Source organism: Pseudoalteromonas luteoviolacea, from assembly GCF_018100925.1.
In the GTDB taxonomy this organism is placed as follows: domain Bacteria; phylum Pseudomonadota; class Gammaproteobacteria; order Enterobacterales; family Alteromonadaceae; genus Pseudoalteromonas; species Pseudoalteromonas obscura.
Genome location: NZ_JAGJEH010000001.1, coordinates 57,672 through 173,014, shown reverse-complemented (window position 1 = coordinate 173,014; position 115,343 = coordinate 57,672). Strand labels below are relative to the sequence as shown.

At 41.5% G+C, this 115,343-nt stretch carries 91 protein-coding genes and 2 pseudogenes (2 of these 93 cut by a window edge); 39 read left to right on the top strand and 54 right to left on the bottom strand.

Annotated elements, in window-relative coordinates:
• Positions 1 to 838, bottom strand: the 5' portion of a protein-coding gene (locus tag J8M00_RS00605) for an efflux RND transporter periplasmic adaptor subunit (RefSeq protein WP_211008442.1). The gene continues 335 nt to the left of window position 1, outside the view; the window shows 838 of its 1,173 coding nt (coding positions 1-838); it begins with the start codon at positions 836 to 838; its stop codon lies off the left edge, out of view.
• 123 nt (positions 839 to 961) lie between these two features.
• Here J8M00_RS00605 and J8M00_RS00600 point away from each other — a divergent pair, with 123 nt between their 5' ends.
• Positions 962 to 1,909 carry a LysR family transcriptional regulator gene (locus J8M00_RS00600; protein ID WP_211008441.1) on the top strand — a complete coding sequence of 316 codons (948 nt, stop codon included), beginning with the start codon at positions 962 to 964 and terminating at the stop codon, positions 1,907 to 1,909.
• 50 nt (positions 1,910 to 1,959) lie between these two features.
• Here the strand turns inward: J8M00_RS00600 and J8M00_RS00595 are convergent, their stop codons facing one another.
• On the bottom strand, positions 1,960 to 2,493 hold the full coding sequence (locus J8M00_RS00595) for a dihydrofolate reductase family protein (protein ID WP_211008440.1): 534 nt from the start codon (positions 2,491 to 2,493) through the stop codon (positions 1,960 to 1,962).
• 79 nt (positions 2,494 to 2,572) lie between these two features.
• Here J8M00_RS00595 and J8M00_RS00590 point away from each other — a divergent pair, with 79 nt between their 5' ends.
• Positions 2,573 to 3,130, top strand: a complete 558-nt coding sequence (locus J8M00_RS00590; protein ID WP_211008439.1) for a TetR/AcrR family transcriptional regulator — start codon at positions 2,573 to 2,575, stop codon at positions 3,128 to 3,130.
• A 46-nt stretch (positions 3,131 to 3,176) separates the two neighbouring features.
• Here J8M00_RS00590 and J8M00_RS00585 read toward each other — a convergent pair whose 3' ends face one another.
• Positions 3,177 to 5,225, bottom strand: coding sequence for a winged helix-turn-helix domain-containing protein (locus J8M00_RS00585; protein ID WP_211008438.1), 2,049 nt, complete (start codon positions 5,223 to 5,225; stop codon positions 3,177 to 3,179).
• A gap of 185 nt (positions 5,226 to 5,410) precedes the next feature.
• Here J8M00_RS00585 and J8M00_RS00580 point away from each other — a divergent pair, with 185 nt between their 5' ends.
• Positions 5,411 to 6,670 (top strand): alpha/beta hydrolase-fold protein, encoded by a 1,260-nt coding sequence (locus tag J8M00_RS00580; RefSeq protein ID WP_211008437.1) that lies wholly within the window; start codon positions 5,411 to 5,413, stop codon positions 6,668 to 6,670.
• A gap of 90 nt (positions 6,671 to 6,760) precedes the next feature.
• Here J8M00_RS00580 and J8M00_RS00575 read toward each other — a convergent pair whose 3' ends face one another.
• Positions 6,761 to 6,934, bottom strand: coding sequence for a hypothetical protein (locus J8M00_RS00575; RefSeq protein ID WP_211008436.1), 174 nt, complete (start codon positions 6,932 to 6,934; stop codon positions 6,761 to 6,763).
• Between the two features lie 287 nt (positions 6,935 to 7,221).
• Between J8M00_RS00575 and J8M00_RS28660 the strand changes: the two genes are divergently transcribed.
• The gene (locus tag J8M00_RS28660) at positions 7,222 to 7,341 is read left to right on the top strand and encodes a DUF418 domain-containing protein (RefSeq protein ID WP_211008864.1); all 120 of its coding nucleotides are present in this window, start codon (positions 7,222 to 7,224) and stop codon (positions 7,339 to 7,341) included.
• Positions 7,342 to 7,374: 33 nt separating this feature from the next.
• Here J8M00_RS28660 and J8M00_RS00565 read toward each other — a convergent pair whose 3' ends face one another.
• Positions 7,375 to 10,404, bottom strand: coding sequence for a leucine-rich repeat domain-containing protein (locus J8M00_RS00565; RefSeq protein WP_211008435.1), 3,030 nt, complete (start codon positions 10,402 to 10,404; stop codon positions 7,375 to 7,377).
• Positions 10,405 to 10,951: 547 nt separating this feature from the next.
• Here J8M00_RS00565 and J8M00_RS00560 point away from each other — a divergent pair.
• Complete coding sequence (locus tag J8M00_RS00560; RefSeq protein WP_211008434.1) at positions 10,952 to 13,072, top strand: leucine-rich repeat domain-containing protein; 2,121 nt, start codon at positions 10,952 to 10,954, stop codon at positions 13,070 to 13,072.
• Between the two features lie 250 nt (positions 13,073 to 13,322).
• Here the strand turns inward: J8M00_RS00560 and J8M00_RS00555 are convergent, their stop codons facing one another.
• From J8M00_RS00555 to J8M00_RS00540, 4 genes are all read right to left on the bottom strand, one after another.
• A complete protein-coding gene (locus tag J8M00_RS00555; protein WP_211008433.1) occupies positions 13,323 to 16,094 on the bottom strand; it encodes an Ig-like domain-containing protein in 2,772 nt (923 codons plus the stop codon).
• A 106-nt stretch (positions 16,095 to 16,200) separates the two neighbouring features.
• Positions 16,201 to 18,843, bottom strand: coding sequence for a glycosyl hydrolase family 18 protein (locus tag J8M00_RS00550; RefSeq protein ID WP_211008432.1), 2,643 nt, complete (start codon positions 18,841 to 18,843; stop codon positions 16,201 to 16,203).
• 23 nt (positions 18,844 to 18,866) lie between these two features.
• Positions 18,867 to 20,477, bottom strand: coding sequence for a lytic polysaccharide monooxygenase (locus J8M00_RS00545; RefSeq protein ID WP_211008431.1), 1,611 nt, complete (start codon positions 20,475 to 20,477; stop codon positions 18,867 to 18,869).
• Positions 20,478 to 20,543: 66 nt separating this feature from the next.
• Positions 20,544 to 23,714: a glycosyl hydrolase family 18 protein gene (locus tag J8M00_RS00540; RefSeq protein ID WP_211008430.1), complete on the bottom strand. Its 3,171-nt coding sequence runs from the start codon at positions 23,712 to 23,714 to the stop codon at positions 20,544 to 20,546.
• A gap of 661 nt (positions 23,715 to 24,375) precedes the next feature.
• On the opposite strand from J8M00_RS00540, the gene J8M00_RS00535 reads away from it, so the two are divergent.
• On the top strand, positions 24,376 to 24,843 hold the full coding sequence (locus tag J8M00_RS00535) for a DM13 domain-containing protein (RefSeq protein ID WP_211008429.1): 468 nt from the start codon (positions 24,376 to 24,378) through the stop codon (positions 24,841 to 24,843).
• Between the two features lie 47 nt (positions 24,844 to 24,890).
• Here the strand turns inward: J8M00_RS00535 and J8M00_RS00530 are convergent, their stop codons facing one another.
• The 5 genes from J8M00_RS00530 to ahpC form a co-directional block, all read right to left on the bottom strand.
• Entirely contained in the window at positions 24,891 to 25,670 is a 780-nt protein-coding gene (locus J8M00_RS00530; RefSeq protein ID WP_211008428.1) for a hypothetical protein, read from the bottom strand.
• Between the two features lie 260 nt (positions 25,671 to 25,930).
• The gene (locus J8M00_RS00525) at positions 25,931 to 26,692 is read right to left on the bottom strand and encodes a hypothetical protein (RefSeq protein ID WP_211008427.1); all 762 of its coding nucleotides are present in this window, start codon (positions 26,690 to 26,692) and stop codon (positions 25,931 to 25,933) included.
• Positions 26,693 to 26,714: 22 nt separating this feature from the next.
• Positions 26,715 to 28,544 carry a motility associated factor glycosyltransferase family protein gene (locus tag J8M00_RS00520; protein WP_211008426.1) on the bottom strand — a complete coding sequence of 610 codons (1,830 nt, stop codon included), beginning with the start codon at positions 28,542 to 28,544 and terminating at the stop codon, positions 26,715 to 26,717.
• 324 nt (positions 28,545 to 28,868) lie between these two features.
• A complete protein-coding gene (ahpF, locus tag J8M00_RS00515; RefSeq protein ID WP_211008425.1) occupies positions 28,869 to 30,437 on the bottom strand; it encodes an alkyl hydroperoxide reductase subunit F in 1,569 nt (522 codons plus the stop codon).
• A gap of 107 nt (positions 30,438 to 30,544) precedes the next feature.
• Positions 30,545 to 31,114, bottom strand: a complete 570-nt coding sequence (gene ahpC, locus J8M00_RS00510; protein WP_211008424.1) for an alkyl hydroperoxide reductase subunit C — start codon at positions 31,112 to 31,114, stop codon at positions 30,545 to 30,547.
• A gap of 238 nt (positions 31,115 to 31,352) precedes the next feature.
• On the opposite strand from ahpC, the gene J8M00_RS00505 reads away from it, so the two are divergent.
• The 5 genes from J8M00_RS00505 (at position 31,353) to J8M00_RS00485 (ending at position 36,162) form a co-directional block, all read left to right on the top strand.
• On the top strand, positions 31,353 to 31,775 hold the full coding sequence (locus tag J8M00_RS00505; RefSeq protein ID WP_211008423.1) for a DUF3429 domain-containing protein: 423 nt from the start codon (positions 31,353 to 31,355) through the stop codon (positions 31,773 to 31,775).
• Between the two features lie 291 nt (positions 31,776 to 32,066).
• Entirely contained in the window at positions 32,067 to 32,909 is an 843-nt protein-coding gene (locus tag J8M00_RS00500) for a GGDEF domain-containing protein (protein WP_211008422.1), read from the top strand.
• Between the two features lie 239 nt (positions 32,910 to 33,148).
• Positions 33,149 to 34,234 (top strand): methyl-accepting chemotaxis protein, encoded by a 1,086-nt coding sequence (locus J8M00_RS00495; RefSeq protein WP_348772536.1) that lies wholly within the window; start codon positions 33,149 to 33,151, stop codon positions 34,232 to 34,234.
• A 103-nt stretch (positions 34,235 to 34,337) separates the two neighbouring features.
• Positions 34,338 to 35,123 carry a class I SAM-dependent methyltransferase gene (locus J8M00_RS00490; RefSeq protein ID WP_211008421.1) on the top strand — a complete coding sequence of 262 codons (786 nt, stop codon included), beginning with the start codon at positions 34,338 to 34,340 and terminating at the stop codon, positions 35,121 to 35,123.
• Positions 35,124 to 35,310: 187 nt separating this feature from the next.
• Complete coding sequence (locus J8M00_RS00485) at positions 35,311 to 36,162, top strand: EamA family transporter (protein WP_211008420.1); 852 nt, start codon at positions 35,311 to 35,313, stop codon at positions 36,160 to 36,162.
• Between the two features lie 37 nt (positions 36,163 to 36,199).
• On the opposite strand, the gene J8M00_RS28570 is transcribed toward J8M00_RS00485, so the two are convergent.
• On the bottom strand, positions 36,200 to 38,686 hold the full coding sequence (locus tag J8M00_RS28570) for a S9 family peptidase (RefSeq protein WP_211008419.1): 2,487 nt from the start codon (positions 38,684 to 38,686) through the stop codon (positions 36,200 to 36,202).
• Between the two features lie 213 nt (positions 38,687 to 38,899).
• Here J8M00_RS28570 and J8M00_RS00475 point away from each other — a divergent pair, with 213 nt between their 5' ends.
• The 5 genes from J8M00_RS00475 (at position 38,900) to J8M00_RS00455 (ending at position 47,575) form a co-directional block, all read left to right on the top strand.
• Positions 38,900 to 39,913: a LacI family DNA-binding transcriptional regulator gene (locus J8M00_RS00475; protein WP_211008418.1), complete on the top strand. Its 1,014-nt coding sequence runs from the start codon at positions 38,900 to 38,902 to the stop codon at positions 39,911 to 39,913.
• A complete protein-coding gene (locus J8M00_RS00470; RefSeq protein ID WP_211008417.1) occupies positions 39,914 to 41,149 on the top strand; it encodes a glycosyltransferase family 4 protein in 1,236 nt (411 codons plus the stop codon).
• A 290-nt stretch (positions 41,150 to 41,439) separates the two neighbouring features.
• The gene (locus tag J8M00_RS00465; RefSeq protein WP_211008862.1) at positions 41,440 to 42,666 is read left to right on the top strand and encodes a threonine/serine ThrE exporter family protein; all 1,227 of its coding nucleotides are present in this window, start codon (positions 41,440 to 41,442) and stop codon (positions 42,664 to 42,666) included.
• Between the two features lie 681 nt (positions 42,667 to 43,347).
• A complete protein-coding gene (locus tag J8M00_RS00460; protein ID WP_211008416.1) occupies positions 43,348 to 45,915 on the top strand; it encodes a TonB-dependent receptor in 2,568 nt (855 codons plus the stop codon).
• 310 nt (positions 45,916 to 46,225) lie between these two features.
• Positions 46,226 to 47,575: a TonB family protein gene (locus J8M00_RS00455; RefSeq protein ID WP_211008415.1), complete on the top strand. Its 1,350-nt coding sequence runs from the start codon at positions 46,226 to 46,228 to the stop codon at positions 47,573 to 47,575.
• A 196-nt stretch (positions 47,576 to 47,771) separates the two neighbouring features.
• Here the strand turns inward: J8M00_RS00455 and J8M00_RS00450 are convergent, their stop codons facing one another.
• Together J8M00_RS00450 and J8M00_RS00445 are read right to left on the bottom strand one after the other, a co-directional pair.
• Positions 47,772 to 48,356, bottom strand: coding sequence for a hypothetical protein (locus J8M00_RS00450; protein WP_211008414.1), 585 nt, complete (start codon positions 48,354 to 48,356; stop codon positions 47,772 to 47,774).
• A gap of 85 nt (positions 48,357 to 48,441) precedes the next feature.
• Entirely contained in the window at positions 48,442 to 50,505 is a 2,064-nt protein-coding gene (locus J8M00_RS00445; protein ID WP_211008413.1) for a winged helix-turn-helix domain-containing protein, read from the bottom strand.
• 204 nt (positions 50,506 to 50,709) lie between these two features.
• On the opposite strand from J8M00_RS00445, the gene J8M00_RS00440 reads away from it, so the two are divergent.
• Positions 50,710 to 53,355 (top strand): TonB-dependent receptor, encoded by a 2,646-nt coding sequence (locus J8M00_RS00440; RefSeq protein WP_247687170.1) that lies wholly within the window; start codon positions 50,710 to 50,712, stop codon positions 53,353 to 53,355.
• A gap of 465 nt (positions 53,356 to 53,820) precedes the next feature.
• Entirely contained in the window at positions 53,821 to 55,884 is a 2,064-nt protein-coding gene (locus J8M00_RS00435; protein WP_211008412.1) for a S9 family peptidase, read from the top strand.
• A gap of 265 nt (positions 55,885 to 56,149) precedes the next feature.
• Here the strand turns inward: J8M00_RS00435 and J8M00_RS00430 are convergent, their stop codons facing one another.
• Entirely contained in the window at positions 56,150 to 57,409 is a 1,260-nt protein-coding gene (locus tag J8M00_RS00430) for an adenylate/guanylate cyclase domain-containing protein (RefSeq protein WP_211008411.1), read from the bottom strand.
• A 196-nt stretch (positions 57,410 to 57,605) separates the two neighbouring features.
• On the opposite strand from J8M00_RS00430, the gene J8M00_RS00425 reads away from it, so the two are divergent.
• Positions 57,606 to 59,474, top strand: a complete 1,869-nt coding sequence (locus J8M00_RS00425) for a winged helix-turn-helix domain-containing protein (RefSeq protein WP_211008410.1) — start codon at positions 57,606 to 57,608, stop codon at positions 59,472 to 59,474.
• 358 nt (positions 59,475 to 59,832) lie between these two features.
• Here J8M00_RS00425 and J8M00_RS00420 read toward each other — a convergent pair whose 3' ends face one another.
• On the bottom strand, positions 59,833 to 60,267 hold the full coding sequence (locus J8M00_RS00420; RefSeq protein WP_211008409.1) for a GFA family protein: 435 nt from the start codon (positions 60,265 to 60,267) through the stop codon (positions 59,833 to 59,835).
• Positions 60,268 to 60,317: 50 nt separating this feature from the next.
• Complete coding sequence (locus tag J8M00_RS00415; RefSeq protein ID WP_211008408.1) at positions 60,318 to 60,806, bottom strand: SRPBCC family protein; 489 nt, start codon at positions 60,804 to 60,806, stop codon at positions 60,318 to 60,320.
• 92 nt (positions 60,807 to 60,898) lie between these two features.
• Here J8M00_RS00415 and J8M00_RS00410 point away from each other — a divergent pair, with 92 nt between their 5' ends.
• Positions 60,899 to 61,810 carry a LysR family transcriptional regulator gene (locus tag J8M00_RS00410; RefSeq protein WP_211008407.1) on the top strand — a complete coding sequence of 304 codons (912 nt, stop codon included), beginning with the start codon at positions 60,899 to 60,901 and terminating at the stop codon, positions 61,808 to 61,810.
• Between the two features lie 274 nt (positions 61,811 to 62,084).
• Here the strand turns inward: J8M00_RS00410 and J8M00_RS00405 are convergent, their stop codons facing one another.
• From J8M00_RS00405 to J8M00_RS00385, 5 genes are all read right to left on the bottom strand, one after another.
• Entirely contained in the window at positions 62,085 to 62,378 is a 294-nt protein-coding gene (locus tag J8M00_RS00405; protein ID WP_211008406.1) for a hypothetical protein, read from the bottom strand.
• A 108-nt stretch (positions 62,379 to 62,486) separates the two neighbouring features.
• Entirely contained in the window at positions 62,487 to 62,882 is a 396-nt protein-coding gene (locus J8M00_RS00400; RefSeq protein WP_211008405.1) for a hypothetical protein, read from the bottom strand.
• Between the two features lie 866 nt (positions 62,883 to 63,748).
• Positions 63,749 to 65,095 carry an amidohydrolase family protein gene (locus J8M00_RS00395; protein WP_211008404.1) on the bottom strand — a complete coding sequence of 449 codons (1,347 nt, stop codon included), beginning with the start codon at positions 65,093 to 65,095 and terminating at the stop codon, positions 63,749 to 63,751.
• 185 nt (positions 65,096 to 65,280) lie between these two features.
• Positions 65,281 to 66,018, bottom strand: coding sequence for a hypothetical protein (locus J8M00_RS00390; RefSeq protein WP_211008403.1), 738 nt, complete (start codon positions 66,016 to 66,018; stop codon positions 65,281 to 65,283).
• A 75-nt stretch (positions 66,019 to 66,093) separates the two neighbouring features.
• A complete protein-coding gene (locus J8M00_RS00385; protein ID WP_211008402.1) occupies positions 66,094 to 66,690 on the bottom strand; it encodes an SMI1/KNR4 family protein in 597 nt (198 codons plus the stop codon).
• Here J8M00_RS00385 and J8M00_RS28135 point away from each other — a divergent pair.
• Together J8M00_RS28135 and J8M00_RS28130 are read left to right on the top strand one after the other, a co-directional pair.
• On the top strand, positions 66,672 to 66,848 hold the full coding sequence (locus J8M00_RS28135; protein ID WP_348772535.1) for a phage integrase N-terminal SAM-like domain-containing protein: 177 nt from the start codon (positions 66,672 to 66,674) through the stop codon (positions 66,846 to 66,848). The two genes, J8M00_RS00385 and J8M00_RS28135, sit on opposite strands and share 19 nt — an antisense overlap.
• Positions 66,849 to 67,226: 378 nt before the next feature.
• Positions 67,227 to 67,466: pseudogene (locus tag J8M00_RS28130) on the top strand (tyrosine-type recombinase/integrase); the annotation flags it as partial.
• A gap of 1,273 nt (positions 67,467 to 68,739) precedes the next feature.
• On the opposite strand, the gene J8M00_RS00375 reads toward J8M00_RS28130, so the two are convergent.
• The 9 genes and pseudogenes from J8M00_RS00375 to J8M00_RS00335 all read right to left on the bottom strand — a co-directional run bounded on the left by J8M00_RS00375 (position 68,740) and on the right by J8M00_RS00335 (position 75,197).
• Positions 68,740 to 68,988, bottom strand: coding sequence for a hypothetical protein (locus J8M00_RS00375; RefSeq protein ID WP_211008401.1), 249 nt, complete (start codon positions 68,986 to 68,988; stop codon positions 68,740 to 68,742).
• Between the two features lie 146 nt (positions 68,989 to 69,134).
• Complete coding sequence (locus tag J8M00_RS00370; RefSeq protein ID WP_211008400.1) at positions 69,135 to 69,620, bottom strand: hypothetical protein; 486 nt, start codon at positions 69,618 to 69,620, stop codon at positions 69,135 to 69,137.
• Between the two features lie 283 nt (positions 69,621 to 69,903).
• A complete protein-coding gene (locus J8M00_RS28125) occupies positions 69,904 to 70,077 on the bottom strand; it encodes an immunity protein Imm33 domain-containing protein (protein ID WP_247687167.1) in 174 nt (57 codons plus the stop codon).
• 112 nt (positions 70,078 to 70,189) lie between these two features.
• A complete protein-coding gene (locus J8M00_RS00360) occupies positions 70,190 to 70,447 on the bottom strand; it encodes an Imm32 family immunity protein (RefSeq protein WP_211008399.1) in 258 nt (85 codons plus the stop codon).
• Between the two features lie 116 nt (positions 70,448 to 70,563).
• On the bottom strand, positions 70,564 to 71,151 hold the full coding sequence (locus J8M00_RS00355) for a hypothetical protein (RefSeq protein ID WP_211008398.1): 588 nt from the start codon (positions 71,149 to 71,151) through the stop codon (positions 70,564 to 70,566).
• A 122-nt stretch (positions 71,152 to 71,273) separates the two neighbouring features.
• Entirely contained in the window at positions 71,274 to 71,534 is a 261-nt protein-coding gene (locus J8M00_RS00350; protein ID WP_211008397.1) for a hypothetical protein, read from the bottom strand.
• A gap of 334 nt (positions 71,535 to 71,868) precedes the next feature.
• A pseudogene (locus J8M00_RS00345) lies at positions 71,869 to 72,465 on the bottom strand (tyrosine-type recombinase/integrase).
• Between the two features lie 207 nt (positions 72,466 to 72,672).
• Entirely contained in the window at positions 72,673 to 73,050 is a 378-nt protein-coding gene (locus tag J8M00_RS00340) for a hypothetical protein (RefSeq protein WP_211008396.1), read from the bottom strand.
• A gap of 482 nt (positions 73,051 to 73,532) precedes the next feature.
• Positions 73,533 to 75,197 (bottom strand): SUMF1/EgtB/PvdO family nonheme iron enzyme, encoded by a 1,665-nt coding sequence (locus J8M00_RS00335; protein ID WP_211008395.1) that lies wholly within the window; start codon positions 75,195 to 75,197, stop codon positions 73,533 to 73,535.
• Between the two features lie 408 nt (positions 75,198 to 75,605).
• Here J8M00_RS00335 and J8M00_RS00330 point away from each other — a divergent pair, with 408 nt between their 5' ends.
• From J8M00_RS00330 to J8M00_RS00315, 4 genes are all read left to right on the top strand, one after another.
• Entirely contained in the window at positions 75,606 to 76,343 is a 738-nt protein-coding gene (locus tag J8M00_RS00330; protein ID WP_211008394.1) for an alpha/beta hydrolase, read from the top strand.
• 63 nt (positions 76,344 to 76,406) lie between these two features.
• On the top strand, positions 76,407 to 76,913 hold the full coding sequence (locus J8M00_RS00325; protein ID WP_211008393.1) for a YdcF family protein: 507 nt from the start codon (positions 76,407 to 76,409) through the stop codon (positions 76,911 to 76,913).
• Positions 76,914 to 77,187: 274 nt separating this feature from the next.
• Positions 77,188 to 78,150: a hypothetical protein gene (locus tag J8M00_RS00320; protein WP_211008392.1), complete on the top strand. Its 963-nt coding sequence runs from the start codon at positions 77,188 to 77,190 to the stop codon at positions 78,148 to 78,150.
• A gap of 204 nt (positions 78,151 to 78,354) precedes the next feature.
• A complete protein-coding gene (locus J8M00_RS00315) occupies positions 78,355 to 78,864 on the top strand; it encodes a hypothetical protein (RefSeq protein WP_211008391.1) in 510 nt (169 codons plus the stop codon).
• 279 nt (positions 78,865 to 79,143) lie between these two features.
• Here J8M00_RS00315 and J8M00_RS00310 read toward each other — a convergent pair whose 3' ends face one another.
• Together J8M00_RS00310 and J8M00_RS00305 are read right to left on the bottom strand one after the other, a co-directional pair.
• Complete coding sequence (locus J8M00_RS00310) at positions 79,144 to 79,662, bottom strand: MerR family transcriptional regulator (RefSeq protein ID WP_211008390.1); 519 nt, start codon at positions 79,660 to 79,662, stop codon at positions 79,144 to 79,146.
• 127 nt (positions 79,663 to 79,789) lie between these two features.
• A complete protein-coding gene (locus tag J8M00_RS00305) occupies positions 79,790 to 80,368 on the bottom strand; it encodes a hypothetical protein (protein ID WP_211008389.1) in 579 nt (192 codons plus the stop codon).
• A 162-nt stretch (positions 80,369 to 80,530) separates the two neighbouring features.
• On the opposite strand from J8M00_RS00305, the gene J8M00_RS00300 reads away from it, so the two are divergent.
• Positions 80,531 to 81,445, top strand: coding sequence for a DMT family transporter (locus J8M00_RS00300; RefSeq protein ID WP_211008388.1), 915 nt, complete (start codon positions 80,531 to 80,533; stop codon positions 81,443 to 81,445).
• Between the two features lie 130 nt (positions 81,446 to 81,575).
• Here the strand turns inward: J8M00_RS00300 and J8M00_RS00295 are convergent, their stop codons facing one another.
• Complete coding sequence (locus J8M00_RS00295; RefSeq protein ID WP_211008387.1) at positions 81,576 to 82,115, bottom strand: helix-turn-helix domain-containing protein; 540 nt, start codon at positions 82,113 to 82,115, stop codon at positions 81,576 to 81,578.
• A gap of 96 nt (positions 82,116 to 82,211) precedes the next feature.
• On the opposite strand from J8M00_RS00295, the gene J8M00_RS00290 reads away from it, so the two are divergent.
• The 4 genes from J8M00_RS00290 to J8M00_RS00275 all read left to right on the top strand — a co-directional run bounded on the left by J8M00_RS00290 (position 82,212) and on the right by J8M00_RS00275 (position 87,506).
• Positions 82,212 to 83,378 carry a benzoate/H(+) symporter BenE family transporter gene (locus J8M00_RS00290; protein WP_211008386.1) on the top strand — a complete coding sequence of 389 codons (1,167 nt, stop codon included), beginning with the start codon at positions 82,212 to 82,214 and terminating at the stop codon, positions 83,376 to 83,378.
• 273 nt (positions 83,379 to 83,651) lie between these two features.
• A complete protein-coding gene (locus J8M00_RS00285) occupies positions 83,652 to 85,760 on the top strand; it encodes a DUF1800 domain-containing protein (RefSeq protein ID WP_247687166.1) in 2,109 nt (702 codons plus the stop codon).
• Positions 85,761 to 85,771: 11 nt separating this feature from the next.
• Positions 85,772 to 87,124, top strand: coding sequence for a DUF1501 domain-containing protein (locus tag J8M00_RS00280; RefSeq protein WP_211008385.1), 1,353 nt, complete (start codon positions 85,772 to 85,774; stop codon positions 87,122 to 87,124).
• Between the two features lie 40 nt (positions 87,125 to 87,164).
• A complete protein-coding gene (locus J8M00_RS00275; protein WP_211008384.1) occupies positions 87,165 to 87,506 on the top strand; it encodes a hypothetical protein in 342 nt (113 codons plus the stop codon).
• On the opposite strand, the gene J8M00_RS00270 is transcribed toward J8M00_RS00275, so the two are convergent.
• The 3 genes from J8M00_RS00270 to J8M00_RS00260 form a co-directional block, all read right to left on the bottom strand.
• On the bottom strand, positions 87,490 to 88,017 hold the full coding sequence (locus tag J8M00_RS00270) for a hypothetical protein (RefSeq protein ID WP_211008383.1): 528 nt from the start codon (positions 88,015 to 88,017) through the stop codon (positions 87,490 to 87,492). The genes J8M00_RS00275 and J8M00_RS00270 overlap by 17 nt on opposite strands.
• Positions 88,018 to 88,372: 355 nt before the next feature.
• On the bottom strand, positions 88,373 to 88,984 hold the full coding sequence (locus J8M00_RS00265) for a hypothetical protein (RefSeq protein WP_211008382.1): 612 nt from the start codon (positions 88,982 to 88,984) through the stop codon (positions 88,373 to 88,375).
• 205 nt (positions 88,985 to 89,189) lie between these two features.
• Entirely contained in the window at positions 89,190 to 90,095 is a 906-nt protein-coding gene (locus tag J8M00_RS00260; protein ID WP_211008381.1) for a histone deacetylase family protein, read from the bottom strand.
• Positions 90,096 to 90,470: 375 nt separating this feature from the next.
• Between J8M00_RS00260 and J8M00_RS00255 the strand changes: the two genes are divergently transcribed.
• A complete protein-coding gene (locus tag J8M00_RS00255; protein WP_211008380.1) occupies positions 90,471 to 93,272 on the top strand; it encodes a sialidase family protein in 2,802 nt (933 codons plus the stop codon).
• Between the two features lie 245 nt (positions 93,273 to 93,517).
• Here J8M00_RS00255 and J8M00_RS00250 read toward each other — a convergent pair whose 3' ends face one another.
• A complete protein-coding gene (locus J8M00_RS00250; RefSeq protein ID WP_211008379.1) occupies positions 93,518 to 94,114 on the bottom strand; it encodes a LysE family translocator in 597 nt (198 codons plus the stop codon).
• Positions 94,115 to 94,213: 99 nt separating this feature from the next.
• On the opposite strand from J8M00_RS00250, the gene J8M00_RS00245 reads away from it, so the two are divergent.
• A complete protein-coding gene (locus tag J8M00_RS00245; protein ID WP_211008378.1) occupies positions 94,214 to 95,095 on the top strand; it encodes a LysR family transcriptional regulator in 882 nt (293 codons plus the stop codon).
• Here J8M00_RS00245 and exaC read toward each other — a convergent pair.
• A complete protein-coding gene (exaC, locus tag J8M00_RS00240; RefSeq protein WP_211008377.1) occupies positions 95,092 to 96,612 on the bottom strand; it encodes an acetaldehyde dehydrogenase ExaC in 1,521 nt (506 codons plus the stop codon). The two genes, J8M00_RS00245 and exaC, sit on opposite strands and share 4 nt — an antisense overlap.
• Before the next feature lie 153 nt (positions 96,613 to 96,765).
• Between exaC and J8M00_RS00235 the strand changes: the two genes are divergently transcribed.
• Complete coding sequence (locus J8M00_RS00235) at positions 96,766 to 97,677, top strand: helix-turn-helix domain-containing protein (protein ID WP_211008376.1); 912 nt, start codon at positions 96,766 to 96,768, stop codon at positions 97,675 to 97,677.
• Here J8M00_RS00235 and J8M00_RS00230 read toward each other — a convergent pair.
• Positions 97,674 to 98,129, bottom strand: coding sequence for a flavodoxin family protein (locus J8M00_RS00230; protein WP_211008375.1), 456 nt, complete (start codon positions 98,127 to 98,129; stop codon positions 97,674 to 97,676). The two genes, J8M00_RS00235 and J8M00_RS00230, sit on opposite strands and share 4 nt — an antisense overlap.
• A gap of 94 nt (positions 98,130 to 98,223) precedes the next feature.
• On the opposite strand from J8M00_RS00230, the gene soxR reads away from it, so the two are divergent.
• Together soxR and J8M00_RS00220 are read left to right on the top strand one after the other, a co-directional pair.
• On the top strand, positions 98,224 to 98,724 hold the full coding sequence (soxR, locus tag J8M00_RS00225; RefSeq protein ID WP_211008374.1) for a redox-sensitive transcriptional activator SoxR: 501 nt from the start codon (positions 98,224 to 98,226) through the stop codon (positions 98,722 to 98,724).
• 16 nt (positions 98,725 to 98,740) lie between these two features.
• A complete protein-coding gene (locus tag J8M00_RS00220; RefSeq protein WP_211008373.1) occupies positions 98,741 to 100,522 on the top strand; it encodes a DUF885 domain-containing protein in 1,782 nt (593 codons plus the stop codon).
• Between the two features lie 69 nt (positions 100,523 to 100,591).
• Here J8M00_RS00220 and J8M00_RS00215 read toward each other — a convergent pair whose 3' ends face one another.
• The gene (locus J8M00_RS00215) at positions 100,592 to 101,029 is read right to left on the bottom strand and encodes a hypothetical protein (RefSeq protein WP_211008372.1); all 438 of its coding nucleotides are present in this window, start codon (positions 101,027 to 101,029) and stop codon (positions 100,592 to 100,594) included.
• A gap of 11 nt (positions 101,030 to 101,040) precedes the next feature.
• Positions 101,041 to 102,849, bottom strand: a complete 1,809-nt coding sequence (locus J8M00_RS00210; protein WP_211008371.1) for a S8 family serine peptidase — start codon at positions 102,847 to 102,849, stop codon at positions 101,041 to 101,043.
• Positions 102,850 to 103,147: 298 nt separating this feature from the next.
• On the opposite strand from J8M00_RS00210, the gene J8M00_RS00205 reads away from it, so the two are divergent.
• Positions 103,148 to 104,617, top strand: a complete 1,470-nt coding sequence (locus J8M00_RS00205; RefSeq protein WP_211008370.1) for an alpha/beta hydrolase — start codon at positions 103,148 to 103,150, stop codon at positions 104,615 to 104,617.
• 110 nt (positions 104,618 to 104,727) lie between these two features.
• Here the strand turns inward: J8M00_RS00205 and J8M00_RS00200 are convergent, their stop codons facing one another.
• Positions 104,728 to 105,141: an MAPEG family protein gene (locus J8M00_RS00200; protein ID WP_211008369.1), complete on the bottom strand. Its 414-nt coding sequence runs from the start codon at positions 105,139 to 105,141 to the stop codon at positions 104,728 to 104,730.
• A gap of 96 nt (positions 105,142 to 105,237) precedes the next feature.
• On the opposite strand from J8M00_RS00200, the gene J8M00_RS00195 reads away from it, so the two are divergent.
• Both J8M00_RS00195 and J8M00_RS00190 read left to right on the top strand, forming a co-directional pair.
• Positions 105,238 to 106,209, top strand: a complete 972-nt coding sequence (locus J8M00_RS00195) for a GlxA family transcriptional regulator (RefSeq protein ID WP_211008368.1) — start codon at positions 105,238 to 105,240, stop codon at positions 106,207 to 106,209.
• A gap of 92 nt (positions 106,210 to 106,301) precedes the next feature.
• A complete protein-coding gene (locus tag J8M00_RS00190) occupies positions 106,302 to 107,471 on the top strand; it encodes a DUF1624 domain-containing protein (RefSeq protein ID WP_211008367.1) in 1,170 nt (389 codons plus the stop codon).
• Here J8M00_RS00190 and J8M00_RS00185 read toward each other — a convergent pair.
• The 8 genes from J8M00_RS00185 to J8M00_RS00150 all read right to left on the bottom strand — a co-directional run.
• Complete coding sequence (locus J8M00_RS00185; protein ID WP_211008366.1) at positions 107,458 to 107,925, bottom strand: hypothetical protein; 468 nt, start codon at positions 107,923 to 107,925, stop codon at positions 107,458 to 107,460. The genes J8M00_RS00190 and J8M00_RS00185 overlap by 14 nt on opposite strands.
• Positions 107,926 to 107,963: 38 nt before the next feature.
• The gene (locus J8M00_RS00180; RefSeq protein ID WP_211008365.1) at positions 107,964 to 108,764 is read right to left on the bottom strand and encodes a PhzF family phenazine biosynthesis protein; all 801 of its coding nucleotides are present in this window, start codon (positions 108,762 to 108,764) and stop codon (positions 107,964 to 107,966) included.
• Between the two features lie 454 nt (positions 108,765 to 109,218).
• Positions 109,219 to 109,428 carry a transcription antiterminator/RNA stability regulator CspE gene (cspE, locus tag J8M00_RS00175; protein WP_023398163.1) on the bottom strand — a complete coding sequence of 70 codons (210 nt, stop codon included), beginning with the start codon at positions 109,426 to 109,428 and terminating at the stop codon, positions 109,219 to 109,221.
• Between the two features lie 640 nt (positions 109,429 to 110,068).
• On the bottom strand, positions 110,069 to 110,518 hold the full coding sequence (locus J8M00_RS00170) for an N-acetyltransferase (RefSeq protein WP_211008364.1): 450 nt from the start codon (positions 110,516 to 110,518) through the stop codon (positions 110,069 to 110,071).
• A 64-nt stretch (positions 110,519 to 110,582) separates the two neighbouring features.
• Entirely contained in the window at positions 110,583 to 111,245 is a 663-nt protein-coding gene (locus J8M00_RS00165) for a C39 family peptidase (RefSeq protein WP_211008363.1), read from the bottom strand.
• 312 nt (positions 111,246 to 111,557) lie between these two features.
• Complete coding sequence (locus J8M00_RS00160; RefSeq protein WP_211008362.1) at positions 111,558 to 113,186, bottom strand: methyl-accepting chemotaxis protein; 1,629 nt, start codon at positions 113,184 to 113,186, stop codon at positions 111,558 to 111,560.
• Between the two features lie 528 nt (positions 113,187 to 113,714).
• Entirely contained in the window at positions 113,715 to 114,062 is a 348-nt protein-coding gene (locus J8M00_RS00155) for a DUF5329 domain-containing protein (protein WP_211008361.1), read from the bottom strand.
• A 185-nt stretch (positions 114,063 to 114,247) separates the two neighbouring features.
• Positions 114,248 to 115,343, bottom strand: partial view of a YncE family protein gene (locus tag J8M00_RS00150; protein WP_211008360.1) — the 3' portion only. Its footprint extends 113 nt past the window's final position; 1,096 of the gene's 1,209 nt are visible here — the last part of the coding sequence; its start codon lies beyond the right edge, outside the window; the stop codon is at positions 114,248 to 114,250.

Sequence of the window (115,343 nt, the reverse complement as noted above, 5' to 3'; positions counted from 1 at the left end):
ATGAACCTGGCTTAAGGTTGTGTTGTTGCGCATCAAATACTGCACGCACGCGCAATGTTCCGGTATTTGGGTTAATTTCGTTGTCGATAAAATCAAGCTTACCTGACACCTGCGTTGCTTGACCTAGGCGCTGCAATTGCACAGAAATTTCATCTTGAACAGACACATCAGCAAATTGGCGGCTCCAAGTACGCTCATCAACATCAAAGTAGGCGTAAATTTCATCATCAGAAACAATGGTTGTCAGCTCTGTCTCACCCGCTTTAACGTAATTACCCTTGGTCGCTATCGCGCGAGAAATAGTGCCACTGATAGGCGCTGAAACTTGACTAAACTCCAAATCTAACTGCGCATTTTGCAGACGTGCCTCGATGGCATTTTTGTTGGCTATTGCGCTACGAAGCGTCGCACTGCGCTGCTCTGCTTCTTCTGTAGAAATGGCATTTTGTGCCACCAAACGATTTGCACGCTCTGCTTCACCGCGAGCTTGTTCTAAACTTGCTTCAGCGCTTACAAGCTGTGCCTGTAAAGTGTCAATTTGTGCTTGGAAAGGTCTCGGGTCAAGACTAAATAATAATTGACCTTTGTTGACACGTTCACCTTCGGTAAATGCCATGCGTTCAATTTGACCGGATACACGTGGTTTAAGCAAAACTCGCTCTGGGGCTTCGAGGCGTGTTGTAAATGTATGCCAAGACTGAACGTGCTCAAGCTGCACGCTTGCAACGTCAATAGTTAGTGGTGTCGGCTGTTGTCCTTGCTGTGCATTAGACTGGCCACAACCACTTAAAACGAGGGCAAGGGCCACTGCACTGAGTGATAAACCTAACTTTTTCATTTGTTGCTCCGCTGGAAATTAATATGTGGACATCGTACGCCTGTTATTAATGACTAAAAATAGTGGTTTTTTAAAAACATTAATGCCAGAATGGCACCAATAGACTTTTTAGTGATGCCAATAATGGATACAACCAGTCGTTTAATCATGCTTTTAGAAGTTGTTGAGCAAGGTTCTTTTTCAAAAGCTGCTGAACTCAGAAACATTGACCGCTCTGTTATATCTAAACAAATCAGTAAATTGGAAGAAGAGCTTGGTGTTCGATTATTAAATCGTACAACCCGTTCGTTTTCCTTAACGGCCGCAGGGGCAGAAATGGTAAAAAAGGCAGCGGAGCTTAGGTTACTGCTGCAAGATACAGTGCAAATGGCTGAAAACTACCACCAAGAAGCCAGAGGGTTATTGCGAATAACTTCATCGAGTTATTTAGGTAAATACTACCTAATGCCCGTCATCAATGACTTTCAAAAGCGTTTTCCGCAAGTCACAATAGAGCTGCGACTAGATGACAGAGTGATTGACATGGTCTCCGAAGGGTTCGATTTGGCTTTTCGTGTTGGTGAACCAAGAGACTCCTCCTTAATTGCCAGAAAAATAGCTCGCAATCGTATGCTCATTCTGGCTACGCCGCAGTTTATCGAAACCTATGGTGAGCCAAAAAAGATGGCAGATTTAGCCGAGCTGCCCGCTGCGGCTTATACGAGTAATCACATTCGTTTTGAGTCGATTAGTTACATTGATGAAAAGGGAAAGCAACAAGAGCAACCCATCAACCCGGTATTCAAATCAAATGATGGTGAGGCGCTGTTAGAAAAAGTGCTATCTCACAATGCCTTTTGTACGGCACCTGCATTTTTCTTTGCCGATCACGTTGACCACGAACAGCTGGTCCCTATGTTAACTGACGTCAATTTGCCTGATTACAGTGCCATGTATGCGGTGTATCCTCACCGAGATCTCCCTGTGAGAACACGCCTATTTTTAGACGCAGCAAGACATTATATTGGTGACCCCATCCCACGCTGGGAGCATAATATCCCTAGAATAAATGAAATATACCAACCCAAGTAAAACCCATAAAGGTTGAGGACATACCACCTCCCCCCTTGCATCAAATCGGCCTAGCGCTTTCGTGCAAAAGCGTTTTGGCAGATGCCATTTTCAAACCGTTCAGAAGATGTGCATGCAAAGTTAAGTGCCTGTGATTGCTCGCCAAACAAGCGTATGCCACTGCCCAATACAATAGGGATTGTGGTGATGATCATTTCATCAATCATATCTGCTTTTAAAAAGTGCTGTATTGTCACGCCACCATCAATATAAAGATTCTCAAACCCCTCATCGTTTAGCTGTTTTACAAGTTGCGACAGCTCCCCATTGACTAACCTTATTTTATCTTCATAGCCATTAGGTATGTCCTGCAACGTATTGCTCAGCACAAATACGGGTTTGGTATACGGCCAGTCACAGTCAAAACTGCAAACGAGTTCAAAGGTGTTTCGTCCCATCACCAACGCATCTATCGAAGCGATATGTTTGTCATATCCCAAATCAAGCCCTTCAGTACCTGGAATTGAATGAAGCCAATCAATTCCATTGTTCTTGTCTGCGATAAAACCGTCCAAGCTCGTTGCGATGAATACGATATTAGCCATGAATTCCTCTTAGTTGATTTAAGTAATAAACTCAGTTATTCTACACCGTAGAATTTAACAGTCAAATACTGAATTAGATATGAGCAATGATGCGAAAAAGCGCGGCCGCCCACAAAAATCACAAAGTGCACTAAGCAAAGCTACTATTGTTAATGCAGCTAAAAATATGATGGCAACAACAGGCAGTATTCCCAGTATCCGTAAGTTATCGGCACAACTTGGGGTCGATGCGATGGCGATTTACCATTACTTTAAAAACAAAGATGCCATGCTAGAGGCCATTACCACCTCACTAATTGAAGATATTTATACACCACAAAACACTGGAGATTGGCAACAGGAACTCAGCGCTCTGTGCAAAAGCTATCTTGCGACGCTAAGTCAATATGACGGACTATTACACACTTTACTGAGCATGAAATCTGACAGTCCAGCAGAAGTCTTTATTGGCCGGTTTGAGCAAATTATCAACGTATTAAAACTAGAACGCAGCCAGTCTGAAGTTTTTTTGCATCTGTTAGTAGACTACCTCCACGGGTTCTCACTCGCTATGAGCTGCGACAAAGGTAACACACTGAAAATTGATGATATTGACAAACCGCTTGGGTTTTTAATAGCAGGTATTAAGCAGGGTTGATCTTTGACAGAGTACCCCACGCTTACATAGCTTGCTGCACTATAAATTATTCAATCATCACTATCTCTTTTTGTTGTGATATTAGCTTTTCAAACAGCAATTGTGAGTCACCAACATCAGCAATAGATAATATATTCGCATCAAGCTTTTTAAGCTGCTGGTAGCGCGCGTGTTCAATATCGTAACGCCAAAGCCAATTAGCGCTTGAAAGTCCATATAAAAAGCCGTCGCGTTCAATAAACTGAGCTTTATGAGCATGTTGGTTTAGTACCGATAAGGCCACTACTTGACCCTGCTCTACACGCCAAAAATGGCCTTTCAGATCCTGATAAATCAACGATTGGGGCTTTAGCAACACAGCATCTCGAACCGCTGTTTTAAGTAAAACCTCGAACTTTCCTTCAAAGGATATTGTAGCGAGATGTGTTTCTCCGTGCTCCTGATACGCAAACAAACTATGAGTGAAGAGTTTAGAACGATACAAACCTTCGATGTTTTTATCAGACACTAAAACCCTGCGCTGGCTACTTAAATCGTACTGATAAAGCGCTTGGTTAGTCGCGATAATTATACCTTTACTGGTTTGTAACCACTGAAGCGCGTGTACCCGCTCAGGACCTTTAAATTGCGTAATGCGTTTTGGTTGTGTACCACCAGATAACCATACTTGATCACTGCCATTGCGCGCTGAAATAAACGCCAAGTATTTTTCATCTGGGCTAAACTGACCGCCATGCTCTCGCCTAGTAGAACGACTTTGAGAGGTAAACACATTTGAGACCTGCTCATGCTCGAAAGATGCAGAGACTAAATCTGAATCGTAGGTACCATAAGTTCCCACGATAGCATTGGTGCGTGGATGGAAGTTAATACTATAAATATCTTGATGCAGGGGTAAGATGATAGGTTTTACACTGCCATCAAAACTCAGTTCAAACAAAGCTTTGCCACTACCATAAAGCAACCTTTGCGAATCAGGGTCAAAATTGGGATAAATGCGAGTACTGCTATCAAATGACGCGGGAAAATCTATGATATTTTGCGCAACGAGCTCACCAGAAGGTTTTAGCAAACTCAATACTTGCCCACCTTCTTTATCAAGCCCTATCACAGCCAACAATTGATGAGTGGCTGAATACCTTAAAACATATAAATGTAAATTTTTATCTTCAAAGAGGGTGTCAACTTGGTGGTCGCTTGTATTATGTATCGCAACACGTAAGAGGTTGTTTTGCATATCAAGTGTGGCAAATGAATCTGAAGTTAACCACTGCGGATGATACATCCTGGTCGACTTACATGCTTTTAGTGCATGTGGCGTTTGTGGTTTTTTCAAGGCTTCAGCAAAGTCGATTGCCACCAAATCCCAGCAGTTTTCGACCGTGTCATCGTATTCAATGGACACCTTCTCACATGCTCGGTTTTGCAAAAAGCCCAGCTTTTTTCCATCTGGTGAAAACGTGAACCCCGAAAATTTAGCGCCGCTAAGTGTGAGCTTAATTGATTGCTCATTTGCAAGATCTTTTGCCCATAGCTCACTCTTGCAACTTTCCAAGTGACGGTAAAATACTAAGTATTTACCATCAGGTGAAAAGAGCCCCGCGCCTTCTTGTACATCGCTGGCAGTCAAAGAAGTAAGCTGGGTAAACTCTGCTGCCTCCTCTTGCTGCTTTGCAAAGTAAAACACGCCTATAAAACTGCTCATGATGCATGCGAACACCAGTAAAAGCCCAGGCTTTGTGGCTTTCTGTGCATGTCTGTGTGCCACATCTGTGGATTGGGTTTGCCTATCGCACCATAAAACTGGCACTTCAAGGCTATACCCTTGCTTAGAGTGCGTTTTGATTATGGACTGAGACTTGCCGTCATCGCCAAGTGCTTTTCTCAGCTCTGCTATAGCACGCTGCAATGAGTTTGGTGATACGACGACATGTTTCCATACTTCATCAACCATTTCATCATGACTCACTACTTGACCTTGCCGTTTAGCCAAACAGGACAAAACAGCGATGACCTTGGGTGGCAAAGTGAGATGATGATCTTGATAGGTGATCTGGTTCCTAGAGGTATCGATTGACCGCTCGTTTATTATCATTATTTGCTGCACGTTTATCGGTCCAATTTATATTTATCTTTTACTCGCTACATCCATAGTAAACCATAAATAAGCAATAACTTCATGAAGATATCAACAAAACTTCAGGTAGATTTCATGTCTTATATACTCGATTTGGCAAACTAGCACACTCTTTTATCACAATAACAATCAAGGAGCGTAACATGCAATTTTTGTGTTACATATTGCTAATTTTAGGGGTAGTTACAGCAAAGGCAACCGAGCAGCCGCTCAGTAAAAAACCGCTCGTTAAAGGTAAAACACTGTCGATTGCATCTCAATATATTGAGCAAACGCCCAGTTTTGACCTGTACTTACCATCGGATTACCATATCACCACGTCGCAGCGCACCTATCCACTGATAGTGACACTCGACGGTTGGTTACTATCCGAGACGACCCATGGCGTGGTAAATCATCTCGGCAATACCGCGTCAATGCCAAAAGCCATTGTCGTGTCTATACACTCTCACGATCGCTTTGCGTGGGGACCTGAGCTCTATATAAGCCAAAGTGGCTGGCAAGGTGACAAAACCGAGCGGATAGCCGGTTTTGCCAAAGGGCATTCGCAAAGTATGATTAACTACCTGCAAAAAGAGCTTTTGCCATTTTTAAAAAGCCAATATCGCGTCAACGACTTCCGTATCTTTGTGGGCGCATCCCCAACTGCGGCATTTGGTTTACATACTTTGGCCGCGGCCCCTGATTTATTTAATGCCCATTTTTTGTTTGCCGCAACCGATGTAATAGGCCAAGGCTATACACCAGATACGTCAATGATTGATGCAATCGTCAAAAGCCTTGCCAAAAACCCGCACCGCAAGGGTTATTTATATGTCGCATCAGCCAAAAGAGAAGCTGAAGAAAACCCAGTTCGCTATACACTCAGTAAAAAACTACAAGAGGCGCTGGCACCCTATTCAAAAACATTTAAAGTAAGGGTCGAGCATATCGATAACTTTGGCCACTACCCAATGATAATACCAGGTTTACTCAGTGCCATTGACCTTGTTTTTCCACGTAAAGATTGGGATATCGGGAAAAAGTTTATTGAGCTTGAGCAACAAGGTGACAACACCTTAAAACGTATTTTGGAGTACTATGAATTGCTTAGTAGACAAGTTGGCTTTACGGTTTACCCTAACTTGAACTTAACCAGTAATGCAGCCTGTATTCGCTCTTCAGCACAAAGGTTACGAGGCCAAGGACGCTACAAAGACGCCGACGAATTATTTAATTACTGGATAGCTCAGTCTCCAAACTCAGCCTCCGCAGTCGCAGGGCTTGGGGTAAGTAAAGCGCGTCAAGAAAATACCGAAGAAGCCGTCTCGTTATATCGCGATGCCCTAAAGATAACAAAACCAGACAACCTAAGGATGAGAACGTGGTTGGAAAGCCAAATTAAAACACTGTCAAAACAATAAATACACTCGTGCGTTTAGCTCTGCACAAAAACGCCTATTAGGACCTGTTAAAACAGGTCCTGTTTTACTATTACACAGCGCTTCAAGTTATTAACACTTATAACCATTAACAGAAACTGGGCACGAGTAGTTTGGATCTGAGATTGGACCGCAGCCCATTGCTGAAATACCACCAGCGATTTGACGAGTTTTGTTCTCGTTCAGTGAGCTTGCACTCGCTGATAAGTTTTTAACGTTCTTTTTATTAAATTGAAGTTTCATCATTATTTCCTTTACTGTGTTGAACCATTATTGGCAACAATCAGTCTGTCTCTATTTTGAGCAAATAGGCACTAGACAAAAGTCTAATAATCATACAATTTAATCTTACTGTCATATTCCTCGTCCCAGCAGTGCCATTACCAGCATTCACAGCGAAAGAAGGTGTAATTTATTCATAGGCCCGAATAGGTATCCCCCAATAGTTTTGATATAACACATCAAAACTAACAAAAAGGACGTTATCTTGGGCTCACTTCAACCAGCAAACCAATCGATACCCCGAGGATGCCATACGCGGATTTGCCCTGTGTGGCATTGCCATTTTAACTGTGCAGGTACTAGTAGGTCAGTGGTGGCTAAATCAATTTCGCCAAGGTCCAGTAGAGATGATATGGAGAAAGGCGCTGTGATAGCAGCGCCTGTTTAGACAATCACATTACAGACTACCAGCGATAACTCGCAATTTCACATTTTTGTCCTACACATTCTGTGCCCCCATCTATACGTAATTGGTCCAGTTGATTGTTATTGCTTACATCTATACTACTTAAGTCGTTATTATAAATATATAGACTTCTCAGGTTAATCAAATTTGAAATATCTATATCTTCTATTTTATTATCATGTAAGGTCAAAGAAAAGAGGCGTTCATTCGCAGACAGGTCAATATTTTTCAATTCAGCATTTATAATATTCAGAAGTTGTAACTCCGGAAACATAGTTAAATCCAAAGACTCGATTTTAAAGTCAGAAAGATAAACATTTTCTAATGCAACATTGTTAGATATATCTAAATCAACCAGCTGAGTGTTAGATATGTACAACATTTCCAAAGCAAGATTATTTGATAGATCTAATTCTTTGATTGAAGAAGCAAGAATTTCTAATTGGGTCAAATTGGACAAATGTGACACATCCAAATTCTCCACCCCCATACCACTTATACTCAAGCTAGCCAGCGAAGTATTATTTGACAGGTCAATTTCAGACAGACCACTCGCAAGAACATTTAGGAAAGTCAACTTCTCATTTTTAGAAATATCTAAAAACTCTAGTTCGCTACTACTTAGATCAAGGCCTCTTAATTCTGAATGCTTTGAAACATCAATTTCCTTTAATTTATTCCAAGATAGATCTATATATTCAACTTTTGAATCTCCACCAAAATTAACAGACAAGTTATTGTTATCACTCAAAAAAGCAAACTTAAGCTCTGACAAAGCAGATAAATCCAAAGTACTTAAATTATTATTGCTAAGATTTACGCTAGTTAGTGCTGTATTCTTAGAAAGATCTATATAAGAGATATCATTATTACTAACACTCACGCTAGTTAAAGCAATATTGCTAGATAAATCAATTGATCTTAAGTTGTTAAAGTCTAACCCTAACTGGCTTAACTTTTCAAAGCCACTTAAATCTATTGTCAACAGCTTCGACCTAGATAAGTATAACTCTTCCAAATTTCTCATAGTACCTAAATCAATATTTGGTAAGTTATTATCACTCAAATTCAAAACTTTTAAACTTTCACCAGTCGGTAAAGTTAACTTTTCCATTCCATTGGAAGCCAAGTTCAGCTCCACTAAGTTAGTATGAGAAGACAAATCCAATTCTGAAATTTTATTATAGCCAACATCAAGTGAAGACAACCTTTCTCCAGCAATTTTCAAATCAGAAATATTATTTAAGTCCAAATTTAAAATACTGATCTTTTTTAACTCAGAGAGGTCTAACCTTTCAATTAAATTTGCCCTAGCATTTAGATCAAAAATCTCTGTGTTATTAGAGAGATCCAACTCCTTTATTTTATTTTGATCAATATAGAGCCTAAATAACTTTTTATTTTCACTAAAATCTAGGGTGGTTATTAAATTTCGTTTTAAATTTAAAGTCTCCAACTCTTTGTTGTTTGAAAAATCAATATTCTCAATGCGGTTTTCGCTAACATCAACCCAAGTTAATTTTTCATTCGCACTAAGGTCTAAGGTAGATAATTCATTATCAGCTAAATTTAATGTCTCTAGTGATGTGTTTTCACTTACATCAAGACTTTTAAGCCGATTCCATGCCAATGATAGATGCATTAGTTTTGTGTTTTCGCCAATCGATATTTTTTCAAGCGAACCGCCTTTAAACACTATCTGACGTAGATTTAAATTATTGGAAACATCGAGCTCTCGAACATCGCTGTAATGTACATATAAAAACTTTAACATGAAAAAGTGCTCAATCCCGAGCATTGAACTCAAATTTTTATCATTGCAAATCAGACTCGTCACTTGGTCACTATACAAACTCTCACCATCTAAAAGACAACTCTTTAAAACTGGGTCTATTTCCAAGCTAGCTATTGCCTGTCCTTTTACAAACTCTACATTTACGCTGCAATTGGACGTCACACTTTCAATATCATAGACACCAGACTCTTCGTTCCAAATACCATTACACCCTTCAATTGATAATACTCTATGACCTTGAGTTGGATGTGCTTCCAAAGTGAAAGGTTGACCATAATTTAATACAAAACCAGTTGGAGAACTTACGCTACCGTCACCTGTAACATTCACAGAAATTTCGTATTCTTTGGAGACAAAATTTGGTTTAACTGTACACGCCTGTATAACGGGAGACAGTGAAAAGACATTTTCGGTTAAATTCCCTTTACATCCTTCAACTGTATCTAATTCGTAGCCTAAAGCAGGAATAATCTCAAAGTCGAAACTCTGCCCATAACTTACGGTAGTAGAGCTAGGAACTACACTCCCACCTTCGCTAGACACCGTATCGACAGTAAATTGTCGCAATTTAAATAAAGCTTTGACAGTACAATCTTTGGACAATGGCCCTGTTTTATACTCATGCCCATTGAATTCACCACCACAACCTTCAACGCTATTGAGCGTATAACCTTCATTTGGGGTAAGCGTAAATACCTGCTGCTCTCCATGTTTAACTACTATATTTGTGGGCGTGATCTTCCCCCCTTCGTTAATTGAGGTACTTAATTTGTACTCCTTTTGAACATAAGATACATTTAGTTGACAAGAGGAGAGCAGCGCTTCTGTTTTATAAGTCATGTCAATTAATTCACCAGGACAACCTGAGACAGAGTCGATTCGATACCCATTAATAGGGTTAATCTCAAAACTCGCAGTACCGCCAGGTTTAATACTCACTTGGGTCGGGTTAATTAAACCAAAATCTGAATCGATAGTTGAAATAAGGAGGTCTTCAAGTGTAGATTGCTCAGGAGTCTCAACTTGATTTGAATCTTTTTCTGGCGCTGGAGCACTTTCAATGACAGGTGTGGAGTCAATGTTTTGCTTAGCTCGATTGCCGGTATCACCTCCCCCACCTCCGCCGCAACCGGAAATAAGCACAGCGGCTAGCAGTGAAAGCCCTTTAGTTTTTATTTGAGAGATTGAATTTGATAGTACAGCTTGACTACCATCCATTTGCCTAAAATACATCTTACTAATCCTTATAGTAACAATAGGTACGAATTTGCAGCAATAATACATTGAAACAAATTAAACTCAACAAATTAACAAGTGGAGATCAAACAACAATCAAAAAACAAGTTAATTAACATAACGTTTAAGGATTACCGCCTTCTTTATATGCATATATTAATAATCATGCTGAATATGTAATCAGTTAATTAATCAATTTTCTTTCTTACTTACTGTTTATCTTAACCCTTGATACTTGCATTAATGGCTATAGCTTCGTTACTACAATTTGTCGCAGTGCAACTTCAAATAGAGGCGCAATATCTGTGATTGTCTGTGTATATCTAGAATATAAAAAGGTGATCATGCAACAGGTGCAATCACCAGCTCATGTAAATAACTTCCCACTGAATCTGCTCAAAGAACCAGCCTTCTGGTTATTTTATGTTTATCAAGACTTTGCTCATACGATCCTGTATAATCCCAAAAATCTGAACAACAATACCGATAACCTTTTGACTTTAAAGGTTTTAGCTACTTCTATATATTTGGAGCTGTAAAGACAATGATGAGTTTTACAAAAGCATATCCACTTGCTGTGTTTATTTCTTTATTTGTGAGTGGCTGCGGAGGAGGCGGTGGTGATACACAATCCAATTCCTCACAAAACAATCAGCAAGTAGTTAAAGTTTCAACTAGTGTGCAAGGAAATGGAGCTATTACGCCAGCGACGATTGAATTACAGCAAGGTGGCTCTGCGCGTTTTAGCATCGCCCCCAGTGAAGGTCATCGAGTTGAATCTATCAATGGGTGTTCAGGGCAACTGGAAGGGACTGAATTTAAGGTGTCGAATTTAAAGGCTGCTTGTCAAATCGACGTTAATTTTGCTGTCAATGAGTATGAGTTGACCTCAATAAGTAATGAGGGCGCCAACGTTATTCCCGCAATGACCTTAACAGAGCATGGTGAGCAGAAAGTTTTTGAGATCACAATAAACCCAAATTATGTATTAAGAGGTGTAGAGGGGTGCCCAGGGAGTTTAGAGGGATTTAAGTTTACGACTGACCCAATTTCATCGGCATGTTCCATCACGCCAATAGTGGAAAAGATACGACACAATATTTCGGTCAATGTAACCGGTGATGGAGAATTGACGCCAGGTGGAGAAATAAAAGCAGCTCAAGGTGAGCCATTCACATTGGAAGTTAAAGCAGCATCGGGTTCTCGACTAAAATATATAGAGGGTTGCTCTGGACATTGGGATCAGGCGAAAAATACATACACAATCTCTCCTGTCACACAAAGTTGTGCGATTGAAGCACAGTTTGTTGTTAGTCATAAAGTCAGTGAGTTACTCATTTCACAAACCTTGAAAAACTGCATACCTGAAAAATATACCTATGCTGATGAAGTAATTGAACTTCAATGTGATCATAAAGAACTAAGTAGTCTTGCTGGTCAAATAGAGCATTTTTATAACCTAGAACATCTTTCAGTGATGGGTAATAACCTAATTGAGCTGGATGTCAGTAAAAATAAAAAGTTAAGCAAGCTATATATAAATAACAACCATATATCATCGCTTCAGTTGAGTAATAATACAGAATTAGTCAATTTGAACATTAGTTACAACCCAATCAGTGAAATTGATTTAAAAGAACTTGTTAATTTAGAGAGTTTTCATGCAATTAGTTGTAATCTAACTTCATTGGATTTTAGTAATAACCCAGAAATGGATTATATACAGGTTGACTCAAACCAAATTTCTTCAATAAACACCTCTAGCCTGAAGAAATTGGAGTCTTTGTCAGTATATGACAATAAAATTGAGAGTATCAGTATTGCAGATAGCACGGCGCTTCATCAATTAGACCTGAGAAAAAATCTTATTTCTACTTTAGACCTTAGTGCTCACAAAGACTTATTTCTTTTATACTTAAGTGACAATTTAATTAGTGAGATAATACTACCAACAGATGCAAAATTAGGCCGTATGCACTTGAGTTCGAATCAGCTAAGTACAATAGATTTATCTCCTGTGAGCTCTGCGCAAGAGGTCATTCTTAATGATAATTCAATTACTCGATTAGTGGTCCCAGAGGGTTTTGGGCTAAATGCGTTATCTGTTGACGCTAACCCAATTAGTGAACTTGTACTGCCTAACCCAATTGAAATATCAACTTTAAGTATTTCTAATACTCACCTTAGCGATTTTGATTTAAGTGAAATGGTTAATTTACAGTATTTGGGAGCTTCGTATTTAGGGCTTACTGAATTTAATGCTACGCATTATAAGGATCTGGTAGGACTAAACTTGCAATACAATGAAATATCCCAGATTGATTTAAGTAACAACCCAAAGCTTGTGAACCTAAATATTTCACAGAACAGACTAGAAAAACTAGATTTAAGTATTCAGGGCTCATTAAATTATCTACAAGTTAATGAGAACAAGTTAGCTGAGATTGACCTTTCAAACAATATCGAGTTAGAAACTTTAAATATCTATAATAACAATTTAAATACGATTGACATTTCAAAGCTATTGAAGATTAATACACTACAAATATTCAATAATGAACTGTCACACATTGATGTAAGTAATAATAACTTACTTGAGACCTTAATTATTGATAGTAACGTGACTTGCACTGGCCAGAAGTGTCAAATTGCAACCTCATTTTGAGCCCTTACAATAGAGATCATAGCGCTGTAATTACAGCGCTTATCCCTCCCCACTTTGACAGTTAACTACTTGAAAGTACTTATCCATCGCGCAAACATAATTAAAAAGTTAAACACCAGATCAACCACTAAATAACCAAGCGATAAACACGTAGACTTAAAGTAAAGAGCAGTCTAATTGGTCAGCCGCCTTTCATTGAATAACAAAAAAGAGCCAGCAAGCTGGCTCTTTGGTTTATTTCAAGAGGAAATTATTTACACTCACCTAAATGTTTCCAAACCGCCCAACGGCTAGAGTATTGCGCTGGGTTTTGATTACGTGTCCACCACTTAGCTTGGTATAACTGCCCATCTAAACTGGCTTGCTTACCAGAGGTATATACGCTGCTTGCCTGCCACGCTGGTACATCACAACTTGGTTTACTGGTATTCACTTTAAAGCGATTGGTTGTTGACTGTGTGCTCAAACCCTGTGCATCTGACGCCACAGCAAATACACTGTAGCCGCCAGCTGACGTTGCTTTAAAGTTTGCACTGTATGGTGCGACACTTGATACCGCCACTTGTTTGCCATTGATAAAATAAGCCACTTGTTTCAAGTCATTATCTCTATCACTTGCTAGCACTGACAGCGCAATTTGCTCACCTACATTGTATGTACTGCCGTTTACCGGGGTGATTAAGCTAACACTCGGCGCCTCTGGTGTTGGCTCTGGCTGTGTTTGTGTCACTGTAACGGTGCGGCTAACCTCACCAGATTGTGCATTATCGTTGTCATATGCAACTGCACTCAGTTTATATACACCTACTTCCAATGGTTGGTAATTAAAGGCATAAGGCGCACGCGTAAGTTCAGTTAACGATTGACCATTAACACGTACTGCAACCTTGGTGATTTCGCCATCTGAATCGTTTGCCGCAAACCGCACCAAAACAGACTCGCCTAACTCAATAGACACATTGCTAGCAGGCGCAGAAATGCCCAAGCTTGGTGCTTTATTTGGCTGCTCGGTCGCTCCACCACACTCTAGCCCTTTTTTCCAAACGCCCCAAGAGCCTGAGTTGCTCGCAGGGCTTTGATCTCGGTTCCACCATTTAGCCTCGTATTCAAAGCCTTCGAAAGCGACTTTATTACCTTGGGTATACACTTTGCCACCTTGCCACGGTGCAGTTTGGCATTGGCTCGGGTCAATCAAGTTAAATGACACCGGCGCGGCATCCGCAGACAAACCTTCGTTGTCCGTTACACGGGCAGTTACCGTATACAGCCCTGTTTTATCACTACTAAAGTCACTCTCATATGGCGCTTCTAGATCAGTATTGTGCAGCGTGCCGTTAACGAAGAACTCTACTTTTTCTACCGCTCCATACTCATCATCAGCATTGGCTTTAAGCATAATGTTGCTGCCGATTTTATATCGGCCATTACTATCTGGGCTGGTGATTGAAATGGTGGGTGCTTTGTTTTCTGTACAAGCGAATACACCAACGGCTTTAAATGCGTCACCAACCGCTTTGGTATCGTATCCCAAGTCCGCAGCAGCACCTGTGACACCGCACGCCAGAGATTCAAAGTTGCCATTGTAAACCCAGAAGTTTTTGTTTGCGTGTAGCATTACTTCATAGGCTTTTTTTACACCCCAACCTTCGCTGTTTGCAAGCAGGTAAAAAGCGCGGTTAAAGACCCCAGAGCTGTGGTGAACACCCATGCCGAGTTCAAATTTGCTGGCATGGCCGATAGACTTGCCATCGCGCTCTGGGTTTTCCATGTATCGTAGCGCCGTTCTATTTTTAAAGATACTGGCGCCGATCAGCCAGTCGACTTCACACGTCCCATCTGGTTTTTGGTTCATAAAACACTCAAGTGCTTCAGAAGTCATATCTGAGAATGATTCATTCACGCCACCAGACATATTGCTATAGACCAGTTTTGAGTTTTGGTGCGTCACACCATGACCGATTTCATGGGCAACCACACCCAAAGACGTAAATGGATATACTCCATAGTTGTCCAAATCGCCATCACCAAACGTGACTTCTTTACCATTCCAAAATGCATTTAAATAGTCTTTCCGATAGTGAATACGCATCACAAGATCGCCTGATAATGCGCGGCTATCAAACCAATCGTTAAACATATCTATAGTTGCTTGACCATAGAAAACCGCGTCATTTAGCGGTGAGTACGCGCCATTTACATGCTTATGGGTGTTCTCATAACAGGGGAATTGATACGTCTCGGTATTGGTCGTACCGTGCTCCATATCGATCACGCGAATATCTGTATCGGACATTTCACACGTGCCATTACCTAAATCTGTGGCGTGAAACTTGGGCATGTCTTCACCGTAGTAATGCTTGCCGATTTTTTCGTTGCCGCCCGGGCCCATGCCTATTTTAGAGTGATTAAGGGTTTCAATTCGTGATAATACTTCACCGGTGTGAGCATCGATTGCAAATTCAGGTCGGCTCGGCGCATGTTCTGTCTCTGCAAACACTGTGACGAGATAAGCGAGTTTTGCTGTCCTTTCATGAGGGTAAATCACCAGCTCTACCTGTTCATCTGACGTCGCAAGTAACTCAGCGATTTGCTCTTTTGCAAACTCAATGGCTTGTTTGTCAGTAATACTCGCTTTGACGGTCGGCAATGACAAATTTGGAACGACTGAGCCGCTGATAGAAGTGATCTCCCCTTCAGGTTGAAACCACACACTTAAGAAGTTTTGTTCATCATGATGAGTGACAATCTCTCCCCCATATACACGCACCCCCTTATAATACTGACTGCGTCGCATATGACGTCCATCTTGCGTTTTATGATGGGTTACAAACTCAAGCTCACTTTGCTGATCTGTAGAGCTTGCTCTGAAGAAGCTTTGATGCTGTGACAACTGAGACTTGATGCTCGCTTTTAATTGTTCATTATTGTGCAGGCTCACTGGCTCACTGGCAAATGCAGCAGCGGTTGAAAATACACCAACACTTGCCGCGACCAGTAGCGCGACTTTTTTAGCTTTAAACATGGATTTATACTCTGTACTTGTTGTTATAGTAAGAAGGTGCATCCATGCACCTGAATGAACTCGGTTAGAATTAACTCGGTTAGAATTAACTCAGTTGATTAACCCGTTACAGCTTGCGCCATACTGAGTTGCTACCTGGAGTTTGGCCACGTGTCCACCAGCGGGCTTGGTAGGTTTCACCATTGTGAACCACTTTGTCTCCTCCGGTGTAAACTAGGTCACTACGCCAGTCGCGCACTTTGCCATCATCAGGAATGATCTCAGCCCATACACCGCCATTACTTGGCACGGCACCGCGGGTCCACCAACGCGCTTTGTACTGAACACCTTTATACCAAACCGTGTTGCCACCGGTGTAAACCTTGTTGGCATCCCACGTTGTTTTGCCGTCGCCCGGCGTTGGCTCAGGATCGGTCTCGACATTTTTAACGGTTACATTGAACTGACGTGTGACACTGTGCTCACCATCAGATACCACGACTGTGCCTGTAATTGTTTCAGTTTTTGATACTTCACCAGCTTTTAAAGTCACTGCATTGCCTGTTCCCACAATAGTGTGGCCCGGTAACTGCCATGCAAAGCTCAATGCTTTTCCTTCCGGATCGGTTGCCGATACGCTTACTGATTTACTGGTATTTTCATCCAATGTAATCGCTGAAATCGTGCCAACGACTGGCGCCTTGTTTTCTACAACGGGTGCTTTGACAATCACTTTAACCGTACGGTTAACAGTGTTTGCACCATCACTTACAGCTAGGTTTACTGTAAATACAGAGTCATTTGTCACGCTAGGTGCTGTGACGATAACGCTGTCATTCTCACTTTGCAGGTTAAGTGCTGCGTCACCTTGCCAAGAAAAAGTAAGTACTTTTCCTTCTGGATCTGTAGCCTGTGCAGTCAATACGTGAATATCACCTGCATTTAACGTAATCTGGCTGGTTAATGACACAACTGGCGCTTTATCAACAGGTGTTGGATTAGTCACCTTGCCAGCAAGCCCTTCGTGCATTGCATTTAAGATGTCGCCATTGTCTGCATCAATTTCCCACGCGAATAGACCTGCTAAGTTATGCTCACGTACATAGCGACCTTTTGCGCGCACAGAGCGAGGGCTGTCATAGGTAACCAAGGTACCCTTTTGGCGATTCCAAACATATGCAGCTTCAGCTTGTTCATCGTACCCTACTTCAAAACCGTTAATACCTTGCTCATCATGACCAATCATGTGCGCTTTGAGTCCCTTGTAATCGATAACGCCTGCTTCCCAAACACCTTGAGACGTTGAACCACGTAATTTACCATTGGCGGGTGCCGTCATTGGGTTATCTGCAATTTGCGCATTTTGCGGGTAAACACCTTCCCAACCTCGGCCATACATAGCTGTACCGACTACCAGTTTTTCACTTGGTACCCCTTGCGCTAAGAGCAGTTTAATGGCGTTATCTAGCGTATACGCTGGGCCCTTTCTCGCTTCACCTTTATCATCAACGCCCGTACCGTTGCACTCATCCGCGGACATGTGTGAACCACAATAAATCGCCGTTTGGTGCCCAGTCACGTTGTTCCAACCACCTGCAAAGTCATAAGTCATGGCAAAAATGTAATCCATGTATTGCGCTGCTTGCTGGTAATCCACGTCTTCAATTTTGTCGTAGCCTGTACCAATCGCAGAAGTCAGTTCAAACTCACGTCCCATCTCAACTTCAAGTTCATCAAGCATCTCTCGAAGCTCTTTCATGAGGATGATATAAACTTCACCATCTTTGTCTGAACCTAAGTCTGGATTCGCACCATCACCGCCAGGGAATTCCCAGTCAATGTCGATACCGTCGTAGAATTTCCATGTTTTGAGGAATTCACGCATCGAATTCACAAAGGTGTCGCGGTTTGCTTTCACATCAAAATCAAAGAATGGATCAGACAATGTCCAACCGCCCACAGAAGGTAAAATTTTCAGATCTGGATTGCGCTGTTTGAGCGCCATTAACTGAGCGTAAGTACCGCGAATTGGGTCCTTTGAGCTGATCCCAGGCAGCGCTTTTTGCACTGCAGCCCACGGATCGTGGATCACCACTTCGTAGTCCTTTGAGCTGCCACATGCCAGCTTTAGCGCTCTCAAACTATTACCATTTTCGATTTCCGCCAGCGAGTCATTTGGACCACATACTGGAATAAATCCATAAAGTAAGTGGGTCAAGTTATCTGCGGGAATTTGCGTGACATCAAACTTACGCCCATAAATACCCCATTCAACAAAATAAGCCCCGACAACCGTGTTTGGATCGGTATCGAACTTTTTATTGTTTGGATTCACATTCAGCTTAAGTGGCTCTAAGTGACCACCGTCTGTATCGGCAATCACAATGGGCTTTGACGCAGACATTGAACAACCAGATGCATCACAAAGCGCGATTCTCAGTTCATGACGTCCCGACTTGTGATAAGGGAAATGGATAGTCCCGCCCGTCGTGCCCTCAGCTAATGTGCCTTCGTTGACAACTTTGTTGTCAAAATACACTTTGTAGCTATTACCACCTTTGCCAGACCACGCGTTCCATTCAATTTGAATATCGACCACATCCTTAGCTTGTATAAGTTGCTTGTATGATCCGCGGCCGTAGATATTTACATCAACAAATGAGTAGTTTTGTGGCTTCCAGTTGATGCTTGGTGTTGAAGGCGCAGCAACAGCTGTAGCACTTGCAAGGGCAGCGCCAACGGCTGCTGCTGTGGTTAAAAATTTAAACATTTCGAATTACCTCTTTGATGTATTTATAGTTTTTTCCAAACAGAATTTTGGTCAGGTTGTTGATTACGCGTCCACCAGCGAGCTTGATAGCGCTCACCATTAAAAGTTACGATTTCGCCACCGCGATAGGCTTTGCTTGACTGCCATGACGTATTACTAGCATCCGAATCATCGCCGCTAGGCACTAATTCCCAAGCATGGCTTGAGGTTGGAAGTTGGCCACGTACCCACCATTTAGCACGATAAGTTTTGCCTTGATAAACCACGGTGTCGCCAGCTGTGTAGATTTTGCTTGGCTGCCAAGTATCGTCTGTCGGTTTGTCTGGCGTCCCCGGATCGGTATCGATGTTTTTAACATTCACAACCAGTGGTACTGTTTTGCTTAAACTGCCGTCTGACACGGTCACTTTGCCGTCAAAACGTGTGTCAGCGTCCACTTGTGGTGCAGTGACCGTGATGGTTGAACCAGAGCCTGTGAAGCTCAATGCACTTGGTAACTGCCAATCAAAGTCGAGTGTTGGCTGCTCGTCATCGAATGCATGGACATGCAAATGCTTGCTCTGCCCCTCATCTATCGTGATTGGCGCAGGTGTATGTACCGTAGGCGCTGTATTTTTCGGCTTGGAGATCACCGATAGGTTGTAGCTATATGATTTATCAGATACAAATACCTGATTACTGGAGACTGCGTTTGGATTAAATACAATGTTACCCGTATTATCTTTCACACCAATGCGAATAATATCGGCAAACTGCGTCGTCAGGTTAGACGCAAACTGTGCTTGCCACTGATTTGCATTGGCCTCTGTGACGTCGAAGCGCTCTTGAATGAGCTCATTTCCATCGCCGTTAAACACTCGAACCCATACTGTATCGCCAGCAGTTGCCTCTTGGCCCTGTTTTACAAAGTACGCTACTGGATACCATGTGTCTGGCGTTGGTGTTGGATCTGTACTGCGTACTATGGTCACGTCACTACAATTGTAAAACCCCTCACCTACTACATCGTCGCGCTGCCAGCGGCTATACAGAATCGCATCGCCTGCAAACTTTTCTGGGATTGCCACTTCCATTTCGTAATAACGCTTACCATCTGGCGCCATAAAAAACGCAATGTTTCCGTGCTCTTGAACTAGCTCTAAGTCACTCCAAGCAAGCGCCTTTTGCTTAAATTCAGTGCCCGGCTTAGTTAAGTAGAACTGCCAAAAGCTGGGGTTATGGGGCGTCGTTGCGCGATAACGGATTTTCACTTTGCCCTGAGCATTTGGCGTGATCTCTGTTGTCTGCCACTCAGTAGATGGAATATTCATTCCCGCTTTTTGGCTATCACCCGCACCACACAAGGTGCCATCAGGAATGTTAGCCTCTACCGCCGTTTGGTTACGAAAGTCTGCTGTATTGGTTGCGAACTCATGCTTTTGAATAAACTGCACATGCTCAGATTTTAAATATGCGGCGCGACATGCGGCATTCGGGATTTTTGAGCCATCTTTTGGCCACCAAAATCCACCTTGCTCCTGACAGATTGCTTGCCTAGCTTTGGGAAAATCCATATAGCCGTGTGCATTCACTTTACCGATAACGCCCACACCTAAGGCTACGCCCAGCGCGCATAAGGTTACTTGTTGTCTCATAGTTTTCTCATTTATTGATTGTAAGAGTGATCCGCAGATCACTCTGATTGGGAATAAAAGTGGTCGTTACAGACCGCACACCTTTTGCCAAGCACCGCCGTTACTTGGTGTACCATTTGTCCACCACTTAGCTTTATAAACAGCGCCGTTGTGGATCATCATGTCACCGCCGACAGCATGGCTCGGATCGCCAGCCCAGTTAGTGCGTGGCCAATTTGGATACGTGTTGATGTTTTCAATTTTCACACCTTCACACTGCTGACCATTTGGCGGGTTTTTGTCGCCATCACCTGGATTTGGTATGTGTTTTTTAGCGACTGGTAATTCAGGGTATTCAGAGGCAAATGCGTACTGTTTGCCGTCTTTTTCGATAGTGAAGTTCACAGGACCTGTGATAGGCATGTAGTACATCACTTGTGCATTGATGGTTTCGCCCGGCGCAAAGGATTCAAGCTGACCGCCCCACTCATTTTTGAAGGTAATTGAAAAACGATGGAATTCATTTTCAAAACCACCAATGTTATTCCCCGCAGAGTTAGAGGCATCATGCTCTACGCGCATGCCAAGCTTTTTACGTGCATTCCAATTTGATTTGAAGATTGCTGAAGTTGACGTTGGAACGTTGAACGTAATCGTTGCGCCAGTTAGATCAATTTCTGAGTTGTTGGTAAAAGCAAATGTTGGACGAATTGGGTAGTTTTGGTCACCCACAGGGAAGTCTTTCGCTTCAAACGCGATATCAACCGCTTCGCTTGGCGTAGTAAATGTGCCATCGCCAACATGATTGTCATAGGCCACACCACTTTGGTTAAAGGTGTTATATGCTAGCGCTGTCATTGTCGAGCCCATGAAGTACTCGCCTTTATCAGCGTGATAATCAAAGTCACCAGCAAGCTCCCAGAACATGACACCGCCCAGACCTTTATCAACAACGTAGTCTAATTTGGTTTTCATTGACTCGGTGTCTTCCATTGAAAGGAATACTTTTTTCTCGGCGTTATACAACCAAGGCGCTACGGCTACGTCATCGTAATGACGCACATAGTCACCGCGCAGTACATCATCGGCATCTGTATCAGGCGTTAAGCCATATACTTCTAGGTAGCTTGGGTTGATACCGTGTTCAAGGTTTTTAGCATGCCAAAGTGGGTTCGATCCTGCGGCAACTTCTTGACCATTTTCAACGTCATGCCATAGGTTGTCGATACCAATTGCGCCGTTACCACACTTGTTCTTTTCGCCAATTCCAGTGCCTTTCGGGCAGTTGCTTTGATTTGGCAGTGGTGCGCGACCCCAAAGGCCATTGTCACCACCACGCACATCTTTGAATCCACGGGTATAGTACGGAATACCAATATTGATGCGGCCAGCAGGCAGCGCACCACGGAAATAGTTCACCGCCCAATCTGTGTTCAAATAACCAATGCCACCGAACTCTTTAGTGCCGTAGACATTCCAAACCTTAAGCTCTGTGTCTTTCCCCGTATCGTAAAGCGGCGCATTGTGACCAACATGATCATTCCACGCACCGTGCAAGTCGTACGACATGATATTTACGAAGTCTAAATACTGTGCTGTTTGAAACGTTTCCATTCCACGTAGTAAGTAACCTGATGACGGAGAAGCAATCGTTAACATATAGTGTTTGTCATCTTGCTCACCCGCTTTATCAAGGGCTTCACGTAGCTCTTTCATCAGTACTTGATAAGACTTGTTTAGCCCCGCACGTCTGGCATTGCTGACCGGGAAATCTTCAGGATGACCTGAGTCTTTCATCGAAGATGGGTATTCATAGTCCACGTCTAAGCCATCAAAGCCATAAGTTCTCAAAAATTCAACTGAGCTTTTCACAAACTGAGCAATACCAGCATGGTTGACACTGCCATCAGCATTTGTGGTCATCGTATAGAAACCACCGTTATTGATGCGCTTGCCCGTTTCGTCAAAATAACCGCCCGTTTCAGCCCATCCACCAACAGAAATCATGGTTTTTACATGTGGGTATTGCTTTTTATATTTATTCAATAAGTTGAAGTGACCTTTGTACGGCAGGCTAGGGTCCATCTCTGCACCTGCAACGCCTGGCCAAGTCATATTGGTTGCTGCGTTACCTTGTGCATTTGGATTGCCTATGCTGATCTCATTTTTGTCATTAACGTGAGCAAACGCATAGTTGATATGAGTGATTTTGTCCCATGGGATGTCTTTAACCAGATAGCTAGGTTGATCATTTTTACCATGACGCCAGCTTGTAAAGTAGCCGATCACTCGTCTTGGATGATCTGCGCCCATTTTTTCTCGGCCTTCACTATCATAGATATCACAGTAAGACGGCGTTATACCGGGAGTTTGGTATAAGCCAGCTGGACGACAGTCGTCATGTGAACTCTGACCATCATCTTTCGCTTTCACCGTAAAGGTTCTGCTTATTTTCTCTGACTCTAAGCCGTGTTCATCTTTGGCGACTAAGACGAATGTCTGCGGACCTTTTGCAGTGGCTGTCCATGTATATTCGAACTCATTTTGCGATGTGCTCACTACTTCGATGCCATTCACCGAGAGTGATTGAGTCAAAGTATCTGACTCTTTATCATTTGCAATCAAAGTAAATACAATCTGACTACCCACTTCTAACTCACTTGGCAACTGCGCTGCTAAACGAGCAATCGGAGCGGTATTTTGATCTTTGGGAGGTAGTGCCTCAACGCTAACTTTTCGACTCACCGATTTTGCGGTTGCGCCATCATCATCCAATGCCACACCGTGAAACTCATGGTTGCCCTGTTTTGCTTGCCACGCAAAACGATATGGCGCTTGGCTTAGTACTTTCACCAACACATCGTTATGATAAATCGCAACATGCTTTACTTCACCATCGCTATCACTGGCTGAAAAATCGATGATCACTTCTTCGTTCTCAACTACTGTAATATCCGCAATTGGTTTAAGTAGCTTGATAGAAGGCGCTAAGTTTACTGGCTCTGAGCCACTGCACTCTCCAAGCTTTGTCCACTCTTGCCACTGACCAGACTTTAATTTTGGTGAAGAACGGTTCCACCAATTGGCACGATATGCAACGTTATCTTGTTGCACCTGATTGCCGCCAACATAAATTTTACCCGCTTCCCAAGTCGCAAGGCTGTCACAGTTCACTTCAGCAAAAGCCGATGCACTGATCAAACCCATTGTAATAGCGCTGAGCTTGAGCACCTGATTCGAGGATTTAGACACGCTCATTTGATTATTCCTAATTTGTATGTTTTTTGTTTATAAAATTACATTCAGTAACATAATTACCTAATGCGATACTGAGCAGCGGCGATTGTACCGATCCAAAACACCATAACAAGGGATTAGCCAAAATTAAAAAACACAAACCAAATAACTAGAAAAAACACTGTTTTTAGTAAAAACGCAGGATACATAACATATTGAAATTGATTAACTTGTTGAGAAAATAACAACAAATATACGCGATAGAAAGTTTACAAAATTTACATTAAATTCGTTTACCTTTATTTACATTACAAAGTGGACAAACCAGAACACAATACCTTTTTCTAAACATAAAAAATAAAAACAGTACTTTTTCATCTTTAATTCACGATAAAAGAGAGATCCAATGCTGGGCGGTGAAGAAATAACTAAAATTACACTTTTGTTAAAACAAAGAATAATTTAGTAATTTCATGAGTTTATTGATAGCTTATGAATAAAGGCAAAAACTTCAATGAATAAATAAAATTGTCAATCAGTCATTTTAACTAGAAAGTAGTTTGATAAGAGAAATAAATGCTCATTAACACAACAGTTAACACAAATAAAACATTTGTAGATTTGACTCTTAGAACCATCACGCTAAGGTTAAATTACTTTTATTTGATAGAGCATTTTTGACATGCGATTTTTGTTTAAAATTTTGTTTACCATGTTGGTTTTTTGTGCGGGCTTTGCACTAGGTGTGTACTCTCTTCCAATTATGATGGCCCCCCCTTCCCCTACACAAACGGCCTTATCCGAAGTTGCTAACCATGCAAAATTCACAGCTGTATTTAGTAAAGACCTAAAGGGCTCTGACTTTTTGCACTTTGGTGAAGGAGATGTCTTTATTGGTGAACATACAATAGGCTTTGAAGGCAGGTTAGCGCCAGGTCCTGACTACCGTCTTTATTTATCGCCAACGTTTGTTGAAAATGAGGCTGAGTTTGAACAGCATAAAAATACAATGCAATTTGTATCTGCTGTCACGTCATTTAATGGCTTTATTGTCGATGTACCGAAGGGTGTAGACGTAAGTAAATTTAAAACGGTTGTTGTATGGTGTGAGACATTCGGGGAATTTATAACCGCAGGAACTTATCAGTAATACACTTTCTAAGTCTAATGAAAAGGGCCTAAGTGGCCCTCACTATTTTAATAGCGCCCTAGGTGATCCTCACATCCTTCTGCGATATAAGCATCCAGTCCCTTATAGTAAGCTCTGATATAATTAGTGTATTCATTACCTCTCTTGGTGTAGCCATAAAACTCATAAGAAGAAGTGTCGATTCTATCTAACAAGATTTTCTCTTTTTTATTCTCATAGTAATGCTGCAGAGTTATACGTAATCGACCAAAGTCATTTTGCCCCAAATAACTCGTTTTATAGGTCCCCTTACCCATAAAGTTAATGTGTTTATACATGCTGTCATATTTAGAGTTAGATACTACAACCAAACGTTTACCAGCCTTAACACAAACTTTGTAGTAATCTTCATAATCACCACCACTGCCAATCTCATTGCCTTCGATATACAGAACACCACGGTGCATTCGATTACCATCCAACGGGTCTCGCTCATTGGTTGGGAAAGGAACGAAGTCATCTGGTCTCGCAGCATTGGTATCGCCAGCATCAAATGAATCGCCTGCACCGAATGAATCACCTGCGCCGAATGAATCGCCTGCACCGAATGAATCGCCTGCACCGAATGAGTCACCTGCGCCGAATGAATCGCCTGCACCGAATGAATCGCCTGCGCCGAATGAGTCACCTGCTGCAAACTGGCTGTTTAACTCAGATCCTTCATAGCCCGAGCTCAGATGAGTTGGTTGCTCCTCAGCGTTAAAGTAATCGATGGTTTGTGAAACGGCCTTACCTGAATGAACGGCCACAAGCACAATAGGTAAAACTGATTTTATGTTAAATTTCATTTAAATCCCTTAATTGTTGTTACGGTTAGATGGTTTATTGGAATACTAAGTCCTTATTGTGTGTCACTGAGTTCCCAAGGGGCTTTAAAATCGATGCAACTCAATCTGGGAGAAACCAGTTGACACCATAATCATGCAACAATTTACTTTGTTATCTAATTAGCAAGAAATAATCAAAACACTCGCTCTAAAGTAAAGAGTAAAAGTACTCCAAAAGTTTAACTTTTGGAGTACTTAATAGCATCTAGATTACATTAAGCTTAAAACCTGGAGCCTGTCGTATATTCACAACCTTCAGCGATATACATGTCTGAGCCTTTATAATAAGCGCGTAATGTGCCAGCATGATTACCATTGATTAAGGTATAGCCATTAAACTCATATTTGCCGCCGCTGTACTTATACAGAACCATGGACTCCTTGACATGGCCAAAATCAAAAGTTAAATCAAGCTCTAAATAACCATAATCAGAGCCGTAAAGACTCATCGGCTGATAGGCCCCTTGGAGGATATAGCGGTTTTGGAGAGCCATTAGATCAAATTGAGAATGTGCACCTGATATAACCCGGTCATTTGATTTAATACACACTTTCATATAGTCGTAATAATTACCATCATTGTTGTTATCAACCTCTAGGTAGAGAACACCATGATGGATATAACCGTGAGTATCAGGGTTTAATTCGCCCGTTGGGAAAGCTTCAAAGTCTACGGGGCGACTACCGAACGAATCGCCCGCACCAAATGAATCACCTGCGCCGAATGAATCACCTGCACCGAATGAATCGCCTGCACCGAATGAATCGCCTGCGCCGAATGAGTCGCCTGCGCCGAATGAATCACCTGCACCGAATGAATCGCCTGCCGAAAATTGACTATCAAATTGATTGCTTTCAAAACCTGCACTCGCCTCAATAGGCTTTTGGTCGGCAGTATAAAAATCAATAGTTTGTGAAACTGCATTACCAGAGTGAACTGCAACAAGTGCAATTGGAAGGACTGTTTTTAAGTCGAATTTCATTTAATTCCCTTAATTTACGTTGCTATTGGAGTGTTAATTCATATATTAATTTGTCTAGCATGGCGCTCAGCTCGATGCGAACTTTAACATCGTAATCAGCCCATACATTCAATGGCAGATGGTTTATGTGGCTTGCGATTGTCGCAACAATGTACTTTATTGAACCGGACAGCAGCAGCTGATACACAAACGACTGGCGTTCTTTACGCAATTCATAGATAAATCGATTCAATTGTCCCTTTACTTCGGTAATTGAATCAGCGCCAACAACCTGCGCTTTTAATGTTTTCAGTTTGTCACACGCATCAATAAAGTACTCGCCAACGTTCAGCTGAGATCCAGAATGAGTACTAGCGTACGCGACAACCGTAGGCATTAATTTATATTTAGATTTTTTATCAAATTTCAAATCTTCAAAGTGTGCGATCTGTGTCCCCTGAATATGCGCACCATCACTCGTATTGGTTACTCTGACAGAGGAATTGTGTCCAAGCAGCCTCTCTTGAGCCGCCCGAGCCTCATTAAAAATCCGTGAAGTAAATACAAATGGCCGAAAATTGCCTTTCACCTTCATTTCATTGTCAAAATTAACGTTAGAAAGCAAATTAGTCGGCTCATAGTAGCTCGACAGCTGACTATGATGTTTTTGGTGATCGACATATCCATAATCACAGCCGAGTAATATAATGTTTTTAAAACCCATTCTAATAAATGACGCAACGGCCATGTTTGTTACCGTTGGGTTACAATGATAAAGCGCTTTGCACCCATCTCCAGAAAGATTGGCAAGCTCAGCTCCGAGATCGTTGCCTTTTGCAAAGACAATTCTATTATCAAATTGAGTGAGCAATTTGGGGTAAACGGTACTAAGTGCAATAAGCACCACATCTTTGTTATTTGGATCTTTCAGTTCAGCCTCTTTGATCTCAAAATTAACTGAAGTTCTCTCCATTTCGATATGAAAATCAGGTTTGATCCCAGCTTTCATTAAAGGTGCTAGTGATGTTCCACAAGAGACAATAAATACATGATCTGACTGTTTTTTTAATTCATCTATACTTTTGTCTAATGACGGCCCATTACCAACAATCACGACTGGAAAACTTTCAAACTCAGAAAAAACATTTTCGTGGCAGGAAACTGTCGAGTTTAAACGATTCTCGCTTGTGTGTTTCAAACCAAGTAACTCGTCTTCCAAGAAGCCCCACATGCTTGCAAAGCTGTTGCGCCACTGCTTAAACTCGCCAAATATTTGGTCCGTCAATGGCGTACTGTAATGGCGATACAGGCTGATATCGGATAGTAAATGAACGCCATTTTGGTCTATTAGGCCTTTCATTTCGCTAAGAAACTGGTCGAAACTCTCTATATTAAAAAAATTGATTGAACCCGATCTACTTTCACACTCTGCATGTAAAGCTGCAAAGTTAATATGTTGACAAGCCATCGCGTAATGCGCGGTATTTGATTCTACTACTATCACATCTGTATATCGTATTTTTGAAAGAAGCTTTGGAATGTGATAACCCGCACCGAGCCCTAAAACAATCAATGTGCCACGCTGCGGTTTTGAGTTACTTTTTCTTCCCAAATCATCCGCAATACTATTTAAATTATTAATACAAAGTTGATGTGTATATTCGTAAGTATTGGTTGAAAAGCTAAGGCTTAAATGGGCTGGGTGACTGAGGAATAACTCAACTTGTTTGTAACATTTACTTTCAGCGTGCTCACCATAAAAGCTACTTTGGAATTCAGATATCTGGGAAGGTTTTTTAGAACATATACGATTATAGAAAGGGTTTGGAAAATACCTTTTAAGGTACTCCAAGTTTTGCTCAAATAGTTCCATATAGTTTATAAATTCCAAATAGTTATAGCCTAATAATTTTTCCACCAATCAGCTTTTTCGTCAATAAAAAATAGAGGAAGGCTATCAAACATACCAGTTAGTAATTTAGAATTAATAACTTAATTTTAATTTTTAAAATTCATTAACTTACACTTAGTGATTAACTACACAAATCGAGGAAATTAAAGACTAAAATTATTAATAAAATAATAATTTTTATTTTGTTAATAAGAAAAAGCCACGCAAGTGCGTGGCTGGAGAAACATTGCATGGGTATATTGCAATGAAAAAAGTCTAGCTGAGCAATCAGCTATAAAGGGAAATCTATGCTGCGGCAGCAGGGTCCAATTCTCGAATTAGATATTCAAACGCGCCTAAACTGGCAGTCGCACCACTTCCCATAGCAATGACTATCTGTTTGAAAGGGGTTGTGGTCACATCACCTGCAGCGAAAACACCTCGCATACTAGTAGACCCCTTATTATCGATTTCTATTTCACCAAACTGATTGATTTCAATATCACTATCTTGCAACCATTCTGAATTTGGCACTAATCCAATTTGCACAAAAACGCCTGCAATAGCGATAGAATGCGCTTCGCCTGAGTCCCGATCTAAGTATTGTAAACCGGTCACTTTATTCGTATCGCCGAGTATTTCCGTCGTTTGCACATGAGTGCGTATCTCAATGTTTGGAATGCTCTTAGCTTTATTGATCAATACCTGATCTGCCTTTAATTCATTGGCAAACTCAAGCACCGTGACATGTTCAACAATATTTGCAAGGTCTATAGCGGCTTCGATACCAGAATTTCCCCCACCAATAACAGCGACGGGTTTACCTTTAAATAACGGTCCATCACAATGAGGACAGTATGCAACACCTCGGCCTTTGTACTCCTGCTCTCCTGGTACATTAACATTGCGCCAACGCGCACCTGTTGATATCACTACAGACTTCGCTTTTAATTTAGCCCCACTCTCAAGCTCAATATCCAAATAATCATTTCTCTTGATGCGCGCTACTTTGTTGCTAGTCATAACATCCACATCGTACTGTTTAACATGTTGCTCTAATTGGGCGACTAATTTGGGGCCCTCTGTTTCTTTAACAGAGATAAAGTTTTCAATGCTCATTGTGTCAGCAACTTGCCCACCAAACCGCTGCGCAACTACGCCTGTATTTAGCCCTTTCCTTGCGGCATATACCGCGGCTGATGCTCCTGCTGGGCCGCCACCAATCACCAAAACATCAAAAGGTGCTTTGCTATTCAGCTTTTCGGCTTCTTTTTGCGCTGAATTTTGATCTAGTTTTTTCAGAATATCTGACAGGCCAATTGCACCTTGGCTAAATAGCTGGCCATTTAGGTAGACGCTCGGAACGGCCATAATATTGCGCTCTTCAACCTCTTGCTGGAATAGCGCACCATCAATCATCGTTGTTGTAATTTTGGGATTGTTCACTGCCAAAGTGTTGAGTGCTTGCACTACTTGTGGGCAAGTCTGGCAGCTCAAAGATATGTACACTTCAAAATTCAGGTTTTTATCAATCGATTTGATCACCTCAACTTCATCACGCTCTAATTTACTTGCATGTCCGCCACTATGTAGTAGTGCAAGGATCAAGCTGGTAAACTCATGACCCATTGGCACACCAGCAAAACTGAGTTGTGTTTTTGATTCAACCGAGCTGACCACCATAGAAGGTCTTCTCGCGTTAATATCATAGTTCTCAACCACTGAGAGGTGTTCACTCAAAGCTGCAAGATCATGTGCGAGTGAGTTCAATTCATTGGACTTATCACTGCTGTCCAGCGCGACTCTCAGCTCCACAGGCGAGTTAATATTCTTAAAGTGCTCTTTTAGTTGGCTTTTAATTTGCGCATCTAACATATTTATAATTCCTCATTGAAACGCTACGCACTTGGTTGCTTGATTTAAGGGATGCAAATTCAAGTGATACCTACCAGCAAGTGCTGGCAGATATGGTGTGAGTCAAATTAGATTTTGCCCACAAGGTCTAAAGAAGGTGCTAGTGTCTCTTCACCTGGCTGCCAAGATGCAGGGCAAACTTCGCCGTCATGTGTTGCGATATATTGAGCAGCTTGAACTTTACGCAATAGCTCTTTTGCGCTGCGGCCTATCCCTAAATCATGTGTTTCAACAACTTTGATTTCACCTTCCGGGTTGATAACAAATGTGCCGCGAAGTGCGAGACCTTCCTCTTCAATCATCACACCAAAATTGCGAGTAATTTTACCTGTCGGGTCGCCAATCATCGGGAAGTCGATTTTTTTGATGGTGTCAGAAGCATCATGCCATGCTTTGTGAGTGAAGTGAGTGTCTGTTGATACAGAGTATACTTCAACGCCCATTTCTTGAAGCTGTGCATAGTGGTCTGCCAAATCGCCCAGCTCTGTCGGGCACACAAAAGTAAAGTCCGCAGGGTAGAAGAAAACAATGCTCCACTTACCAAGTAAATCTTGCTCTGAAACTTCAACAAAATCCCCCTTGTGGTATGCAGTTGCGCTGAAAGGTAAAAGCTTTGTATTAATCAATGAAGTGCTCATGGCTATCCTCTATATTAAGTTTGTATTTTGTCTTCGCGAGTATCCTCGCCTTGCTTGATTACAAAGATATAGACTTAGCACTTTTAAATAAAATTGATTAAAACTATCATTGTTATCGATAAATTTGATTAAATAAACTCAATCCCATTGTAAACCTTCGGTATAATCTACTCGTAACAATAGTGATGGTCTTAACGGATCCACAAATATGACTAAACCAAACTAATTAAGAGTTTTTATGCACCCATACTTTAACCATATTCAATTAGGCTACTTGGGCTTTGTGCCTTTTCTCCTTTGTATTGCAGCAACACTAATGTTGGGAAGCTCGGAAACCTTGGTCGGTGTTTTCAGTTTTTACAGTATGGGCATTCTGGCGTTTATGGCTGGAACATTGTGGCGCGCTGGCGAACAACCAAAGGCCCACGCAATTTTGGCAGTGATTGTCGTCCTCCCATTTCCTTTACTTCATTTGGTTTCTTTGACCGCTCAGCTTAGCTATCTTGCCGCTAGCTATTGGCTGGTACTTTGGTTTGAAAAAAGTATGCCTAAGTGGCAAGAAACACATAAAGACTACAAACAAATGCGCTTTGTTATTACCTCTGTTGTTTTTGTATCGCACCTCTTTATGATTTCACAAGCAATTGAATTGACGCGATAGAATAAACATTTAACCTGACAGGCACGGCGGCACCACAACTATTCCATTAATGCAATGTAAAAAAGCTACACGTTTCGAGTGTAATCAATTAACATTATCGAACAGTGTTCAGGTGCCAGCCTAACAATCCTCTTATGAAATCTGGTATCTGTAGAAATACTGCAAGGTTCTTATTGAGCATTTGACAACTATTTAATTCAAAGATTTGAATCAGTGCGGTAAATTAGTTCGCGACTAAGCAGATAAATATAAAACTGCTATAAGTTAAAGAGTAGCGTTAGGAGTGCATACATGATTCAAAAGCTGCTTTATGGGGTTATAGGGCTATTTGTGCTCTCCTTTTATCTTTGGATGAGAGAGCAACCAGGTGATCTGCTGGACTCACTGGAGGAGTTGTTTTGGTTTACTATCGCCTCAACGATGATCGTTTATTCAGCACCGCATCTAAAAAATAACATCTTGATATGGGCTTGGTCTATATACTGTTTGGGTTTGCTGCTGGATCTGCTCGACGATTTTATCGCTGTGGACATATTTCCAGTCATTGCACTAGACACGTCACTTAAACAGATTGGCTTTTTACTCATATGCTATGCACTGTACACCATGATTGTCAGACAAAGAGACACCATATCTCAGCTCAACAATGAAATTTTGCAAAGACGGCGGCTGGAAGAAAAGCTTAAATTTGATGCAACCCATGATGAACTCACTCAAATAGGAAACCGCCGAGCTTGCTTCACTCAATTCAAGACACTTTGTGAGCAACATACTACATTATTTTATTTTGACTTAGATGATTTTAAGCGTGCCAATGATAATTTTGGACACAGCTGTGGCGATTTAATCTTGAAAAAAGTTGCACACTCTTTGAGCGCGCAGTTTGGTGAAGATCGCTGCTTTAGGATCGGTGGTGATGAGTTTGTCGCATTTGGTAGTTTTGATACTGACAATGATGAACAACTTCGAAAAAAGCTTTTGGAAGAAGTCTTTGAATACGGTGTCGGTATTAGTATTGGTTTCACCGCCACTGACACAGAAATTGCCCCAGATAAACTACTGCACCTTGCCGATGCAGCCATGTATAGTAACAAACGCCTTAAGTCTGTTCGCTCTAAACCTCGGGTCAGTTAATATCTTGCGATGTCATTCAATATTGCACAGAAAGCGGACCCTATGTAAAACCCTTTGATTTATAGTTCAAAAAATAGAGTACTATTAAATTATTTATGGTTAAATGGCATCACTAAGTTGTTAAAACTGACGAATTGCAAAAAATTCATAGCAAACCGTTGGCTGTTGGTGTGTCACATCAAATCACTAAGACACATATTTAATACACTATGCACTCATATTACAAAGGAGATTGACTCGTGCTATCCAACTTATTCTCCAGTTCAGAAATAAAAGCAGAACTTTCGCAATTGAAACGCGAGTTGGCGCAACAAGTACAAGAAAATGAGCGCCTTACAACTGAAAACAACCAACTACAGTCGCAGTTGATAGAAGCACAACAGCAGCTAAATGATAATACCGACAATCAGCTTTTACAGTGCGCTCTATCCGGTATGAGCCAAGTTGAAGGGATCAGAGAGACGGTACTTCACAGCTTTCAAAATATAGAGCAAGACAGTGCAGCCATTGCTGAAGTAAATCAGTCGTTCGAAACCTCAGAAAAGTCCCTTGCAAACATCCTGACGGGCATGAGCCAACTTTCTGAAAATATGTCTAGTATGACAGATAATATTTCGGGCCTATCTCATATGGCAGACAATATTCACACTTTTGTAGCAACGATCTCCAAAATTTCGGATCAAACCAATTTGTTAGCACTTAATGCCGCAATTGAGGCTGCACGAGCGGGTGAAGCTGGCAGAGGCTTCAGTGTTGTAGCAGATGAAGTCAGAGCTTTGGCAAATAACACCAGCGCATCTGCGAACGAAGTGTCTGAGTTAGTAACTAAGATCATTGATACTACCCAGCTAACAGTGAAAGATGTGTCTGTAATCCAAGAATCGAATAAAACTTTATCTCACAGTATTGAGCACTTAAATGATGAATATGGAGACATTGTTAATACTTGCGGCTCAATGAAGCAAACTATCACCAACGCCACCCAGCAGACTTTTATTCAAACAGTGAAACTTGATCACGTCGTTTGGAAAAGTGAAGTCTATGCCGTGATCATGGGAACCAGTAATAAAACAGTCGCCAATTTTGCCGATCATACATCGTGCCGACTTGGTAAATGGTTCTTAGGAGATGGCTCTAAGCAATATTCAGACAACTCTGCTTATAAACGTCTAGAGCACCCGCACAAAGAAGTACATAGATCCGGTGTAGAGGCGATTAAAAAATTCCAAGAAGGTGACAAACAGGGGGCAGTGCAACAGCTCAATAAAATGGAGCAAGCCAGCGTGGATGTTATGCATTTGTTGGATGACCTTAGAAACGCTTGATACAGCTGAATGATATTTCACTGGATATATTTATCCTTCCGGTGACGACTTTTGCAGTTAAATTTTGGTATAATCCGCCACTTTTAATCAGTCAGTGTTTATCATGCAATTAGACCCTAAGTGGCGAATATTAACTGTAGGAGATGGCGATTTAAGCTTCTCCTACTCCATCAAAACATACCTTCAGCCTCAGCAAATTATCGCCAGTATCTACGACAGCGAATCTACTTTGCGAGAAAAGTATACCAGCCATGCTTTAGATAAATTGAAAGCGTCCAATACTCCTGTGCTGACTGAGTTTGATGTCACTGACAAAACATCTTGGTCTCGTTTGAATGGGCAGACATTCGACGCTGTGATTTTTCAGTTCCCTCTTATTCCAGCTTTTGCGTCACACCACGAGTTTAAAGAGAACTCACTGAGCATAAATACGTTAAATAGGCGCCTGTTGAGGTACTTTTTGGTCTATTCACAGTCAATAGCTTTAGATAAACAAGGACCAATGCTTAGTATCATAACTTCAAAAGATGTGAAGCCATATTGCGAATGGAACCTCGAACAGACGTTACATCAATCACTTGATCTAAACTACCTCGGACAAACTGAATTTGATATAACGCGATTTCCCGAGTATAAAATACGTAATGTCGATAGAGACAAACATGTCAAAGACACAAGAGGGATCAGTTACTTCTGGTCACCTAAACATGCCCCCGTACAACCACTCACCAAACCCAGCTATTTATCGGAATCTCACTGTGCCATGTGCCGCGTTGGCCCATTTCTAACAGAACAAGATAAACAAGCGCACCTAAATTCAAAAAAACATAAACAGATGTCTAAACATGAACAGGCTTGGCAATCTTACTTGAACCAAGCGGTCGAATGACCCTCCAAAAATGCAACAATTTGAAAAGTAACACATCCATTTTTATAGGCTCATAGTTACAAATAAAACAATTATGAAACAAGAAAAACTGCAAAACAAACAATAATGGAATAATGTATACAAAATGATTGTGTATCCTTACAGAAAACCTTAGACTTGCGCCCTCTTTGAATTAGCGGGCTTCGTTATGCAAATTCTAGACAGACGATTTTTATACGCAATTGCATGTCTTCTTTTAGCTATGGTGACTATTCAGTCTGGTGCATCAATTGCAAAGCAATTGTTTCCATATGTTGGCCCCGAAGGAACGACAGCCTACCGATTAGGATTTTCAGCCTTGATATTGTGCCTAATTTTTAGACCTTGGAGAAAACTCCCCGCCAACTGGCGACCAGTTATTCTTTACGGTCTCTCGTTAGGGATCATGAATTTGACTTTTTACTATGCCATTGAACGTATTCCACTGGGCATTGGTGTCGCATTGGAGTTTACCGGACCACTGGCAGTTGCATTATTTTCTTCCAAACGCAAGCGTGATTACCTATGGGTGCTGCTCGCCATTGCAGGGATCATAATGCTGCTTCCAAATATGAGTGAAGTGGATGGGTTGGACCCTGTTGGCGTGATACTGGCACTAGTAGCGGGTGCTTTTTGGGCTGGATACATTATATTTGGTAAAAAGACCGGTGGACAAAGCTCAGGGGGAATGGCGGTCACTTTGGGCATGAGTGTCGCAGCTTTGGCGATAGTCCCCTATGGCGTCATTTCACAAGGCAGTGCATTACTTGACTGGTCCCTTATCCCACTGGGTATTGCTATTGGACTCTTATCGAGCGCACTACCATACAGCTTGGAAATGGTAGCGCTGCGTAATATGCCTGCACAGGGGTTCAGTATTATGATGAGTCTAGAGCCTGCAGTTGCAGCACTTGCTGGCTTGCTGATTCTTGGCGAGCTACTTACATTTTCACAGTGGATCGCCATCATTCTAGTGATCACTGCGTCGCTAGGCAGCTCTATAGCCACGAAAGAATCCTAAAAAACCAGCTAAGGGCCAGCTTCATAAGCTGGTCTTTCTAACCCCAAGGTGAAGGTAAATCAGATTCTTCTACCTCTGCTTCCAGCTCAAAGTGTAAATGTTCAGGTGCTGAGCTTGAGGGCTCGATCTCAGGTAGAGTGGCAAAATGAAGTTTCAGCCACTGCTGTTGCTCATATAGCATGTGCAGTAAATCTTTTTCATCCTGATATACATGACCACTACTTGGTAACAACACCAGCTTGGCGGTCTTGCCTAAATCGTTCAGAGCACTAAACATTCTTTCCGATTGGACCGGGTAGCTGCCCGCTTCTCTATCTTGATAGCCATGGATCAACAATACCGAACTACGAATATTTTGCGCGGAGAATAAAGGAGAGTTAGCCAAATACTTGCTCGGTTCAACCCACAAACTTTGCTCACCATCGCCAAAAACAAACGGGGAAAGCGTCAGATTATAAGTACCACTTCGCGCGATCCCGGTGACAAAATAGTCTGTTTGAGTTAACAGTTTAAGTACACTCGTAGCAGCAAAACCATGGCCGCCGATGGCTATTTTTTCTTTGTCCGCAATACCTTGAGAGACCAAAGTATCTACTATTGCTTTTGCACTAGCCCTCAGCTGTTGGTCAAACTGCTCTCCTTGATTTTGAGCACTTAGCATCGGCATATTTTTAATATTAAGTACAGCATACCCCTCATGAACAAATGGCACACCACTGACCGCGTCTAAATGAGGAAATAGGTAAGGCGACGAGATGACTTGCTCGTTATTTTGCTCATTTGTTTCATTAAGCCATACCACAACAGGTACTCGTCCCAAGCTAGGGTCAAAGCTTTTAGGTAAATAAAAGTCGCCTTTAATCACATTACCAGCACCCGCACTGAAACGCATTTCCTCTTTGCGGATCCCTTGCATACTTGGATACGGGTGCGGGTACTTTGTAAGCTGCTCGACAATATCAAATGTCAAATTACGAGAGAAGTAGTTTGTCGGGTTGTCTTTGGACTCTTTACGCGTGACAAATTGCATACCATCATCAGACAGTACAGCCACCACTTGCTCAAAATATGGGGATTTTGACTCCCAAATAGGTGTCATTAGATTGCCTCGAGCATCGAACCGCGCAAGATAAGGTATGTCTGTTTCGCCTTGTTTTTGAGTGCCAGTGATAAATATGTAGCGGCCTCCAGCTACCTTGATAACTGAAGCGCCAATATCATTTTTGGTCATTACCAGTTCACGGCTTTCTCCTTTAGAGAGGCCCTCAAATAGGTTCAACTTAACTTGAGCGCGGTCCGGAGTTAATGGCGAAAATGCATAGTAGTCTTTTTCATTATTTCCGGCATCAATTACCATTAATCCAAGCTGATTGTCACCCCATATAATCTCCGACAACCGGCCCTCAATGTCGGCATAGTGACGAGGATTACGTCTAAACGGCGCTGAAATACTGTACAGACTTTCTCTATCGCTATCTAAATCTGACTGGGCCCATATTAAAGTGGCGCCTTTATCAGCACGCCATTGAAATACTCTTTTTACGGTTGAATCTGTAAAAGGTCGAGCAAGACGCTCCTGTTCAGAAACAGTAATCTGCGGTCGATAAACTTCGTATAACGGTGCACCTCTCATTCCCCAGATTTGCCATACACTATAGTGTTGTTTGTCAAAGTCTTCTTCAGTCATCTGCGACAAGTTTTGTATGTCCATCATAGCAACTAACAAATTGGTCGAGTCTGGTGATGCTTTAAAGCTACTAAAGTAAGCTGGCTGTCCAATTGGAACTTCTCTTCCTTTGAGCGGTACTTTATATAGTTGCCCTAAAGCTAACTGTGTAAATTGAGCTTGTTGCGGCGCGTCAAACGCATCAGTCGGATTTATTTGTGCAGTTGAATCAACAACCAATGGACCATTCTCACTTGATTGCACTGCACTGCGGTTAACTATGTGGCTTCTATGGTTAACTCTAATATTGGCAATGAGGCCCGAACTATCAGCCAACCACTCAAAAGGTTTTGCCGTAGTAAAGCCATTAAGTGGGAAATTTGACAAGCTTTTAACCTGACGTTGTTTAATATCATATACCCATAAGTATCCACCTGCTTGAGTCTCCAAAATAAACGCAAGGTAGCGTCCATTTGCACTCCAAGTAGGCTGAATAATATGGCCTTCGGGAATATTGTTAGCCTTGATTAGGGCACCGGTATCAATATGCTTAAATGAAACACCAGTATAACGCTCGGCTTCTGGTCGCAGGCCGGTTTCTGGATTGATTTGAACACCAAGTATGCTTTGTAAGAGACTCTGCTGGGCGATAGGTTTACTAGTACTGTCGGCGTCTAGAGGCGCCAGTAGTGCCATCCAGTTGCCTTTGGCGTTTACAAGAGCTTTTGGGACACTGTGTTCTTGTATAAGCTCCGCAATTTCTGCCGAAGGCCGTTTATAGCTGGAGGGATTAGCATAAACTCCATTGCTCAACACACATGCACATACAAATAGTATTAAAGCCCTGATAATTATCACTTCTATAGTCCTAGTCTATTAGCCACAACGGGACATGATATCCTTATTTTTCACCAAGTGCAGTAATTTAGAGACATATTGCGTTTAAAAAGCTGTTTTTTAGACTATTGTTTTATACAGAACAGCATCAATTGAATTGTAAGTTGCAGAGTCGAAGTTGATAGGTTTAAACTATGCAACCGTCATCAGCACAGCGTATGCGATCAGGCACTTATGAACAACGACAAAAAACCAGAAAAAATAACAATTTTTGATGTTGCCAAAGAAGCGCAAGTTTCCAAATCTACAGTTTCCCTTGTATTAACTCACTCCGACAAAGTAAGTGACAAAAGTAAAGAAAAAGTTCTCAAAGCCATTGAAAAACTGGGTTATGTCTATAATAGAGATGCAGCTGCACTACGCAGTAAAAAATCCAACCTTGTAGCGGTAGTTATTAATGATTTAACCAACCCTTATTCTGCACAACTAGCTGTGGGCTTGGAAAAGCACATTTACGCGCTAGGTATGGTGCCGATGCTAGTAAATACTGGGGAGGATTTTACCCGTCAACAACAAGTTGTTAATACCCTCAAAGAATACAATGTTTCTGCGTTTGTCATGGTTCCAGCGCCAGGCACAACCAAAGAGTGGGTGAACCAACTGGTCTCATCCGGGTTTCCTGTCATCAACATCATGCGAGAAATCCAATTTGCCGAAGCCCCCTGCATTTTGCCTGACAACCAAAAAGGCACACACTTGGCGACCGAGCATTTGCTGCAAAAAGGGTTGTCATCAATTGCTTTTTTAGGCGGTACTGATGAAATATCTGATTACCATGAACGATTGAGTGGGTTTCGCTCTGCGATATCTGCGCACGTAGATCAAATTCAATCTCATGAAATAATGGCACCAACAAACCGCCAAGGCGGCAGAGATGCATTCCATCAGCTATTCAGTATCGCACCAGATATTCAAGCGATTGTATGTTTCAGTGATGTAATTGCTTACGGCGCTATGGAAGCAATGCGTGAACACAATCTAGTGCCAGGCAAAGATATCAAAGTAATTGGGTTTGATGATCTCGCTGACTCACGCTTAATGCGCCCTGCACTGTCATCGGTTCGTATTGACGCAAACGACATTGGTAAGCGGACTTGTCAGGCGCTTAGTGAAATACTTAACAAATCTCAACCACCAGTGAGAACACTGGTAGATATATCTTTACAAATACGAGAATCATCTTCTTAAATGACCAAAGTTTTAGTTATCGGCTATGTATGGCCAGAGCCTAATTCATCGGCAGCTGGCGTGCACATGCTGTCTTTATTGCAGTTTTTTAAAGCACATGGCTGGCAAGTAGAATTTGCAAGCCCGGCGCAACAAACAGACCATATGGTCGACTTATCAAGTTATGGTATTACAAGCAAACCAATAGCACTCAACTGTAGCTCTTTTGATCACTATATCGAAGCGATGTCGCCTGATATTGTCATGTTTGATCGCTTTATGATGGAAGAACAGTTTGGCTGGCGGGTAGATAAATTTGCTCCCAATGCACTAAAGATTTTAGATACAGAAGACCTACAATGCTTAAGAGGTGCTCGCCACAGCGCAGTCAAAGCTGGCATCGATTTTCATCGCGATCAACTGTTAGATAGCGAACTTGCCAAACGAGAAATAGCGGCAATATTACGATGTGATTTATCTTTGATCATTTCTGATTACGAGCTGGAGTTACTGACAAGTACATTTAATGTCAGTCCTGAGCTGTTATTGCATTTACCTTTTTTAGTTGACTTAACGCAAACTCCGTCACAGCTTCCAAGCTTTCATGAACGAAAGCACTTTATGACCATAGGTAATTTTCGTCACGCGCCAAACTGGGACTCAGTACTTTATTTACAAAAGTTGTGGCCAGCAATCAAAAAGCGACTTCCGGATGCTGAGCTGCACATTTATGGCTCATACCCGCCCAAAAAAGCCACGGCTCTTCACAACCCAAAAACAGGCTTCCTTATAAAAGGCTGGGCTGACGATGCAATTGATGTGATGAAAAATAGTCGTGTTTGTTTATCACCGCTTAGATTCGGAGCGGGCATCAAAGGAAAGTTTTTAGAAGCGATGTTGACCCAGACACCATGTGTGACAACTCCTATAGGGGCTGAAGGTATGCACGGCTCTTTACCGTGGCATGGTGCAATTGCGGAAAATGAAGAAGAGTTTATCGATGAAGCGGTCGCGCTCTATAGCAATGAGTCTTACTTTAAACAGGCACAATTAAACGGCCTGAATATTTTGTCTGCTAGGTATGATAAAAATGCTTTGTGTAGCCGGCTCGAAAACAAAATATCTGCTATTCAGAGTAATTTGAGTCAGCATCGTACGCAAAACTTTTATGGGCAGATGCTTAAACACCATACACTTCGTAGTACCCAATATATGTCCCAATGGATTGAAGAAAAAAATGCAAACAAAATGCGTTGAAAATCCGACAAAACTGGTTAGAATGCGCGGCGTAACTTATTATTAGTTTTGTAGAAATAAACAACGATTCGAAGTCTCTGTTTTTACCCTGAACTAATTACACCGCGAACCATGTTGTAGCATGCTTTTTTGCCTTTTTTCGAACGAATCAGTCAGCCAAAAGCGCTTCAAATTTGCAACATAATTTTGCGATACCATAAGGTACTTTGTTTTTGTTATTTGGGATTTAAGTGGTCGCACTTAAATATCTGGGCTCGCCCTTAACCACGCAACTATTAGGTATTGCACAGTTGAATTCAGCTACGTTTACCCAAAAGCGCAAGTTTATCGTTAAACTTGGCAAAATGCTTCATCAGTATGGAACTCCTGCCTTTCGATTAGAAGCACATTTAATGGAAGTGGCCACACACCTTGGTTTAAAATCATCTTTTGTTATGTCACCGACATCAGTCACTTTTGTTATATGGACCGATGGGCATGAGGAAGAGTACACCCACGTAGCGCGTGTTGAACCCGGCGATCATGATTTGGGGTCTTTGGCCAACACAGATGACGTCGTGAACAAGATGCTTGCTGGTGAGCTAAGTGTAACCCAAGCTGATGAAAGCTTAGATCAAATCCAAAATGCGGAATCCCCCTATTCACGCTGGCAGATGGCTGTGGCCTTTGCGATTTCTGGTGGCGCATTTGCCATGCTTATGGGAACAAGCTGGAGTGATGTCATTTGGTCAGGCATTATTTCAATCTTGGTTTATCTCTTTATTCTTTGGTCTGAACACTCTAAACGCGTTACCCACATGCTAGAACCCATGGTCGCTATCGCGGCAGCTTTTGTGGCTTGTGCGGTTTCAGCTTACTTTGACCCTCAGTTGAACATCCGTTTGGTTGTACTTTCGGCCATCATAGTATTTATTCCAGGTCTGGCACTCGCTCTGGGTTTCGCTGAACTCTCTGCGAGGCATTTAGTTTCGGGCACTGCGCGCGTAATGGATGCCTTTATGCTGTTATTTAAGTTATATTTTGGCGCATTTTTAGGCATTAGCATCGGATTCTATGTCTTTGGTCAAGTCGACTTTGTGCAGCCTGAAGCGTTGCCTAAATGGACTGCATGGCTCGCAGTATTTTTACTTTGTATGAGCTTAGTTGTCATCTTTAAAACTAAGTTAAAACACATTCCTTGGTGTATTACATCCGGCTTTATTGCCTATGCAGTCTCAGTTAGCGCAGCCATTTATTTTGATTATGCGCTTGGAACATTTGCGGGGGCTTTTGCAGTTGGTATTTTCAGTAACATATTCAACCGAGTTGAAAATGCACCAGCATCAATTGTGACGATGAAAGGGCTAATTGTGCTCGTTCCAGGCTCTAAAACATATATTGGGCTTAATTCACTGATTGAAGGACAGAGCTTTGTAATGGCAGATCATATCGGACAACAAACCTTCTTAATATTTATGTCTCTTGTGGCAGGCCTGATATTCGCTAACGTAACCCTTCCGCCTAAAAAGAGCTTGTAAATAATAACGTAATTAATTGAGCCATACGGTTGTATGGCTCTCCTGAATGGCAAACCGCAACCAGCCTAGGTAATCTGAATATTTATGTCTCTCGTTACAACCTGATATTGGCCAACGTTACCCTTCCACCTAAAAAAGCGAGTAAATAACAACATGATTGAGTGAGCCATACGGTTGCATGGCCCCCCTTGAAGGCAAACTATCACCACCAGCTTAGATACTCTACCGGCCTCTGTGGCGCTGACTTCAGGCTATCTCTAAAACGACTTTACACTGGCTCCTCGTTCTACACCAACTTCACATTATGGCGAACCTTGCCCCATTTAAATTATCTATTTCAAAGTTACCAAAACCAAGACGCAGTATCTGGGTATACGCCGTTGGTTTTTTGTACTTTAACCACTGTATTTATCAAATTCTAAATATCATTAGTTATGAATGTAAATATAATTTCATTACCAAATAAATAGGTAAATTTATTTATAAAGCTCAAAATACAACCAGTTACTTTTTATAACAATAAAAATCAATAGTTTAAAGTTTAAAAATTGATAAGAAGAAACATTTCACAACTATTAATTTTCATTCAAGATTTAACAACTGCTCTTGTTGTTAAATCTTAATTGCACAAGATTACATTCGAGTGATTACGTTCAAATTTCATCCAAGGGGATTGGTATCATGTTTAACAATAAGAATAAGTTGTCGCTGGCAATAAGCTCAGCATTGATGGGGTCAACTTTATATATTTCACCGTTTGCATTTGCTGAAAATGACAGCGCTGTTTCAAACCAAAAAGAAGTGGAAGTGATTCAAGTACGTGGCATCCGTGGTAGCGTTGTTAAGTCACTTAATACAAAACGTTATGCAGATGCAATCGTTGACGCTGTTACAGCTGAAGACATAGGTAAATTTCCAGACCAAAATGTTGCCGAGTCATTGCAACGAATCACAGGTGTGTCTTTAACCCGTAACTTCGGTGAGGGTGAACGCGTCAGTATTCGCGGCACCAGCGAAAGCCAAAACCGTACATTGCTCAACGGTCAAGCTGTCGGTTCAGCTGACTGGTGGACAAACTCAGCAGCCAGCCGTGGTTTCAACTATACCATGCTACCTTCCGAAATTGTTGCTGGCCTTGAAGTCTATAAATCACCCGAAGCTGATATAGACGAAGGTTCAATCGGCGGAACCATCGTTGTTAAAACAAGAAAACCACTGGACTTAGACGCGAACAAAGTTGCTGGCTCATTACTCGCACAATATAGTGAAGTATCAGGTGAAACTGATCCTCAAGCATCAATCATGTACAACTTTAAAAATGATGATGAAACTTTTGGCGCACTTGTTTCTGTAATTCGACAAGAAAGAAACCTGCGTCGAGATGGCATTGAGGCATGGAGTTGGGCTGATAGAACCATTACGATGGCAGACGGAACTGTTCACGAAGATGTGTATAGTCCCGGTGGTGGTGGTTCAGCAATGTTTTCGCAAGAGCGAGTCAGAACTGGCGTCACATTGACACTGCAGTATCGTCCAAGCGATGCGACCGATATCTCATTCAACTTGTTAGATTCTACGCTTGATGCCGACAACGAGAACCAAAACTTCCTTTGGTTACCTGAACGTGGCGGCTCTCAGTATACTGATATCACTATAATTGATCATGACAAAGTCGGTAGAATGGTTGTTGGTGGTACTATGGGGCTCTCTCCTGATGGCACCAATATTCTAAATGAAACAAAGGTCAGAAACTCTCAACTAAAAACAAAAGCCTATGACTTAAAAGTCGAGCATGAAGGCGAACTTTGGCACTCTACATACCAGCTTGGTTACACTGAAGGTACAGGTGGTTCGCAGGCGGATCGCTCGGTCGGCTGGGTAGGAAATTATGTGCATTCATATGACACATCACAAGTTGAAGACGTTAAAACATCTTACGGCGCAGATCCAAAAGATGGTTCTAAATGGAACCTTGGCTTTTTGCGATACGACAGTAACGACGCAAAAGACGATGAAAGCTACTTCCAAGCTGACTTTAAACGCCCCATCGATGTTGCCGTTTTCAGCGAAATCAAAATGGGCGTAAAATATCGTGACCACAGTCGCTTTAATACCAAGCACACTACTCAAAACCGCACTGATTTGAATTGGAGTCTAGCAGATTACTCTCTTAGTATGCCGAGTGATTACCTTTCTGGGTTAGGCTCATCAGGTACTTTGCGTGCATACGCTATTACAAACTCGGACAAGGTACGCCAAGATGGTGATGCATTAAACTGGCCGTATGAAGTGTTAAAGGCCAGTACATTCGACATCAAAGAAAAGATTTTGGCAGGTTATGTTAAAACAACGATAGATGCCGATGGTATGCGTGGTAACTTAGGTGTAAGACTTGTACACACCAAACAAGAGTCATCAGCATTTGCAGGTGCATCTGGTGCAGAGCTGTGGACAACCCAAGATAAAGATTATTTTGACGTTTTACCTAGCATCAACTTAGCGATCGATTTAAATGATGACCTATTAATGCGATTCAGCGCGGCAAGAGTGATGTCTCGACCTGACTACGCAAGTATGACCGCTTCAACTTCATACAACGTAGAGACTCAAACGGGTACCGGTGGTAATCCAGATATCGACCCATTCCGTGCAACCCAGTTTGATACAGGTATTGAATGGTATTTCAATGAGGCAGGTATCTTCTCAGCTGTATTCTTTTACAAAGATATTCAATCGTTCCTTGATAGTACGCCCGCTTTTGAGACTCATGAAAACACCTTGATCCGAATTAGTCGTCCGTCAAATGGTCGCGCGGGTCGGATCCAAGGTCTTGAATTCGGTTACCAACAAGAATTACTAGAAGGCTTTGGTGTTTCAGCCAATTACACTTACGTGGACGGTGAAGCGAAAGACAAAGATGGCAATGACGTTACTATCCCTGGTAACTCTGAGCACACCATCAATTTAAGCGCATACTACGAAAACGAAAGCCTAAGCGGTCGAATCTCTTACAATCATCGCTCTGGTTATGACTCTGGTAACGACTGGCCTGGCTATATTGATGCCTATGGACAAGTAGACGCAAATATTACCTACAACATCAATGAAAACCTAGCAGTTGTACTGGAGGCAATAAACCTCACAGATGAGCATACATTTAGCTACCAAGAAGAAGGGGTTGAGCAAGCCCTTACAGGTGTCTACGCCGATGGCAGACGATTCGTTGCTGGTGTTCGCTTTAACTTCTAACCCTTAGAAAAGTCTCCCTGTGAAAAAGCTATTACAGCTTTTAAACACCGGGAGGCTATTTATAAGTTCGCTGCTAACACAGCGGCATTAGGCGATGGAAGGCCACTCCCTGCCCAGGAGATTTTGAGCTGAAGTCTACGCTTGTAGACCTTCAGCTTTTCTTTTTAAACACCTTATACTTTGAGAATATGGTAATTGTTTTTAAAAGCTGTAGAATCGGTCATTTAGGTACATAAATTAGCATAGTGAATAAGTAAAATTACACCTAACGCAAGTTGGGTAGTTAGCAAAGGGTGCCATTTTAGTCAGCATGAACCATTTTAGGCCTATTAAACTCTTGGTATTGATTTTGGTCTTGTTGTCGCCAACAAGCCAAGCTGATTTATATACTGCCACGCAGTATTACCAACAGCAAAAATACGTCAAAGCCTATAACGAGTTTTATCAACTGGCCCAGCTGGGTAATGGCGATGCCATTTATAATTTGGCCGTAATGTCATTACATGGCCAAGGAACTGAAAAAAACCTTTCATCTGCCCATGCGTGGTTTTCACTCGCGGCTGAGTACGGGATCTCTGAATCTCTTAAAACAGCCCAGTTAATTTCTTCTCAATATGCTAATCAACAAGTTTTAGCACAAGTACTAAACGACAAAAAGGAACGCTTTGGCTATCAGTATGTGAGCCAAAATTATTACCCCAATTTAGACCACACGATTGCACCCAATAATGCATTGTCGCGAGTTTATGAAAAGCTCCCTGAATATCCAGAGCAGGCGGCAAGACAAGGCCTTGAAGGTTGGGTTTGGTTAGAGTTCGATATAGATACATCTGGTGTGGTCAAAAACCTCGTTGTAATTGATGACTACCCTAAGAATATCTTTTCTTCGGCCTTAATTAATGCGGTAAGCGTCTGGCGCTATAAGTCCGGTCAGGCAAAAAGAAATCATTCTTTGATCTATCATTTCACCACCTTTAAAGGAAAAGAGTATAAGCGAACACTCGCATTTCAACAGCAAGATTATCAGGTTGAAATAAAGCGTCATATTGATGCAGCTGAACAAGGTAATGCACAAGTTCAATACTATATCGCAAACTGGTTAAGTTCTGACAAATACAATGCAAGTCAGCTACTTAAGTATCATTGGCGAGATGACAGCGCCTATTTGACTATGTTACTTGCTGCGGCCAAAAACGATCTACCGATAGCCCAATACAAGCTTGCAATAGAGTTGTTGACCAGCACGGATAAAAGTCAATTTAGTGTGGCATTAAATTGGCTAAAAAGAAGTGCGAATAAATTCGCTCCTGCACAATACAAACTCGCAACGCTATATAGTGACAAAAACAGCCAAATTTACGCTCCGAGTGAGGCCTCTAAGTGGTTCATCAAATCCGTTGAGGGAGACAAACGCGCCGCTAAAGCCCTTAGCCTGCATTTATTTAATCACGCGATGGGTGATAAAGACATTGTATTTTGGCTGAATAAAGGGCTCGAACTAGATAAAGATGACCCCGAGTTGCTTTTATTAAAAGCCAAACTCACTAAGCCCAAAGACAGAAATGAAGCGCTAAAATTAGCGAAAAACGCCCAGCGACAAGCCCAAAAACGACAATGGAACACCACTTTAATTGAAGAGTTTCTCAACACAGTAAAGTAAATTGAAAATTAGAAAGTCCCCTTCTTTAAAGCTCAGGTCATGACGATTAAGTGATACCCCCAGCAGATATGGCTCACAGCAGTGCTGACGTTATTTGTTATCTAAATTCACCCGTGATTTCGCCAACGCAGATCAACTACTCAACTTTCACTTCAGGGCTCTACAATATGTAAGCCCACTTTTAAAGTATCATTTTTTAGCGAGACTGAGCGGCTGTGACAATGCTCCTTTCTATGCAGCCAGCGCAAATCTCTCCGTATTGCATATGCGCCTTAAACACACGACTCTGTTGATCGAGGTAGTTATATGAATTCGAAAGTAGAGATGCATCAATCGAAAAATGCTCAGCCAATGTTGCGGTGATCACTGGACTCTCGCCCGCTTTTGGAGCTTTTTGCTCAAAGTGAACTCTTCCAATATAGGTGAGCTTTTGGTGTGAACTCACAAAACTTTGATGTGCTTCACCTTTTTTATAAATCGAAAGAAATGGTGAACTCACTTGCCACCCGACGATTCTGTACACTCCCTCAGGGAGGCTTATTGCAAACACACCATCTTCATTGACATTAGAGTTCAAGGAAATAAAGATCGACTCTTCAGTATCCATATTTTGAAAATGAAGTTGATAATCCGCATACACGCCACTGTAGGACATAGTGCCCCATACAACACCATTGCTCGGTTTTACATTTTCTACATAAACATCATCAATATTTTGAGAGGCACAACCACTAATAAAAATGGTCGTCAATATAGTGCAAATGCGCTTCAATCCCTTCATAAACATACCGCCTTTAGTTGAAACCACCACTACACACTGCACTTTTATCTACCTAATTGCAACAAATAAAACATTAAAGCAAACTTTACTCTAAGATAAACTCGTGCAGGACAATATCCATTTCAAGGTTTTCGACACGGTTTAGAATGATCTGCGTACCACTTGCCGTCGTACTTAGGCCTAAGTCAGCATTTACGTCATACAGGTGCAATCCTATATCTGCGATAAACTCATTCTTTTGCAATTGGCTGTTAAAATTGAACAATGACAGCTGGTGACCTTGCCGAATAACATAATAAATTCCATTTTCATGAACTGCGGGGCGATATAGCTGCAACGAATGAGAGAGCTGCTGTAGCGGAATTTCCCCTTCCAACGCTTCAAATAAATACGCCTTAACATCCTCAATATATGATTGAAAGCTAATATTCTTCTTTACAAGCGGTACATACTGCTGAGCATTTTCAGGCAATAGTGCATTGCTGGCGTTGGCGATATCATGACGCCATTGCTGTGGGTGGTTTGATTCTGATGTTTCGAAAAAGAGTGTTTTACTGTCATCTGACCAATAAATATTTTTTAAAGACTGGTTTTCCTTTACTACCGAGTGAGGGGTTTTAGAAAAGGTACTGATTATAAATAGTGTATTGGACTGGCTTAGAACAGCCAAGTACTCGCCATTAGGTGAAAAAACCAGCAATTTCGGTGTATCTTTTATTGGTAACTTAGTCAAAAGGCTGGGACTAGATTTAAAACGGTGCTTTGACCATATTTCTACATTTTCAATATGAGGATCGGCATGTGAGGCCGTTGAAACATAAGCTAATTGCATGCCATCAGCAGAAATACTAGCATGGGTATCTATTCGTGAATTAGAAGAAATCGGCTCAAAGCTATCACCTTGTAAGTTGTATGAGTATAAATTCACTTCCGCAATGCCTTCGGTATGTGCAATAAGCCCCTTACCCCGATCCAGTGATACTTCTGATACCTCGCCAAATGGTCTGTACAATGAAGTAACTTCACTACTCGCGGAATGAAGCTTTAACTCCTTGCCCACACTCAAAATATCACTGTCACTCAGACCAAAATACGGCTTCCCTGGTATGTCTATTTTCACCGTCGTCGTTACCTCACCATCACCATTCAATATACCTTGGTACCATTGTTGCGCTTGCTGATAAATAACCCAATTGCCTCGCATATGATAGTCTTCAGCGCGTGTCACCACTGCTCGCTTAGACAAACTGATCTGCTTATCTTCCGTCTCTTCTATTTGGTATTTGACTAACTCTTTATTCCCCTCATTCATTTCTCTAACAAAAAGCTGCCCAGTGGAGTTCCAAGTCACGTTACCAGGTATTTGTGCACTGTCACAATCCAAGACAAATACATCCTTATTTAAGCGCCAAAGTTCGATTGTATTGTGTACTGAAATAGCTCTAATTTCGCAGCTAAATGGACTGTAACGATAATATATTAGCCAGTTTCCATCCATCGACCAACTTGGTGCTTGTTCGCTATACCCAGAGGATTTGATAGTGTGTGAGGTGTTGGTCTGAAGGTCGTAGACCACTAAATCGTACTGACTTTCTCCTGTTACAATCTGACTATAGGCGAGGAAACGGCCATTAGGTGAAAAGTTCAAATAAACCTCTGCACCGGGAGATGATGTTAAACGCGAAACGTATTTCACCTGCGTAACAGGTTTAAATGCACTGAAATCGAATAAGACTAGAAACGCGCTCATCACCCCAATGAATAGCCCAGCAGTGAGCCAGTTTAAAGGCACATTTTTTTGTGGCGTTTTCGCATGCTGAATTATTGTTGGGGCATTTGCAACATCTGCAATGCACTGATAGCCAACTCTTGGCACAGTTTTAATGAATTTAGGTTCTTTAGACGTATCGTTTAGGGTCTTGCGAATTTGCGCAACGAGCTGGCTGACAGAGTTATCGCTAACAATTAAATTTGGCCAAAGCTGGTTAATAATGTCATCCCTGCTAACGGGGTTCGGAGCTCTCTCAATCAATAACTTTATTAGTGCCAATTGCTTATGCTCTAAGGGCAGCCAATGCCCTTCGACTTTGACACTCATTTTTTGAGTATCAATCAAAACATCATTTAACAAAAAGCGTTCAAACCGCATTTATTGATCCAATCTAAAACAGGCCTTAACCATACAGCTCAACACATCGCGGACTATTCCATTATGATCACACTATGTTATGATGGGGGACAAATTTATTTTACCTAAAAGCAACTTTACAGTACTTTCTGTTGCACTTAAATAGAAATATAAAAGCAAAGTTTCCCGTACGTTAAATAAAAATAGGAGTTGGAAACAATGATTATGAAACGCATTATTTACCTGTTTCACCTCCTAATGCTTTTTATCTGTTCTGTTTGTTTCGGCCAGCAAACACAAAATCATCCAAACAAGCCCAACCAGGACCCAACGAAAAAGTCGAGCACAAATGACGACCTAATACACATTGAAATCAGGGCCTTTCATGACAGCGTTGTCAAGTCTCTCAATGTGAAACGCTTTAGTCAACAAACATCAGACAGTATAAGCACGCAAGAAATCGGCAAATTTCCTGATAAAAATGTTGCAGAGGCGCTTCAACGGATCACTGGAATTTCACTATCGCGCGTTCAAGGCGAAGGCGAACGAGTTGGCGTTAGAGGCACCACACCAGAGCAAAACCGTACCTACCTTAATGGTCAATACTTAGCATCTGCCGATTGGTGGATTTCTTCTTTACCAAGTAGAGGGTTCAACTTTACCTTGCTACCAGCGGACATCGTATCGAGCTTAGAAGTGTATAAAACACCAAAAGCCAACCAAGATGAGGGCTCACTGGGTGGCGCAATTAACATCAAAACACTCGACCCATTTTATTCTGATCCAGGGACACTCTCACTTACCTCTCAGCTACAATACAACGACTTGTCTCAGCAATATGACCCTCAGCTATCAGCGGTTTATAGCTGGATAAATCCATCACAAAATTTCGCGTTGCTGTTTTCTGTTAACCACCAACAACGTAGTTTGCGCAGAGACGGCCTAGAATCCTGGGGCTGGCATGAGCGCGACTATAAAGTCAATGACGAGGGACAGTTAACTCCAACAAAAACGCAAACAGGCGACCTTCAAAAAATATGGTCACCAGGGGGAGGTGGCTCTGCTGTATTTCAGCAAGATAGAGCGCTTACTAGCTTTACCTCCAGCGCAACCTACCATATCGATGAACACTGGACCTTAAGAACCCACCTGCTTCATTCTCAACTCAGTGCTGATAATTCAAACCAGAATTTCCTTTGGCAACCGGGCAAGGCTTTAGATGCCGGTAGCCAGCTTAGTGACTATCAGATAATCGACCAGACTCTCGCCTACGGCAGTTTAACACCAGCCACAGCACAGCCGTTTAATACCAGTATGGAAGCCATTTGGAGAGAGGCACAGATCCAAACACAAAGCATTCACTTTGACCTTTCCTACGTTGGTCCTTGGTGGCATGCACAATACCAAGCCGGGTATACGCATGGTGATGGCGGCACAAGCGAAGACAATACCGCACAGTTTGCAACCAATACCCAATATAGTTTTGACACCAGACAAGTAAAAAATATTAAAACTAGTTACGACACTTCACCACTCAATCCCAACCAATGGTTTATCAGCGAAGCGCGCAATGACAGTCAAGACGGCAATGACGTCGGTTATTTTTTGCAAAAAGATTTCTCTCGCGATCTCTCTTATCAACATCTCCGAACTTTTCGCTTTGGAGGAAAATATAAACGCCATAAACGTGATTTTATCCGCATGCGCTCGCAGCGTGGTGGTTTGGATGGATTGGCTGGACACTTGAATACGACACTTGCAGATTACCCTGCACAATTTGTGAGTGGCTATTTAGATGGCATTGGCGATCAACACACTTTAAAAGAGTATAGCTTTGCCGATATCAAAACATTAGCAGACGACTTTTCAACACTTAGTTTTGTACAATCAGAAGAAAAGACCAGCCGCTTTTCAATTGAGGAAGAAACGCTCGCGGGCTACGCGATGCTTGAACTTGCAGGTGATACCTACCAAGCTAATCTAGGCGTCCGAGTTGTTTCAACTTGGCAAAAATCCAGCGCTTATGAACGCATCGCTACCTTGCCAAGTGATCAAGCCAATTATACTTGGCAGACTAAATCAAAAAATTACACTGATATTTTACCAAGCCTCAATATCCAATTTGATTTGACCGAGCAACTCATTTCTCGATTCGCGGTCGCAAGAGTTATGTCACGTGCTCAGTTCCATCACTTGATGCCTTCAACCAACTACAATGTAACGCAGGCCCAAGGGCAAGGCGGAAATCCAGACCTTGATCCATACAGAGCAACCCAGTTTGATTTTGGATTTGAGTGGTATTTTGCAGATTCGGCACTCGCGTCTATCGCCCTCTTCAGTAAAGATGTTGAATCGTTCATTGAGTTCAATCGCCAACTCGAATCCCATGAAGGCATTTTAATGTCGATAGACAGGCCTATCAATGGTGCGGGTGGCGTGATCCGAGGCCTTGAACTCAGCTATCAACAGGCCATTGCATACGGGTTTGGTATCATTGCCAACTACACCTTTGTTGATGGCGACCGTACATCACAACTGTCAGGTCAATCGGACTGGATCCCGGGTACTTCAAGACACAGTGCAAACTTAACTGCCTATTACGAAAATAGCTTTATCAGTATGAGACTTGCGTATAACTACCGTACCAAGTTCGCAACAGGTATTGGTGAAACGAAGATGGATGACTATGGTCAACTCGATGGTAATGTGACACTGTCAATAAGTGATGATTTAGATCTTATCTTTGAGTTCCTGAATATCAATAATGAGCTTATTTATACTTACGACAGAAATGAATATGCACCAACAGCCATTTATCAAAACGGTCGCCGCTTTTACCTTGGTGCAAGATACCGTTTCAATACTCACTAGTTTTATCAAAAACTAAACAAGATCCCACCGCATATTCCACGCGTCATGCTCTGCACTCGGGGTTAATATTAACCCTAGTGCAAGCGGCTCTTATATCAAAACAGATAAAATGTAGCCTCTTTCTTTGCGGACTAATTCAACCTGATTTTTACGTTACTTACTGCGACTAAAAACCTAAAGCATTGAAAGTAAATGCAACTCTACAAAGTCAGACGCAATAAATAATTCGGGCACTTCAGTGAGATCACTAAGCTGTATTTCAAATAGCAATGTTCTTGCAGCAAAAGTGTTCATTTTTAGTCATTCATCAATTATGCTTATTTATGCAATTAAGCTATTGGTCGCATACCTTGGACGATTAGTCGCAAACAGTGGTTTTCTGTAAGACCGAACGTAAAATGGCGTAAATTTTTTTATAGCTCGACGTTTCACGTCTTTCTCACACTCTTTTTCAAGGCTAGTATAATGAAATTGATAAAATCGACTATTGCTCTTGCTGTTGGCCTCGTCAGCACAAGTACTTTGGCAGTAGCTCAGTCAGATACAATCACCCTAGAAGATATTCCAAAAATTAAAAAAGTCATTAGCTCAGCGGTCAGTCCTGACGGTGAATCAGTAGCATTCACTCGCTCAGTGCCGCGTGAACTATACGTCGACAAAAATGGAAAAAATTATGCTGAGCTTCACCTTGTAGATGACAATGGCGTCGAGCGTCCGTTTATTACTGGCAAAGTGAATATCAGCAGCATCTCATGGTCAGCTGATGGCCAATTTATTTATTTCTTAACTAAGAAGAAAACAGATAAGTTTAAAACTTTGTACCGCATTGCTTTCAATGGCGGTGAAGCACAAAAGGTATTTGCTTTAAAAGACACATCAATCTCAAAGTATCAACTTAGCCCAGATGGGAAACAAGTTGCAGTCCTTGCCATGCCTGCGAAAGATAGCGCTGAAAAAGAGCTGAAAAAACTTGGTTTTATGGCCGAAGTATATGAGCTGGGTTTAAAGAACAAACAGCTTCACATCATTAACTTAGAACCTAGCCAAAAGCCTATCATGCCTGATGTTGTCGCAGTAGAAGGGTATGTGAGCGATGTCAATTGGTCGGATGATGCGAGCAAACTACTTGTGAAAACGCAACCTACAGCGCTTATAGATGACCAATATATGAAGTCTCAGTGGCATGTTATGGATGCTACAACAAGACAAATTACAACATCGTTTAAGACTGAAGGTAAGTTAGGTGAAGCTGAGTTTTCACACGATGGTAAGTATATCGCTATTTTAGGCGCTGAAGACAAACACGATCCTGCAAAAGGCCGCCTATTTTTAGCAAATGCAGAAACAGGCAAAGTTGAAGAGTGGATCCCAAACTTTATGGGTCATATTGGTGACTTTGAGTGGTCTAATCGCAAAAATACACTTAACTTTGTAGGCCATGTAGGCGCAGAGAGCTTTGTTGGCCAAATTAAAGTTGGCACGGCAAAATATAAAAAATTAGTCAAAGAAGGCCGTTTTATCGCTGGTCGTCTGTCTGTTTCTGACTCAGACAAAACAATTGCACTAACAGCCCACACTGCAAAACACCCAAGCGAAGTGTTTATGTTACGCAAGAAACGCCCTACTCGTTTGTCTAATTCAAACACATGGTTAGATAGCAAGCGTTTTGCAAAACAAGAAGCACTGACTTTTAAAGCCCGAGATGGTGTTGAGATTGGCGGTGTCCTTATCTACCCACTAGATTATCAAGAAGGCCAGCGTTACCCTCTTATAATGTCAGTGCACGGCGGCCCAGAATCTCACGATAAAAATGGCTGGTTAACGAGCTATTCAGATCCTGGCCAAATGGGTGCAGCACGTGGCTACGCTGTATTTTATCCAAATTACCGTGGCTCAACAGGCAAAGGTGTTGACTATTCGAAGTTAGGCCAAGGTGACTACGCAGGTAAAGAGTTTGACGACCTAGTAGATATGAAAAAATATCTTGTCGATACTGGCTTAGTTGATACAAAACGCGTAGGCATCACTGGCGGCTCTTATGGTGGTTATGCGTCAGCTTGGGGCGCAACAAAGCTAACAGAACATTTCGCAGCAAGTGTTATGTTTGTCGGTGTGACTAACCAGTTATCGAAATTTGGCACAACTGATATTTCAAACGAAATGTTTTTGGTACACGCGCGTTCTTACCCTTGGCAAAAGTGGCAATGGTATCTTGAGCGAAGCCCTATCTACTGGGCCGGTCAGTCAAAAACACCACTATTAATTATGCACGGTAAAGATGATCCTCGTGTACACCCTGCACAATCAATGGAATTGTACAGATACATGAAAGTACAAGGTAAAGATGTTCGTCTGATTTATTACCCGGGAGAAGGTCACGGCAATCGCAAAGTGGCAGCACAATACGATTACAGTATTCGTCTAATGCGTTGGATGGATAACTATCTTATCCACGGAAACAAAGCCATGCCTGACTATAAGATAGATCATGCAGCTAAGCTTAAAGCGACTAAAGAAGCGAATAAATAAGTAATTCCATGTCAAAAGAGTAAAGCGATGTGAAGTCGCTTTGCTCTTTTCTTTTTGCCACTCAAAAATATGCTTACCAAAAATTCATTACTCCTATGAATTCTCAATGACCCCTTCCATGCGCTTCAAAGCACGAGAAAGTTTAATACCTTCCCTAAAAGAACAATAATTTTGGCAAGCTTATTTTTGAGCTGTTCCCATAATAAATCAAACAAGCTCAAAATAAAACCAAAATATTTTCAATGTATAAACGAAAAATATACATTTAAATTGACGGATCAAAAAATACTTCTATCGGCTCAATACGCCCTTTCAAGGTCACTTCGGCGGCTTTTTGCAAATCATTGTGCTCTGACTGCATAACACTCACTTTACTGATAAGCAAAGGCTTTTCTAAATCTTTGGTTTTACTCTCAATCCTAGCCGCAACATTAACAGTGTCTCCGATGACCGTGTAGTCCATACAACTGACGCTGCCAACATTGCCTGCAATTGCTTCGCCACTGTGTACACCAATGCCAATTTCTAAACTCGGTAACCCCTCATCAATAAACTCTTTATTTAGTGCTTCTAAAGCCTGCAACATCTCCTTTGCCGCATCTATCGCATTTCTGGCACTGTTCCCTTCATCTTGAGGCGTGCCAAAAATGGCCATTATTGCGTCGCCAATAAATTTATCAACCATGCCATCATATTTAAAAACGATAACGCTCATGGCTGAAAAATATCGATTTAACAACCCTGTTATGACTTCGGGTTCATGAGACTCACACAAGCTTGTGAAACGTCTTATATCAGCCATGAGTACAGTGACATTTCGCCGTTCACCACCGGGCTCGATATCCACTTTGCCCGTTTCAACTGCACTGACTAGCTTTTTGGGCAAATACCTAAGTAACCTTTCTCTGTGACGCAGGCGGGTGTAGGTGTTTGTGATGTAACTTGAAATCGACCACGCCAGTAAACCTGAAAATAAAATGATGATCTGTTCGTGCATCTCAATCGCCCGGGCAGTCCCACTGTGTTCTAAAATGACGGTTCCTGTTGCCAAACAACATAACGTTGAATAGTAAATAATGAGCTTCCCCTGTCTAAACGCACTCATCACATTGAACAAAATCAACGCACTAATGAGCATTAATTCAAACTCGGTATTGTGCATATCATGTAAAAAGTGCCCAATCTCAGACAAAAACTCCATTTCCAATGTGATTGCCAAGATAATGAGATAGTCAAATAAGATGGATACATACTTTAACCAAGGCTTATATCCCTCACTTTTGGCAAAGCGTGCCACGCACAAACACCAAATCGCAGTCAACGCCATGGTGCCAACATCTACTATAATAAGCGTCCAGTCTACCCCTCTATTTAACAAGCCTATGAACAGCTCTAACAGGAATAGTGACATCAGTCCCACAAATCGAATTTGGTTGATATGGAATTCCATTTCCATCTCTCTTTGCTGATAACAGTCCGTAAGTAACACATCAAAAGACTCGTCTATATCCTTTAACCATTTCATAAATATCATGCCACCATTTAGTCACTTTTATTTGCCGCTACAAAAACCACACGCAGCTACACCCAACTCCTTTAGTGTAGCTTGGTCGCTTTCAAATACATCAGGTGATAAAAAACAAAGAGGAATCCACAGCATTCACAAATGACAGCCTCTGCGCTACTATTGCAGCCACTACAATGGAGTGATTACCCAAACCATGCTGTATTTTTTAGACTTTAAATTCGATATTCAACAAGGTTTACTCTTTCAAAATCAGAGTAATGTGCCTTTAACCCCAACTCAAAGTAAGCTTTTAGCGCTTTTAATCGAATCAAAAGATAAAGTTCTTAGCAAAGAGGACATACTCGATCACGTTTGGCACGAACGCGTGGTATCTGAACAAGTCGTGTTTCAAAATATCAGCCAGCTACGGGCGATAATTTCAGACGAAGCGATAAAAACTTTTCCCAAACGCGGCTATCAATGGCAGCTTGAACTAAGAACACCATCAGCTAGCAATACTCCATCTGACGAACACCCAATAAAAAATACAGGTAGAGCAAGCCTTCCTTTGATCATTGCGCTAATTTCATTTACAGCCTTCAGTCTATCGGCTTTGTTTTGGTATTGGCCGAGCAGCAGCATTACAGCGAGTCATGATGTCTCTCAAAATGCTCAATCAGTTTTGTTAATGCCTATTTCCCCGCGGTTTGAGGGGCATCTCACCTCTGAAACACAGGCCCTAAATCATACCTTGTCTACCAATTACCTCGCCCCGAGTAATACTAGCTCCGCACAAGCGATATTCAATTCACCCTACATAGAATACAAAAAACTAGTCCCCTCTTCAGATAAGCTAATTGTGAGTGGTTTTGTATATCAACAACGCATTGAAGAAGAACAAGTATTTTTACTGGAATATCGTCTTCAAGGCCACTTAAGGCATTGGCAAGGGTATCTGTACGGTTCCACAGTCAATGACCTTAAAGCACAGTTAAAAAGAAAAATAGATAGCCTTGTTCAGTCAGACTATTTCTATTTGCAAATAGATTCCTTTACAACCTCAGAGCTAGCAATGCTCAATAACCAAGACCCCAATGATTTAGACGTTTTAAAACATTTGATAGAACGTTTGCTATCTGAATATAACCACAATGTGGCCAGTGCTCGAATTGAGCAAATGATAAGCCTGAGTGAGCAACAAAACCATCCGATATATATGGCCTATGCCCAATGGTTAAAAGCGCGTTTATTCATCGCATTAAACCAGTTTCAACTGGCACAACAGCACTTAGAGCAAGCCAACAACTTGATGGACCAAGCCGACTTTAATGCACTCAACAGCGAAATCAGTAAGTCACTTGCAGATGTTGCCGCACACCACAAAGACTTCCCTACAATTCAAAAGCATTTATATAAATCTGCCAGCCAAGCTCGCTTAGCTAACCGACCAGTCCAAGAAATAAGGGCTTATACACTGCTATCGATTAATGCATATAAACTAAAGCGTGATAAAGAGAAGTACGACTATTTGTTTCAAGCCAAAACACTGCTTGCCGATCATCAACTCGACGGCTCTCACTATATGCTTATTTTTTATCATTTTGCGCTGTTTGCACAAACCGTTGAAGAAAAGCAACGCTTCTATTTAAAAGTGCTAGAACAACCAGTTACACCAGAAAACTACTGGGTATTTTTCTCTGTCAGCGAACAGCTCGCTAACTTATATTTAGGTCAAGATCAGTCTGAGCAAGCTTTGGCTTTAGCGAGTAATATTACTGAGCCAGCCAGAAAACACTTTTTACTTGCCAAAATTTATCATCGACTAGCGCAGCCCGAGTTAGCAAAGCAGCACGCACGCATCAGCTTTAATACCGCCCGAATGCAACATATTGACTGGGTAGGACTGGATATGGCGCTAAAACTATTGGAGTTGGGCGCAGAGTTGCAAGACGAAACAGATGCTATGATTTATCGTCACTATATACAAAACACTGCTCGCCCTAGATGGCAGCGCATTAAACGAGAACAGCTTTCGAAATTAGGGGTTATCAACCCCTATGAGCAGAACAAGAAAAAAATCTAACTTGATTAACTAAACTTTAGTAACTCATGTTGGAGTTCTCTGATTAGCAGCACGGATTTGTACTTCATCTGACTTGCGATTATGAGCAAAAAGCGAGCAATAAAATGCTGCTATCGCAGCTGTTAATAAGTTCAAATCAATTGAACTCCCCATATTCAGAAGATGGGAAAATCGCATATTCTGAATATAGGGCAAATTTAGTCATAGAAAAAAGCCGAAAGTAGATAGAGCTCAGAGAGTTAGGTTATAACAATCAAAGAGTTAAAGTGTAAAATTGACGCACAATCTAGGAAGAGCCTTACTTGGCTTGTTTCACTTTTAGACCTATCTTTTTATTAACTTAGCTCAAAGAAGCAAGCTACTGTTGTTTGAGCACGACTTTTTTGTTCGGGTTCTCGGCAAAGACGTTAACACCTTCTGGAAATTGAAACCAAGGTAATGCTTTGCTTCCCCATGCATGTAAAGGGGGCGTGATCCAATTCGGGTCATCAAAGCTACCGCCAGCAACCGCAATGCCGTTAGGCATAGCTTGAGCCGTCCACATTATTGTTGTCCCGCAGTTTGTACAAAAGCGGTGAGTCACACTTCTTTCGCTATCTGCTATTCGCGTATATTCTTTGTATTCACCTTGTATTTTAAGGTTTTCTTTTGGAAAAAAGCAGCCCATCCCAAAGGCAGAACCTGTACGTTTTTTGCAGGCAGTACAGTGGCAAACAGCTAAACCCATTGGGTCACCAGTGACTTCATAGCTAAATTCACCACAAGCGCACGATCCAGTTTTTACAGTAGTCATATATATCTCTTTTTTAGTTATCTACGTTAGATTAATGATGAAGTCATGGCTTATGCAGGTTGCACAACGCCAACCGATTCACAATGGGCTTTAAATGCCTTGTTCAAGTCTTTAAAGCTCTTAGTTAAACCAAGCTTGAGTAACGGATAAAGTAAGTAACCATGTGCTTTAAGTGTTGGCGTTGCTTGGAAAGAAAGTAGCGTGCGATCGGTTGATACAGCGGTTAGGGTAAAGGTTACATCGTTACTGCGTACCGGAAATATTTTAGGCGCGTTTTTCACTTCCACTTTCATTGAGAGCGTGCCGTTGGCGCTGTCATAATTTGTAATTGTTTCCTCTGCTTTTAGGCCATTAGGTTTATCGCTCAATTCACATACTCGACCTGCACAACTGGCACCTTCCAATTGGGTATGTGCTTTCAGTGCGTAAGATTTTTTAACGGCAGGAAACCATAGTTGAATGCTTGTAAAATCCTCTGCAAGTAGCTTCCATACAGAGTCTTTATCTAAGTTAATTTCGATAGCGGTAGCTATATTCATGTTTTAGTCCCAAGTTCAAAGTTTCAATTTATTGACATGAAATGATTTTAAACGGACACTCAGCATTCCGATATAGCAGAAAAGAGACCTTTGTGGTGCATATAAGTTCCATAGACTGGCAGGATGTTCAGTTTTTTGTTCATGTTGCAAGAGCAGGCAGTGCAAGAGCAACGGCTGAGGCACTGGGTGTTAGTCACACCACAGTTAAACGTCGAATTGATAATTTGGAAAAACAGCTAGGTACGCGTTTATTTGAGCGAAAGGTGACAGGCTTTAAGTTGACCAATGAAGGGAAAACAATGATGAGCCATGCTACTCAAGCTGAAGATGCCATTTTAAGTGCTGAGCGCCAGCTACAAGGAAAAGACCACGAATTAAGTGGTGAGATCCACTTAACTTTGCCAGATGTGTTAGCTCATGAGCTGCTTATGCCACATTTGCATCAGTTTACTGAGCAATATCCAGCGATAGATATTGAAGTACTTATTTCCAGCCAAGTACTTAACATCTCTTCGAGAGAATCAGATATTGCGGTGCGGATATTAGGGTTTGGTAAACAACCACCGGAACCTTTAATTGGACGGAAATTAGCGACGATTAGTAGCTGCTTTTATGTCAGTGACAATTACCTTGAAAATAGAGACTTAGAAGCAAAAGACACGGATGCCTGCTTTTTAGGGTGGGGTGAAACTGATACTAACCCAGAATGGATAAAAATGTCACCATATCCCAATATAAAAAGGCGTTATAACTTTAATACCGCGGCGTTACAAGCCCAAGCACTAAAAGCCGGGTTAGGGATCGCTATGTTACCTTGTTTCTTTGCGGATAAGCTTGAGGGAGTGATGCGCTTACCCGATTGTGAACCTATGTTAAATCATGAGGTCTGGTTACTGTCTCACCCTGATCATAGGGATGTCACACGGTTAAGGCGCTTTAGAGAGTTTTTAGTAGATTTATTTGAGAGCAAAAAAGAAGCATTGCTAGGGCAGCAACAAAATTAGACAAGCCAGCAGACCCAATACTTTCATATGTAGTAGCTCATATATGACCTAATAGCATGGTTGAATAGGCTTAGACTTCATCTGACTGGCAGCTAAGAGCGTGAAGCAAACGCCCAGCAAACTCGTTTTTGGACATAAACGCGTTAGAGACGAATGACAGCTGTGTGCCAACAACTATCATTCGTAATGCCCACAACAGCGGACGTGTTTTAAGTTGATGGAGCGAAGCGCAACCAGCTTAAAATCGTTCCGCTGATTGTGTTTGTTAACTGCATTAAGTACCACGAGTAAAGGTTTTACCTGATTCAATACGCTGTTGCACTTCACGCCAGGATTTAATATCAGTTTTCTTAGGTGCTTTAAAATCAACACCCATGAAGTGTGCCAGTGAACCACAATCCGGACACTTGTATTCTCGGGTTCGATTGAATGCCGCTACTTCATTACTTTGAGCCGATTGCTGTGCTCTGGTCATAAACCGGTTGTAAGTAGCCGAAAATTGCTTTCTTTTAAAGCTTTTTCGACATTCAAAACAGGCGTATTGATGAGGTATTCCGATATTCTTCATAGCAGTTACAGCCAGCGCTAACCGGCTATAAAAGCATGGCTAAAATTGTGAGTGCAGCGAACTAAGCCATGCTTTTATAGTCCGCTGTTGAGCGCATTGTTATGTGCATCAATCTCTTTTGTAAACACCTGAACCTAGATCATAATACCCTTGAGGAGCTTCAATAGGCCAATCAAGTATATTTAACACTAGCTTAGCATTTTGGCGCAGAGGTTCCCACTCAGGGTGAAGCATAGATTCCATATTTGTATCGCAAAATGCGTTTTCCGTTAATTCATTCACAGCTAAGAAAAGCGCTTTGATTTCTTTTATTTTATGCTCAGAAAGCTCACGTGAAAACGTAGATATATATACTTCAGACCAATGTAAATAGTCTTCACAGATTTCGACGGGTACGTCGCCCGGTTCAGTACACTTAACTTGTGATGCTGCGTCCACGGCCAGTACTTGCAAAGCTTCTCTAAATTGCTTTTTAATACCATTTCTTTGATTTTCGTCAGACATACTTTAGAGGCACATAACAATTTAATATCGACCCATTGGGTCGTTTCCTTGACTATAGTAGAAACACAAAGCAACTGGACATAACATCAGTGCTTTAAAATAAACTTTCTAATGCCCGCTATTCTTTTGAGGCATTCGACTAAACACATTTTGGGGCAGAAACGAGTTACGCCTCAAGATCCGCTTGTGGCACAAAGCGGCTATTCACTATCAGATTTTATTCAATTCTAAAAATCAAACCTGCAAATAAATATGACATAAATGCAGTGTCCATATATGTCATCGTATAATTAGTTCTGAAACAGCTTGTTAGAAATACTACTCGAAGATTACCACCAATAAAACTAAAACAGAAAAAACACCAATAGAAACAAGCTTTTTAGATCTATAGCGTTTCACTTTTTCTGTTTCAATTGGCTCTAACGGCACGCAGTAAAGAGAGTAAATTGGAAATATTGTGATGAAAGCAAACCAGATAGCAAAATATAAAATAGTCTGAGTAAATAGTGATAACGCACCAAAAACAATGAGACCAAAAGAAACTATTTGCCGATAAGAATCATTTACTCCATTAGCATCAATAGAGTGTTTACCGCAGTTTGAACATGTCGCAGGGCTACCTTCAAAAGATAGAAACTTTGAAAAATGGCTAACGCTTTTATGATTACATTGTGGGCAAATAAAAGTCTTACTCCCCTCTTATGTCTAACGCCTCAATATACGGAAAACTTTTCTGAGCTGGTTTTTCCCCTCGTAGCGGATAAGCAAAAAGCGGCACAGTAAAATTTGTCCGCTATAATTGCTTTGTTCAATGGCACATTTCTATGCACACGAGCATATTAACTTACCAGTGGTTCCTGTAAAAACTACGACTTGTCATCGTTAAAACTATTTTGTACCACGATGTTTCCATTTTTGATCACAAGAGAAATACTCTGTGTATTCATAATATCCTTGCTCGGAGAGGCATTTAAGATAACAAAATTGGCCTTATCGCCTTCATTGAAACCACTTTTAATACCCAGAAAGTTGGCGGAGTAAGTTGTTGCAGAAGCAATCGCTTGGTGAGGCGACATACCCGCATCAACCAGAAGCTTCATCTCCCTATGAACAGAATAACCTTGAATAGTGTTCCAATTTCCTGAGTCAGTGCCTACTAGAACCCGAACACCGGCATTAATCAATGCGTTAACAGAAGAAAAAGTGACAGCATTTCGCTCTCTAAATTTCGCTTGCTTGTCCTTATATTTAGCAATTAGATCAGCGTGGCGATAGGCAGATATTAAAGCATCTGGAACAAGTTCCTTGGTTAAAGGAGCATCCAATACCGTTGGATCAAATAAAAAATTAACGAAATCTGTATGAATGGTTAATGTTGGTATCATCACAATTCCTGCTTTCGCCATAAGGGCTGGTATGTCCTTTGGAATTTCACCTCGTGGTACATGGGTGACAGCTGAAGCACCGACTTCTATCGCATCTCTAATATCTTGCCAGGTTTTAATGTGAACAATAGATTTGATACCAAACTGCTTAGATGTTTTAACTAATTGCGCAAATACTTCTTTTGAAATCGAAGGTTGATCATCAGAAGGTTGATACACAATTTTTATCACATCAGGATCCTGTGCCGCTAACTCGGTCATCTCTCTTACTGCGTCAGCAACAGATGTCACCGTTCTTGTAGCAATACCATATTCGGAACAATGGCCTTTGGGTGCTGTAAAACAAGTCAGGCTAGCATATATATCTGCCCCCAGAAATTCTCCATTTCGTTGCTTAGTTCTAACATCAATAAGACTTTGTTCATCACCGAATAAGTCAACAAAGCCGGTGACTCCAGCTTTCAATACTCTTTCTGAAACAGCCTGTGTGCCCGGTGCATCGTTCTTAGAATAAGGTATAAAGTTTCCAAACGAATGGGTGTGCATGTCAATAAGGCCCGGGATCCCCCATTTTCCCTGCAGATCGATTTTTTCCCCAGGAAAGTCGTCAGGTAAATTCTCTGTTTTGGTGAAAACAGTCCCATCTCTGACAACAATAACCTTGTTTTCAAAACCATTCTTTGGATCAAAAAAGTGTCCATTTACATAAGCGGTATCTTGTACAGAGTAAACATTTTGGTTGGTTTCAATCTGGCCTGATGAGCAGCCAAACCACAATACTGAAAAAACTATAATCGTTAAATACTTTAGGTTAATGGGTAAAAACATGTCTAAAACTCCATGATCATGTAAGCACAATTTTTTTATTTATTTTTGTCTGATACCAAGGCTATAAATTACGCGCCGTGACGTTTAACGCCCAAACAACGGGCTTAAAAAGTTTGGCTAAAACAGCGAGGTTTGAGCGGAGCCAAGCTGTTTAAGTTCTTCGTTTATTTGTTTGTTATACACAATTATGGTGCTTTTGAGACGAACTCTTTAACTTTATTGTTAATGTTGTCCTTGAGTTGTTTCTCGTAGCTAGACAGTTCGGATATAGTTAAATTTTCATAGTCACTTGGTTGCGGTATGACTTTTTGCCCGATCAACCCGAGGTATTGCCAACCAACATAATGAGTCTTTGGTTCGATGCTATACATGTTGATGCCAATGGCTGAATTAAACGTCATTCCTTCGCCTGTTCGACTCTTAAATCCATGATCCCCCTGCTTACCCATTGACTCTCTGATGCTCTCAAAGTTTTGGTTGTAAAAAACTTTTAAAGACCTGACTACAATTATTGCATCCAGATCTTTCACACTTAGACTATTTACAATTGAATTTAATTCAGGGCCGTTTACATCAGTGAAGTCACCTTTTTTAGTAAAAAGATTCTGGTTATGAAAAAACTGTTTTGACGATGGGTCTTGGCTCAAATTAACTAACTCGTAGCTTTTTTGTTTATTAAATTCTTTGGAAAGAGCATCGAAGATATGTTGATTAAGCTCCCATTTAACATCTAAATCTTTTGTGAAGTTATTGAAAACAGTGATACCTATGTGACTATGAGTTGGTTTTTCAGATATTAGTGAAACAAAACCGATTTTTACGTTATCATCATATTTGTAATCTACAGGGAGCACCTTAGCGGGTTTAACCGCACAAGATGAAAGCATAATAGAAAAGATTAGAATGGCTATTGCTCGAATCATTCGCCGAATTTCCTTATTGTTTGTAACGCCCGGCCCTGCCGAGCACAAGGCAACTGAAGTGTTTGAAGTAGGTTGTTATGCCTTGATTCCAAGGGCATCTCTAAGCTTAATGGCATTGGCGCAACTACCACTTACATTCATATTTTCATTATCTATAAATGGCATATGTTGCCAATCTTCGCCGCCTATAAGGCTACTTTCAAAAACGAAATCTTTAAAGTTTTTAGCTAACTCAACTCCACGCCCATCGCCATCATCATGACTTAAATAAACGACAGATTCTGCTTCAGGAGATGATATATCAATTGCTAAATAATCACCGTTTCCTACCTCATGAAACACAAGCTTATTGTGCCAAACGGCATCATATGAGTCTTCTTTGTTTGGAAAACATTCTTCGATCCAGCCATTCTTAGAGTCATTAAACTCATATATCCAATCTAGTGACCAATGCCTGTCGCCCAAGAAAATCTCCGATAGATCACCTTCGATTTCAAAGCTTTCTGGAAAAAACCAGCGATACTCAACTTTTCTTGAAAAGTTAAGTAAGACCTCTTTCAGAGACTTAGGTAGGTGAAAACCTAACTTTTCTTCTAGACCAGAAACCTCTTTTTCAGTTGCAGGCCCCTCTACGATGAAAGCTTGTACATCTGTTGGTACGTCGGTATTCATTACGCACCGTAGATTTGTACCCAAAACAGCTCGCATCTTGTATCCATTTTCATAATAAGCGTCACCCCACACCCACGGGGGACAACAAAGTAGAATACTATCTAGAGCAATTAGCATTAGAACAAAAGTTGCACCACGAACGCAAGCCACGACACTAAATTTATTATTATTTTTATAAATAACATAATGAAAATAATCATCGCTAAAATTAGATTTACCCCGCAGTGAAAAACAAGAAAACTATCTGCAGTTATGACACCAGAAGAAGTTAAGCTGATTTTGACTCATTTAAATAAGCGCTTTCACCTTATTTAAATCCTTATGCACGGAAGTATTCTAAGAGCAATGGTAGTGGTAAAATTAAAAGTTTAAGATATTTAAGTTTATTATAACCGTATTAAATCATGGAGTGCAAAAGGTAATAAATACCGTATTGTAACGCTAACCTTCGAACCAACACCTATGCTAACAAATCAAATTTTGTACGTTGATGAATATCTATAAATTGATTTAAGCAATCAGAAACAGGCTGACATATGGATACCATATACTTTAATAAGTTGCCCTTTAGACTCGAATTTACTTGTGTGGCAGTATTTATTTCCCTCTCATATATTAAGTACAGATATTCAAAGTCTCGAAATAAAGCGGCATCAATTTCATCACTCCTGTATAAGAAAATAAGTAAAAAAGACGTTCAAAAATTGGGGTTAACAAAAGTAATAACACCGCATACCTTGCGTCATTCACTTGCAACACATCTATTGCAAAGTGGCGCCAATATTTCCACCATTCAAGCACAATTGGGTCATTCCGATGTCAAAACCACTCAGGTTTGTACTAAAATCGAGGTAGTTACAGTAGCGCTTATTGCATGTGTAAGAAGGATGATTGTGATCTTAAATTCGATGTTACGAGATGGTGTTATATGGGAAGCGCCAAAAGCTTAAAATTAGTTAGTGACGTCATAGTCTCTTGTTTGCTTGCGACGACATAAGGCATTAAAAGGTAAAAATTTAATTTCAATCGATAACCTCAAGCTTCTGTACATTAAAACCAAATTTGTTGCATATTGAAAGTGTTTCATCTACGTCAGACTTTATGAATACTTTGTTATTTGAATCACAGGAAACGACAAGGTCCCTTTCAAAAATAATACGAGTGGCATAGTTCTAAATTATTCAGTTTAAAATGAGATGTAGGGAAATCATTACTCATACCAAGAAATTGGTAATGAACTTTAGTACTTATTGTATCAATATAAAAATATATACAATCCCCAAAGAGTAATTTTCTAGTTTTAGCTTGGCTAAGTCCTATTCTATAAAATTCGGAAGCTGGTACATAGGCAGTATCCGATGCAATTATTATCAGAACTTGATCCGCAAGTGGTGGTTTAGGCCAAACTACATCGACCTTTGGGTAAGTACCAGCGCAACCAGATAATATTAAAGTGATTAATCAAATTATTGCTTTCATTCTAATTCCAAGCGGAATCATAAGCACAGATTGATACTGATTTTACCCAGCAAGCTAACTCCCAACTAACCGATGAGACTTGCTGGCACGTAATTTTGCGTGTTTCTGCAAAACGCGTGACGGTATACCGAATCTGCGTTTAGTTACTTGTTATAAATCAGTACAACCAGCCTCTTTAAATCTTTTTTCCATCTCTCTTCTATAAGATTTATTAGTAGTCCAACTTTCTATATATTGAAAACCGTCAACTGATTCGGGTGAAACTAAGAATTCAATCTCATTTATTACTAATGTATAAAACAAATATTGATATTGCTCACTACCTTAATTGTAATTAATTGCAAATAGGCCCCAGCATTAATTAATAAATGGAACTATTACTTAAAATATGAACTTCATTGTTTCTAAACTACAGTCAACCCCTTTTGTAGGAGCAAAATACTGTATATTATTTCTTAACGAACCAAAATTTTTAAATACATCAACATTTGAAATCTTTTGTCCAGTAGCAGCCCAGAGTCTTTCTGGAAATTCGTTATATTAACTTGTTTTTTCTTTATCAATTAAGTGTTAAAAATCGAGATATTCATCTTGTATTTGAGTAGATCTTGGAACCTGTTCAAAAATTAACAGTGGGTGCTCTTCTGCAATCTTAGCCTTGATCAAAATCTCTGCTGCATGACTCGCTTGCAAAACAGACAGTTCAGGCCAATATTCATTTTCATATGAGCTATAGTGTGAGTGCCAAATAGCATGTTTCAATGCGCCCAACCCCAAGCCAAACATATAGCCAGAGACATCTTTAAGGTTTGGGTTCATTCAATACTTCCAATGAGCTATAACGCCCAACTAAGGGGCAAATAATTAACTTGGCTAAAATATGGAACGCAGTGACAAAAGCCAAGCTTTATTTGTCCCGCTTTAGTTACTTGTTATATGTTTATTCCACCAACGAAATTTTCGAGTTAATGTTTAATTGTTTCTTCTACGATCCCTGTTTCTGGGTTTATAAAATCAGTTTTTAATAGCTTGTAACCTTTTTCTATACGGATACAACTTACAAAGCTCTTTTGCTTTTTTCGTATATCTGACATATAGCTTGGCTCACTTTCCACATAGGTATTTGCAATATCTTGGATTTCTGAGTTTTCAGGCATTTTTCTGTAATCTTTTATACTTTCTTTCACGTATTTAAACTTATAATCAGATAGAGTCTTATTTAATCTTTTCTGCCCAAAAACAACTTCTCCATCAACCAAAACCCCTGTTTTATATACCTTTTCTCGACAGAACTCTGTATCATCAATCAATCTAGGGTCATCTCCTTTAACAATTCCATATGTTGGATGCTCATAGGTTCTGACTAACTTTTTATCCCAAAAGACATCTACTCCTTCTTCAGTAGATGCACATCCAGCAAGAAAAAGAACAAAAAAACTAAGTGATCTCATTTATATGATATCTCCGATCTTAAAAACAAGTAACGCCTTAATAAACGGCGAAAAATAGCAGGATAAAATTAGTGACGAAGGAGCGCAAGCCCGCTGTTTTGCGTCCCTTGTTTAATTAAATTGTTATATGCCGATTAAAGCCAAGTCTTGCCACACATCCTCGTAACCATCAGCAATTAGAAACCGATGCCCAGGAGGTAATTGCTAAATAAGGCACTATTTAAGGAAGGTATTTATCAATATGGCTGACGTGTAGTGGTTTGAAGAAGTCTGGTTCATCGCTCTATTCTTCACTACACCATATATACCAACCACAAGTTCCGTTTTCTGCAAGGTGCCTTAGGCCATTTATAGGAAGCTTACCGATTGTTTCAATGGCAATTCCCAATTTTTCCGCACTATTACAAGGCGTATATTCTACTTCGAATTTCGCGCAAATATCTACCTGATCACTCATTGACTTCCTAAGGCATATAACGCCGCAAATAAACGGCTAAAAATAGTTGACTATAATTTGTGAGGGACGAACAAAGCCAACTGTTTTTTGTCCAACCTTTTAATTTGTTTTGTTATATGTCAGTTAAATCTATTTTATGGCCGTAAATAACGAGGTGATTAATAATCTCTCGTGACTCGGGGTTACCTATTAACTCATTGGTTAATTCATGACCTCCCCAGTCTTCAGTCATAAGGTGATCATGTGCATTTCCTGACTTTTCGGCTTGCGCTGCAATAGCCTCTAATCGAGATGCTAACCAACGAAGCTTTTCTGGTGAGGCATGGATGAACACCTGCTCGGCTTTTTCATCTTTTTCTAAAGTTAACATCCGAATCCTTTTGGCATATAACGCCGCAATAAGCGGCTAAAAAGGCTTGGCTAAAATTAGTAAGGAACGAACTAAGCCAAGCTTTTTTAGTCCGTACTTGATTGCTTTGTTATACATTAATATACGCAAGCCATACTCTCGCCGTCTTCTTGTTTATGCATTTCCGTTAGTATTAACTCGGGAATCGGATGAGGCCAGCTCTCAGACACTGAAATATTCGCACGTACAGGACAACTACTTGTTTGATGCGGTTGGCCTGAAAAATCGATCATATTTAAATGATACTTGATATGAAAAGGGAAAGGATTTTTTACTGATAGCATCATACCAACACTAGAATCCATTTGAGTAAACGAAAATTTGATAGTTTTTTTGGGATTTACAATTTTAGGTACTTGTTTGAAATTGCCGATGCGCTCTCCATCGAGTATCTCTGCTTCAATGAATAATTCGTCACCAGGGAGAATTGATATTTTATTTCCTTGAGCCGCAGGCCAATAAAGAGGCAATACTTGGTCAACAGCTCCATTATCAGTATTAAATTTCACATGTTTATTTTGACGGCAAGGATTTGTTTTACAGAACTCCTCTAGAGTTATTTCCTGTTGTGAATCTATTGAATTATCTGTAACGGGCTCTTCGGTTGTTGATTTACAACCAACCATGAAAAATGCTGAAGCAAGTAATATTGTTGAGTATTTCACGAAACTTCCTTTAACTTATAACGCCGCCAACAGCGGCGACCAAAACGGAGTGTTGGGCGTCCCAGCCAAGCGTATTTTTGCTTGGCTAATGCTGCCCGGCCTTGTTAGCTTTTGTGGTGAATTTAAGCTCGACTACCAATAACCACCTGAAGCAGGGAGTTGATAGCCTCATCATTAAGCTCACCGCTTCCATCTTCTGTCCAGCCGCCAATACAGGATATTTCGCCAATATTCGCGCTAAAAGCTTGTTTAAAAATTTGAACCAAGCTAAGAGTATCGCTGATACCGTGATCGATAGATAAATGCCTGAGTATTTGTGAAGCCGGACAACCATTTGAAGCCATTACTTTTGCACTAGCAATGGCTTGATCCAAGCGTGCCATAAAAACATTACCCTGAGTCATAGTGAAGTAAAGCTAACAATTTAATATCGACCCTTTGGGTCGTTTTTCTACCGAGCCTGGGTCATCTTTATCATTGTACCAGTTCTATCACAACAACTAACTTGTTGCTAAAGATATATTTTTAATCATTGTTGAAATTATGGAAAGGATAAAAACGACCCAATTGGTCGTTTTCTGACTATAGAAGAAACACAAAACAACTGGGCATAAGATCAGTGCTTTAAAAATAATATTCTAATGGCCGTTATTCTTTGAGGCATTCGACTAAACACGTTTTGGGGCAAAGGCAGCTTAAATTGCCGCCTTTTTTAAATTAACAATCTGTTTCTCTGGATATCTTAATAGCATCTTCAATCTCAATTCCGAGATATCTAATTGTGTTATCGATTTTTGTGTGACCAAGTAGTAACTGAACAGCCCGAATATTTTTGGTTCGTGCGTAAACCAAAGTCGCTTTGGTTCTGCGCATTGAGTGAGTACCATATAGATCAGAATCAAGCCCTAACTGCTCAGCCCAACTCCTGATTATAGACCTGTAATATGAATAGCTTATTGGTTGATGAGTGCGACGTAAACTCCGAAATAAATAATCACCAGGTTGCAATTTAACTTCTTGAACCCAACGGCTAATACTTTGTTGTGTTCAAGAAGTTATCTCAAATTGGACTTCGATACCTGTTTTCTTTTGTGTCCATTGAACCCTCCCGAAAACTTGATCTTGGGTTGCGACATCTCTAACCCTTAAAGACAGTAAATCACATGACCTTAGTTTGCTGTCTATCACCAAGTTAAGTAACGCCAGTTGCATCAAGTTATTTTGAATTTCAATGCGAGTACGTATACGCCAAATCTCTTCAAGTTTGAAAGGACGTTTCACACCATTAGCATTATGGTTTAGTTCTTGTTTCATAGTGACCTCCTAATTAAAAGTCACTATTGATAATAGCTAGATTGCAAATAACTGAGGTTTGGACATAAACGCGTTAGAGACGAATGACAGCTATATGCCAACAACTATCATTCGTAACGCTTGCCTAACCGGCGCGAAATAGCAGGCTAAAATTAGCGACGAAGGAGCGCAAGCCTGCTGTTTTGCGTCCTTTGGTTTAGGCACTTGTTATTTGCCTTTTCCATATTTGGCCCATATTTCTAGTAAATGAGCATCATTTTTATTGCCACCATCTAATATGGCAAAGCTAAGTTCCCCCTTATTTGAGGCATTGAGATAATACTCTTCCGTACCAATGGTGATATAGATTGTACCTTTCCTCATTTTTAGTTGAGCGTTAGCCCAGCTTTCTGGAACATCAATTCTCGATTGCTTCCAGCCGTATTCTCCAGGACTTAGGCTTTGGGTGAGCTCAATCATAAGGCCAATACCTAGAAGTTCGTGAGCTTGCTTTAGTTCGTAAGAAATGGAATTAGGCTTCCACAGCATTTCTGCTTTAGCAGTAAACGTGAAAAGCAAAATTGGTAGTAAAATTAATTTCTTCATAGTGAACAATACTCGACTAGCACATAACACTTTAATATCGACCCATTGGGTCGTTTTTCTACCGAGCCAAGGGGCACTTTTATCATTGTACCAGTTCTATCACAATAACTAACTTGTTGCTAAAGATATATTTTTAATCATTGTAGACATTATGGAAAGGGTAAAAACGACCTAATGGCCGCTATTCTTTGAGGCATTCGACTAAATACGTTTTGGGGCACAAACGAGTTATACCTCAAGGTACGCTTCTAGCACAAAGCGGCTATTCACTGTCAAATTTGATTCAACTCTAAATTTGAACCTGACCGTTTGGGGTGACACTTATACAAACAAAAGAACTGTAAGGCTATGATTTAAATTAGCAAAATGAAGATAACAACAGCGCTAATGATAACAACTAACTTCATTTATCACTAAGGTTGGCCCTTAAATGAGCGACACAAAGTTGTTATGTGTCGCTCATATCGCGTTGTCAATGCCGATTACATTTTTTGAATATCAAACCAGTTAACTGCGAATAAAGGTGCTTCCCCTTGCACTGTTAATGTGTGACGTCCTTTACTCAGGTTTACCTCAACACCTTGTATTGTTTTCCAACCGCGCTCTCCAGACAAAGCAGGGGTTGTAATCACATTGCCATTCACTTTAATCCAATAACGTTGGTCAGCACCTGAGTGGAATAAACGAATATCCATTTTGTATTTTCCAGCTTCTTTTGCAGCAAGGATGTAACTCGCTTTGCTCTTGCCGATAGAGCTAATGATCTTGTCAGACTCAGGTTCAAAACCAGAGTTGATCACATCCACACCGGGCGCAAAGTTAAATGCCTCGCCTTGAATACGTGATGGGATCACATGAGCTGTTTTTGAACCACTGTCAGCACTGGCACTTGGCAAACTTTTAGCATCACCATTGAGTGCAATGACATGGTATCTGGCGTTGTGTTGCAACGGATTTTTATCGATAAAGTGGGCTGTTTTGTGGTTTTTTGCCAGTAGCGTACTAACGTTTTTCAAAGGGTCTTGTCTGTATACTTGATAGCCAGTAACTTTGCCTTTACCTGCTGATTGCCAAGTCACTTTGTTATTACCATTGTCTTGACTCACGACCTTTAAATTTTTAGGTTTAGTGGGGTATTTAGGGTTTTCACGGACATGTTTAGTTTTTACTTTTTTCTGAACTGCACTCAATTTTTTGACAAACCATGGTGTCCCTTCGCTGGCTGGAATATCTTTACCATTTGTGTCTCTTACCAGCCTAAACCCCTCAAGTGCCGCAATGAAGTCTTCATTTATAGACATGCGCTGACTCGAGGTATGCGCAGCCCAATGCCAACTTCCACCTCGTCCTACATACACCTCACATCCTTTTTCCTTTACCGCACTGCCATCCGTAGGCGCACCTTGATAAGAGCCTTTATAACAATCCGCAACTCGCTCAACCACATTGCCAATCATGTCATATACACCAAAGTGGTTGGGCTCATACAAGCCAACGGTTGAAATGAGCACCTCATTGTCATTGCAATCATTTACGGTATAACCGTCACTATATGATGCATTGTACAATTTCTCGGTCAGCGAATACGCATGTAAATCTGCTACATTGGAATATCGACACGCGTTTTGGCTTTTGCCCTCATCACCAAAGTAGTATTTTGACGTTGTGCCAGCACGCGCGGCGTATTCCCACTCAGCTTCGGTGGGCAATCGATAATGTTTACCTGATACTTTTGACAACCATTTAGCATAATTCACAGCATCCTTGCGTGAAACACACACCACAGGATGAAATTCACTTAACACGTATATATTGTCACCCCAAGTACCATCACGCTCTCCGCTACCGAACCAACGACGACCAATTCGATGTGCGCAACCTTGCGTATATTCATATCCGGTTGCTTCGATGAATTTTCTATACTCCGCAACTGTGACTTCATATTTCGCCATCTGAAAAGCAGGTACAGATACTTTACGAGTCGGTTTTTCATCCTCCCGCCCCTGCTCACTTCCCATCACAAATGTGCCTTTTGGAATGCTTGCCATTGGCGGTTCAATATACTTAGTTTGACCGCTTTGAACAGGAAACATTGTGGCAACAGACAGCACAGAAAATGCGCTGATAAATACAGGGTGTAATCTCATAATAGCTCCTAATTAATTTGCCACTTGAATATGTGCTAAGCAGGGATAATAGGTCTTAAAGCTTATCTATTAATTGATAAAATAGACTTTTGATAGAACTATACCATTGATTTTTAAGGATATATAAAATAAAGCAATTTTTAATTATTGAAACATGATTCCAGATAGCAGAGTGGTCATAGTCGCTCTTCTGCAAACAGATAACAATTTTGTAGGCCTGACCCCTTTATTTAGACAACAATATTCAACTTTCCGATGCCAAGGTGAGTGCAGTCCTATTGATGAAGTTGGCCAAATGCTTCATACGGTTTTACAAGGCATGTGTCTAACCATCCTGTTTGTTCACCGCAAGATAGTTGGTAGTTGGGAAAATTGATGTCATTTTAAACAAAAAGCAAAGGAACAGTGATGAAAACAACAATACAGCTTGCAGCCTTATTTGTGGCATTCAACAGCCTTGCCAACTCTCATATCGATATACCAGCTAACGATGGCTTTATGCTTAAAGCAAGCTATTTTAGCGCCGAAAAGTCAAATAACACCGCTGTACTCATGTTGCACCAGTGTAATTTCAATCGCTCTATGTACAACCAGATTGGAAAACGGCTTTCAGAGCAAGGTAGCCACGCATTGAGTATCGACTTTAGAGGTTATGGCGATAGTAAAAGCTCAGCATTTGACGTCAGCAAAATCGCTAAAATGAAAAAACAAGAAAGAGCCACGGCGTGGAAAAACATGACACAGCACTGGCCTCAAGATGTAGAAATAGCTTACGAGTTTCTTAGAAATAAAGTCGGAGAAAATGGAAAAATAGGCGTCATAGGAGCAAGTTGCGGTGGTTCCCAAGCCATTACACTGGCACAGAACAACCCTGTGTCTGCAATCGGCTTTTTCTCTTCGGCACAAAGCTATAGTAATATTCAAAAATATGTCGATGATTTATCAGATAAACCAACTATGATCATCGCATCGGAAGAAGATGGTACGACTTATACCAGTGCACAAACTTTATTCACTGAGTCCAAAAACGCCAATAGTCGATTTTTAGTTTATAAAGGAAAAGGGCATGGTTATCCACTGTTAGATCAGGATAAAAACCTAGCATACACACTGAGCCATTGGTTTACACAGCAGCTAGCGCTTTAAACCTAAGTAATCGGTTATCCAACGCGCATACGTAATAGCGTTTTACAACAAAAGAGGTATTTGATGAGCAGCGTGATTATTGTATTAGGGCATAAAAATGACCAATATGGACAATTATCCCCACTTTCAATTGCGCGTTGTCAACTCGCGCTCGATGTATTGGACTCTGATCACACTAGCAAAGTCATATGTACGGGAGGCTTTGGCAAAAACTTCAATCAAACCAAAGCCCCACATGCAACATACAATCGCCAGTATTTAATACGCCAAGGAGTAGCGCAAAATCAATTTCTAAATGACGCACAAAGCCGTTTTACGATTGAAGATGCAACCTTAACTTATCCACTGCTATCAATGCACAAGGCCTCAAAAGTCAAAGTAATTAGCTCTGATTTTCATATACCCCGTGTCAAACTTATTTTCGATTTCGTAATGCCTTCAATAAATAAAGAGTATTTGCCTGCGAACAGCCCTATAAGCCACAAAGAGCTACTTCTCCTACAACAACATGAAGAATTTGCTCGGCAGCGAGACAGCCAAACTTTGAAAACCAGCCCCTGTTTTAATTAGAGCTTTAATTCCAACTATGACATAAATATTAAAAAAATTATATTTCGATAAACCCAGTTTTCACGCAAGCATCAAACTAAACCTTGTTAGTAATTAGATACTAACTACAAAACACCTAATTTGTATGAATTTAATATTTAACATTAAAACATTAGATTATTTGCGCCAAGTCAAAAGCACAAAAATAAAACTTTAAATAAACATACTTTTAACATAGTCTTTATCGCCAATTTATCTGTGCAAATTTTAGACATTTCAACAATGGAGGGAAATTATGTCTAATAAATTACGTCTAGCAGTACTTACCACATCACTTTTCAGTGCATCTGTCTTGGCAAATATCACAGTTGGCAATGTCGGTTTTGACAGCAATACGGTGATCCCTAACCCCGGTTCGGCAAACTTTAATATTAACTACTATTTATTTGGTTCTCAGATATTTAATCCCGGCGGCCAAGTCGAGTTTTTCTTAACGAAAGACGGTGGATCAACGGGCTATTACGTTGGCAGAGAAGCCCCTAACTTAAACTGTGCTAGCAATGGCTGCAGGCCCATAAACACACAAAATACCTTTAAAGTCAGTCCTTTTAACATAGACCCAACCACCAAAGCATACCTGAGTAGCTTGTGCGTACCGACCGACTTTCAGGTTGTCGCAAGGTTTAATAACTCCGTGTCAGTGAGCCACAATACGGCGTCATTTGGCACTGTTGGTAAACCAGATTGGTTATTCCATTCAGGATCCATGACTCCTGCAAACATTTCTACTGGCTATGCTGGGAATCTAAAAGTCACATTTGTGGTCAAGAATGACGGATGCCCGAACTCGCCAGTATTGCCAAAAGTAGGCGTTTTCTTAGCGGATGCAAATAATAACGCGCTGGCTTACTTTGGTGCCATTCAAGTGCTCAATGATGTTGGTTCACAACATGAAGTGTTATTACCAATGCGAAATCTCAATTTAGCTAAGGGTTCGTACCGCATAGTGTTAATGGCTGACGTTGAGCGAAATGTAAATGAAACCAATGAGAATAATAACTTTGGTGCATTTACGTTGAATGTTACTGATCCAGCGGTACAATCAGCCGAAGGTTCAATCTACTATTACCAACGCAACGCGAATTTGGATAACTCTCCTGAACAATCTGGCTATGAGCTAGAAGAACTTAGCTATAGTGTAACAGAGGAACAATCACTTAAAGTTGTGAAAGAGCAAACGCTCAAACAGCAAAAGTAACTAAGGCTTTGCCATACTCAAATAATCTGAGTATGGCTTTTGTCTCCACAGCGCTTCAATTTGCGACCCCCTCTTCCTGATGACTTAAGCCAATACAGCCAATTTACCCCAATCAAAAAAAATTCCGTACTTGTGTTATTTATTGAAAAAATCCACGTTTTTTAAATTAGCACACACAAAAATGGCATCAAAAAGGAAGGAAAAATGAAAAAAGTATTTGCTTTATGCATGAGCCTTTCGGCTCTTTCGCTCACAGCCCAAGCTGCTCCTACTCAGTGGCAAGGCTTTTTTAAGGGTCAATGTGAATTAGTCGCTCCAGGAAAAGGATCTTTGTACGAATTTCCTATGTCACTTGAAGTTGGTAGCCCGGTAGATAATCGCGCAGACTGGATAGTAACCTACGGTGATGGTGCCAATGCACGCCCACGCAATTACACGTTGGTTACGCTAGATGAAGCCAAGGGGCATTTTGCTGTTGATGAAAACAATGGCATCGTTATCGATCAATACCTATTTGAAAATAAGTTTGTCAGTTTATTTGAAATAGGTTCAACCAAACTGAATGCAGAGTACGAATTACACAGTGATGGCTCATTGGACGTTGAAATCATCAGCTATACCTTTGACACCATTCGTGAAGCACAAGTGGGTCCATATCTAGTTGCTAACTATGGTGGCAAACGAATTCAGAAATGCAAACTGTTTAAATGGTAAAAACCCACTTGTGAAGTAGTTTCCCTCATCAATTCTGCCCGCCTACTCGGGCAGTAATGATAAAACCAAGTACTTGCCCGTCACTTGGTTTTAAAGTGTGAGCTGCTTGGTAAGAAAATAATAATTATAATAAATATTCTCTTACCAAGCAGTGTCCACACAAGGCGTATAACCGCCTAATTCATGCATTTTATTGCCAGTGAATCATTTAATAACGTAAAATTATTCACCCTGGTTTCTCGCGATTCCCTATTGCCTTATTACCTTCTCGTAGCCTCGCTATTGTGACCATTTTCGTATACTACTTACTTCTTCAGGACTGCAGCCCAATGACTCTAAAAAATCTTGATGAACCTCTGGTAAATCACGTTCAAACTCCCTGTGCCAGCGGTGCATATCATCCTCATCCATCCCTGAAGACCTCAGTATATTTACCCACTGCTCTTTGTTCATAATTTTTGCAGTTCTGACTAAAGAGTCTTTACCCAGCAGCGCAACAACGAGCTGTTGCTGCTTTCTCAACTCACTTATTTCCCTGTTTAAGCTGTGCAACCGCTGCTCAAGGATCGTGGTCGAATTGGTATCATCTGAATTCAAAATGTCAGCGATAGACTCTAGGGACAAGCCCGCTTCTCTATAGGTGGCAATTTTTTCCATTCTCTTAAGATCGTTTTTCGAGTAGAGCCGATAATTCGCCTCCGATCTTGCCGATGGCTTCAACAGCCCTATTTTGTCATAGTACAACAAAGTGCTTCGCGACAAGTTATACATTTTTCCCAATTGATTTACCGTATACATAAGTCCCCATGTAGTCTCGAATTCAAGTAAAAGTTCTCATCTCGCTTATACCATGCCGATTGAATAAGCAGTGTTTTGGTACAAGGCAGCGACTTTACGAGCCCCATGCCTTGTCGCTACCACTCGCTTAATAATGGCTATGAATTTTGTCGATATTGGCCTCAATCCAGTCTTTCCATTGAGCAATCATTTTTGGGTAATGTTCTTTACTGTACAACGTGAGTAACTTTTTATTACCTGCATCAGATAGACCTGTTAAATTATACGTCACTGAAACTAAAGAGCCATTGTCACCACTTTTGGACACAACCACACCAACGGTCCCCATACTGATCCCTGGTGTAACCAGCGTGTACAGCGCCACATTATTAGATGTATCATATTCCGAAACATGCCAATAGGTCGTATTGTTTGCATGTTTGGTTAACCAAATTGTGCCTTTTTCGAAGCCATCTCCACTGAGTATGTTAGGCCTCCAATCCGGAGCCCAGAGAATTTCTCCGGGAGCAGTAAATAAAGGCAGCGCTTTACTCGGTGGCATGTTTAACTGGAAAGAACTGCTCCTGTCGACTGTGACCGCATCTCTTTGTACAAACTCAAATTCTTGATTCGAAATATGTTTTTCACTGTGGCCCTTAGCCAATACGCTATTAGCCAGCAATATACTTGTTAAACACATTGCGGTTGAAAACAGATGTTTTTTCACGTTTGGTTCCTCTTTAATTGTTTGAATAATGACGCCAGTTGCAAGCTAGGGTATGAAGCTATAGTCAGGTCAAATGCCTTCAAACACATTTTTCTATACATCAGATTTGACCTGACTAAAGGTTTATAGCCAAGGCTAGTGACGTTTAAAGAGGAGGTGATTATGTCGAATGCGTATAAACCAGCAGCGAATAAAAATATCGAACAGTTGAAACTATTTACGAAAACAATGCCCAACTATCTTAAGGGCGTGATGCTTGCATTTATATCTTGTGGACTATTTGTATATGTGGGTACCATTGTACGTATTTTAAGCACATCAATTGGTGAATTTGAAATTTTACTTTTTAGGCAGTTCGTTTTTATCGTGTTGCTCCTGCCCACTATTTTTCGCAATATTGATACCCTGCGAAAACCCCAGTATCTCTCACTACACATAATAAGAATAATAGGTGCATTTTTCGCACTCTACCTGAGCTTTATCACGCTCAGAGAATTGCCGTTAGCAACTGCAATCGCGATTAGCTTCACAAGTGTGTTATTTGTCGCATTGCTTTCAACTATATTCTTATCTGAGAAGCTCACTGTAAATCGCTGGGCGACTGTCATTATCGGTTTTATCGGTGTGATGTTGATCGTCCAGCCCAATTTTAATGGTTCGAAAAGTATCTATTTTGTACTTGGGTTGTGCGGAGCATTAGGTGCAGCAACCACTTCAATCTGTATTAAAAAGATTGTCAAAGTCGAATCCAGCACAAACTTACTGGTATACCAAGCCGTATTTATTGCCATTATCACATTGCTTCCTGCGGTTAATAATTGGGTAACCCCCACTTTTGAGCAGGCTGTTTTACTGCTCATCGTTGGCGCGATTTCTTCTCTCGCACAGTGGATTGGAGTGACAGCTTTTAAATATGGTGATGCCAATGTCATTGCCAATGTCCAATACAGTAATATTTTATACTCTCTGCTGTTTGGCTACTTTTTATTTCAAGAAACACCAAACTTTGTAGCTTTAGCTGGATGTGTGGTGTTAATAATTAGCGTTTGCTTTGGCTTGCTAAGAAAAACTAACTAACGCAACTCCGTCATTTCGGTACTCTAGTGAGCTTGAAAGTGCAACATGTTAGAAAAGGCACCAAGCTCACTAATCGTAAGTCAGTCAGCTATGAAATTTCGCAGAGTCTACGAATATATAACTGAAGCCGTCATTTTGGATAACTTACGATGTTATGAAATACGGCGGTTTCTGATATCGCTTCGTAGCCATGAGATTGATCGCTATAAAAGCGTATACGCTCACCCGCTTCTAACACATGCCACTGCTGATCAAAATAGACTTTCATCTTGCCGTGAATTACATGAACATGCTCAACAATCCCGATGTCATGAGGGCTAGACATTTGCTGGTGATGATCGAGCAAAGTAATTTCAAACACCTCTATCCTGGTATCTTGTTGAAACGGAAATATCGTGTTTACCTTCATTCTCTCGTCTTCGGGAAATACTCGCTCCCCTGATTGTAAAGCCGGCTCATTGGCAAAAAATGCCGAAAAAGAGGTATTTAGCCCACTTGCGATCTTCCATAGCGTCGCAATTGTTGGACTGGATTCTTCACGCTCTATTTGCCCCAACATGGCTTTAGAGACACCAGTTAATTTTGCGGTTGCATCCAAGCTCAACTTTTTTCTTTTTCTTTCTGCTTTCAAATGGTTAGCGATCTCGGACTTAAATATCGACTCTTTCATTAACAACCCCCCTATTGTGCGCTATAACGCACAGTGCTACATTATTAAATGTGCGCTATAACGCACAATAATTTTACTCTACTCCATGGAGCGAGAATGTACCAAAAATCTTCTACGCTAAACCATATCGTTGCTGGCTTCACAGCCGTATTAATCGGTTATACCAGTTCAATTGTGATCATTTTACAGGCAGCATCTGCTTCCGGCGCATCACCTAGCCAAATCGAAAGTTGGTTATTGGCGTTAGGGATCGCTATGGGAGCTACCTCGATCGGCTACTCATGGTACTACAAAACCCCTATTCTCACTGCTTGGTCAACACCCGGTGCTGCCATTTTAGTTAGTTCAGCGCCGAATTATGAGTTGCCGAACCTCATTGGCGCTTTTATGTTCACTGGTTTAAGCATTTTTTTAACCGGGCTTATCTCGCCGTTGTCTAAAGCGCTGCAACGGATCCCTGCCCCACTAGCAACGGCGATGTTAGGCGCTATTTTATTACCCTTCTGCGTTCGCGCTTTTGAGCCTATAACGACAACGCCTGTGCTGTTTTTACTCATGTTATCAGCCTACATTGCCAGCCAACGATTACTCCCCAAATACACTATGTTGATCTTACTCGTCATTGGAATAGTGAGTGTATTTCATTCTGATAACAACGTACTTTCTACAACTACATTCTCCTTTGCTCACCCCAGTTGGGTCACACCAAATATCGACCTCTCAATTATTTTGAACATATCAATCCCCTTATACCTAGTTACCATGCTCTCTCAAAACCTACCCGGCATCGCGATGATGAAAACATATGGCTATCAATCACCTGTTAAACCCATTTTATTTGGTACCGGCGCTGTAAATATGCTTTTTGCGCCCATTGGCGGATTTAGCTTAAATCTAGCGGCTATCTCTGCTGCTATTTGTATGAACGAGGAAGTAGATAAAGACAAAAGTGTACGATACAAAGCAGTGCTGTGGGCTGGTTTTTTTTATCTATGCGCTGGCGTGCTAGCTACTTCTGTTGTATCAATCTTTTTATCATTCCCCACAGAAATTACGCATATGCTTGCCGGATTTGCCTTACTTGGCACCTTACTTATGTGTTTACAAACAGCCTTTCAATCTAAGCAGTATCGGGAGCCGGCATTACTCACCTTTTTAGTCACCTTGTCTGGCGTCAGCTTTTTAAGCTTGAATTCAACACTACTGGGGCTCTTTGTTGGTTGGGTATATTCACTCACTTTGAAGACAAACAGCTCTGAATAAGTTCAATACAATATGAACCCCTCAAGAGCGCCCTTTCTACCCGAATTGGATAAAAGGTTAACTGGTAATGGTAACAGCAGCACCATGATGTCGAGCTGGTCCGACTCGACGATTAACTTGGTTGAGCTACTTTTGGGTTTTCTTTTTGAATCATTGATATAAATGCAAATACAATCCTTTTTTATTAATTAAAAAACTTTGAATTAATAAAAAAACATTGTAAAAATATCCCTCCATGCTATAAAAGGATGAGACTTTTGCGAGGAACTTGATATGAAGATGCGCTTCCTTTCTTTTGCAGCCATCCTGCTTTTATCCGCCTGTGGTGGAGGCGGTGAAACCAACTCTAATAATGATGCAGCTCCTGATAGCTCTAGCTCCTCAAATACCAATACGACCTCTCCAAACAACGATCGTACTGACAGCAATAGTGATTCGAATACGCAAAATAACATCACTCCGGGTTCTCAAACTGAAACTCCGAATAATACGGTTGAGCAAGGTGATGAGAGCGGTAATGAATCCTCGCCAGAAGAGGACAACGAAGAAAGTGAAGGCGCTGCCGATAACATTGGTACTGCACCAATTGTTGATCTTAAGCCCCCCGGTGCAGTGCTTCGTAAAGGCAATGAAATCATCATTAATAGCGTTGTGACAAGCCCAACAGAGCATTTAACCTACGCTTGGACGCAAGTAGCTGGGCCCGAAGCCACATTGATAGGTACTGACTCACAAAACTTGACCGTTATTTTGCCAACCACGCATTCAGTCAAAAAAGACCTTTTTACTTTTTCATTGACCGTTACCAATAACGCAGGTTTGAGCACATATGTGGAAACCGACATTGAATCCGTCAATGCAATGAATGAGTTTCAAGCTTCAGCCTTGCTACAGCAGGCGACCCTTGGTGCCACCCTGACAGAAATACAAGCTGCGACGGGATTAAGCGAAGAAGAATGGCTTGACCAACAAATACTCCTTGAGCCCACCTACCACACGCCTTTCTTGGAAAACTACCCTGACCGCGAAAATCCAAGTCATATAAATCGCATTGATGCCTGGTGGAAGGCAAGTTTAAGTGCGCCTGATCAACTTAGGCAGCGGGTAGCATTTGCGCTGAGTGAGATTTTCGTTGTCTCAGATGCCAATACATCACTCAAAGGCGAACCTGAGGGTATGGTTGCCTATTATGACACGCTCTTAAAACATGCTTTTGGCAATTTTCGAACTCTGCTTGAGTCGGTAACCTTATCGCCTGTCATGGGCGTGTACCTCAGCCATCTCGGTAATGAAAAAGCGGATGCAGAACGCAATATAAGACCTGATGAGAATTACGCGCGAGAGGTTATGCAACTATTCACAATCGGACTAAACGAGCTGAATTTGGATGGAACAGCGAAGCTAAATGATAACAACACCATACCAACATACTCACAGCAAGAGATTGCAGGATTTGCAAAGGTGTTTACGGGCTGGACATTTGCATATTCAGCACGCTGGGATAGACCTAGTCGAAATTATACTTTACCAATGCACGCTTTTTCTGATTACCACTCAATGGAAGAAAAAGCATTGCTCAATGGCGACATCATACCGGCAGGCACCGGGCCTGAAGAGTCGATGCAGCAAGCATTAGACAACTTGTTCTCACACCAAAACGTCGCACCATTTATCTGCAAGCAATTGATACAAAGGTTGGTAAAGTCAAACCCAACCCCTGCTTATGTCGAGCGCGTCGCATCGGTGTTCAATGACAACGGACAAGGGGTTAGAGGCGATCTCGCCGCTGTGGTTAAGGCCATTTTACTCGATGACGAAGCGCGCAAATATTCTTCTGTGCTTGTACATAGCGGAAAAATAAAAGAGCCGATACTCACAAAAGTGCATTTATGGCGCGTCCTCAATGCCCGCTCTGAATTAAATCAATATTACACATGGAATTTATCAACGACCTACGGCCAGGGCCCGCTACTTTCGCCTTCCGTATTTAATTTCTTCAGGCCAGATCATGTACCCAATGAGTTACAAGCGCTTGGCTTGGTCGCACCAGAGCTACAGATAGCCACTGACTCCAACATGATTGCGACGACCAATGGCCACTATAGCGACCTTGTATGGCGAATGGCAGAACGAAAAAACACATTAAATCCCAAAACCATTTATATGTATGGACAATCGGACATCACCATGTTGTCAAACAACGGTCTTCAAGCATTATTGGACTACTACAACCTTGTTTATTTTGCAGGCAGCATGTCGGACAGTACGCGCTCTGCTCTGGTTGATTTGGACAGCTACTTTGCCCGTAAAGACGCTGTTCATCGAGTAGCTCAGCTACTCTACATGGTATCACTGTCACCTGACTTCAATTATCAAAACTAGGAGTTGCCGCTATGCCATATAGTAATGAGCAATCGAGAAGAGCTTTTTTGTCACTGTGTTTAAAAGGCGGAGCCTCCATTGCAGCACTCACCAGTTTACAATTGCAAGCACTCGCCAGTTCTGCCTCCTCAAGTACTATCAATGACTATAAGGCTTTAGTATGCATATTCTTGCATGGCGGTAGTGACTCACTAAATATGCTCGTTCCCACCTCGGGTTCTGAACGTGCCGATTATGAACAAAGTCGACAAAATTTAGTGGTCACCGAGCCGATCACATTAAACACCACCACGCACTTTTCGGGTGGGGTTGGTCTACACCCGAGTATGAGCGCATTAGAACCAATATTTAATGCGGGTCAATTGGGGTTTGTTGGCGGAGTAGGCACGCTTATCACCCCGACCTCACTCGCTGATTACAAAAACAAAGCAGTGCCCTTACCCGGCCATTTATTCTCACACAATGACCAACAAGCCACTTGGATGCATGGTCAAGAAAAGGTTTCTTTGAATACAGGTTGGGGCGCTCGAATTCTAGAGCGCTTAAACCAGCACGCGAGCTTTACCAGCAATATTTCTCTTGCAGGTGCCAACCCATGGCAAGTTGGTGCCAATACAACTCCCTATGCATTAAACAAAAATGGCATTACAAAAATTAATGCTTTAAGGGGCTATCAGCCCCAAGTGGACCACGTTAAAAGCATTGTCGACAGATTGCTCAGTACTACTACTAACCCAATCCAAGATGCGTATGCAAGCAGGCTCTCTAGTTCAATTTCCAATGTCCAAAACATGAATGCACTCCTTGAACAAGCGCCAACTCTGAACACACAATTTAGCGATAACCCCTTATCAGAGCAGCTTGCAGCGGTAGCTAAATCGCTGAGTATCAGCAACCAAACGGGCAATAAGCGACAAATATTTTTTGTTTCTCTAGGCGGATTTGATACCCACGATGACCAATTAATTCGTCAACCTGCCCTTTTTGCAACTTTGGCAACCGCGTTGTCCGAGTTTCATAGCGCGTTGGCAGAGTTGTCACTGCAAGAGAGCGTAACAACGTTCACCATGTCAGATTTCGGTCGTACGCTTACATCCAATGGCGACGGTACAGATCATGGCTGGGCTGGCAACCAACTGTTAATGGGAGCGGCAGTTAATGGTAAGGAGCTGCACGGTACAATGCTGTCTCAGCAATTAGAAAGCGCAATTGATGTAGGCGGAGGACGGTTAATCCCACAATTCTCTAATGAGCAGTATTTTGCTCCGATCGCCAAATGGTTCGGACTCAGTGATATCGAAGTTTCTGACATATTTCCGAATTTAGCTAACTTTGATGCCGCGGCGCTGCAATTGTTTAAATAATGGTTGGTGCTATCCACTATTCAAATACTAACGTTGAATTTTGCTTCATCTGACTTTTGGTTTAACGTCTACTTCAGCATTAGCAAATGAAGAAACTTTCAATGTTGATGACGTGACATTTCTTGAGCTTCGCCAGCCATTACCTCTAAAGCCAGAAAACGGTATTGAAGCATTTACGTCAGCAGGCGCAAACTTAACAGGCACCAATGTGTCATCAACAACATCTTTGCAGTACTTATTTTTAGTACGCAGTGCAAGCACAACCAACTATGTTTGGACAAACACGTTCTGTTGCAGTTACTTTCCAGTAAACTTTGGTTGTTGTGCAGTTTGTTTTGACGTTAAACTACATATCATAGAAGCCACTATACATAGTAGTTAACGTAACTAGGCGTTGCTGCAATCAGCTTCTCATAGTTTTCTGGGTGAGCAAGCCCTTTGCTTCCCCAATTAGTTCCCATCTTGAATAACTCTGATTGTTGATCCCGCAATTCGACAATCTCCATTAAAATTTTTTTGGAAGACTTCCCAGCTTGCTCGCCCGCTTTAATAATAGCGAGTTCCTGTATGTGGTATTGCTGTGCCTCAACTTCAAAATGATCAATTGCTCTACCGATACGACCATGCATTTCTTCTGAATTAGCCGCTTTTTCAATATCACTCATTCTAAACATTGCAATTGGTGGCCCATATTGCTTGATTGCATCAATAGACCCTGCCAGCTTTTCCTCACTGGCTGAGTTTATATATTTAACGTATTGCTCTCGATTATCAATTTCTGGTGCAGGTTGACTGCTATGCATTTGTGGTTGTGATGCGTGTTTTGCAGCAATCCCTGCCCCGTTGCTCATTCTGTTGACATAGCTCGTTACTGAATAGCTGTTTGCATTCATAAAAATTCCCTCTTGCGTCCCTATAGACCTAGCCGATATCTCATTCTATTTGCTGTGTTTGGCAATCTTTTGCCACTTGTCTATATCGTACCGCTGATAACCAGTGTAAAAGCGGCACCATGCTTAAGATTCAATCAATTTTCGAACCAAGTATGACGAATTGAATTTTTATCCATCATAGATTTGTAACGACTACACAATAGTATGGAATGCTGGTATTACGGCTCTTATTAAGTAGTCTTTATGGGATTCTAAACCCCAACTCAGTTAACAAGCTCGACACTAAAAGGTTACGGTTCAATCTAGAAGCGTAATCAAGGCATTACATTGTGGCTCTACACTGTTTTCGGTTTGCTCAACTTCCTGTATAAAACAGCACATGGACTCGGCCGCTGGCAAGTGGGTAGCTTCGCTCACGACCGCCAGCCCCATACCAGCAATACCCATTCAGCAATTTACCCGCCCTGAGTGCACCATGACCATCGACTACGCCACATACATAAGTATTGAAACCACTTTCATACGAGCCTTTTACTAAATATTTATCACCCTTCTCAGTCTCACCGTAAAGATCGATGCGATCTGTTGTCACTTCCCAATGATAGTTTTGAGACGCAATTGTCAGAACCTGATAGCGTTTATTTGCAAACTCTCGACCATACCATGACGTATAACATATACCGTTTACTAAGCGCCCTAAGACATGTCCTAAACCTCGACAGACGTAGACAACTTCGGTATTGAGCGTATTATCATGATCAAATTTAACGGTAAATTGCGGCATTTTTTTGGTGCTATCAGAGTCGCTCCAATTGCACTCTTGCGCTTTTTTATCGAGACCACTCTCGTAGCGACCACTGTCATGGCGACCATTTTCACTGCATTGTACAAAATCATGACTTTGAACTTGCACAGAAACGAGTACAGTCGCGATTAACAATCCCATCATCAATATATGCTTGGCCATAGTCTATTCCTTTATTATCGCGGTAAATATGCTGTCCTAACCTCGGACTCACTTTGATACTGGAAAAAACATAGCCAATAGGCCACAAAAACATCGTAAATACTATGTAAAACAAATTTTCACATAGTAAAAGCCAGATTTAATAAGTTGATTTTATAAGTAAAAGTAATACGTTATAAGATGCAGCTTTATTTCACTTATTGAGTTAAATTTTAGCTGCTTGCTCAATAACAATGGCATGTCGCATTGCCAAACGTTCGTGATCTTTGTCGTAGCCTCCACCTATCACAGTTGCAACAGGCACACCTTTTCGCTGGCATGTGGTCAAAACTATGTAGTCTCGTTGTTCAAGCCCTTGCCAACTAATATCGAGCTTGCCTAATGTGTCTTCTTGCCACACATCCACACCCGCATCATAGAGCACCAAGTCGGGATTTAACTGTTCAATTAAGTCAGTAATTGTTGCTTCGACAATAGACAAGTATTCACGATCGCTGACGTTCGGATTTAGCCCTATATCCAAGTCACTTTGTTGCTTTCTAAAAGGAAAGTTCTTGTCACAGTGAATTGAACACGTAAACACATATGGATTGTGTGCCAACATCGCCGCCGTGCCATCCCCTTGATGTACATCACAGTCAAAAATTAACACGTTGTGCACTTGCTGCTCGTCTATCAGGCGCTGTGCAGTGTAAGCGAGATCATTTACCATGCAATAACCTGAACCAAAATCGTAATGAGCATGATGTGTGCCACCAGCCAAATGACACGCAATACCATTTTTTAATGCCAGCGTTGCAGTTAAATAAGTACCAAGTGGGGCAGTAAAAGTTCGCGCCATAAGCTCTTTTGACCATGGGATCCCTATCCTTCTCATGGCTTTTGGGCACAATTGGTTATGATACAGATCACGCACATATTGCTCGCAGTGAACGAGCTCTAAATCGGAGTAATTCCCTACGGGGCCCTGTTGTAGGTTGCTCTGAATGACCCCTTGTTGCTCTAAGTACTGTTTTAATCTTGCAAACTTACTGACAACAAAGCGGTGTTTAGGATCAAAGCTAAACGAATAGTTTGGATGGTAAACTAACGGTAAATTGGGATTATACATAAGCAACAACAATATCTGACATGGCTATATTGTTGCATACAACCGCCAAGCTCAGCAGCAACTATTGGCGCAAAAAAACTTAAAGCCAACCTCGCTACGCTGACATTGTTAGCCATTTTTCCTTATGTACCAAGTAAAATAATTCTCTAGCGCCTAACTGTAACCTATATGTAGCAGAGTAAAAAAATAATGGTGATGAAAAACAAAAATATAAGTAATTACTTCAGCACCCTATATTTAGCGCTTGCTTTAAAAGGAAGTAATTTCTAAATACCGACAAAAAATAATGACAAAAAGTGGCTACCTTCCTGATATGTTAGTAATTGGCAGCGAACAATTGACCCCTGCCATTTATTAAAAATTAAAGGAATAAACATGAAAACAAAAAAAATAATACTCGCTAGTATTATTGGTAGCGCACTCGCAGCCATTGTACTGGCGACTTACCACAACACTCATCAACCTTCACTCAACAACATAACACCCAAGATAAAAGTAAATCCAAAGAATATCCGCGAACCAGATCGCACAATGCAAAGTTTAATTCGCCTAAACCCCAATCAAGAGGTCGATATACAAGCCAAATATGAAGCTGTTTTCACACAAATACAGGCATATAAAGATACGTCAGGGTCAGAATTTACATGGGAGAGCCTTGGGCCAAACCGCGTTGGAGGGCGAACACGAACTTTGGTATTTCACCCACAAGACCCAGATATTATGTTCGCAGCGGGTATTTCAGGCGGTATATTTAAATCTATCGATGCTGGCTCAAATTGGCTTCCCATCGCCAACGATTTACCGAGCATGGCAATTAGCACATTGGTTTTTGACCCCAAAAATAGTCAACACCTTTATGCAGGAAGCGGCGAAGGAGTCTATGTTGGACGCGGCTTTACCAACAGTGTTGGTTTCGCTGGCGACGGTATAATGACTTCAAAAGATGGCGGCCAAACCTGGCAGCAACTTGAAAGCACAAACAACAATGCCGACTTTCAGTATGTGAACAAGCTGCGTTTTGGCAATAAAGGCAAACTGTATGCGGTTACAAATACAGGGGTATGGATATCTGACGACAAAGGAGTTAATTGGCAATTATCCCTTGATCAACAACATGTCGTTGGTGGCTGTTTAGAATTGGCAATAAGCCCGCTTAGTGATGAACAAGACAGAATTCTAGCAAGCTGCGGTAACTTTGCCGATGGCGGTGCGGTATACCTAAGTATTGATTCTGGCACAACTTGGCGCTCTGTCATCGAGCATCAAAATCAGGGCCGTACAACCCTTGCTTTCGCGCCGTCAGACCCAAAAATCGTCTATGCTATGTCTGCCTTTAACGCACATGGAAGAGTCCCTCACGCTTTACAGGGGATCTACAAATCAACAGACGGCGGCGAAAACTGGATACTCATAACTGGTGATGAACACCCACAATTACTCGGCCGCTATGTACTCTCTAACGCTCTGACAATTAACTGCCAAAACCCAGAGAATAGCTTTATATATGGGCAAGGTTGGTTTGACAATACGCTCGCCATAGATCCCGTAAACCCAGATATCATTTGGACTGGTGGGGTGGAGTTGATGCGCTCGATCGATAGCGGTCAGACATGGCAACAAATGTCATTTTACTATCATGGCGCGGATGCTCCTCATGTTGATCATCATGGCCTCTACTTTCATCCAAATTATGATGGCATCAATGAAACACGACTATTTAACGTCAACGACGGGGGCATAGCGATGACTTCTAACCCGTTAGCGAATGGATTAGATGCCTGCGAGGCTGCTGAACCCGAAATAGAATGGCAACACATCAATGAGGGCTACAACGTCACGCAGTTTTACCACGGTGATGTTTCACAAGATGGCAGCCGCATTTTAGGGGGCGCACAAGACAATGGCAGTTTACTGTTTAGCCCTGATATGGGCTGGCAAAAAGTTGGTGGAGGCGATGGTGGCTACGCATTTTTTATTGATAACGAGCGCATGACCGCATCGACTCAAAATGGCAATGTTTATTTAGTCAGTGAGAATGGACCTGACTTTAAGTTTTTGCCAGAAAATGAGAGTTCACTCTTCATAACTCCCTATGTTATTGACCCCAATAACCGTTCCCGCATCTGGTTGGGTGGGCAAAGCCTGTGGCGTTTAGATGACATTGACGAAGGAGAGTTTACCCGCGCATCCATCCCATTTACAACTCAGTATCGCCGCGGAATAACCGCATTGGCCGTGCAGCCAGGTAACAGCAATCGCGTTATTTTTGCTCAAACAGATGGTAAATTAAAACGTCTAAATAACGCACTGAGCGCTGATAATACGACCGAGCCTGAAGATATTAGTTTTGCTGATTTCGCTTACGTGCGAGAGATCCATTACAGTATTCATGGTGACAAGCACATGTATGCCGTGGCATCTACCTTTGGCGAAAACCATATATGGAAAAGTGAGGATCTCGGCACCACATGGGCGCACATAGACGGAGAAGATGACGAGCGCTTTCCTGATCTCCCTGCACACAGCTTAGCCGAGTTAAAAGAAGATCCTGAAAGACTGTTTGTCGGAACAGACTTCGGTGTTTACCGCACAGAGGATGGTGGCGAGTCATGGCAACCGTTTATACATGGCCTACCTAATGTTGCAGTGTATCGACTAGTGTTAAGACGCATCGAACACATCAACTATTTGTACGCATTCACTTATGGTCGAGGTGTCTATCGCATTGCCTTAGATACAGCCAATATAGCACCTGATTGGCGTGGCGAAGAGCCCGAGTACAGGATTAAAGTCAACCAAACCATCTCTATAGATTTAACCCAATATATTCACGACAAAAATGGGGACCCTATTACCTTTTCTGCCGATCAATTGCCTTCAGGTTTTACTTTGACCAATGATGGTGTTTTATCTGGCACACTCACTAATGAGGGCGCTCAAGTGCTTTCCTTTGTCGCCAGCGATGGAGCCCGGGCTACACAGCTTAGTTTTACAATTGAAGTAAACGACCAACCTGACAATAAACAGGATGACAAGGCTGCGCCCCAACCTGAGTCTGAGCCTGAGCCTCAGACTACGCCAAATCAATCTTCTAACCTCAGTAGTTCAGGTTCTTTCTATCATGTAATTTGCCTTGTCTTATTTAGTATTTGTGCTTTTAGAAAGTACAAGTCATAGCCTTGGCAGGGGCCTCGGAGCTGTAAACTTGAGGCCTCAATTTGATCTCGACCTGTATAACAGGTCATCTTTGCGACTTTACTGTGAAAAGCTTTTGTTGGGTTGAGCTTACGAACATCAGCTGCTAGTCGCTCTTTGCAATCTCGGTTAATCATGACGCACTGGGGCAGTATAAAAATCATTGAGCATGCAGTTGAGGTATTAAACACGCCAACCTCAATTCACCAATTCACCAATTCACCAATTCACCAATTCACCAATTCAAGCAATACCAAAACGCACATACCAGCCAATACCACCGCGGCAATTTTATTGAGCCAACGTAAACTTTGTTCCTTCACTAAGTGCTTAGACACCTGTTTGCCAAACACCGCCCAAAGCGTTAAACAGATAAAACACACCAAAGCGTATACCATCACAAACACAAATAACTTAGCAGTTTGATTAGGTTCAATAAATAAACTGTTGCCAGCTATTGCACCAAGCCATGCCTTGGGGTTCAACCACATTAATGCAAACCCAGTGCTAAGCCCTGCTCGCGATCCTTTAGCCGCGCCTATGTGCCCATCAGTCCGAAAAAGCCCATACGCGATATACAGCATAAAACCACAGCCTATGAGTGTACAAATGGTGACTAACCAAGTATGTTGTTGCACCACCCAGCCAAGCCCGAGGCCGGTTGTAACTAATAAAACACTAAACCCCATTGTCGCGCCAAAAATAAAAGGCAATGTGGCATTAACGCCGCGATTCAGTCCTCCTGAAAAAATGATTAAATTAACCGGTCCAGGCGTGATCGACATAGAAAACGCATACAAACCCATAGCCATGATCATCAACATAATACACTCCGTTTTTATGTAAAATTTGAGTGTACATACCTGTTATTAGTTTTATTAGATGGTATAAATAGAAATCAGTGTTCTAAAAACTTACTCAATATGATTGATGATTTAAAAAGCATCGCTATCTTCTCTACTGTTGTTGAACAAGGATCATTTAGGGGCGCAGCGCGGGCACTTAACTTGTCTCCATCGGTCGTCAGTTATCACATCACCATGCTTGAAAAAAAGCTGGATACGCCTTTACTGTATCGCTCAACTCGTAAACTCTCTTTAACTGAGCAGGGAGAGCAGTTATTGGAGGTAAGTACCACTATGATACATAGTGTTGAGCAGGGGTTGTCTGCCATCAGTGCACAAACAAACGTGCTCTGTGGACGTTTAACAGTAAGTCTGCCAACCGCACTAGTGCGGTCTCAATACACCCGTGCCCTAGCTGATTTTTGTCAGCAACATCGTGCACTCGAAATACATATTAACTACAGTGATATTTACGAAAACTTGATCGAGAAAGGCATTGATATTGCTATACGGGTGGGGAGTTTGCCTAGCAGCGAACTTAAAAGTAAACGCCTTGGAGACATCAACCGAAAACTGACTTGCGCCCCAAAGTTTATAAAGCCAGATATGCAAATCAATGAGCCAAAAGATCTTGAACGGCTGCCTTGGATAAAATTAGCGAGCCTACCGAATAAACGAACACTCACTCATCATCAATTAGGCCAACAAGATATTCTTTTTAAATTCCAAGTCAGTGTAAATACTGTCGAGGGTATGACACAACTGTGTAAAGATGGGTTGGGAATTGCAACTCCCCCAGATTACCTAGTCGAGTCGGCATTGGCGCAAGGAGATTTAAGTGAATTACTGCCCGATTGGCATGTATCCCCGATACCGGTATATGCCATCTGGCCAAACAATGTCGCGAAAAAGAGCGCGACCATGGCTCTGGTCGCGCATCTTGCAAAGGCTATAACTTAAAAGAACCCAAGTGGACTTTCGCTATAGCTGACTAGTAGGTTTTTAGTTTGTTGATAATGATCCAATGCCTTTTTATGTGTTTCTCGCCCTATACCAGAGCGCTTATAACCACCAAAAGCGGCATGGGCAGGGTACATGTGGTAACAGTTTGTCCATACGCGACCAGCTTCTATTTTTCGGCCAAATTGATACGCGCGATTCATGTTGCGTGTCCAAACCCCAGCACCCAAACCAAATTCACTGCTATTTGCCATGGCCAATACTTCAGCTTCATCTTTGAACGTACACAAAGAGATCACCGGACCAAATATCTCCTCTTGGAACACACGCATTTGGTTGTGCCCTTTCAGTAAGGTTGGCTGAATATAATAACCTTGTTCATATTCTGAATTCAGCTGCTCAACTTCTCCACCAAGCAGGACTTCCGCGCCTTCTTTTTTACCAATATCAATGTAACTTAAAATCTTATCAAATTGCGCCTGTGAAGCCTGAGCCCCTACCATGGTCTCGGTATCCAAAGGGTTTCCGCGTTTGATTTGCTTTGTTCGCTCAATTACTTTGGCTATAAATTCATCATAGATATCTTCTTGAACGAATAACCGAGATGGGCAGGTGCACACTTCACCTTGGTTAAAGTAGGCAAGTACTGCACCTTCAACACACTTGCTCAAAAACTCATCGTCTTTTTCCATGACGTCACTAAAGTAGATATTTGGTGATTTTCCACCAAGCTCAACCGTAGACGGAATAATGTTATCTGCTGCACATTTCAAAATGTGCGAGCCCACTGGTGTTGAGCCAGTAAAAGCTATTTTTGCGATACGATCACTGGTTACCAGAGCCTCACCAGCTTCTTTACCAAATCCGTTGACTATATTGACCACACCTGCCGGAATTAAGTCTTCTATTAGTTCCATCAATAATAAAATAGAAACCGGTGTTTGCTCCGCAGGCTTAAGTACGACACAGTTGCCAGCAGCAAGTGCTGGAGCAAGCTTCCATGCAGCCATCAGCAGAGGGAAATTCCACGGAATGATCTGTCCAACGACACCCAAAGGCTCATGAAAATGATATGCGACTGTGTGTTCATCTATTTCGCCAATACTCCCCTCTTGCGCCCGAATACACCCAGCAAAATAGCGAAAGTGGTCGGCGGCTAATGGCACGTCGGCAGCAAGCGTTTCACGAATCGCTTTACCGTTGTCCCATGTTTCTGCCACGGCTAAATATTCTAAATTTTCCTCAATCCTGTCTGCTATTTTCAGCAAAATATTGCTGCGGTTTGTCACTGATGTTGTGCCCCACGCTTCCTTGGCACTGTGCGCAGCATCAAGTGCCAGCGCAATATCCTTGGCGCCAGATCTGGCAACTTGGCAAAAAGCTTGGCCATTTACAGGACTAATATTGTCGAAATACACCCCTTCAACTGGTTTACTCCATTTGCCACCAATATAGTTGTCATACACTGACTTAAAATTCACTATTGCATCTGATGTATTTGGGTTTGCATAAATCATAAATGCCTCTTCAACTTGAAATTGTCGTTTTATTTCACGCGCACTGTTGGCGGTAAACTTATTGTTATTCGGTTGACATTAATCAAAAGGCGGATTAAAAACTTAACTCTGCGTATAAAATGTTTGCATTAGAGTCCAAACAGGGAATAAAGAATGCTTGAGCAACTGAATAAAAAAAGGCAAAAAATCACGTCACTAGTAGAGAATCGCGTGCACTTTGCGAGCAATGACGTTGAACTTAGCATTTATGATACGTATGAGAACGCACAACATATTCGCCTTTACTCCAGCAACGTACTTTTTTGTGGCATGCTGACCGGTAAAAAGGTCATGCACGTCAACAGTTGTGATTATCATCAAGCATTTTTACCCAATGAAAGCTTTGTGCTGGCACCTGAGCAAGCAGTATATATTGATTTTCCCACAGCCTGCTTTGACCGACCAACAACCTGCTTAGCAATAGACATCAGCAAGGATAAAATAGCGACTGTTGCAGAGCAGTTGAATCAGCATAACGATAGCCCCGAACCGCAATACAATTACCACCCAGAACTAGTGCACAATGAACACAATGCACAAACACAGCAGTTGCTGAACCGCTTAACTCATCTATTTTGTGAAAACGCCCCACAACGAGACTTTTACATTGATTTGGCATTGAATGAACTGGTCGCTCGCCTATTGCAGCAACAGAGCCGAGACCTTCTATTTCAGCAAGTTGCACTGTGCAACTTTAAAACAGGTATTCATGCAGCCATCGACTACATGAAAAACAACTTATCCGAACAACTCGACATCGATAAACTGTGCAAAATCGCCTGCATGAGCCGTAGTAAGTTTTTTGATCAATTCAAGAAACGCATTGGTACCACGCCCCAAAACTGGCTCCATGGCCAAAAGATGATGTCCGCGCGCACTTTATTAGAACGAGGTGAAAGCGTGACAACTGTCGCCTTCACCCTAGGGTTTAACCACCCCAGTCAATTGAGCCGGAGCTTTAAAAAAGCATTCAATAAAACGCCCAAGCAATATCAAACGCTATTTTTACAGCAACAGTCTAACTAGTCTTCATAGGGGAACTGCTGATGATGCATTCCTCTCAACTGCATACCCAAATACTCGAAGGTTTTTCTCAGCATATCCGTAAACGCGAGCGGTGCTGTTTCGTGAATTGATGTGGACAATATCGAAAACTGTTTACTTCTCAACTCACGTAACTCAGGCTTAAGTACTTCGTCATCCATAAACTCAGTGATCCTGTCAATAAACGCCTTCATTCTTGGTGTGACTGCATACCAATATACTGGCGAGGCAAATACCACATGTTCAAATTGGAGAACATGTCTAAATAAGGCTCTAAAGTCATCATCTTTGTTTTTGTGCTCATAGCTATAATCGTTGATAACATAATCATCCAAAAACAACGTTTGCGCGTTGTATTCTTTAGCCATTGCCTCCACAGCTACGCCCGTATTGCCCATTTTATTTGCGCTCGAATAAACAATAATTGTGTTCAAAGTTGTTCTCCTTTAATTGAATTGCTGCTAGGCTAAAACCTCAACCTAAGTTTAGGTAAAGCACTAATTTGAATTTTTAAAGAAAGGGGCAAACATGTCGGACTCTACACTCAGAGATGAGCCGCGACTCAGTGTTGGACAGGTGGCTAAGCGTGCTGACGTCGCAGTATCTACATTGCACTTTTATGAAACAAAAGGGTTAATCCGAAGCTGGCGCAACACGGGTAACCAACGCAGGTACAAAAAAGATGTATTGCGCCGAATTGCCGTTATTAAAGCTGGGCAAAAAATGGGCATCTCGCTTTCTGAAATTCAGGAAACCTTAGGCCAATTGCCACAGAGCAGGACACCAACCAAAGAAGACTGGGCGAATATGTCACGCTTTTGGCAGGCACAGCTAGATGAAAAGATCGCATATATGATGCGCGTCAGAGAAATGGTTGACGGATGCATAGGTTGTGGCTGTTTATCCATGAAATCATGCCCTATGTACAACCCTGATGACATTGTGGCAAAAGAAAGCAACGGCGCCGTTTGGCTTGAACAGCCAGAGCAAGCAAGAGCCGCAAAAAATTGTTATGATAAGGAAAATTAAAAATAGGAACAAGCGAATGAAAAAAACAGCGCTCACAATGGCTGTTGCAGCTGCCTTAGCTCTAGCTGGCTGTACAACTACAAATACCTCATCTCCATCGACCGCTCCAGTTGTCGCTGAAGCTTCTCAAAATCAAGAGTTTATTGCGTTCTCAGAGCAGTTTATTGAAGATATGTGGCGTCAATATCCAGAATATTCTCTGCATGTGGGCTACGGCAAATATGATGATGTGATGACCATACCTAATGACGAGTCGCGCGCAAGCAATTTAGCCTTCTCAAAAACGAAACTAAGTCAATTACGTAGCTTTGATATAAACAGCTTGAGTAACAATCAAAAAACAGATTATTACTTGATTGAAAACGGCCTTGAAAAACAGATCTGGGAAATTGAAAAATTTAAATCTTGGCAGTGGAACCCATCCAACTACAATATTTCATATGGCTTTAACACCATCTTAAGCAGTCGCTTTAAATCAGACGAAGTAAAATACAAAACAGTATTAGAGCGTTTAAAGTATGTACCTGAATTTTACAAAACTGCACAAGATAACATAGATACACCAACCCTTGAGTATACTCAACTAGCTATTGCACAAAACCAAGGGGCATTTGCGGTATTAACAGACGACCTACTTGATAAAGTAGATGCTTCTGATGTACTTACAGCAGATGAAAAAGCACTATTCAAGACTCGCTTTGCCAATGCAAAAACCGCCATTAACGGCTACATTAGCTTTCTCACTAAATTAGAAAAAGACCTAACAGCCAATGGCAATGCGCGTAGCTTCCGAATTGGTGAAGAGTTATATGAAGAAAAATTTGCTTTTGATATTCAGTCAGGTTACACCGCAAAGACCATGTATGAAAAAGCACTCGCAGATAAAGCTCGTGTCACCAAAGAGATGGTTAAGCTAACTGACCAATTATGGCCAAAATACTTCCCTAACACAGCGCGTCCAGCAGGTGATACACAAGCCATCGCCAAACTCATTAAGCACTTGTCTGTAAATCATGTGCCAAAAGAGAAGTTTGTTGATGAGATCAAGCGTCAGATCCCATTACTTGAAAAGTTTGTTATAGAAAATGATCTAATTTCCCTAGATCCTGAAAAACCCCTAGTTGTGCGTGAAGCCCCAGAGTTTATGCGCGGTTTTGCCATGGCTTCAATTTCGGCGCCGGGCCCATACGGTGCAAAAGAAAATACTTACTACAATGTTGAACCGCTGGAACTGAGAACAGAAGAGCAAGCGAGCTCTATTTTACGCGAGTACAACCATTGGATTTTACAAATTCTAAATATCCATGAAGCTGTACCTGGTCATTACACACAGCTTGTTTACGCAAACAAATCACCGTCAATTATTAAAACTATCTTACGAAATGGCGCCATGATAGAAGGCTGGGCCGTTTACACTGAACGTATGATGCTAGAAGAAGGCTATGGCAATCATGAGCCTGAAATGTGGCTGATGTACTACAAGTGGAATTTGCGTGTTATCTGTAACACGATTTTAGATTATGCAATTCAAGTCAAAGGGATCAGCCGTGATGAGGGCCTAGATTTATTGATGAATGGCGCATTCCAAGAACGCGCTGAAGCTGAAGGCAAATGGCGCAGAGCGACACTAAGCCAAGTACAGCTAACGAGCTATTACAGTGGTTATCGTGAAATTTATGATTTACGTGAGAAGCAAAAAGAAAAGCTTGGTAAAGACTTTAATTTAAAAGCTTTCCACGAAGAGTTTTTAAGCTACGGTAGCGCACCAGTTAAATACATTAACCAGCTTATGCAATAATAAAAGCCCCTGATGGGGCTTTGGATTCAGCATCAAAATAAGGCCACCAAAGTGGCTTTATTTAATTTCTTATTCTGCTTCTAATCCTTCAACTTGGAATCCTAATTGTACGTCAACAACGCCAGTTAAATTTTCAACCTTGCTTTTAAACGTCAGCAGTGCAGCATTGGGTGCAGCTTGGAAAATTGCGCGATTGCCTCGAACGTAGATCAGATTCAGTTGGTTGGCAGAGGCAAACTCTTTCGCATTGATCAAAGACTCGAGCTCAACAATCAACTCTCCTGTCAGTGTGACGCTTTCATCTGTCGAAATATCAATCAATGCAGCGCCAGCAACCATGTCTTGGTCACTTTTTGCTGCAGCTAGGACATAATCTTTGCCATTTACGTTAACGCTAATACCTGACGAGCTACTCACAGCTGTCGCTTCGTATGCAGGTTGGGCGCTCGCTTGTACCGCAAATAAACTACCGACAACAGCGAGTAAAGGGATTAATTTAAATTTCATGATACTTCTCCTTATTTACGTCCAAAAAAGCGAATATCCCAAGACTTTAGTACGCCATTTTCAGTATTATTGCGATGAACCATATTGATATTTGGCTCACCTGAGGCACGTGGATCAAAGATGTAAGCTTCATCTTCAGATGCAGTATCAATCACTCGTAATGTCCACTCGCCTTTGGCTTGTTCACCATAGAAGTGATGCGTTAACATCTGAGTATTTTGCATACCTTCATTGCCTAATATCGTGCCGGTTCTAGGTGTCATGATCACACTTCGTGTTCCAGACGGAGAAATCAACTCAATCGCTAAATCTCGTGTACTGGTATGGTCGATATTTACGCGAACCTGCACTGCATCCACCGTTAGGTCTTGCGCGTAATGATAGTTGCTTTGTACACCGCTTAAACGGCCATCTGGAATTTCAACTCCCGCCGTCACAAGCTCTCTGTCAGTTTTTACGAATTCACCTAAGTTTTTATCGTAAAAACGCGCGAGGTTAACCGCAGCATCTACATCAACCGCACCAAATCCATAGAAGTTGTGGAACTGATAACCCGCAGCATTCGTTTGCCATGCATCGATAGCTTGATAGCTCACTTGCTCGCCGCTTGCGTCTTTAAATGAAAGCGCCACACCAGGGTGATCTGCATCAATACGTCGAGATGTCGCTGCCAAGATGTGTCTCACATCTAACCAAGAAAGCGCTGGATTTGCCGACATTATAACAGCGATTGCGCCAGCAACATTCGGTGCAGCTGCCGAAGTACCATTTGATCTTGCACTGTAATCACAGTTTGGATCCAGTGGGTGACCGCCATGTAAATCATTACGCAACCAAAGCGGGTTATAGCCAGCGTCACAGCCTGACACATCAGTCGTGATGATCGCAGGTGAACTTGTGCCATACTGACCGCCAGGCGCAGATACAAATACACTTGAACCAACTGTAGAGTATGAAGAGCGCTCGCCATCAGCGTTATACGCTGAAACCACTAGGTTCCAGAAGCTTGAATCCATACGCTCAAGGTTTACATTTTGCAGCGGCAATCCATGGTTATAATTGTCGAAACGAAGGTAGCCACGTCCAAATTTGCTATCTGTGAAGCTTTGCCTTTCATAGCCGTTACCCGCTGATTTTACAAAAATTGCACCGCGACCACCGTGTGTTGTGCGCGTGATCTCTTCTTGTGCATCTTCGTAGGTCTTGAGCCATGGTGACTCTTGGTAGTCGAAGCTTCTCGGTGAAGAGAGCGTTCTACCATAGCTTTGATTAAAAACACGAGGAAAGTCAAAAGACTGTTTAGCGAAGCCATCTGAGTACATACCATGAGACTGCAGCCAGTTAGCCATTGTTTGGTTACCAGATACCAAATAGTTGAAACCAACTAAACCAGCTCTTGGTGCAACACCACGTCCACCAATACCGTTGAAGGCACTTGCAGCGATGATCCCAGAAACGGCTGTGCCATGCCTGTCAGTTGGGCTGCCCGGTGCCAAGTCCGGACTATTGTTTGTAAAGTTCCAAGAACCTGGACGTGCGTTGTCTCTCAAGTCTGGGTGCATTATTTCCACCCCGCCATCAATGACTGCCGCCGTTACTCCTGCGCCCATGATGCCCATAGCATGCGTAAGCGATACATTCATATCTTCACCAGGTTTTCCGCCGCGATCTGAGAACGCGGCCTGGCCGGTATTTTTCAAGTGCCATTGCTGGTCAACAAGAGGATCACCGGGCATCAAAGGATACTCGATATTGGCATGTGCAGTTGCGCTTAAAGAAGCGGCTACAACGAATGCTAGTTTTGTTATTTTTATATTCATAAATCGCTACTTACTGTTTGTTTTAACAATTGTACCCAAAAACTTTGCTCTCAGTATAAACACAAAAAAGGAATAAAAATAACACTTAAGACACAAAAAATTCACCAAAATTTATTTTTGAATAAAAAAATACAATTCTAAAACTCCTTTTATTATTCATATAATTACAACTTTATGATCTGGCTAACTCAAGCAAAACCAGTTACACCTTGTTACATTCTCGTGAAACATCCAAAAACATCTAAATATATGAAATAAATACACGTCTTTACTTTTAGTATGTCAACAAGGAACCTTTATGAAACATGTATCAAACTTACTTGGCTGTCTCGCCTTGTCCGCCTCATCTATTGCAAGTGCATCAATATTCCCAGATCCACAAGCACTGCTCACACACTATTTAGAAGGCAAGCCTACACACGGAAGCTCACCACTTGAAGCATCAATGGGCTATTTTCAGCACCACGATGCTGCATTGCGGGATATGCTAAATAGCGGATCTCCAGAAATTGCAGGCATTTTACAAGGCGCAAGCTACTGCTTTGCAGCTGTGGCCAGCAAACCTGCTACAAGCTTATTACCGAAGCTGTATAGCCAAGACGGTCAGTGTAAAGTACTGTCCGCAGATAGTGCACACAGAAGCTGGTATTACACAGATGCGCAGTGTACAACCACAATTGAGTACAAAAATGAGTCTGATACCGAGTTTTGTCTGAGAGAATTTGATTTTCGCGCTGAGCGCTACGGCAACAGTGAAGATCTCAATTATGTTCATGACGCATGGATGCCTGGCTATAGCGCCACATTGCCAATTACAACAAAACCGCACAGCTTTGCCGAGACGCCATTAGTGCAGCGAACAACTTATAAAACAACCTACAATGAGCGCGGAAGTTGCCACTTGGAAATGCGGGTGTACAAAAACGCCAACAATCACAACGCAACTCCAATTATGATGATCCACGGTGGCGGATGGCTAGAGAGACTCGGTACAGCTCGCACAGCTGAAGCACAAATAGCCCATTTTACAGACGCTGGATTTGTTGTATATATGCCATTTTATCGTTTGGTTGAAAACATAGAAGCTGGACCTGCATGCAACCGAGTAAATATTGAAGACAGCAAGCAAGATATTCGCGACGCATTTTTGTGGGTACAAGCGAACAATGCTCACTATACAACCAGCGAAAAGTCACTGCGAATTACAGGTCAATCAGCTGGCGGGCACATGGCTGTGTGGTTATCTCAGCAATTCCCTACCAAAGTAGACAAAATAGCGCCAATGTTCCCAGTGCCAGATTTTGCACATCAACTTAAAGAGGTCCAAGACGGTAGTTATGTTCATGGCTATATTGAATGGATGATAGCAACCTTATCTGGTAAAGAACGCTGGCAAGATTTGACTGGCAATGAACCTGTGATCGTCAACAACAGTTTGTTAGAAGCCATTGAGCAAGCACCGCACCTTGCACCCGATATGTTTATTAGTCACGGAATGGCGGATACCATCGTTTCTCCAACTCAGTCTCTACGACTGTGTAACGCATTAGCTGGCAATATTTCATCAGGCCCAGCACAGGCAAATGAGCTCGCTTTCACGAAACAATATGCTCAAATACAGTGCCGTGAGGGCAGCGAATTGCATTTATTAGAAAAAGCGGAACACCACTTTGATGGATGTGGCTTAGGTTTGTGTGACGTCGGCGGTCAAGATGGGCTTATAGCTACACAGGCATTGATGGACAACATGATTGAATGGTTGAAATAACCTAGCCCTATAAATTTCAATCTCACTGCGCCACAGCAGTTAATTTGTGGCAAACAATGATACCAACCAAAGCAAGGCAATTGCCTTGCTTTTTTATATATCAACTCATTTCAACTTATACTCATTAGAGCAAACCAAGCTATCCACCCGCCAAATAAACTTAAGCTAGACAATGCAAATGCCACAGTGCGCTTTCGGATATTGGTTGAGCGAATATGTTCATAGCAATGCCAATATCGAGACACAACAAAAATAAGCGCCAATATGTACCAACCAATGCCAGCGATAGACTCTATATGCAGCAGTGCTAACAGACAAATAAATAAAATCGGTTGCTGGTATTGGTTGTCATAGCTATTACCATACAATCGAGTTCTGTTGTTCATTTCATCCTTTAGCACATAATTAACGGCTTTTAGTGAAAGCTCGCCTCTTTTTACTGCCGTTATTCTTAAACTTGCTGTCGCTAGCCAAAGCCATAGAAATAACAGTACCAATGCAAAAATGGGGTAATGGATCCACATAACTATTTCCTTTAAAAGATCAGAGTAGTGTCACTTTACAGAAGGCTTCCCGCTCCCTAAAGTGTCACTAATGACAACTTCAAAGGTGAAAACGACATGAAGGTAGCGATCCTATGTCAGCAAGGAGTGATGGCCAGTGCACTTACTGGCATTATCGATGTATTAAATGTGGCTAACCGAGTTATGAGAACAACCTTCTACCAATGGCAAATTGTGTCACTAGGTGATGATCGTATCGTCAGCAGCCAAGGCTTGTCGTTTAATGTGGACTGCACGCTAAGCGAGCTTGATCACTTTGATGTTTTAATTATTATCGGTAGCCAATACCAAGGAGATAAACGCCTTTGGCAGGAATGCCGTACATTAAGCGCCTATGCATCATTATTGAGTAAAAAACTAAAAGGTATTTCTCCGCCAACCTTGGTCGCTGGGTGTTGTGGTGTTGCCTATGCAGCGGCGCTTGGCTTGTTGGATAAACAGCGTATTACTGCCAGCTGGTGGCTAGAGGCATTTTTTAATCGCTATTTTCCAGAACTTAACTTAGATACATCACCCATCTATCTGTGCGACCAAAAACTCTATACCGCGGGTGCTGCCCATAGTTATATGTATGTAATGTTAGCGCTCATTAAACGACAAATAGGAGATGATATTGCCCAGCAAGTTATGAGCTGGTTGGCAATACCTGAGCCGCAATTGCGCCAAACTGCATTTATGATAAGCAGCGCGCTCGATTCACATAAAGACACTGCTGTTCAAGCAGCACAAATCCACATCAAGGCGCAATTAAAGACCAACTTTACGCTTAAAGCGTTGGCCGAAATAGCCTGTGTATCAGACCGCACGCTGATCCGGCGTTTTAAATCTGCAATCGGCATGACGCCATTTGACTATATCCGCTTGTTACGTCTTGAAAAAGCCAAAGAGCAACTAATTTACTCTAATAAACACTTCGCCGATATCGCTACCTCCGTTGGCTACCGAGATCCACAAGCACTATCTAAACAGTTTAAGCGTCATTTTGGTAAATCTGTCTCCGCTTTTCGTGAGCAATTAGACCAAGTGTAAGAAAAGAGACACTCTTTCTCTCCAATAAGCCGCACACATTGTGAAATTGAACTAAAGTTAGTTAACATTAAATTCACAATAAGACAGTGTACGTGGCAAAGATAGATAGACTGTACTCTCTAGATATTCTCAGAGGCTTAATTATTGTCCTTATGGCGCTTGACCACACCCGGCGCTATTGGGCCGAAACCCCATTTTCCCCCACCGATTTAGACCAAACAACGCTGGCATGGTTTTTAACTCGTTGGGTAACACACTTTTGTGCCCCCTTATTTATATTTTTAACGGGGATCAGCGCATATTTATACGGCCAACAGGTTCAGTCTAAAAAGGTTTTACGAAATTACCTGCTCAGTCGCGGGAGTTGGCTGATTTTACTAGAACTTACGGTGGTAAATTTTAGCTGGCAGTTTGGTTATGACGTGGTTTTTTTGCAGGTGATTTGGGTAATTGGTTGCTCTATGATTGTCTTGGCTGGGATGATTTATTTACCCTATAATTTGCTCTGTTTATTATCGTTTTTTGTAATCATCACACATAACGCTCTGAATGATCACGCCATTCTGAATTGGGTTGGGCAAGATTTGACTTGGCTATGGCATTTACTGCACAGCCCCACCACATTTAACCTCTCAGATCGGCTTCAAATATTCGCGCTGTACCCTTTAATTCCATGGTTTGCGGTCATGTCGTTAGGCTATTGCTGCGGCAATTTGTTTAAACTCAATGCGAGCCTGAGATACAAGGTGTTTGCCACACTCGGTGGCATCACTATTGTTGTATTTGTACTTTTGAAGCTAGGTAATATTTATGGTGAGCCTAACTTATTTGTGCCCGACCCTTCATTGGTCACCTCTATCATGTCCCTACTCAACAACAGTAAATACCCACCCTCTTTAGTATATTTGCTGATGACAATTGGCCCAGGCCTACTAATTTTGGCTTCACTTGAGTACGCACAAACACGCAGCTACTCTCTTAACTGGCTCAATGGATTGAAAATACTAGGTGGCGTGCCACTGTTTTACTATTTACTCCATATTCCAGTTATTAACCTCAGCGCACAAATATATAGTCAGTTAACCTATGGTCAAACCATAGACTTTTTTAGCACGCCACCTGATTGGCCCACTAGCTATGAACCTAGTCTATGGGTTGCCTACATAGCATGGGTCGTCATTACATTGGCATTGTATATACCTTGTAAATACTATTTGGCGTTAAAACGAACCCACCACAGCCCTTTGCTTAAGTACTTGTAGTGTTTGCGGGTGTCATTTTAATATTTGGCACCCATTTTAAAGCCAAACAGGTCATAAGGCCGCACATAAACCAAATTGCACTGGCTATAACAGAAAATACTGTAACCATATCAATAAACACTATGCTCAACACCAAGCCAGCAAGACCTCGAATCGCACACAATATTCCAATCACCACTAAGGCCAAATAAGTGAGCGGTAAACGCCGTATTAAGCCCGCCCCGGCTAGCGCATACGCACCACATATTGCAAAAAGCAAAGAGATACCAACGGTCGCTACAGGCGCTAGCCACGTGCCATTTTTAGCAGATTCCACAAGCACATTTGGAGCAAGCTGCGCACGGTAACACGCCTCCCCCAACCAAATACAAGACATATGTGCAATCACAGTCACAGCGGCCATCAAGGCCACAAAAATCAATCCAAGTACCGCTAATCTTTGTTTATGTATCAAGGTAATTTCCTCACAACGTGACGTCATAATTAATAGTGTTACACAGTTATGTGGCCTTGCAGATATAGCACCGCTTCACCGATAACTGTGACGCGCTGAGCTAAAAAGTCGACTTCACACACAAGATGTCCCCCTCGCTCTGAGGCTTGAAAGGCATGCAATACGTGTTTGTCGAGTTTTTTTGCCCAAAAAGGAGCAAGGCCGGTATGAATAGACCCAGTAACAGGATCTTCCTCTCCTCCATTGGCAGGCCAAAAATAGCGCGACACAAAGTCATCATCGACTCCAGGTGCACTCACTACAACATCTAATGGGGCTAGCATCTTAAGCAGCTGAGCATCATATTTTACTTGTTTTACGTCTGTCTCAGTATCGTAAATCGCAAAATACGCTTGGCGATTTTGTAGTATCTCTTGAGGCTCGATAGATAATCCCTTTAATAGTGCGCTTGGCACTTCAGATAGCGGCTCAGGCATTTGCATCGGAAAGTTCATTTCCAATTTCCCATTACTGAGCTGTGTTACTGTTAAGCTGCCAACTGTTTGCGTTGTAAACTCGACAGAACTGCTCAAGCCTAAATGATTAAATAATACAAACGCTGTCGCGAGCGTAGCATGACCACAAAAGGCAATTTCGGTTAACGGAGAAAACCAGCGGATCTGATAACTGTTTGAGCCGCCGCGCACAATAAATGCGGTTTCCGATAGGTTGTTTTCAGCTGCAATATTTTGCATTAACTCTTCGCTTATCCAAGCTTCTAATGGCACAACAGCAGCCGAATTGCCTTTAAATTGGGTACTGGTAAATGCATCAACCACATAAATTGGTAGCTTAGCCACTTTCTTGATTCCTTTGTTTTTAACAGGTTATCACTGTACCCGATAACACAAAGTAAAAATACATAAATCGAGATAAGAAATGAGGCGTTACAAAGGTGAAGTACAGCGCACTTCGTAGCTGCACTTGAATAAACACCTAGGTACGGGTTTGGAAAAGGACAACATCATAGGCCATGGCTGAATTTTTTCTTATAAAACAAAGAGCCACTATTTGTATCGCAGCTTTGAGCTCTGTTGTGAATTAACAAATAAATGCAATTGAGCGATAAACAGACATATCAAGAAATCGTAGCAATATCTTACACGTCAGTTATAAAAACTATATTTTCAGGAGAATGTAAAACGATTTGGGTATTATAGAGAGGTTTAAGCCGATGTTGGCTGGCAAGGTAGGAGAAAGATTTGCAGATTAAACAACAAGGTGCAGCGATTCGCCGCACCTCGACATAACTGATTAAAGTACAGTTACGTTTTCAGCCTGAGGACCTTTAGCGCCCTGAGTTACTGTAAAGCTAACTTTTTGACCTTCAGTCAAAGTACGGAAACCTTCAGACTGGATAGCTCTGAAGTGAACAAATACGTCGTCGTTACCATTTTCTTGTGCGATAAAGCCAAAACCTTTTGACTCGTTAAACCATTTTACAGTGCCTGTTACTTGAGACATAAATTACCTATTTATATTAAAATTAAAAAAAATGTGTACAGTATCGGAAGTAAAGTGAGTGGCTAAAATTAGGTTTTATGACAAAAACAGAAACTAACGCAAACAACAAATAAATCAAATATCTTCATACGCGGCGTATAATACACTGAAAATCTTTATTGTCGAGCATTTTTACCAAAATAGTTTAAATATTATCCAGAACTTTTGTTGTAGTTTAGACTATCCGTATTTTTTGGCCACAAAGTGTCCGCGATTCAACATAACTACAATTCTTTTTGCATATCAAACCACTAGAACTCAAAACCAGTTTTTACTTGCGCGTATATGCTGCTGTCGACGTCGCTTTGCTCGAAATGGCCCGTATTTATCTCGTTCCTTTTTCGAACATACACTAAAAAAACCATTCGGCTGACAAGCTCGAAGCTCGGCGCTGCGAGTTATCATTGCGCTGAAATTTGGTACCACAGGAGTAACAAGCAAACTCAATGGCACTATCAACCCAAAAGGAAAGTCAAAAATAACAACCATCAAGCTGGCTATACAAACAACAACCAATACAACTGTGCTATGTAACAACCAAGTGGCCTTTAGACACCAAGCTCTTTGGCTGCTTTTATTTAAAGTATCTCTGTTTACACAGCTATTGCTCCGCGTCAATGACCTGCTCACACTGCCAACACATAATATATTGATTCTGACCTGTCATTGGGTCTTCTTCTTCACCAATAATTTCAAAACCTTGTCGCTGATAAAACGCCACGCTGGCAATATTGCGTTTATAAACTGACAGTTCCAAATTATTACAACGTGATTTTGCATCTGCGATCAGCCGTTTACCCACGCCTCGTCCCTGTTTTTCTGGCAGTACAAAAATCGCAGCTAAGGTATTTTCAACTAGCGCATAAAAGCCGATAATTTCATGGTTGTCCAGATACACATAATTATCTGAACTGGGTAAATAGACATGCCTCATGGTATCTTGATGGTCACGCCAAAAACTTTCAGGTACAAAGTGATGAGCTTGCTGAGAAGCAGCAAGCCAAACCAGCAAAACTGACTCAATATCTGATGAACGACCTTTTCTGATCATGATATTCCTCACTAACCCATTCAAAGTTTACCGTCAGTCCCCCCAAGGCACCGCCCAACTATATTTATAGCTGAATTTGAATTTTTTTACGCTCAGTATTAAAAGCAACGGCGTAATAACGCAATCTTGGGTGCTCTACATTCCATAAGTTTAAAAACTCTTCATAAGTTTGTACAACACGCCGCGCCCGCTTTGCATCATTTAAGTAAACTAAACGCTTAGCCTCATCGTAGCCAACCACCACACGATAATGGCTTTGCGATTTAGGTAACTCCCAATATTGAAAGACAATTACCGGGATCCCACTGGCAATGTACGTCTTAACATGATTAAACAACTGAGCGCGCCTCTCATCCATGCTGTCGGCCCCATCCATTTTTTTGCTTAGCGTAATGCTCCGCGTCTTGCCATATTGCTCTAAAAACCCCTGTAAATAAGTGACTTTGGTACCTGGATAATCGGCCCAATCTCTTGGATAGTTGTTCAAAATACCTGAGCGAACAAATACCGGCGCATCTTCATAATGATGTAAAATAGACTCCGCTATATCATATTGAGTATAGTGTTTAACGCCCCAATACTTAAAAATCATTTCTATGGTCGCAGGGCCACACAACTTCTTACCTTGCTCAACGATGGGGACATTCAACACAATTTTTTGCGAGTTTTTTGCTTCATTAACGAAAGAATAGGATACAAAAATTAAAAATATGACCCACTTAACCACTGTCTTTCCTTGATTTTAATCAACACCACTAATTTAAAAAACTAAACAATAAAAGATATAAAATAATTATAACTTACAAATTGTACAGAATAATTAATACAATTACAGAGCACACAAATATGACAACTAAAAACTTACACAAAAAACTTTAATATTTTTCAACTTGAACAGAGTTCAGAAAAAATAAAAAAGCGAACCATATAAGTTCGCTTCATAAATATTAGTTTACTGAGTCGATTTTAATATACAACATTTAGTTTTTTCAACTAAAGTGCTACTTCAACGATTCCAGTTTTAAATAAAGGGTATAATTTACAGCTTAAACTGCTCGACACTTGATTTTAGGCCATGTGCAAGTTCACTGATTTCATGACAGGCTTGTGACGTTTGATTTGCACCTTCTGTCATTTCAATAGCCGCTACGTTAATGTTCTCGATATTGCGATTTAGTTCTTCTGAAACCACTGATTGTTCATTGCAGGCAGCCGCGATTTGCGTGCTCATCGCCGCTATGCTGTCAATTTCTTGCTCGATTTTCGTGATAGTGTTGCTCACGGTTTCAGTTTGTTGAACACACACGTCGATGCCCTTTTGACACGTTCTGGTAGCTTCACCCGTCTCTTTTGATTTTAATTGCAAATCGCTCACAATTTCGACAATCTGAGTTGTTGAATCTTGCGTTCTTTGCGCTAATGAACGTACTTCATCAGCAACAACGGCAAAGCCTCGTCCCTGTGTACCAGCGCGCGCAGCTTCAATGGCTGCATTTAATGCCAGTAAATTCGTCTGTTCAGCAATTTCTCGGATAACATCAACGACGACATTGATATTTTGCGAGTTTTTTTCGAGGTTTTCTGCAAGGTCACCCGCTCGGGTTACGGTGTCTGCGACACTAGAGATCTGTACAATATTACTTTTAAGCGCAGCGCTCCCTTCACGTGATTTCATGTTGGCTTGATTGGCCGACTCGGCCCCCATTTCCGTGCTTTTGGCAACTTCAGATACTGCAGCTTGCATTTCTGTCATTGCAGACGCGACTGATTGCAACTCATTTTGTTGGTTTTGCATACCCGTGGCATTTTGCGCAGAGATCATATTGACCTCTTCCACTGCGGTTGTTAATTGGATAGCGCTGTCATTAATTTTAACCACAAGACTATTTAGCTGCTCACGCATTCTCTCTAAAGAGAGTAGCAATGACCCTAGCTCATTTTCGCTTAGATCGTGAGTATCAATTCTTGAACTCAAATCACCATTGGCGATATTACCAGCCAAATTCTTCGCCTTTTCCAATGGCTTTCTGATTGCACCACTGAGCACAAAACAAATCAAAGCGATCATCACCGCTGATATCAAAGCACAAATTACAATCACAGTTATCACGGTGCCAACGGCACGGATCGCTGATGTTTCTGCTTGACCAACATTGTCGCTGTTTATTTTGCCAAGTTTAGTGAGCTCTTCCATAGCATCTGAAAAAAAAGTATAACTATTGAGCACAATGTCGTTTGCCTTAGTCACATCTCCACTGCGCACTAATCGATTAAAACTCGACGTCGCTGACGCATACTTTCGCCACGCGCGTTCAAACGCATCAAACTGGAAACGCTCTTGATCCGAGACGTTTAATTTACTATAGGCCGATATTTTACTATTAATACCTGACTTTAACTTATCCAAAGTGACTAACCATTCGTCCAACTCTGGATGGTTTGGGTTTGTGGCAACACCAAATTCATCTTTCCTAATGGTGGTCAGCTCTATTTGCAGATCTTTAACGATTTCAACTGACGGTATACTCGTTTGTACTATGAACCCAAGGTCCTCACTGATCCCCTTTAGTCCGTTGTAAGTCACCAAACTTACACCCAAGAAGACCAAAAATACCGACGTAAAGCTTAAGCCGATCTGTTTAGAAATTGACAAGTCTTTTAATGCCATATTGTGTTTATTACATCCCTAAGTTAACAATGACTGAAATACGCTACAACCGGTAAAAATCACTCACGTGATCCTTAAACCGGTTCTATTTATTTCGATTAAATGTGTTTTTTAGTCACAAAGACTAGTGGTAACTGCGTTTGGCAAGGCTCGCAACTTTGATGAGCCACGTATCACGTCGCTAGCTGCTTGAAAGTACCTTATATATTTAAAAGCCTCTAAAATACAAAGCTCTAAATTGAAGATGTATTATAATGGAAACAACTTGCACTTGGAATAATTTAATCATTAACAGTTGGTTTTTTATGTTATTAAATTATTATAGATAACAGTAATCTGATCATAAAAAGGTCAAAGTTATTAAATTAAAATAAAGAATTTTCTATTCCAAAAAACCTCCATTTCCACTTTTCAAAATAAAACGGTGAGAACACCCTTATAAATATCACTTTTAAAATGCATATTCATTTTTAGGGTATCGCAAGAAAAATATAAACTCCTGAGTTAAGAGCTTTCATTTATAAAGAGCTATTCCTCTCTATACTTCGCAAGCTCCGCTAGCAACCATTCACTGCTTTTTGTTACTGGTTTATTTGGGCAGTGTATTTGGTAGTGCTTGCCTGAGAGGCTACTTTTAGTTGCTGCCAACCGTATAAAGTCCTCCGCTGAGTTGATATCATCTTGATAATAATTGTATTTTTTGTATATATGAGCTTTTGCATCCTGAGCACTATGCATTGTGCCGTTGCGCTCATACTGACAATTGGCAGCTTCAATAAATGCAAGCAAGTGTTGTACTTCAGTACTTGTCGTGCCAAACGCTTTCAGTGAGCCAAATGTAAAAACAACAAAAATAACTGATAAAGTGAGCTGCATGACAATCCTCAAATTAGTAAAAGCCAGGTACAGTCAGACGGGGACTGCGCATAGATTAAAATTAAGACATGCCTTAAAGGGAAAAGGTTGCATGTTAGGCTGTAAATCTTTTGCTTAAAAACCCTAACCAAAAAAGTAACGCAGCGAAAGCGCTGCGTTACCCTGATGAGACTTCAAAGAGTGTGTTACTGAACAGACACAATGCCTGTTTTTGAATTGTATATGATTTTACCCGGTGCCCCAGAAGCATAACCATAGTGGCAGCTACCTTTGCTTGCTTTTATCACCTTATACTCACCAGTCTCGGTAGAAAAGTACCACTTGGTACTGCCATCTGCTTTTTTTCTGCCTTTGCCATTACGGTTAAGTGTGTATTGATGCTCTAAAAAGTTGTTCCACATCCGTGCGCAGCGGTTGGCATTGGGATTTTTAGTAAAACGATTGTGTTTGTTTAACTTATCTTTCGACTCTACAGGAAACCCTAGATCATTAAAGTTAAAAGTCCCGTCTTTAAAGCCCGTTAAATTCGCTACTTTGTTGCTGTTTCCGTTCGCTAGCCAAAATAGATTGGCCTTGTCGATTTCTTTTTGGAGCGCGTTTGCTATCACAGGTAAAGTATCACCACAGCCTTGAACATAGGTTAAATCTGCAATGTGTGCTGGACCATCCATAACATAGGTGGCTTGGGCAGTTTGTCCGTCCAGTGTATATATCTTTGCGTTTTCACCACTGTTTCTAGCAGAGACAAAGATGGTGCCATTTTCGTCAACCGCTAAGCCCGACGCCCAATGAAGGTTGTGCTCACCGATTTCATTTAATGTCATGGTTGCTTCGTCAAGTACGTAAAGTGCCTTTGCATTTAGTACATATACGAAGTTGCCATCTGCTGAATACGCTATATCACCATGATCAAAATCATCATACGTTGCACTGCCAGACTTCATTTTTCCCAAAACTGTTTTTTCTCCAGTTGTTAAGTCAAATTGGTACATATAAGTCTGGCTGGTCGCTAATAAATAGTCTCCCGATGGAGAAACCGCCGAGCGCTTGATCGGAAAGCTTGTTGTGTCCGCGATCTCACGTTGCTGCATTGACTGCATATCAAATTCATACAGCTTAGACGCGTTTGTGTCGCTGTCGATCCGTTGCATGGTATATAGCTTCTCACCCAGTCCTGCAATATTGCTCGATGCAAATGTAGCACCTGGCACTTCTCTACTAACCTGAGCATCGGTATCTATGTGATATATGGCACTGTGGTCATCACCCGAAAACCTGTCA

What these genes read in the sequence shown, in the direction of transcription:
- J8M00_RS00600 (WP_211008441.1), top strand. Translation starts at nt 962, where the DNA reads ATGGATACAACCAGTCGTTTAATCATGCTTTTAGAAGTTGTTGAGCAA.
- J8M00_RS00595 (WP_211008440.1), bottom strand. Translation starts at nt 2,493, where the DNA reads ATGGCTAATATCGTATTCATCGCAACGAGCTTGGACGGTTTTATCGCA.
- J8M00_RS00590 (WP_211008439.1), top strand. Translation starts at nt 2,573, where the DNA reads ATGAGCAATGATGCGAAAAAGCGCGGCCGCCCACAAAAATCACAAAGT.
- J8M00_RS00585 (WP_211008438.1), bottom strand. Translation starts at nt 5,225, where the DNA reads ATGATAATAAACGAGCGGTCAATCGATACCTCTAGGAACCAGATCACC.
- J8M00_RS00580 (WP_211008437.1), top strand. Translation starts at nt 5,411, where the DNA reads ATGCAATTTTTGTGTTACATATTGCTAATTTTAGGGGTAGTTACAGCA.
- J8M00_RS00575 (WP_211008436.1), bottom strand. Translation starts at nt 6,934, where the DNA reads ATGATGAAACTTCAATTTAATAAAAAGAACGTTAAAAACTTATCAGCG.
- J8M00_RS00565 (WP_211008435.1), bottom strand. Translation starts at nt 10,404, where the DNA reads ATGTATTTTAGGCAAATGGATGGTAGTCAAGCTGTACTATCAAATTCA.
- J8M00_RS00560 (WP_211008434.1), top strand. Translation starts at nt 10,952, where the DNA reads ATGATGAGTTTTACAAAAGCATATCCACTTGCTGTGTTTATTTCTTTA.
- J8M00_RS00555 (WP_211008433.1), bottom strand. Translation starts at nt 16,094, where the DNA reads ATGTTTAAAGCTAAAAAAGTCGCGCTACTGGTCGCGGCAAGTGTTGGT.
- J8M00_RS00550 (WP_211008432.1), bottom strand. Translation starts at nt 18,843, where the DNA reads ATGTTTAAATTTTTAACCACAGCAGCAGCCGTTGGCGCTGCCCTTGCA.
- J8M00_RS00545 (WP_211008431.1), bottom strand. Translation starts at nt 20,477, where the DNA reads ATGAGACAACAAGTAACCTTATGCGCGCTGGGCGTAGCCTTAGGTGTG.
- J8M00_RS00540 (WP_211008430.1), bottom strand. Translation starts at nt 23,714, where the DNA reads ATGAGCGTGTCTAAATCCTCGAATCAGGTGCTCAAGCTCAGCGCTATT.
- J8M00_RS00535 (WP_211008429.1), top strand. Translation starts at nt 24,376, where the DNA reads ATGCGATTTTTGTTTAAAATTTTGTTTACCATGTTGGTTTTTTGTGCG.
- J8M00_RS00530 (WP_211008428.1), bottom strand. Translation starts at nt 25,670, where the DNA reads ATGAAATTTAACATAAAATCAGTTTTACCTATTGTGCTTGTGGCCGTT.
- J8M00_RS00525 (WP_211008427.1), bottom strand. Translation starts at nt 26,692, where the DNA reads ATGAAATTCGACTTAAAAACAGTCCTTCCAATTGCACTTGTTGCAGTT.
- J8M00_RS00520 (WP_211008426.1), bottom strand. Translation starts at nt 28,544, where the DNA reads ATGGAACTATTTGAGCAAAACTTGGAGTACCTTAAAAGGTATTTTCCA.
- ahpF (WP_211008425.1), bottom strand. Translation starts at nt 30,437, where the DNA reads ATGTTAGATGCGCAAATTAAAAGCCAACTAAAAGAGCACTTTAAGAAT.
- ahpC (WP_211008424.1), bottom strand. Translation starts at nt 31,114, where the DNA reads ATGAGCACTTCATTGATTAATACAAAGCTTTTACCTTTCAGCGCAACT.
- J8M00_RS00505 (WP_211008423.1), top strand. Translation starts at nt 31,353, where the DNA reads ATGCACCCATACTTTAACCATATTCAATTAGGCTACTTGGGCTTTGTG.
- J8M00_RS00500 (WP_211008422.1), top strand. Translation starts at nt 32,067, where the DNA reads ATGATTCAAAAGCTGCTTTATGGGGTTATAGGGCTATTTGTGCTCTCC.
- J8M00_RS00490 (WP_211008421.1), top strand. Translation starts at nt 34,338, where the DNA reads ATGCAATTAGACCCTAAGTGGCGAATATTAACTGTAGGAGATGGCGAT.
- J8M00_RS00485 (WP_211008420.1), top strand. Translation starts at nt 35,311, where the DNA reads ATGCAAATTCTAGACAGACGATTTTTATACGCAATTGCATGTCTTCTT.
- J8M00_RS00475 (WP_211008418.1), top strand. Translation starts at nt 38,900, where the DNA reads ATGAACAACGACAAAAAACCAGAAAAAATAACAATTTTTGATGTTGCC.
- J8M00_RS00470 (WP_211008417.1), top strand. Translation starts at nt 39,914, where the DNA reads ATGACCAAAGTTTTAGTTATCGGCTATGTATGGCCAGAGCCTAATTCA.
- J8M00_RS00460 (WP_211008416.1), top strand. Translation starts at nt 43,348, where the DNA reads ATGTTTAACAATAAGAATAAGTTGTCGCTGGCAATAAGCTCAGCATTG.
- J8M00_RS00455 (WP_211008415.1), top strand. Translation starts at nt 46,226, where the DNA reads ATGAACCATTTTAGGCCTATTAAACTCTTGGTATTGATTTTGGTCTTG.
- J8M00_RS00450 (WP_211008414.1), bottom strand. Translation starts at nt 48,356, where the DNA reads ATGAAGGGATTGAAGCGCATTTGCACTATATTGACGACCATTTTTATT.
- J8M00_RS00445 (WP_211008413.1), bottom strand. Translation starts at nt 50,505, where the DNA reads ATGCGGTTTGAACGCTTTTTGTTAAATGATGTTTTGATTGATACTCAA.
- J8M00_RS00440 (WP_247687170.1), top strand. Translation starts at nt 50,710, where the DNA reads ATGAAACGCATTATTTACCTGTTTCACCTCCTAATGCTTTTTATCTGT.
- J8M00_RS00435 (WP_211008412.1), top strand. Translation starts at nt 53,821, where the DNA reads ATGAAATTGATAAAATCGACTATTGCTCTTGCTGTTGGCCTCGTCAGC.
- J8M00_RS00430 (WP_211008411.1), bottom strand. Translation starts at nt 57,409, where the DNA reads ATGAAATGGTTAAAGGATATAGACGAGTCTTTTGATGTGTTACTTACG.
- J8M00_RS00425 (WP_211008410.1), top strand. Translation starts at nt 57,606, where the DNA reads ATGCTGTATTTTTTAGACTTTAAATTCGATATTCAACAAGGTTTACTC.
- J8M00_RS00420 (WP_211008409.1), bottom strand. Translation starts at nt 60,267, where the DNA reads ATGACTACTGTAAAAACTGGATCGTGCGCTTGTGGTGAATTTAGCTAT.
- J8M00_RS00415 (WP_211008408.1), bottom strand. Translation starts at nt 60,806, where the DNA reads ATGAATATAGCTACCGCTATCGAAATTAACTTAGATAAAGACTCTGTA.
- J8M00_RS00405 (WP_211008406.1), bottom strand. Translation starts at nt 62,378, where the DNA reads ATGAAGAATATCGGAATACCTCATCAATACGCCTGTTTTGAATGTCGA.
- J8M00_RS00400 (WP_211008405.1), bottom strand. Translation starts at nt 62,882, where the DNA reads ATGTCTGACGAAAATCAAAGAAATGGTATTAAAAAGCAATTTAGAGAA.
- J8M00_RS00395 (WP_211008404.1), bottom strand. Translation starts at nt 65,095, where the DNA reads ATGTTTTTACCCATTAACCTAAAGTATTTAACGATTATAGTTTTTTCA.
- J8M00_RS00390 (WP_211008403.1), bottom strand. Translation starts at nt 66,018, where the DNA reads ATGATTCGAGCAATAGCCATTCTAATCTTTTCTATTATGCTTTCATCT.
- J8M00_RS00385 (WP_211008402.1), bottom strand. Translation starts at nt 66,690, where the DNA reads ATGAATACCGACGTACCAACAGATGTACAAGCTTTCATCGTAGAGGGG.
- J8M00_RS00375 (WP_211008401.1), bottom strand. Translation starts at nt 68,988, where the DNA reads ATGAACCCAAACCTTAAAGATGTCTCTGGCTATATGTTTGGCTTGGGG.
- J8M00_RS00370 (WP_211008400.1), bottom strand. Translation starts at nt 69,620, where the DNA reads ATGAGATCACTTAGTTTTTTTGTTCTTTTTCTTGCTGGATGTGCATCT.
- J8M00_RS28125 (WP_247687167.1), bottom strand. Translation starts at nt 70,077, where the DNA reads ATGAGTGATCAGGTAGATATTTGCGCGAAATTCGAAGTAGAATATACG.
- J8M00_RS00360 (WP_211008399.1), bottom strand. Translation starts at nt 70,447, where the DNA reads ATGTTAACTTTAGAAAAAGATGAAAAAGCCGAGCAGGTGTTCATCCAT.
- J8M00_RS00350 (WP_211008397.1), bottom strand. Translation starts at nt 71,534, where the DNA reads ATGGCACGCTTGGATCAAGCCATTGCTAGTGCAAAAGTAATGGCTTCA.
- J8M00_RS00340 (WP_211008396.1), bottom strand. Translation starts at nt 73,050, where the DNA reads ATGAAGAAATTAATTTTACTACCAATTTTGCTTTTCACGTTTACTGCT.
- J8M00_RS00335 (WP_211008395.1), bottom strand. Translation starts at nt 75,197, where the DNA reads ATGAGATTACACCCTGTATTTATCAGCGCATTTTCTGTGCTGTCTGTT.
- J8M00_RS00330 (WP_211008394.1), top strand. Translation starts at nt 75,606, where the DNA reads ATGAAAACAACAATACAGCTTGCAGCCTTATTTGTGGCATTCAACAGC.
- J8M00_RS00325 (WP_211008393.1), top strand. Translation starts at nt 76,407, where the DNA reads ATGAGCAGCGTGATTATTGTATTAGGGCATAAAAATGACCAATATGGA.
- J8M00_RS00320 (WP_211008392.1), top strand. Translation starts at nt 77,188, where the DNA reads ATGTCTAATAAATTACGTCTAGCAGTACTTACCACATCACTTTTCAGT.
- J8M00_RS00315 (WP_211008391.1), top strand. Translation starts at nt 78,355, where the DNA reads ATGAAAAAAGTATTTGCTTTATGCATGAGCCTTTCGGCTCTTTCGCTC.
- J8M00_RS00310 (WP_211008390.1), bottom strand. Translation starts at nt 79,662, where the DNA reads ATGTATACGGTAAATCAATTGGGAAAAATGTATAACTTGTCGCGAAGC.
- J8M00_RS00300 (WP_211008388.1), top strand. Translation starts at nt 80,531, where the DNA reads ATGTCGAATGCGTATAAACCAGCAGCGAATAAAAATATCGAACAGTTG.
- J8M00_RS00295 (WP_211008387.1), bottom strand. Translation starts at nt 82,115, where the DNA reads ATGAAAGAGTCGATATTTAAGTCCGAGATCGCTAACCATTTGAAAGCA.
- J8M00_RS00290 (WP_211008386.1), top strand. Translation starts at nt 82,212, where the DNA reads ATGTACCAAAAATCTTCTACGCTAAACCATATCGTTGCTGGCTTCACA.
- J8M00_RS00285 (WP_247687166.1), top strand. Translation starts at nt 83,652, where the DNA reads ATGAAGATGCGCTTCCTTTCTTTTGCAGCCATCCTGCTTTTATCCGCC.
- J8M00_RS00280 (WP_211008385.1), top strand. Translation starts at nt 85,772, where the DNA reads ATGCCATATAGTAATGAGCAATCGAGAAGAGCTTTTTTGTCACTGTGT.
- J8M00_RS00270 (WP_211008383.1), bottom strand. Translation starts at nt 88,017, where the DNA reads ATGAATGCAAACAGCTATTCAGTAACGAGCTATGTCAACAGAATGAGC.
- J8M00_RS00265 (WP_211008382.1), bottom strand. Translation starts at nt 88,984, where the DNA reads ATGGCCAAGCATATATTGATGATGGGATTGTTAATCGCGACTGTACTC.
- J8M00_RS00260 (WP_211008381.1), bottom strand. Translation starts at nt 90,095, where the DNA reads ATGTATAATCCCAATTTACCGTTAGTTTACCATCCAAACTATTCGTTT.
- J8M00_RS00255 (WP_211008380.1), top strand. Translation starts at nt 90,471, where the DNA reads ATGAAAACAAAAAAAATAATACTCGCTAGTATTATTGGTAGCGCACTC.
- J8M00_RS00250 (WP_211008379.1), bottom strand. Translation starts at nt 94,114, where the DNA reads ATGTTGATGATCATGGCTATGGGTTTGTATGCGTTTTCTATGTCGATC.
- J8M00_RS00245 (WP_211008378.1), top strand. Translation starts at nt 94,214, where the DNA reads ATGATTGATGATTTAAAAAGCATCGCTATCTTCTCTACTGTTGTTGAA.
- exaC (WP_211008377.1), bottom strand. Translation starts at nt 96,612, where the DNA reads ATGATTTATGCAAACCCAAATACATCAGATGCAATAGTGAATTTTAAG.
- J8M00_RS00235 (WP_211008376.1), top strand. Translation starts at nt 96,766, where the DNA reads ATGCTTGAGCAACTGAATAAAAAAAGGCAAAAAATCACGTCACTAGTA.
- soxR (WP_211008374.1), top strand. Translation starts at nt 98,224, where the DNA reads ATGTCGGACTCTACACTCAGAGATGAGCCGCGACTCAGTGTTGGACAG.
- J8M00_RS00220 (WP_211008373.1), top strand. Translation starts at nt 98,741, where the DNA reads ATGAAAAAAACAGCGCTCACAATGGCTGTTGCAGCTGCCTTAGCTCTA.
- J8M00_RS00215 (WP_211008372.1), bottom strand. Translation starts at nt 101,029, where the DNA reads ATGAAATTTAAATTAATCCCTTTACTCGCTGTTGTCGGTAGTTTATTT.
- J8M00_RS00210 (WP_211008371.1), bottom strand. Translation starts at nt 102,849, where the DNA reads ATGAATATAAAAATAACAAAACTAGCATTCGTTGTAGCCGCTTCTTTA.
- J8M00_RS00205 (WP_211008370.1), top strand. Translation starts at nt 103,148, where the DNA reads ATGAAACATGTATCAAACTTACTTGGCTGTCTCGCCTTGTCCGCCTCA.
- J8M00_RS00200 (WP_211008369.1), bottom strand. Translation starts at nt 105,141, where the DNA reads ATGTGGATCCATTACCCCATTTTTGCATTGGTACTGTTATTTCTATGG.
- J8M00_RS00195 (WP_211008368.1), top strand. Translation starts at nt 105,238, where the DNA reads ATGAAGGTAGCGATCCTATGTCAGCAAGGAGTGATGGCCAGTGCACTT.
- cspE (WP_023398163.1), bottom strand. Translation starts at nt 109,428, where the DNA reads ATGTCTCAAGTAACAGGCACTGTAAAATGGTTTAACGAGTCAAAAGGT.
- J8M00_RS00170 (WP_211008364.1), bottom strand. Translation starts at nt 110,518, where the DNA reads ATGATCAGAAAAGGTCGTTCATCAGATATTGAGTCAGTTTTGCTGGTT.
- J8M00_RS00160 (WP_211008362.1), bottom strand. Translation starts at nt 113,186, where the DNA reads ATGGCATTAAAAGACTTGTCAATTTCTAAACAGATCGGCTTAAGCTTT.
- J8M00_RS00155 (WP_211008361.1), bottom strand. Translation starts at nt 114,062, where the DNA reads ATGCAGCTCACTTTATCAGTTATTTTTGTTGTTTTTACATTTGGCTCA.